The organism is Limnothrix redekei LRLZ20PSL1 (genome assembly GCF_043235035.1).
Lineage (GTDB): Bacteria > Cyanobacteriota > Cyanobacteriia > CACIAM-69d > CACIAM-69d > CACIAM-69d.
This window is the reverse complement of the sequence record NZ_JAZAQF010000028.1, coordinates 1-115,343: the sequence shown is the minus strand read 5'-3', so window position 1 is coordinate 115,343 and position 115,343 is coordinate 1. Positions and strand designations below refer to the sequence as shown.

Annotated in this window: 83 protein-coding genes (1 of these 83 running past the window's edge); 45 read left to right on the top strand and 38 right to left on the bottom strand. The window is 55.5% G+C overall.

Annotation, left to right across the window (positions count from 1 at the left end):
- From VPK24_RS05055 to VPK24_RS04985, 15 genes are all read left to right on the top strand, one after another.
- A protein-coding gene (locus tag VPK24_RS05055; protein ID WP_393011006.1) for a DUF262 domain-containing protein crosses the window boundary here: on the top strand, positions 1 to 304 show its 3' end. It extends 767 nt beyond the left edge of the window; the window shows 304 of its 1,071 coding nt (coding positions 768-1,071); its start codon lies off the left edge, out of view; its stop codon occupies positions 302 to 304.
- Positions 305 to 391: 87 nt separating this feature from the next.
- Positions 392 to 1,039 (top strand): hypothetical protein, encoded by a 648-nt coding sequence (locus VPK24_RS05050; protein WP_190531069.1) that lies wholly within the window; start codon positions 392 to 394, stop codon positions 1,037 to 1,039.
- A gap of 124 nt (positions 1,040 to 1,163) precedes the next feature.
- Positions 1,164 to 1,805, top strand: a complete 642-nt coding sequence (locus VPK24_RS05045) for a hypothetical protein (RefSeq protein WP_393011005.1) — start codon at positions 1,164 to 1,166, stop codon at positions 1,803 to 1,805.
- A gap of 96 nt (positions 1,806 to 1,901) precedes the next feature.
- Positions 1,902 to 2,522, top strand: a complete 621-nt coding sequence (locus tag VPK24_RS05040) for a Uma2 family endonuclease (protein WP_393011004.1) — start codon at positions 1,902 to 1,904, stop codon at positions 2,520 to 2,522.
- A 692-nt stretch (positions 2,523 to 3,214) separates the two neighbouring features.
- Positions 3,215 to 3,712, top strand: coding sequence for a DUF2231 domain-containing protein (locus tag VPK24_RS05035; protein ID WP_393011201.1), 498 nt, complete (start codon positions 3,215 to 3,217; stop codon positions 3,710 to 3,712).
- Positions 3,712 to 4,329 (top strand): DUF2231 domain-containing protein, encoded by a 618-nt coding sequence (locus VPK24_RS05030; protein ID WP_393011003.1) that lies wholly within the window; start codon positions 3,712 to 3,714, stop codon positions 4,327 to 4,329. Before VPK24_RS05035 ends, VPK24_RS05030 begins: the two co-directional genes overlap by 1 nt.
- Positions 4,326 to 5,264 (top strand): cytochrome c oxidase subunit II, encoded by a 939-nt coding sequence (locus VPK24_RS05025; RefSeq protein WP_393011002.1) that lies wholly within the window; start codon positions 4,326 to 4,328, stop codon positions 5,262 to 5,264. Before VPK24_RS05030 ends, VPK24_RS05025 begins: the two co-directional genes overlap by 4 nt.
- 85 nt (positions 5,265 to 5,349) lie before the next feature.
- On the top strand, positions 5,350 to 7,032 hold the full coding sequence (gene ctaD, locus VPK24_RS05020; protein ID WP_393011001.1) for a cytochrome c oxidase subunit I: 1,683 nt from the start codon (positions 5,350 to 5,352) through the stop codon (positions 7,030 to 7,032).
- Positions 7,019 to 7,654, top strand: coding sequence for a cytochrome c oxidase subunit 3 (locus tag VPK24_RS05015; RefSeq protein ID WP_393011000.1), 636 nt, complete (start codon positions 7,019 to 7,021; stop codon positions 7,652 to 7,654). The genes ctaD and VPK24_RS05015 overlap by 14 nt, the downstream gene beginning before the upstream one ends.
- 135 nt (positions 7,655 to 7,789) lie before the next feature.
- The gene (locus VPK24_RS05010; protein WP_393010999.1) at positions 7,790 to 9,301 is read left to right on the top strand and encodes a GMC oxidoreductase; all 1,512 of its coding nucleotides are present in this window, start codon (positions 7,790 to 7,792) and stop codon (positions 9,299 to 9,301) included.
- Positions 9,302 to 9,720: 419 nt separating this feature from the next.
- Positions 9,721 to 11,526: an aspartate--tRNA ligase gene (aspS, locus tag VPK24_RS05005; protein ID WP_393010998.1), complete on the top strand. Its 1,806-nt coding sequence runs from the start codon at positions 9,721 to 9,723 to the stop codon at positions 11,524 to 11,526.
- Between the two features lie 651 nt (positions 11,527 to 12,177).
- Positions 12,178 to 18,261: a PAS domain S-box protein gene (locus VPK24_RS05000; protein WP_393010997.1), complete on the top strand. Its 6,084-nt coding sequence runs from the start codon at positions 12,178 to 12,180 to the stop codon at positions 18,259 to 18,261.
- 173 nt (positions 18,262 to 18,434) lie between these two features.
- On the top strand, positions 18,435 to 21,671 hold the full coding sequence (locus tag VPK24_RS04995; protein WP_393010996.1) for a valine--tRNA ligase: 3,237 nt from the start codon (positions 18,435 to 18,437) through the stop codon (positions 21,669 to 21,671).
- Between the two features lie 77 nt (positions 21,672 to 21,748).
- Positions 21,749 to 22,204 carry a hypothetical protein gene (locus VPK24_RS04990; protein WP_393010995.1) on the top strand — a complete coding sequence of 152 codons (456 nt, stop codon included), beginning with the start codon at positions 21,749 to 21,751 and terminating at the stop codon, positions 22,202 to 22,204.
- Positions 22,205 to 22,216: 12 nt separating this feature from the next.
- Positions 22,217 to 22,528: a DUF3593 domain-containing protein gene (locus VPK24_RS04985; protein WP_190530065.1), complete on the top strand. Its 312-nt coding sequence runs from the start codon at positions 22,217 to 22,219 to the stop codon at positions 22,526 to 22,528.
- An 80-nt stretch (positions 22,529 to 22,608) separates the two neighbouring features.
- Here VPK24_RS04985 and VPK24_RS04980 read toward each other — a convergent pair whose 3' ends face one another.
- Positions 22,609 to 23,490: a DUF1838 domain-containing protein gene (locus VPK24_RS04980; RefSeq protein WP_099532440.1), complete on the bottom strand. Its 882-nt coding sequence runs from the start codon at positions 23,488 to 23,490 to the stop codon at positions 22,609 to 22,611.
- Positions 23,491 to 23,759: 269 nt separating this feature from the next.
- Here VPK24_RS04980 and VPK24_RS04975 point away from each other — a divergent pair, with 269 nt between their 5' ends.
- Together VPK24_RS04975 and nadA are read left to right on the top strand one after the other, a co-directional pair.
- Positions 23,760 to 25,049 (top strand): glucose-1-phosphate adenylyltransferase, encoded by a 1,290-nt coding sequence (locus tag VPK24_RS04975; protein ID WP_393010994.1) that lies wholly within the window; start codon positions 23,760 to 23,762, stop codon positions 25,047 to 25,049.
- A 404-nt stretch (positions 25,050 to 25,453) separates the two neighbouring features.
- Positions 25,454 to 26,410, top strand: a complete 957-nt coding sequence (gene nadA, locus VPK24_RS04970) for a quinolinate synthase NadA (RefSeq protein ID WP_393011199.1) — start codon at positions 25,454 to 25,456, stop codon at positions 26,408 to 26,410.
- 134 nt (positions 26,411 to 26,544) lie between these two features.
- Here nadA and VPK24_RS04965 read toward each other — a convergent pair whose 3' ends face one another.
- Both VPK24_RS04965 and VPK24_RS04960 read right to left on the bottom strand, forming a co-directional pair.
- Complete coding sequence (locus tag VPK24_RS04965) at positions 26,545 to 27,600, bottom strand: septal ring lytic transglycosylase RlpA family protein (protein WP_393010993.1); 1,056 nt, start codon at positions 27,598 to 27,600, stop codon at positions 26,545 to 26,547.
- Positions 27,601 to 27,917: 317 nt separating this feature from the next.
- A complete protein-coding gene (locus VPK24_RS04960; RefSeq protein WP_393010992.1) occupies positions 27,918 to 28,310 on the bottom strand; it encodes a hypothetical protein in 393 nt (130 codons plus the stop codon).
- A 366-nt stretch (positions 28,311 to 28,676) separates the two neighbouring features.
- On the opposite strand from VPK24_RS04960, the gene purM reads away from it, so the two are divergent.
- The 3 genes from purM (at position 28,677) to VPK24_RS04945 (ending at position 32,250) form a co-directional block, all read left to right on the top strand.
- Positions 28,677 to 29,705, top strand: a complete 1,029-nt coding sequence (purM, locus tag VPK24_RS04955) for a phosphoribosylformylglycinamidine cyclo-ligase (RefSeq protein ID WP_393010991.1) — start codon at positions 28,677 to 28,679, stop codon at positions 29,703 to 29,705.
- A gap of 137 nt (positions 29,706 to 29,842) precedes the next feature.
- Positions 29,843 to 30,679 (top strand): prolipoprotein diacylglyceryl transferase, encoded by an 837-nt coding sequence (gene lgt, locus VPK24_RS04950; protein ID WP_393011197.1) that lies wholly within the window; start codon positions 29,843 to 29,845, stop codon positions 30,677 to 30,679.
- A gap of 206 nt (positions 30,680 to 30,885) precedes the next feature.
- The gene (locus VPK24_RS04945; protein ID WP_393010990.1) at positions 30,886 to 32,250 is read left to right on the top strand and encodes an esterase-like activity of phytase family protein; all 1,365 of its coding nucleotides are present in this window, start codon (positions 30,886 to 30,888) and stop codon (positions 32,248 to 32,250) included.
- Positions 32,251 to 32,317: 67 nt separating this feature from the next.
- Here VPK24_RS04945 and VPK24_RS04940 read toward each other — a convergent pair whose 3' ends face one another.
- From VPK24_RS04940 to VPK24_RS04920, 5 genes are all read right to left on the bottom strand, one after another.
- Entirely contained in the window at positions 32,318 to 33,388 is a 1,071-nt protein-coding gene (locus VPK24_RS04940; RefSeq protein ID WP_393010989.1) for a calcium-binding protein, read from the bottom strand.
- A gap of 20 nt (positions 33,389 to 33,408) precedes the next feature.
- The gene (locus VPK24_RS04935) at positions 33,409 to 36,975 is read right to left on the bottom strand and encodes a DNA polymerase III subunit alpha (RefSeq protein WP_393010988.1); all 3,567 of its coding nucleotides are present in this window, start codon (positions 36,973 to 36,975) and stop codon (positions 33,409 to 33,411) included.
- A gap of 86 nt (positions 36,976 to 37,061) precedes the next feature.
- Positions 37,062 to 38,135, bottom strand: a complete 1,074-nt coding sequence (cheB, locus tag VPK24_RS04930) for a chemotaxis-specific protein-glutamate methyltransferase CheB (RefSeq protein ID WP_393010987.1) — start codon at positions 38,133 to 38,135, stop codon at positions 37,062 to 37,064.
- A gap of 226 nt (positions 38,136 to 38,361) precedes the next feature.
- Positions 38,362 to 39,345: a DNA polymerase III subunit delta gene (holA, locus tag VPK24_RS04925; RefSeq protein ID WP_393011195.1), complete on the bottom strand. Its 984-nt coding sequence runs from the start codon at positions 39,343 to 39,345 to the stop codon at positions 38,362 to 38,364.
- Between the two features lie 58 nt (positions 39,346 to 39,403).
- The gene (locus VPK24_RS04920; RefSeq protein WP_393010986.1) at positions 39,404 to 40,399 is read right to left on the bottom strand and encodes an aspartate carbamoyltransferase catalytic subunit; all 996 of its coding nucleotides are present in this window, start codon (positions 40,397 to 40,399) and stop codon (positions 39,404 to 39,406) included.
- Positions 40,400 to 40,853: 454 nt separating this feature from the next.
- Here VPK24_RS04920 and VPK24_RS04915 point away from each other — a divergent pair, with 454 nt between their 5' ends.
- A complete protein-coding gene (locus VPK24_RS04915; protein ID WP_393010985.1) occupies positions 40,854 to 41,390 on the top strand; it encodes a hypothetical protein in 537 nt (178 codons plus the stop codon).
- A gap of 74 nt (positions 41,391 to 41,464) precedes the next feature.
- Here VPK24_RS04915 and lipA read toward each other — a convergent pair whose 3' ends face one another.
- Positions 41,465 to 42,385 (bottom strand): lipoyl synthase, encoded by a 921-nt coding sequence (gene lipA / locus VPK24_RS04910; protein ID WP_393010984.1) that lies wholly within the window; start codon positions 42,383 to 42,385, stop codon positions 41,465 to 41,467.
- Positions 42,386 to 42,407: 22 nt separating this feature from the next.
- On the opposite strand from lipA, the gene VPK24_RS04905 reads away from it, so the two are divergent.
- From VPK24_RS04905 to VPK24_RS04895, 3 genes are all read left to right on the top strand, one after another.
- Complete coding sequence (locus VPK24_RS04905; protein ID WP_393010983.1) at positions 42,408 to 42,686, top strand: hypothetical protein; 279 nt, start codon at positions 42,408 to 42,410, stop codon at positions 42,684 to 42,686.
- Between the two features lie 300 nt (positions 42,687 to 42,986).
- Entirely contained in the window at positions 42,987 to 43,547 is a 561-nt protein-coding gene (locus tag VPK24_RS04900) for a response regulator (protein ID WP_099534327.1), read from the top strand.
- A 62-nt stretch (positions 43,548 to 43,609) separates the two neighbouring features.
- On the top strand, positions 43,610 to 44,272 hold the full coding sequence (locus tag VPK24_RS04895) for a hypothetical protein (RefSeq protein ID WP_393010982.1): 663 nt from the start codon (positions 43,610 to 43,612) through the stop codon (positions 44,270 to 44,272).
- 81 nt (positions 44,273 to 44,353) lie between these two features.
- Here the strand turns inward: VPK24_RS04895 and VPK24_RS04890 are convergent, their stop codons facing one another.
- The 7 genes from VPK24_RS04890 to VPK24_RS04860 form a co-directional block, all read right to left on the bottom strand.
- On the bottom strand, positions 44,354 to 44,860 hold the full coding sequence (locus VPK24_RS04890) for a YceD family protein (protein WP_393010980.1): 507 nt from the start codon (positions 44,858 to 44,860) through the stop codon (positions 44,354 to 44,356).
- A 130-nt stretch (positions 44,861 to 44,990) separates the two neighbouring features.
- A complete protein-coding gene (locus VPK24_RS04885; protein WP_099534330.1) occupies positions 44,991 to 45,485 on the bottom strand; it encodes a Jag family protein in 495 nt (164 codons plus the stop codon).
- Positions 45,485 to 46,711 (bottom strand): membrane protein insertase YidC, encoded by a 1,227-nt coding sequence (gene yidC, locus VPK24_RS04880; RefSeq protein ID WP_393010979.1) that lies wholly within the window; start codon positions 46,709 to 46,711, stop codon positions 45,485 to 45,487. The genes VPK24_RS04885 and yidC overlap by 1 nt, the downstream gene beginning before the upstream one ends.
- 529 nt (positions 46,712 to 47,240) lie before the next feature.
- The gene (locus VPK24_RS04875) at positions 47,241 to 47,627 is read right to left on the bottom strand and encodes a PH domain-containing protein (protein ID WP_393010978.1); all 387 of its coding nucleotides are present in this window, start codon (positions 47,625 to 47,627) and stop codon (positions 47,241 to 47,243) included.
- Positions 47,628 to 47,727: 100 nt separating this feature from the next.
- Positions 47,728 to 48,150, bottom strand: coding sequence for a ribonuclease P protein component (gene rnpA / locus VPK24_RS04870; RefSeq protein WP_393010977.1), 423 nt, complete (start codon positions 48,148 to 48,150; stop codon positions 47,728 to 47,730).
- 62 nt (positions 48,151 to 48,212) lie between these two features.
- The gene (rpmH, locus tag VPK24_RS04865; RefSeq protein ID WP_099534334.1) at positions 48,213 to 48,350 is read right to left on the bottom strand and encodes a 50S ribosomal protein L34; all 138 of its coding nucleotides are present in this window, start codon (positions 48,348 to 48,350) and stop codon (positions 48,213 to 48,215) included.
- Between the two features lie 233 nt (positions 48,351 to 48,583).
- Positions 48,584 to 48,841 (bottom strand): hypothetical protein, encoded by a 258-nt coding sequence (locus VPK24_RS04860; RefSeq protein ID WP_393010976.1) that lies wholly within the window; start codon positions 48,839 to 48,841, stop codon positions 48,584 to 48,586.
- Between the two features lie 469 nt (positions 48,842 to 49,310).
- Here VPK24_RS04860 and VPK24_RS04855 point away from each other — a divergent pair, with 469 nt between their 5' ends.
- The 5 genes from VPK24_RS04855 (at position 49,311) to VPK24_RS04835 (ending at position 53,847) form a co-directional block, all read left to right on the top strand.
- Positions 49,311 to 50,150, top strand: a complete 840-nt coding sequence (locus tag VPK24_RS04855) for a hypothetical protein (protein WP_393010975.1) — start codon at positions 49,311 to 49,313, stop codon at positions 50,148 to 50,150.
- Between the two features lie 68 nt (positions 50,151 to 50,218).
- Positions 50,219 to 52,636, top strand: coding sequence for an NACHT domain-containing protein (locus tag VPK24_RS04850; protein WP_393010974.1), 2,418 nt, complete (start codon positions 50,219 to 50,221; stop codon positions 52,634 to 52,636).
- Between the two features lie 229 nt (positions 52,637 to 52,865).
- Positions 52,866 to 53,225, top strand: coding sequence for a nucleotidyltransferase family protein (locus VPK24_RS04845; RefSeq protein WP_393010973.1), 360 nt, complete (start codon positions 52,866 to 52,868; stop codon positions 53,223 to 53,225).
- Between the two features lie 2 nt (positions 53,226 to 53,227).
- Positions 53,228 to 53,560 (top strand): HepT-like ribonuclease domain-containing protein, encoded by a 333-nt coding sequence (locus VPK24_RS04840; RefSeq protein WP_393010972.1) that lies wholly within the window; start codon positions 53,228 to 53,230, stop codon positions 53,558 to 53,560.
- A 23-nt stretch (positions 53,561 to 53,583) separates the two neighbouring features.
- Positions 53,584 to 53,847 (top strand): hypothetical protein, encoded by a 264-nt coding sequence (locus tag VPK24_RS04835; protein WP_393010971.1) that lies wholly within the window; start codon positions 53,584 to 53,586, stop codon positions 53,845 to 53,847.
- On the opposite strand, the gene VPK24_RS04830 is transcribed toward VPK24_RS04835, so the two are convergent.
- On the bottom strand, positions 53,772 to 55,196 hold the full coding sequence (locus VPK24_RS04830) for an AAA family ATPase (RefSeq protein WP_393010970.1): 1,425 nt from the start codon (positions 55,194 to 55,196) through the stop codon (positions 53,772 to 53,774). The genes VPK24_RS04835 and VPK24_RS04830 overlap by 76 nt on opposite strands.
- Before the next feature lie 492 nt (positions 55,197 to 55,688).
- Here VPK24_RS04830 and VPK24_RS04825 point away from each other — a divergent pair, with 492 nt between their 5' ends.
- A complete protein-coding gene (locus VPK24_RS04825; RefSeq protein ID WP_393010969.1) occupies positions 55,689 to 56,573 on the top strand; it encodes an NAD(P)-dependent oxidoreductase in 885 nt (294 codons plus the stop codon).
- A gap of 88 nt (positions 56,574 to 56,661) precedes the next feature.
- The gene (locus VPK24_RS04820) at positions 56,662 to 57,915 is read left to right on the top strand and encodes a hypothetical protein (RefSeq protein ID WP_190355708.1); all 1,254 of its coding nucleotides are present in this window, start codon (positions 56,662 to 56,664) and stop codon (positions 57,913 to 57,915) included.
- A 54-nt stretch (positions 57,916 to 57,969) separates the two neighbouring features.
- On the opposite strand, the gene VPK24_RS04815 is transcribed toward VPK24_RS04820, so the two are convergent.
- Positions 57,970 to 61,032, bottom strand: coding sequence for a hybrid sensor histidine kinase/response regulator (locus tag VPK24_RS04815; RefSeq protein ID WP_393010968.1), 3,063 nt, complete (start codon positions 61,030 to 61,032; stop codon positions 57,970 to 57,972).
- 152 nt (positions 61,033 to 61,184) lie between these two features.
- Positions 61,185 to 64,715, bottom strand: coding sequence for a GAF domain-containing protein (locus VPK24_RS04810; protein ID WP_393010967.1), 3,531 nt, complete (start codon positions 64,713 to 64,715; stop codon positions 61,185 to 61,187).
- A gap of 188 nt (positions 64,716 to 64,903) precedes the next feature.
- On the opposite strand from VPK24_RS04810, the gene VPK24_RS04805 reads away from it, so the two are divergent.
- Entirely contained in the window at positions 64,904 to 65,104 is a 201-nt protein-coding gene (locus tag VPK24_RS04805) for a hypothetical protein (RefSeq protein WP_393010966.1), read from the top strand.
- On the opposite strand, the gene VPK24_RS04800 is transcribed toward VPK24_RS04805, so the two are convergent.
- The 3 genes from VPK24_RS04800 to cobJ form a co-directional block, all read right to left on the bottom strand.
- On the bottom strand, positions 65,101 to 69,735 hold the full coding sequence (locus tag VPK24_RS04800; protein ID WP_393010965.1) for a chemotaxis protein CheW: 4,635 nt from the start codon (positions 69,733 to 69,735) through the stop codon (positions 65,101 to 65,103). The genes VPK24_RS04805 and VPK24_RS04800 overlap by 4 nt on opposite strands.
- Before the next feature lie 587 nt (positions 69,736 to 70,322).
- Complete coding sequence (locus VPK24_RS04795) at positions 70,323 to 71,822, bottom strand: response regulator (protein WP_393010964.1); 1,500 nt, start codon at positions 71,820 to 71,822, stop codon at positions 70,323 to 70,325.
- Positions 71,823 to 73,229: 1,407 nt separating this feature from the next.
- Positions 73,230 to 75,131 carry a precorrin-3B C(17)-methyltransferase gene (gene cobJ, locus VPK24_RS04790; RefSeq protein ID WP_393010963.1) on the bottom strand — a complete coding sequence of 634 codons (1,902 nt, stop codon included), beginning with the start codon at positions 75,129 to 75,131 and terminating at the stop codon, positions 73,230 to 73,232.
- Between the two features lie 66 nt (positions 75,132 to 75,197).
- Between cobJ and VPK24_RS04785 the strand changes: the two genes are divergently transcribed.
- Positions 75,198 to 77,168: a hypothetical protein gene (locus VPK24_RS04785; RefSeq protein WP_393010961.1), complete on the top strand. Its 1,971-nt coding sequence runs from the start codon at positions 75,198 to 75,200 to the stop codon at positions 77,166 to 77,168.
- Positions 77,169 to 77,185: 17 nt separating this feature from the next.
- Here VPK24_RS04785 and VPK24_RS04780 read toward each other — a convergent pair whose 3' ends face one another.
- The 12 genes from VPK24_RS04780 to VPK24_RS04725 all read right to left on the bottom strand — a co-directional run bounded on the left by VPK24_RS04780 (position 77,186) and on the right by VPK24_RS04725 (position 95,463).
- The gene (locus VPK24_RS04780; RefSeq protein WP_393010960.1) at positions 77,186 to 77,905 is read right to left on the bottom strand and encodes a response regulator transcription factor; all 720 of its coding nucleotides are present in this window, start codon (positions 77,903 to 77,905) and stop codon (positions 77,186 to 77,188) included.
- 3 nt (positions 77,906 to 77,908) lie between these two features.
- Positions 77,909 to 79,510 carry a sensor histidine kinase gene (locus VPK24_RS04775; protein WP_393010959.1) on the bottom strand — a complete coding sequence of 534 codons (1,602 nt, stop codon included), beginning with the start codon at positions 79,508 to 79,510 and terminating at the stop codon, positions 77,909 to 77,911.
- Positions 79,511 to 79,816: 306 nt separating this feature from the next.
- On the bottom strand, positions 79,817 to 81,022 hold the full coding sequence (locus tag VPK24_RS04770; protein WP_099534788.1) for an argininosuccinate synthase: 1,206 nt from the start codon (positions 81,020 to 81,022) through the stop codon (positions 79,817 to 79,819).
- Positions 81,023 to 81,243: 221 nt separating this feature from the next.
- Positions 81,244 to 81,552 (bottom strand): DUF3181 family protein, encoded by a 309-nt coding sequence (locus VPK24_RS04765; RefSeq protein ID WP_393010958.1) that lies wholly within the window; start codon positions 81,550 to 81,552, stop codon positions 81,244 to 81,246.
- A gap of 199 nt (positions 81,553 to 81,751) precedes the next feature.
- The gene (locus tag VPK24_RS04760) at positions 81,752 to 83,890 is read right to left on the bottom strand and encodes a molybdopterin oxidoreductase family protein (RefSeq protein WP_393010956.1); all 2,139 of its coding nucleotides are present in this window, start codon (positions 83,888 to 83,890) and stop codon (positions 81,752 to 81,754) included.
- A 229-nt stretch (positions 83,891 to 84,119) separates the two neighbouring features.
- Positions 84,120 to 84,962, bottom strand: coding sequence for an ABC transporter ATP-binding protein (locus VPK24_RS04755; protein WP_190529798.1), 843 nt, complete (start codon positions 84,960 to 84,962; stop codon positions 84,120 to 84,122).
- An 84-nt stretch (positions 84,963 to 85,046) separates the two neighbouring features.
- On the bottom strand, positions 85,047 to 87,062 hold the full coding sequence (locus tag VPK24_RS04750) for an ABC transporter ATP-binding/substrate-binding protein (protein WP_190529800.1): 2,016 nt from the start codon (positions 87,060 to 87,062) through the stop codon (positions 85,047 to 85,049).
- A gap of 68 nt (positions 87,063 to 87,130) precedes the next feature.
- On the bottom strand, positions 87,131 to 87,970 hold the full coding sequence (gene ntrB / locus VPK24_RS04745; protein WP_393010953.1) for a nitrate ABC transporter permease: 840 nt from the start codon (positions 87,968 to 87,970) through the stop codon (positions 87,131 to 87,133).
- 491 nt (positions 87,971 to 88,461) lie between these two features.
- On the bottom strand, positions 88,462 to 89,802 hold the full coding sequence (locus VPK24_RS04740) for a CmpA/NrtA family ABC transporter substrate-binding protein (protein ID WP_393010952.1): 1,341 nt from the start codon (positions 89,800 to 89,802) through the stop codon (positions 88,462 to 88,464).
- A gap of 98 nt (positions 89,803 to 89,900) precedes the next feature.
- Positions 89,901 to 91,457, bottom strand: coding sequence for a ferredoxin--nitrite reductase (locus VPK24_RS04735; RefSeq protein ID WP_393010951.1), 1,557 nt, complete (start codon positions 91,455 to 91,457; stop codon positions 89,901 to 89,903).
- A gap of 376 nt (positions 91,458 to 91,833) precedes the next feature.
- Entirely contained in the window at positions 91,834 to 93,462 is a 1,629-nt protein-coding gene (locus tag VPK24_RS04730) for an iron uptake porin (protein WP_393010950.1), read from the bottom strand.
- A gap of 372 nt (positions 93,463 to 93,834) precedes the next feature.
- The gene (locus VPK24_RS04725; protein ID WP_393010949.1) at positions 93,835 to 95,463 is read right to left on the bottom strand and encodes an iron uptake porin; all 1,629 of its coding nucleotides are present in this window, start codon (positions 95,461 to 95,463) and stop codon (positions 93,835 to 93,837) included.
- A gap of 552 nt (positions 95,464 to 96,015) precedes the next feature.
- Between VPK24_RS04725 and VPK24_RS04720 the strand changes: the two genes are divergently transcribed.
- From VPK24_RS04720 to VPK24_RS04710, 3 genes are all read left to right on the top strand, one after another.
- Positions 96,016 to 97,842, top strand: a complete 1,827-nt coding sequence (locus tag VPK24_RS04720) for an ABC transporter ATP-binding protein (RefSeq protein ID WP_393010948.1) — start codon at positions 96,016 to 96,018, stop codon at positions 97,840 to 97,842.
- A 148-nt stretch (positions 97,843 to 97,990) separates the two neighbouring features.
- A complete protein-coding gene (locus tag VPK24_RS04715; RefSeq protein ID WP_393010947.1) occupies positions 97,991 to 98,407 on the top strand; it encodes a hypothetical protein in 417 nt (138 codons plus the stop codon).
- A gap of 151 nt (positions 98,408 to 98,558) precedes the next feature.
- Positions 98,559 to 101,051, top strand: coding sequence for a tetratricopeptide repeat protein (locus tag VPK24_RS04710; protein ID WP_393010946.1), 2,493 nt, complete (start codon positions 98,559 to 98,561; stop codon positions 101,049 to 101,051).
- A gap of 47 nt (positions 101,052 to 101,098) precedes the next feature.
- On the opposite strand, the gene VPK24_RS04705 is transcribed toward VPK24_RS04710, so the two are convergent.
- The 3 genes from VPK24_RS04705 to ntcA form a co-directional block, all read right to left on the bottom strand.
- Complete coding sequence (locus VPK24_RS04705; protein WP_393010945.1) at positions 101,099 to 101,248, bottom strand: hypothetical protein; 150 nt, start codon at positions 101,246 to 101,248, stop codon at positions 101,099 to 101,101.
- Between the two features lie 14 nt (positions 101,249 to 101,262).
- Entirely contained in the window at positions 101,263 to 102,720 is a 1,458-nt protein-coding gene (locus VPK24_RS04700) for a DUF3084 domain-containing protein (RefSeq protein ID WP_393010944.1), read from the bottom strand.
- An 86-nt stretch (positions 102,721 to 102,806) separates the two neighbouring features.
- Entirely contained in the window at positions 102,807 to 103,478 is a 672-nt protein-coding gene (gene ntcA / locus VPK24_RS04695) for a global nitrogen regulator NtcA (protein ID WP_099533558.1), read from the bottom strand.
- A 474-nt stretch (positions 103,479 to 103,952) separates the two neighbouring features.
- Here ntcA and fabI point away from each other — a divergent pair, with 474 nt between their 5' ends.
- The 5 genes from fabI (at position 103,953) to VPK24_RS04670 (ending at position 109,068) form a co-directional block, all read left to right on the top strand.
- Positions 103,953 to 104,729, top strand: a complete 777-nt coding sequence (gene fabI / locus VPK24_RS04690) for an enoyl-ACP reductase FabI (RefSeq protein WP_393011193.1) — start codon at positions 103,953 to 103,955, stop codon at positions 104,727 to 104,729.
- A gap of 187 nt (positions 104,730 to 104,916) precedes the next feature.
- Positions 104,917 to 105,534, top strand: a complete 618-nt coding sequence (gene hisB / locus VPK24_RS04685) for an imidazoleglycerol-phosphate dehydratase HisB (RefSeq protein ID WP_099533559.1) — start codon at positions 104,917 to 104,919, stop codon at positions 105,532 to 105,534.
- The gene (locus VPK24_RS04680; RefSeq protein ID WP_393010943.1) at positions 105,534 to 106,049 is read left to right on the top strand and encodes a hypothetical protein; all 516 of its coding nucleotides are present in this window, start codon (positions 105,534 to 105,536) and stop codon (positions 106,047 to 106,049) included. The genes hisB and VPK24_RS04680 overlap by 1 nt, the downstream gene beginning before the upstream one ends.
- 332 nt (positions 106,050 to 106,381) lie before the next feature.
- Complete coding sequence (locus tag VPK24_RS04675; protein ID WP_393010942.1) at positions 106,382 to 107,101, top strand: PHP domain-containing protein; 720 nt, start codon at positions 106,382 to 106,384, stop codon at positions 107,099 to 107,101.
- Between the two features lie 359 nt (positions 107,102 to 107,460).
- Entirely contained in the window at positions 107,461 to 109,068 is a 1,608-nt protein-coding gene (locus VPK24_RS04670) for an N-acetylmuramoyl-L-alanine amidase (protein ID WP_393010941.1), read from the top strand.
- Here VPK24_RS04670 and VPK24_RS04665 read toward each other — a convergent pair.
- Positions 109,065 to 110,459, bottom strand: a complete 1,395-nt coding sequence (locus tag VPK24_RS04665) for a WecB/TagA/CpsF family glycosyltransferase (protein ID WP_393010940.1) — start codon at positions 110,457 to 110,459, stop codon at positions 109,065 to 109,067. The two genes, VPK24_RS04670 and VPK24_RS04665, sit on opposite strands and share 4 nt — an antisense overlap.
- Positions 110,460 to 111,215: 756 nt before the next feature.
- On the opposite strand from VPK24_RS04665, the gene VPK24_RS04660 reads away from it, so the two are divergent.
- The 4 genes from VPK24_RS04660 to VPK24_RS04645 all read left to right on the top strand — a co-directional run bounded on the left by VPK24_RS04660 (position 111,216) and on the right by VPK24_RS04645 (position 115,192).
- Positions 111,216 to 112,472 (top strand): glycosyltransferase family 2 protein, encoded by a 1,257-nt coding sequence (locus VPK24_RS04660; protein ID WP_393010939.1) that lies wholly within the window; start codon positions 111,216 to 111,218, stop codon positions 112,470 to 112,472.
- A gap of 138 nt (positions 112,473 to 112,610) precedes the next feature.
- On the top strand, positions 112,611 to 113,657 hold the full coding sequence (locus VPK24_RS04655) for an NAD-dependent epimerase/dehydratase family protein (protein ID WP_393010938.1): 1,047 nt from the start codon (positions 112,611 to 112,613) through the stop codon (positions 113,655 to 113,657).
- Positions 113,658 to 113,903: 246 nt separating this feature from the next.
- Complete coding sequence (locus tag VPK24_RS04650) at positions 113,904 to 114,755, top strand: segregation/condensation protein A (protein ID WP_393010937.1); 852 nt, start codon at positions 113,904 to 113,906, stop codon at positions 114,753 to 114,755.
- An 8-nt stretch (positions 114,756 to 114,763) separates the two neighbouring features.
- Positions 114,764 to 115,192, top strand: coding sequence for a hypothetical protein (locus tag VPK24_RS04645; RefSeq protein ID WP_393010936.1), 429 nt, complete (start codon positions 114,764 to 114,766; stop codon positions 115,190 to 115,192).
- Positions 115,193 to 115,343: the final 151 nt, after the last annotated feature.

Genomic DNA, 115,343 nt, shown 5'->3' with positions numbered 1-115,343 from the left:
AATGGATGAAATTGATGATGAATTTGGGGAACTCATTAAGCACACATTCGTATGCAAGACTGCCTCTTGGTTCTACCCATTTTTTCTGTTTTGTTATGACACTAAATTTGGTCTAGAAAGCCAACTATCAACCTCTAAGTCACGAACTTCTCTTTCTGGTCTGCGGGATCACCTAGAACAAGCAAACGTCATCTATGACAATAAACAATACTCGGCTGAAGTCGCAAAGAGCTTGCGTGGTGCTACTACGACTGCTGACAGTCGAAGAGTTCGATTTGAGTTCTTGAAAGAAAATTTAAAATAGCGAAGAGCTTACGTAGCACCACCACAACTACTGGCAGTGCTGACAGTCGAAGAGTTGAGTTTCGGTTCTTGAAAGAAAATTTATCCGATGAGGAAAAGTGATCAAGATCTGTTTCTGTCTTTTGAGAAACAGCAGCAAACAATTGATAAAACCAGAAAGAAGTTTGTCAGTCTTGCCCAACAACGGATTATTGATCGCAAGGCTCTTCACGTTGCCTATGAGGGACTATTTTTAAATGCACATATTCGATTTGAAAGTCTTTTGGAAGATTTATTCTTAGGTCTTCTCGTTCAAGGAAAAAGCCAAGGACTAAGAACTTCCAGATCAGGCATTAAGCCTAGATTGCTGATTCGTAGTTACGCAGTTGCCCGTGACATCGTTTCAGGCTCAACCTCTGGGAAATATATAGATTGGTTACCCTACGAAAGAACACAGGAAAGAGCCAAGATTTTCTTCGTCCGGGATGGGTATCCATTTACAAATCTAGATAAACGTGACGTTGATCATTTAAGCCAATGCAATGCAATTCGTAATGCAATAGCACACAAAAGCCCTCAAAGTACAAAAACTTTTCATAAAAAGGTTATTCAATCTAGATCATTGCCTACTTCAGAAAGAACACCTGCAGGATTTCTAGCTGGTGTCCACAGCAGGAGAGAGCGCATTGATATTACAAGGTACGAATTTTATATCACCGAGCTACGAAGAATAGCTCAAAAACTATGTTGCGAGTAACTCACCGAATTAAAGTCAACCTCAAATCTTCACAGCGAATATTCATCATGATAGTCACATGCAGTGGCGGCAATGGCTAGAATCGATCGAGCCGCCGCCCCATCGCTCAAGACCAATTCAGCCCATGAATTATCAACAATGGCGCGATCAACTCTTTGGACAACCCGCAAGGGCCAATCCAACTTTTACAGAGCTGAGTCCTGAAATATATACGATGCCGCGCCATCAAGCCTTTGATTTCATTGACCGATTGCTAGTCGATTCGGAAATTCACCAAAAAGCTTCCCCGGCTCAAATTGGCTTTGGCCTGAACTACATTTTTTCAAATAGTTGTAGTGACTTTCCCCTCTGCTACTTGGAGTCACCGGAGCCGAGAATTGTTCAAGGGGTTAAAAATCTCAAGTATCTTTATCGCCATTACTTCGATCGATACTGCTTTGTTTCAGATAAATCAATCCAGGTGATTGGTTCTACCCCCAAGGGAGATCGGCTATCTTATTTGTGCTACATGTTCTGGGATCTTTTTGTGCTGCATCCTGGTTATACTGCCCCATCTGTCATCCAAGCAGGGTTAGAAGTTATGAGCGAATCCCTATATAGCAAAAACGGCAATGCGATCGTTTCTGCTATTCACGGATTAGGGCATTGGTCACTGAATAATAAACAAGCAGTGGCTATTTTGGAAAAGTGGCTGAAGCATCCCAGCACGCAAAATTCGGTGATTCGCAGCTATGCCCTCCAAGCCAAAACAGGCTACATTCAGTAATTGAAAATTGTCTATGATGGCTCATCAACTAATCTTAATTACTTTCCCAAGATAGTTGCGATATGCTGGGAAAAATTGCGCGATCGCCCCACAATCATGATTGCTGCTCCCCAATTCCTTAGCCCCGAAGAGTATTTGGCTCTTGAGGCCCAGAGCGATATTCGGCATGAATACCTCGATGGGCAAGCCTATGCCATGGCCGGTGGTACAGATGCGCATACGACGATCGCACTAAATTTGGCAAGTGAACTGCGATCGCACCTGAGAGGAACTGGTTGCCGTGTCTTTATGTCGGATATGAAGGTGCAGATTAATCAGGGCCCGAAGTTTTTTTATCCCGATGTGATGGTGACTTGCGATCCGGGCGATCGCGATCGACAACTTTACAAATCAGCGCCCTGTTTGATTGGAGAAGTGTTATCAAATTCCACAGAAGCATTCGATCGGGGACGCAAATTTGCCGCCTATCGCCATCTTGAGAGCCTGCGAGAATACGTTTTAATTTCTGCTCAACAGCCCCAGGTGGATATTTTTCGGCGCTCCTCAGCGGGCCAATGGGTATTAGAAAGCTACGAAGGCATCGATGCGAAGTTGGCTTTGGAAACCGTAAATTACCAAGCTGGGTTTGATCGCCTTTATGAAGATGTAATTTTTGATCAGATTATCCCGGAACTACTTGAAAATCAAAAAGTTTCAGTTTCTCTCTCTGGCGATTGATTTCAGAATTGGAAGTTTTGAGAGGCTAGTGAATGACTAAGCCATCATCTTGAATCAAATAGAATTTCAGTTAAGAAAATTTAAAAATCAGTTCCGACTTGAACTAAATAATTAATTTTAAATTCATCAAAGTGTTGTTATTCAACATATAAGAACCTTAATTTTCAGTATGAAGACATTATTGAATCAGTGTTCAATAAATCTGACATTGAGGCTTGATCGCACAGATTGACAGAAAGAAGATCGATAGAAAAATGAGCAAGTTGGAATCCGACTTTCAAAAAAATTTCTGAAAAATGTGAAATAATTGGTAATAGTCTTGATAAAAATCTTAAAAAAACCAGTATAACTTACTGACATTTCCTATGCATCCACTAAACTAATAGACGAAATAGTCAACATCTATTTCAATTAGACAGTAGCCCAGTTTACAAAATACCTTTTTGCGTTGAAATCTTTGATCAACGCTTGGCGGTTGGTTTTTGATGAATTCATCATCACTGACTGTCAACTTCATGAATTGTGTTTCGTCGAGTAATAGGATTTTGAAAAATCGGCTCGTAAACGGTTGTTCCTTCAAGAAATATCGTTGCCATTGGTGACAATGTTAATAATGACTAAATCGCGAAATTTATGATAATTATTGACCAATAGACCGGTATATTCAATCAATTGACAGACTTTTGACCAATATGTTGGAGTATCTCCCCCCGCTCAACGATCATAATTTGCCTTATCCAGATACGATGCACCCAATCGTGGTGCATTTTGTCATTGCGATGGTGTTATTTTCGGTTTTATGCGATGGTATTGCCTACTTCGCTCGCAATCCACGACTCTATGAAGTGAGCTGGTGGAATTTATTTTTTGCAACCATTTCCATCTTCATTGCCATTATTTTTGGGCAAATTGAAGCGGGATTAGCCGAACCCTACAATGCTGCTGAAGCCACCTTAAATCTACACACCCTTCTGGGTTGGTCTTTGTCGGGAATTATTGCAGCAATGACAGCTTGGCGCTATGTGTTGCGATCTCGCGATCCCAAAACCTTGCCCAACGCCTTTTTAGGGGCGGGAATTTTGATGACCGTAATTGTGTGTTTTCAAATCTATCTCGGTGATATTTTGGTTTGGGTATATGGACTCCATACAGTGCCAGTGGTTGAGGCGGTACGGGAGGGATTATTGTAATGGACAATGATTTGATTGAACAACTACAAAACCAGTTGGGAATCAATGGATTACCCTACACGATTCCGATTCATCCCAACTTGGTGCATTTGACCTTGGGGTTGTTTATTGTGGCGATCGCCTTCGATATTGTTGGCGTTTTGTTTCCCCTCGAAAAGCCAGTTTTTAAGTTTTTAGCGATTCCTGCCACGCGCTCCAATTTTTTTGATGTGGGTTGGTACAACATGCTGGCCGGGGCGATCGTCACCTTTTTGACGGTGGCTGCGGGCTTTTATGAAATGTTATTAGCTCGGCCACCGGCAGATGTGAAAAGCGCCTGGGGTTTGCAGGCCATGGAAACCATGCTGTGGCATGGTGTGGGGGGCGTTGTCCTGTTGCTATTAATTGTGGGCATGACCGTTTGGCGAGGATTTCAGCGATTTGTCTGGCTGAAAGATCGATCGCGCCAAGTGCAATGGAGCTATCTTTTAGTGGGGCTAATCATCTTCGGCTTGATGTTTGTCCATGGAACCTTGGGGGCACAATTAGCTGCTGAATTTGGTGTGCATATCACCGCTGATCGCCTATTGGATTTGGGTGAAAATCCTAACCTCGTTTTGAAATCATTCAATCCATGAAGATTCGCACCATCCTCACCTTAGGAACCCTAGCGATCGCACTGGCCCTCGTCAGTTGGTGGATGGGGGAGCAGTCCTATACCTGGTTTCCACCCCAAGCCTCAGCAGAATCCCAGCTGATCGATCGCCTATTTAGCTTTTTAGTGGCGATCGGGACGTTTATTTTCCTAGGCGTGGTCGGGACGATCGTCTATGTGGTTCTGTTTCAACAAGCCAGTAAATATGACACCAGCGACGGCCCGCACATTGAAGGAAATGTCACATTGGAAGTGGTTTGGACGGCGATTCCTTTCATCCTAGTCATTGGAATTGCCGGCTACAGCTACCACATCTACGATCGCATTTCTATCCTGGGCCCAATGGAGCATGTGCATGAATCGATGGCACATGATATGGCACCAGAGGCTCCAGCGATCGCCCCGGTTGCCGCTGAAGCAAACGATAACAATGCGATCGCAGAGCCAGAGGTCGTGATTGTCGTGAAGTCCCGGCAATGGGCTTGGGAATTCTATTACCCCGATCGTCAAATCACAACCACTGAATTACATCTGCCAGCCGATCAACGGATCAGTCTGCAACTCACCTCCGAAGATGTCATCCATGGGTTTTATATTCCAGCCTTTCGCGTGAAGCAAGATGTCATTCCAGGGCGTGCCATTACCCTGAAATTTACGCCCATCCGCGAAGGCCGATACCGTTTGCGCGACTCTCAGTACAGCGGCACTTACTTTGCGGCCATGCAAGCCGATGTGGTGGTGGAATCACCCGATTCCTATCAGCAATGGCTGACGAATGTTGCAACCCAAACGCCCACCGCCGCCTATAACCAAGCCTTTGATGAATTCCAGCGGGCCCCTAACGGACGCATTGGCTGGCAAACAGTGCAACCAGCGCCACCGCCTCTCGTGAACTATCCCGGCAAAGGAACCCGTTAGCAATTAGCCGTTTTTGTTCAACCCAGTTTCATTAGGTTTTGATCGAAGATTTCGGCATTCCAAAATCATTTCCTCCAACCGATTTATGACCAATTTTGCTACCGAATCGATCGCCGCTTCTCAACCACCCAGTCCCGGTACACCCAATGACTGGAAGCGATTTTTTAGCTTCAGCACCGATCACAAAGTAATTGGAATTCAGTACCTAGTAACATCTTTCTTTTTCTTTCTGGTGGGTGGCATTTTTGCCATGATTATTCGGGGCGAATTGATCACACCGGAGGCGGATTTGGTCGATCGCACCGTTTACAATGCCATGTTCACCATGCATGGCACGGTGATGTTGTTTTTGTGGACATTTCCTTGTCTGTTGGGCCTGGGTAACTATCTCGTGCCCCTAATGATTGGCGCAAGGGATATGGCATTTCCTCGGCTGAATGCGATCGCCTTTTGGATGGTGCCCGTCTTCGGCACAATTTTGATGGCGAGTTTTTTGGTGCCGGGTGGCCCGGCCCAAGCCGGTTGGTGGGCCTATCCACCCGTCAGCCTCCAAAATCCCACGGGTAACCTAGTCAATGGTCAAATGCTGTGGCTATTGGCCGTGGCTATTTCTGGCGTTTCATCGATTATGGGTGCGGTGAATTTTGTCACCACGATCGCCCGAATGCGTGCCCCTGGCATGACTTGGTTTCGGATGCCAGTTTTTGTGTGGACGGTGTTGGCAGCCCAAATTATTCAACTGTTTGGTTTGCCTGCTTTGACCGCTGGCGCGGTGATGCTGTTGCTGGATCTCACCGTGGGTACGACATTTTTTGATCCAGCGAAAGGCGGCGATCCGGTGCTGTTTCAGCACTTTTTCTGGTTCTATTCTCACCCGGCCGTTTATGTCATTATCTTGCCGATTTTTGGCATCTTCTCTGAGGTTTTGCCGGTCTATGCTCGCAAGCCCCTTTTTGGCTACAAAGTAGTTGCCATTTCATCCCTAATCATTACGGGTTTGAGTGGCATTGTTTGGGTTCACCACATGTTTGCCAGTGGTACGCCGGGCTGGATGCGGATGGTTTTTATGGCCACAACCATGCTGATCTCAGTGCCTACGGGGATTAAAGTTTTTGCCTGGGTTGCCACCATTTGGGGTGGTAAATTGCGCCTCAGCACAGCCATGTTATTTGCCCTGGGTGGGTTGGTGATGTTTGTGTTTTCAGGCATCACTGGGATTATGTTGGCAGCAGTTCCGGTTGATATCCATGTGAACAATACCTATTTTGTGGTGGGGCATTTTCACTATGTGATTTACGGCGCAGTGGTGATGGGAATTTATGCAGCGATCTATCACTGGTTTCCTAAAATGACCGGGCGCATGTATTCCGAAGGACTAGGGAAATTGCACTTTGCTCTAACCTTTATTGGTACCAATTTGAACTTTTTTCCCATGCATCCTTTGGGGTTGCAAGGTATGCCGCGCCGGGTTGCATCTTACGATCCTGAATTTACATTTTGGAATGTGGTGGCGAGCCTGGGAGCTTTTTTGTTGGGGATGTCTACCCTGCCGTTTATTTTGAACATGATTGGTTCTTGGGTGCAGGGTGAAAAAGCGCCCAAAAATCCCTGGCGAGCGATCGGGCTGGAATGGCTGTTGTCTTCGCCGCCAACGGTTGAGAACTTTGAGGAACTCCCGATCGTGGTTTCTGAGCCTTATGGCTATGGCAAATCCGATCCCTTGGTGTCTAATCCCGATGAACTAGAGGTGGCTCATGAACCCAACTGAAACGGACTTGCGAGATGATGCATTGCCGGAGATTACTGAAGCCCATGGTGACGCGCACCATGCGGCCCATGGTCATGGATCCCCTGGCGACCAAATGTTTGGTTTTGTGATTTTCTTGCTGTCTGAAAGTGTCATTTTCTTCAGCTTCTTTGCGGGCTACATTGTCTACAAAACCACTGCCCAAACCTGGTTGCCGGAAGGTGTTTTGGGACTGGAGGTGCGCGAGCCGGCCATCAATACGGTCATTTTGGTGTCTAGCAGCTTCACGATTTATCTGGCTGAGCGCTATTTACATGTCAAGCAGCTCTGGGGCTTTCGGGCATTTTGGCTGCTGACGATCGCCATGGGCAGCTATTTCTTGTATGGCCAGGCGATCGAGTGGAGCAATTTAGACTTTGGGTTCACCGATGGGGTGTTTGGCGGCACGTTTTATTTGCTGACGGGGTTCCACGGGCTGCACGTTTTTGCTGGTGTGCTGCTGCAACTGATCATGTTAGTGCGATCGTTCGTTCCGGGTAATTACGATCGCGGCGAATTTGGTGTGGCTTCGACCTCATTGTTTTGGCATTTTGTGGATGTGATTTGGATTATTTTGTTTCTGTTGATTTATATCTGGCAGTAACCAAAACACCGATCAACAAGATGAGGATGATAGGCGATTTGGAATGAAATGAGCGATCGCCCACCCAACCCTTCGCAATGTCAGTAAATCGTCAAGCAATAGTTTTAGTAGCTGAGTAGTCAGGACGATCTAATTATGATTATTGATGATTGCCATTACGACGTGATTATTATTGGTACTGGGGCTGGTGGCGGGACGCTGGCTTATAAATTAGCACCCACCGGTAAGCGTATTTTGATTCTTGAACGAGGGGATTTTATGCCTCTCGAAGAACAAAATCGCAGCAATGTGGATGTTTTTAAACGCGAGCGATATCATGCGCCGGAACAGTGGTACGACAACACGGGTGAACCCTTTTCGCCCCAAATGAACTACGCGATCGGGGGCAACACCAAAATCTATGGAGCCGTGCTGATGCGGCGGCGAGAACAGGATTTTGCTGCCGTTACCCATCGCGAGGGAATTTCACCAGCTTGGTGTGTGGACTATGCGGAATTCGAGCCTTATTACACCGCTGCCGAAGCACTTTATAAAGTACATGGCCAAGCTGACCAAGACCCCACCGAGCCATTTCGGAGTGGCGACTATCCCTTTCGCGCGATCGAATCTGATCCGCAAATTACCGCTATTACTGAAGCGATCGCCCAGCAAGGATTGCACCCATCTGCCTTGCCCTTGGGGTTAACTCGCCAGGACGATGACCCCACCAACGATTCAGAAGTGAGCGGCGTGTTGCCAGCGGTGGAATATCCCAACGTCACCCTCAAAACCAAGGCAAAAGTTGTGGGTTTGCATACCAACTCCTCAGGGCGATTTGTTCGCGCTGTCGAAGCAGAGATTGATGGTAAACCCTATCTCTTTTTGGGGGATTTGGTGGTGTTGGCTTGCGGGGCGGTGAACTCTGCGGCCCTGTTGCTGCGATCGGCCAATGATTGTCACCCACAAGGACTAGCCAATAGTTCAAACTTGGTGGGCCGCAACCTCATGAAAAACCTGATGACCGCGATCGTGCAGGTTAGCAGCAAAGCCAATTCCGGCGCGTTTCAAAAAACCGTTTGTGTGAATGATTTCTATTGGGGAGATGCGGATTTTCCCTACCCCATGGGTCATATTTATAATACGGGTGGCTTGCTAACCGATGTGATTTTTGCAGAAGCGCCTCCGATGTTTTCGGTGCTTGCGAAATTCATGCCGGGATTTGGGTTGCGACAACTGGCGACCCGCTCGATCGGCTGGTGGATTCAAACGGAAGATTTGCCCAATCCCAATAACCGAGTTTACCTAGATCAACACAAGCTTTGTATTGACTATCAACCGAACAATACCGAAGCGCACGATCGCCTCGCCCATCGCTGGATTGATGTGTTGAAATCCCTAGAAAAGCAACTCGATGGCTTTCCAGTGGGCACAATCCATCCTCGCGGAGAAATTCCGGTGCAGGTGATGGCCAATCAATGCGGCACTTGTCGGTTTGGGGATGATCCGGCGACTTCTGTGCTCGATCACAATTGCCGCGCCCACGATGTGGATAATTTGTATGTGGTGGATGGCAGCTTTTTCCCCTCGAACGCCAGTGTTAGCCCCGCCCTGACGATTATTGCGAATGCGCTGCGTGTGGGCGATCACCTGCTCGATCGACTGGCTTAAGTGGCTCAATCGACATTTGAGGGCGAATAACCCGTAGCGAGACAGGGCGATCGCAACAATCCTTTACAATCAATCTGGGTGATCGGGTGCAGTGCCAAACCGTCGCCGGTTGTCGGCAAGTCGCGGCATTTCTCAGCGGGCCAAGCCGCGCGATCGGGGTAGGATATTGGACTTGCACCCCAGCGCATTTGCGTTTCGTCAAGATTTTTGCGGACTGACGCAACCGCCACAAGAGGCTTGGGGCCAGGGGCAATGAATTCCCTGAAACCCCATTTCGCCACTGCGCGATCGTGCAGCGCGAGATCGTGGGGGCAAGGGGCTTAAGCCCCTTGTCTGGAGAGCAGCCGTCCCTTGTCTCAGAAGCAATCCCGTCAGTCCTGAATTCGTCCAGTTAAGTTCAAGTCCCATTCTGAGTCACCATGCGTACCCACTACTGCGGTCAACTGCGCGCCGAACAGGTTGGTAAAACCGTCACCCTTTGCGGTTGGGTCGATCGCCGCCGCGACCACGGGGGAGTCGTGTTTGTGGACTTGCGCGATCGCTCGGGGATCGTTCAGGTGGCCTCGAACCCGGACTTGCCCGAATCGTTTCAAATTGCCGACTCCCTCCGCAATGAATATGTGGTGCGGATTACGGGAACCGTTACCCAACGGCCGCCCGAGTCCGTGAACCCCAAGCTGGCCACCGGGGAAGTGGAAGTGCTGGCGGATCAGATCGAAATCCTCAGCGCCGTCAGCAAGCAACTGCCGTTCCAGGTTTCCACCTCCGAAAACGAAACCGTTCGCGAAGAATTGCGGCTGAAATATCGCTATTTGGATTTGCGCCGCCCCCGGATGCAGCACAACCTACAACTACGCCATGCGGTGGTGAAGGCCATGCGTCGGTTCCTGGAAGATGCCCAGGGCTTCATGGAAATCGAAACGCCCGTCCTAACCAAATCCACACCGGAAGGGGCGCGCGATTACCTGGTTCCTTCGCGGGTGAATCCGGGCGAGTGGTTTGCCCTGCCCCAGTCGCCGCAGTTGTTTAAGCAGTTGCTGATGGTGTCCGGGTTCGATCGCTACTACCAAATCGCCCGCTGCTTTCGCGATGAAGACTTGCGGGCCGATCGCCAGCCGGAGTTCACCCAGCTCGACATGGAAATGAGCTTCATGTCCATGGAAGAAATCCTGGAGCTGAATGAGCAACTGGTTTGCCACATTTTCAAAACCGTTAAGGGCATTGACCTGCCGCGCCCCTTCCCGCGCCTGACCTACGCCGAAGCCATGGATCGCTACGGCAGCGATCGCCCCGACACCCGCTTTGGGATGGAACTGGCGGACTGCTCGGATCTGTTCAAGGGCTGTGGGTTCAAGGTGTTCTCCGGCTCGATCGCGGCAGGCGGGATCGTCAAAACCCTGCCTGTGCCCGGCGGCAACGATGCGGTATCCAACGTGCGGATCAAGCCCGGTGGGGATTTGTTCGCGATCGCCTCGGAAGCCGGAGCCAAGGGTCTGGCCTTCATCCGCGTGCGCGACAACGGCGAAGTGGACACGATCGGGGCGCTCAAGGACAGCCTGACCCCGGAAATCACCGCCGAACTGCTGCAACGCACGGGCGCACAAGCGGGCGATCTGCTGTTGTTTGGCGCGGGCCCGGCGGAGATCGTGAACAAAACGCTCGATCGCCTGCGCTTGGCCCTGGGCAAAGAGCTGAACCTGATTGACCCCGAAGCGATCAATCTGCTCTGGGTCGTGGATTTCCCGATGTTCGAGTACAACGCCGACGAACAGCGCCTAGAAGCCCTGCACCACCCCTTCACCGCCCCCAACCCGGAAGATTTGGCGGACATCAAAACCGCCCGCGCCCTGGCCTACGACATCGTGCTGAATGGTACGGAAATCGGCGGCGGCAGCTTGCGAATCTACCAACGGGATGTGCAAGAACAGGTGTTCGCGGCGATCGGCTTGACCGATGAAGAAGCCCGCGCCAAGTTCGGCTTCCTGCTCGATGCCTTTGAATATGGCACGCCGCCCCACGGGGGGATTGCCTACGGTCTCGATCGCCTGGTGTCGATTTTGACCGGCGAAGACTCGATCCGCGACGCGATCGCCTTCCCCAAAACCCAACAGGCCCGCTGCTTGTTGACCGACGCGCCTTCGTCGGTGGAAGCCAAGCAACTGAAGGAATTACAAGTGGCTTCGACCTACAAACCCAAGAAGCCGGAAGCCGAAGCCTCGGCCTAAGAGGGTGTCTAAAAAGCCTAAATTGCCACCTTGCGGGTCTGACCAACCGACGAAGACGAGGGGCTTCAGCCTCTCGCCCCACGACTATTGATGCTTGGCTCGTGTCAAAAGACACTTCTCAGACATCCTCTAAGTCTCGTCGTCTAAGTCTCATCGCTTAAATTTTGCTGCCTAAATTTCAAGGGCTGTCATCAGTAACTGGGTGACAGCCCTCTGTCTTTTTGAAGTGTTTTTAAAGATGGCTTGCGGTCGAAATCACGCAGACCTGTGACCTGTGACAATGGATCCGTTTCCCGATTGATGCAAATTAATCAGTACAAATAGATTGATTCGCTATGCTTTTTTGGAATTGCGATGAATTTCAAAGAAAACTCAGTAGAATTAATTCTTGAAAAAGATTGAAAATCATACAAAAACATGATCATTGATGATTGTTCAGATTTTAATTACTTAGTTTGATTTGATACATACTTTGCATTTCTGTTCCTTTTTTACTAAATTTTTCGCCAATTTATATCTATTTACAATACGCTTGACTAAAAATTGACGAAAGAGTTGGATCGCTTTGAGAAAATCAATGGGCGAAATGAGCAGCCCAGCGCTTTCTCCTTGGGTAGTAAATAATAGAAGAACTTCCCTTCTGCAATGCATATGGCTGCCTTGTCTGTCACCCTGACTCCTCTGGATCCGCAGGCTGCCTTGATTCAGAATCCGCTGACTGTTTCACCGGACACACCCGTGGTAGCGGCGCTCCAGCGGATGAGTCAGGTGCGATCGAGCTGTGGAATTGCGGAATCCACCGACCCTGAAAACAATAACCAGCACGTGCTGCGAGAGGCGCGGGGGAGCTGTGTGCTGGTGGTGGATCAAGACCACCCGATCGGGATTGTGACCGAGCGAGATATGGTGCGGCTGTTGGCCCAACAAACCTGCTTGGATCAACTCACGGTCTCCCAGATCATGATCCAGCCCCTGGTGACCTTGCAAACCAAAACTTGCGAAGACCTGGACGTGATGGCTGCCATCACGCTGTTGCACAAACACGGCATTCGCCATTTGCCGGTGCTGGATGCGGATCGCCGGTTGGTGGGCTTGATGACCCACGAAAGCCTCTGCCAAACCACCCGCCCGATCGACCTGTTGCGGATGCGATTGGCCTCAGAGGTGATGACCCACCATGTGGTGGCGATTGCAGTCACCAGTTCCATGCTGGATGTGGCGCGGCTGATGGCTGAGTGCCAGGTGGGATCCGTGGTGATTGTGGAACCGGATGCGGAAGATCCGGGACAACGACCCGTGGGAATTGTGACGGAGCGGGACTTGGTGCAGTTTCAATCCCTGGGTTTGGATTTTCAGCAGCTCAAGGTGCGAGAGGTGATGAGCACACCGGTTTTCACGGTGGCCGCCGATAGCTCCCTGTGGTTGGTTCATGAGTTGATGGCCAAGCGCAACATCCAGCGCGTTTTGGTCATGGGCGATCGGGGCGAGTTGGTGGGCATTGTCACCCAAACCAGTTTGCTGCGGGTTCTGAATCCCCTGGAGCTATACAAACTGGCAGAACTGCTAGAGCACAAGGTGAGCCAGCTCGAAGCGGAAAAACAGGCCCTGAAAACGCTGCACCACCAGGAACTGGAACAACAGGTGGAAACCCGCACGGCGGCCCTGCGGGCCAAGGCGGAACGGGAACTGCTGTTGGTGGCGTTGGCCACTCAAATTCGATCGTCCCTGAGCTTACAGAGCATTTTGGATACCACGGTGCAGGAGGTGCGGCGGGTCTTGCAGTGCGATCGAGTGAATATTTGGCAATTTCAAACCGCCGACAAGGCCAGAGCTAGGGTGGTGGCGGAATCAACGGACTTGCCCATTTCCATGATCGGCACGGAACTGGAGGGTACTTGGTTTCAGCATGACCAAGAACCGGTTTATCGACAGGGCTATATCCGGGTTGAACCCGACGTGGCCGCCAGTGACATGGGCGGGTGTCACCTCAAGTTACCGATCGAGCTGCGGCCCCGCGCCAAAATCCTGGTTCCCTTGCTTTATCAAGAGGAACTGTGGGGATTGTTGAGCGTTTCCGAAAGCAAAACCACCCGAAACTGGTTGCCCGACGAGGTGAAATTGCTCAAGGGCCTGTCGGTGCAATTGGAAGTGGCCCTCAAACAGGCCATCACTCACCAGCAACTGCAACAGGAATTGGAAACCCGTACGCAAGCGGAAGCCTTCTTGCGTGAAAGCGAGCAGCGCTATGCCAATCTTGCGGCCGTTGTGCCCGTGGGCATCTTCCGCATGGATTTGCAGGGACGGCCCACCTACGTGAACGAACGCTACTGCCAAATTTTAGGCTGCTCCGTTGAAGAGGGTCTTGATTGGGATTGGGAGCAAACCCTGCACCCGGACGATCGGGATTGGGTGTTGGCCCTGCGGGAGCAAAACCTGCGGGAACAATCCTCCTGTCAATTGGAATGCCGGTTCCAATCGCGCGAGCATCACCACGGCCCCGACCCCGATCGGGCTGTCACTTGGGTGGATATGCGAGTAGTGGTGGAGCGGGATGCCACGGGTCAACCGATCGGCTATGTGGGAACCCTCACGGACATCAGCGATCGAAAGCGATCGGCCCTCGAACTCCGCGAAAGTCGCCAGCGATACGCCAGTCTGTTGGCCGTGGCCCCCGTCGGGATTTTTCGCACCGATGCCGCCGGCCATTGCTTATACGTCAACGATCATTGGTGTGAAATGACCGGCCTCGACCATCGGGCCGCCCTTGGTCATGGTTGGCAGCTCACCCTGCACCCAGACGATCGCGCCTTAGTCATCAATGGCTGGATGGAAGCGATCCAGAGCAATCGCCCTTGGAAGGCAGAATATCGTCTTGCACGTCCCGATGGCGAAGTGCTTTGGGTCTATGGCCAATCAGTGGTGGAGCGCAATTTCAACGGCGATATCTTGGGCAATGTGGGAGCCATCACCAACATCACCGATCGCAAACAGGCTGACTTCGCCCTGCAAAACCTGATCGAAGGAACCGCTGCCACCGGCCTCGATTTTTTCCCTGCCCTGGTCAAGCACCTGGCCACCGCCCTCAATGTTTCCCACGCCTTTGTGGCCGAGCGCATGGGCAACCGAATCCAAGTGTTGGCCTTTTGGAATGCGGGAACCGTAGAAACGATCGCCACCTGTGCCCTCAACCACTCCGATCGGGAACTGCCCTACCCCTGGCACGGGGACTGCCGCCCACAGTTGCTTCAGTCTCTGTTTCCCCAAGTGCCTGGCCTGACAGAAGTTACCGACAACAACTATCTGAGTGTTCCCCTCCAGGATTCTCACGGCTTGGAAATTGGTCACCTCTGCATCTTGAACCAAGGGCCCATTCAAGCGCCCCGCCGAGCCGAAACCGTCTTGCGCATCTTTGCGGCCCGGGCTGGAGCCGAACTGGAACGCCAGCAAGCCACCAACGCCCTTGAGCAGCTCAATCAGGATCTAGAAATTACGATTCAACGGCGAACCCAAGAGCTTTGGCGCGTTCACAATCTGCATAAGGCCATTCTGAACTGTGCCCCCTATGCGGTAATCGCCACCGACATCCAGGGGCTAATTACCACCTTCAACCCGGCCGCCGAGCGCATGTTGGGATATCGGGCCGCCGAAGTGATCCGCCAGCTTACGCCGGAAATTTTCCACGACCTCCAGGAGGTGGCCGCCCGGGCCGCCCAGCGATCGGCAGAATTGGGCGAGCCGATCGCCCCAGGGTTTGAAGTGCTCGTGGCCCGGGCCCGCCAAGGCATTGTGGACGAAGATGAGTGGATCCACGTTCGCAAGGATGGTTCTCGGTTTCCCGCTGTCCTGTCTCGTAGCTGCTTGAAGGATCGCAATGATCAAATCATTGGATTTTTGGGCATTGTCCAAGACATTACCGATCGCAAGCGCACAGAACAGGAAAATCGACTGCTCAAGGAACGGTTGGAGTTTCTGTTGGCCTCCAGCCCCGCTGTGATCTACAGTCGCAAGCTCGATCGACGCTACACCACAACCTTTGTTAGCCCCAATGTGGAATCTATCCTCGGCTACACACCCCAGGAGTTTATTCAGGATGCCAACTTCTGGATTAGCCGGATTCATCCCCAAGATGTGGACAGGGTGCTCAGTGATCTCAGTGGTTCATTTGAAGCAGATCGCTACAAACATGAGTACCGATTACTTCATGCGGAGGGCTACTACTTGTGGGTACGGGATGAAATTTATTTAGTGCGCGATGAGTATAATCAGCCCCTCGAAATTGTGGGCTATTTTGCGGACATCAGCGATCTCAAGCAAACAGAAGCGATCGTGGTTCAGCAGGCCAAGCGCGAGACCCTGCTATTAGAAATTACCCAGAGAATTCGTCAGTCTTTGGATCTCTCGATCGTATTCGAAACAGCTTGTCATGAAATTCGCCAACTCATGGAGTCCGATCGAGTTGGCATTTTTCAGTTTGATCCCAACTCCCAATGGCAAGATGGCAAATTCGTTGCGGAATCCGTTGATGACAAATATCCATCAGTGATTGCAGCTTCAATGGATGATCGCTACTTTGGCGGAAGCTATATCCAGCGCTATGCCAAAGGACAATATTGCGCAACTGATGATATCTATGATGGCAGCCTAAGCACCTGTCATACGGATGTTTTGAAGCGGTTTGCGGTGCGAGCTAATTTGGTGATGCCCCTGCTTTGTAATGGAGCCTTGTGGGGGCTGCTTTGTGTGCATCAATGCATGAAAACCCGGCATTGGGAACTTTCAGAAATTGAATTAATTAAGCAAATTGCCAATCAGCTAGAAATTGCAATTCAACAAGCTAGCCTGTATGACCGAATGCAAGCAGAGTTATTGGTTCGCAAGCGAGTGGAGAACCGAATCGCTCTCCAACTCCATCAACAGGAATTGTTAGGTGTTATTTCCCAACAAATTCGAGAATCGTTGGATGTGGCCGAAATTCTGCAAGTGGTAACCGATCAAGTGCGACAGGTCTTTCAGTGCGATCGCGCCATTGTATTTCGGTTGTTCCCAGACGGCCACAGCCAAATTTTTGAAGAATCCGTCGCACCAGGTTTCCCAGTTCTCAAAAACCGCCAGTGGGATGATGAGCATTGGTCCATAGAAATTTTGGAGCATTATTGGCAGGGAAAGCCGCGAATTGTGCCGGATGTAATGAACGATCGGTGGACAGATTGCCTGCGGGACTATTCCCAAGCAGGACAAATTCAGTCCAAGGTGGTGGCTCCTATTTTGCAAGAGGTGCATGTTCACAGCGAAGATCGCTGGGTTTCCATGGGGCACAATAATCGCCTTTGGGGAGTGTTGGTGATCCATGCTTGCCAAGAGCAACGAGTGTGGCAGGGGGCAGAAGCCAAGCTTTTGCAACAAATTGCGAACCAGTTAGCCACGGCAATTCAGCAGGCCAATTTATTTGAGCAGTTGCAACGGGAACTTCAGGAGCGCCAGCAGGCTCAACAGCAATTGACCGATCGCAACCAAGAATTGGCCATTTCTAATCAAGAATTGGCAAGGGCCACTCGGTTGAAAGATGAGTTCTTAGCGAACATGAGCCATGAGTTACGAACGCCGCTGAATGCCATTTTGGGAATTACTGAAGGGCTTCAGGAGTCGATTTTTGGCCCCATCACTGAGCAACAGGAGCGCGTGCTGCAAACCATTGAACGCAGTGGTTCCCACCTTTTATCATTGATTAATGACATTCTCGATGTGGCCAAAATTGAAGCAGGACAGCTAGAGCTAGACCTTACAACGGTTCCTGTTTCGCCCCTGTGCCAATCTAGTTTGGCATTTGTTAAGCAACAGGCTTTCAAGAAAGGAATTCAACTGGCGATTCAGCTACCCCCCAAATTACCGGACTTATTGGTGGATGAACGTCGGGTGCGCCAGGTATTGATTAATCTGTTAAATAATGCGGTTAAATTTACCCCCGACCACGGATCTGTTTCTTTGGAAGTTTGTTTGGGAACATCACGGCGAGTCCCTAAACTGAACAGTAGTTTGGGGGAAACAGAAGTCCACCAGTTTTTGGAAATTTCGGTTGTGGATACCGGAATTGGGATTTCGCCGGAAGATATCCGCAAGCTCTTTCAGCCCTTTGTACAGGTGGACAGTGCTTTGAATCGGCAGTACACCGGTACAGGGTTAGGGTTGGCGCTGGTAAAGCGAATTGTTGAATTGCATGGTGGAGAAGTATCCCTTGTGAGTGAAGTAGGTGTTGGCAGTCGATTTACGGTCGATTTGCCCTGTGCAAGTGCGCTGCCTGGGCCGGATCAACCGGCAACGGGGGAGATCGAGGCGGTGGAACCCAGTCCGGCAGTGCCGACAGAATCACCGCTGATTCTGTTGGCAGAGGATAACGAAGCCAATGTCAGCACGATCGTGGCGTACCTGCAAGCGAAGGGCTATCGTCTGACCCTGGCCAAGAACGGTGAGGAGGCCGTTGCCTTCGCCAAGGCCGCGCCGCCGGATCTGATCCTGATGGATATTCAGATGCCGGTGATGGATGGTTTGGAAGCCACTCGCCAAATTCGCCAAGATCCGACCCTGGCCAATGTGCCAATCATTGCCCTAACGGCTTTGGCGATGGCGGGCGATCGGGAACGATGTTTGGCGGCGGGAGCCAGTGATTATCTGAGCAAGCCGGTGCGACTCAAGCAGTTGGCAGCCATGATTCAAGAATTCCTCGCGGCCATTTCCTAAGCTAAGGGGGCGGCCGTGGGCGCTGCGGATCTCACGGGATCCCCAAAAATCTGCCGATCGCGGCGATCGCGCCCAGGGAGCCGGTTCCGCGATCGAGCGCGAACAGGGGTGCGCAACCGGGTAAGATAACAGCCTGAATCATTGATCCTTCATTTGCCCCAGCCCTCGTCGCCATGACTGCCCCGGTAGACGCGCTTCCCACCCAATATGATCCCAAAGCTGCCGAAGCCAAGTGGCAGGCCACCTGGGAGGATTCTGCTGCCTTTGCGGCCGATGTCGATGCCGCTGGTGAGCCGTTTTGTGTGGTGATTCCGCCGCCGAACGTCACCGGCAGTCTGCACATGGGCCATGCCTTTGAGCATTCCTTGATTGATGCCTTTGTGCGCTACCACCGGATGACCGGGCGCAACACCCTGTGGCTACCGGGAACGGATCACGCCAGCATTGCCGTGCAATCGATCCTGGATAAGCAACTGAAGGACGCGGGCACAAATCGGTTTGAACTGGGTCGTGAGGCGTTTCTCGATCGCGCTTGGACTTGGAAAGAAGAATCCGGCGGCACGATCGTTGGGCAAATGCGCCGCCTGGGCCTGTCCGTCGATTGGGATCGCGAGCGGTTCACCATGGATGAAGGCCTTTCCAGCGCCGTGTTGGAAGCCTTTGTGCGGCTCTACGAAGATGGGCTGATCTATCGCGGCAAATACATGGTCAACTGGTGCCCTGCCTCCCAGTCGGCTGTGTCTGACTTGGAAGTGGACAACAAAGAGGTGGATGGCAACCTCTGGCATTTCCGCTACCCGCTGACCAATGGTTCCGGCGAAGTGGTGGTGGCTACAACCCGCCCGGAAACGATGCTGGGCGATACGGCGGTGGCGGTGAATCCCAAGGACGATCGCTACAAGGCCCTGATTGGTCAAACCGTCACCCTGCCGCTGGTGGGCCGAGAAATCCCGATCATTGGCGATGAATTCGTTGATCCCACCTTTGGCACAGGTTGTGTGAAAGTCACGCCGGCCCACGATCCCAACGATTTCGAGATGGGCAAGCGCCACAACCTGCCCCAAATCGAAATCCTGAACAAAGACGGCACGGTCAACGAAAACGGCGGCGAATTCCGCGGCCAAGATCGATTCGTGGCCCGCAAGAACCTCGTGGCCAAGATGGAGGAGCTGGGCTACCTGGAAAAGGTGGAGGCCTATCGCCACTCCGTGCCCTACAGCGAGCGCGGCAAAGTGCCCGTGGAGCCGCTGTTGTCGTCCCAGTGGTTCTTGCAGGTGCGCCCCTTGGCTGAAAAGGCCCTGGCGGATTTGGAAAATAACCGGGAGCCGCTCTTTGTCCCCGATCGCTGGACGAAGGTCTATCGCGATTGGCTGCTGAACCTGCGCGATTGGTGCATTTCCCGCCAGCTCTGGTGGGGCCACCAAATCCCCGCTTGGTACGTGATCAGCGAAACCAACGGCCAAGTGACGGAGCACACGCCCTTCATCGTGGCCCGCACGGAAGCCGATGCCCTCAAACAAGCCCAGGCCCGCTACGGCGAGGAGGCGATACTGGAGCGCGATGAGGACGTGCTCGATACTTGGTTCTCATCAGGGTTGTGGCCCTTCTCCACCTTGGGTTGGCCCAATGAAACGGCGGCTGATTTCCAAACCTATTACCCAAACACGATGCTGGTGACGGGTTTCGACATCATCTTTTTCTGGGTGGCCCGGATGACGATGATGGCGGGCTATTTCACCGGTCAAATGCCCTTCAAGACGGTGTACGTCCATGGGCTGGTGCGGGATGAAAATAACCAAAAAATGTCGAAATCCAAGGGCAATGGCATTGATCCCTTGCTGTTGATCGACAAATACGGCACGGATGCGGTGCGCTACACATTGGTGCGGGAAGTGGCCGGCGCGGGTCAAGATATCCGCCTGGACTACAACCGCAAAACCGATGAGTCGGTGTCCGTGGAAGCATCGCGCAACTTTGCCAACAAGCTGTGGAATGCGTCGCGGTTTGTGCTGATGAATTTGGCGGGAGAAACGCCGGCCAGCTTGGGTGCGCCGGAAGCCGATCGCTTGGAGTTGGCCGATCGCTGGATCCTGTCGCGGTTCAACCAAACCGTGCGCCAAACCCGCCACGATGTTGACCACTACGGATTGGGTGAAGCGGCCAAGGGTCTTTATGAGTTCATTTGGGGCGACTTCTGCGACTGGTACATCGAGTTGGTGAAGCCCCGGTTGAATGGCGACGATCCGGCGGCCCGGCGGACGGTGCAGCAGGTGTTGGCCCTGGTCTTGGATGGGACGCTGAAGCTGTTGCATCCCTTCATGCCCCACATCACCGAAGAGGTGTGGCACGCCCTGACGGGGGCGGCGGCAACGGACTTTTTGGCCCTGCAAGCCTACCCGGTGGCGATCGACCGGGCGATCGACTTGGAGCTAGAAGCCCAATTTGAAGCGATCATCAACGCGATCCGCACGATCCGGAACCTGCGGGCCGAGGCGGACATCAAACCCGGCCAGAAAGTGCCGATCGTCCTGCAACCGGAAACCGATCGGGAACGGACGGCCTTTGAAATTGGTCGCGCCTACATTTGCAACCTGGCCAAGGTGTCTGACTTGACGATCCAAGGCGGTGCAACCTCGGTGGCTCCAACAGCAGCCCCGGAACCGACCCGAATGGATGCAGACACGGCAGCCCTACTAGAGGCGATCGCCACCGACAGAGTGTCTCTGAATACCGAGCAGTTGGCCTGGGAGCAAAGCGAAAAACGGCGGGTGGCCCTGCTGGCCCTGGCGATGATGGGGACGGCGGCCTTTGCCCTTTATCTGGCCAACAGCACTTTGGGCGCGATCGACGAAATCCCGCTGCTGCCCTCGATCTTCCAGTTGATTGGCTTCTTCTGGACGGTTTATCACCTGCCCAAGACCCTGTTGTTTGCGCGCGATCGCGCGGCCTTCGCCAACGGCGTTCGGCAAGCCAAGCTGACCTACATCGGCGAGGGCAATCCCTTCGCGGTGCGGGCCTATCCTGGGGAACCCCCGGCCGCAGCTCCGGCCACATCGCAGCCGCTCCAGTTGCCGGCCGCCCAAGCACCGGAAGTGACCTTGCCGATCGATCTGGGCCGGACAGAGCCAGAGGCCATTTCGATCGAGCGGGCCATGGCCGGCGTGGTAGGCACCACCCAGGTGTTGCTGCCCCTGGTGGATGGCGTGGTGGACTTGGCCGCCCTGCGCGCTAAGTTAACCAAGGCCCTGACCAAGGCCGAAGGGGAAATCAAGGGGCTATCGGGTCGCCTCAGCAATCCGGGCTTTGTGGACAAGGCTCCCCCGGAAGTGGTGGCCAGCGCCCGGGCCGCCTTGGCGGAAGCGGAAACCCAAGCCCAATTGCTGCGCGATCGCCTGGCTCAGTTGCAATAATTGCCCCAAAAATCCTGAATTCAAGCAATTTCCTGAGTTCAAGAAACAAATCAGCGTATGGCTTCACCGGAGGGGAAATGGTGCTTTATTTAGCCCAAGTGCAACAACAGGAAACGGATCGCTCCCTAGCCTTGATGCCGCTGGCGGTGCAGTCCGTCGATCGGGGATGGCAAATTACCCGAGAGCGCCAACGCCAGACCCTGCCCTTGCCGGAACAGGCTCAATGTCATCCCCAGCAGTTGGTATTGATTGAGGTGGACAATGCCCAACTGGTGACCGACTGCCAAGATGCAACCGATTGGATTTTGGAGCTGATTAAAACCTACTTGAGCCTAGGAGTCACGCCCGAGGAGTTGGCCCACGAAGCCAATCGCCTAGAGCAGTGGAAACAGTCTCTGACCCTACAAAATCAAGAGCTATCGCGGCGATCGCTGGAGTTGGAAATTCGCCGCGATCAGCTACAGGCCCTGGAAGCGGCCCTCAAGATGTCTTCCCCGGAAGAAGAGGAAGCCACCGAAGCCGCTGAGGATTAGTGGGGGAAATTAATGATGTCTTTTTTATCCAAAGAAACCCTGTTTGGTTTGTCTCTGTTCCCCTACTTGGGGTTTCTGTGGTTTTTGACGCGATCGGGTCAAGCGCCCAAGCTCGGTCTGATTGGGTTTTACCTGACCCTTTTATTTGTGGCGATTACCATTCCCGCCGGTATCTACGCCCAGGTTCATTACAACCAAAGTCTCGCCGATGTGGACTGGCTCCATGGCAGTGCAGAGGTTTTTTTGACCTTGGCGAATTTGACCTTGGTGCTTGGGTTTCAACGGGCCATCAGCCAACTGAAAGCCACTAAAAAGGCCCCATAGGCCCGCTAGCCCGCTGAGTTGGGGCCCCAAACTGGGGTTGCCCAGGATTGATGCGGTGGGGATGGCTCAGCGGGCGGCGGCTAAACCGCTAGTTCTGGCAGCGGGAACATTTCACCACGCAGATAGGCCTCAAAGTGCTCTTTGAAGTAGCGCCAAGAGGTCATGTTTTTCTGGGTGCTGTGGTGGTCAGGCGCGTGGCGATATTTTGGGAGGCGATCACGGATTTCCGTCTGCAGCAGGGGCGGCAAAGCCTCGAAGCCCGCCACCCGCTGACCACAGGCGCTGTAGACCAACTGCCCGGAGCGATCGCCCATTTTCATCCAAGGCAACCAAGGGCCAATCCGATGCCAAGCAACGGTCATGGTTTCAACAGCGGCCAACTCCGGATTGGTTAGCTCCGAAAGCGGAACGGTCAGCTTGAAAAACTCAGCGGCGCTGTAGTGGGGGCTGGGGCTGTAGTCCTGAAAGCGCGGGTCATTGCCCAAGGGGTTGGGATAGGCCGGAAACACATCACAGGTGAAAATCACCGCATCGCCCGCCAGGGTCGCTCCGAACGTGCCCGTGAGGCGACTTTGCACCGGGTCATTGGCCACATGCACCACCGGCACGGTTTCCCCCGTCCAGGGATTATCCCAACTGTGGAGCACGGCCCCCGTGTCGGGATCCAAATAATAGGTCAGCTCCCGGGACACCAAGCTCCAACTGCCATCTCCATTGTTCACACCCCGGGCCACATTCATGCCCACGATGTCAAACAGGTGGCATTGGGTTTGGTCGGGCAGCATGGCGTAGATGGAGCCAGTCCATTCCACATACACGTCCCGATCGTCCGTGGCGGCTCGGGCCTTGAGGAAAGTGGCCGCATCAAATTCCGATCGCCCGGAGCCAGGCGCGATCGGGTGAGGGCGGGCCGGTGCTGGGGAACTGCGCAGGGAACTAGGGTTGCCGGTCTGGATACTCATGGTTCAGCCTCCACCTCGGGGGATTGGCCCAAGAGAACTGTTGCGTGGTTGACACGATTGTCACAATTTCAATATATCGCAACAATTTTTAACAGTAACCCTCGCTACGGTTTTTCTGGACTTCAGAATCTGCTTGGGATCGCGAATTCCCGTTCGATCGGCCCGGGAGCGATCGGGCTGAAATGGCTTTACTGTCAACCCCTTGTCAATTGCCACCGAGCAACGGACACTGGACGTGGAAGTGGATTGGCAGCGCTAGAGGTCGTCTTGTGAAAAGAGTTTTAGGCATCATCCTAGGCGGCGGAGCAGGAACCCGCCTGTATCCGCTGACCAAATTACGGGCAAAACCGGCAGTCCCCCTGGCGGGCAAATATCGCTTGATCGATATTCCGGTTAGTAACTGCATCAATTCCGAAATTCTTAAAATCTACGTCCTCACCCAGTTCAACTCTGCCTCGTTGAACCGTCACTTGTCCCGGGCCTATGCCATGTCCGGATTCACCGATGGCTTTGTGGAGGTTTTGGCTGCTCAACAAACTCCCGATAGTCCCAATTGGTTCCAAGGCACTGCCGATGCGGTGCGGAAATATCTGTGGATTTTTGCCGACTGGGACGTGGATGAATATGTCATCTTGTCCGGCGATCATCTCTATCGAATGGACTATCGAAAATTTGTGGAGCATCACCGCGCCACCAATGCCGACATCACGTTATCGGTGATCCCCATTGATGAAAAGCGGGCCTCGGATTTTGGCCTGATGAAAATTGACGGCAATGGACGGGTAACAAGCTTTAGCGAAAAACCGAAGGGGGATGCCCTCAAGGCCATGGCGGTGGACACCACCGTTTTGGGTTTGCCGGCTGACCGGGCCCAGGAGATGCCTTATATCGCCTCCATGGGCATTTACGTCTTTAAGAAAGAAGTTTTGATTGACCTGTTGAATGAGTCCGTAGATCGCACGGATTTTGGGAAAGAAATCATTCCGCAGGCGGCTCCCAATTACAACGTTCAAGCCTATTTATTTGACGGTTATTGGGAAGATATTGGAACGATCGAGGCCTTCTTTGATGCAAATTTAGCGCTGACTAAGCAACCGCAGCCACCCTTTAGTTTTTACGATGAACATGCGCCGATCTACACCCGATCGCGCCATTTGCCCCCCACGAAAATTTTGAACGCCCAGGTTACCGATTCGATCGTGAGTGAGGGTTGCATCCTCAAAAACTGCACGATCGAGCATTCCGTGTTGGGGGTGCGCTCTCGGGTTGAATCTGGCTCTGTGATTGACAATGCCCTGCTGATGGGAGCGGATTACTATCAGCCCTTCCCCGAACGGATGGACTGCATTGAGCGGGGCCATGTGCCGATCGGGATTGGGCCAGATTCCACAATCCGCCGCGCCATTGTTGACAAGAACGCCCGCATTGGCCAAAAGGTGGCGATCATCAACAAGGACAATGTGCAAGAGGCAAACCGCGAAGAGTTGGGCTTTGTAATTCGCAGCGGCATCGTAGTGGTTCTCAAGAACGCCACCATTCCCGACGGTATGGTCATTTAAGCCATGAGCATTTGACCCGGCAATCCGGTTGACCGGAAGCTGGGTTATTGAAACGGCTGAATTGAGGTGCTCAGGTCGATCGAGCATTGGGCGATCGAGCAGTGATCGATCAAGTATTGGTCGATCGAGCAGTGATCGATTCAAGCAATCCAATCAACTGAATTTACCGGATCTATCCAATCGGGAGTGGGCATTCGCTGGCTCCCGATTTTGTTTTGCTGGCGGTGGAATGGTTGCCTGCTCAATTGTGGAGCGATTGGGCAAACAGCGGATCAAGTCCCGAGTGCAATTCAATCCCGATCAAAGCGGACTCGAATCGCGATCGCCCGGCAACGGGGCTGAGTGTATATTTTGGTGAAAAGTACTATAATTACCATACTTCACCCGCCTATCTTCATACTGCCGTGTTTGCAGCCGCGCTCGATCGCCCCACCGCCGTTCCTCACGATCTTTTTGCTGCCATTCGCGACCTCAAGCGCGAACTCAACGCCGTCATTTTGGCCCACTATTACCAAGAATCGGAAATTCAAGATATTGCCGACTATATTGGCGATTCGTTGGGCCTCTCCCAGCAGGCAGCCCAGACCGATGCGGATGTGATCGTGTTTGCGGGAGTTCATTTCATGGCAGAAACGGCCAAAATTCTGAACCCTCACAAGCAGGTGTTGTTACCGGATTTAGAAGCAGGCTGTTCTTTGGCGGACAGTTGCCCGGCGAGTGAATTTGCCGCTTTCAAGGCTCGCTATCCCGATCATTTGGTGATTAGTTACATCAATTGCACCGCTGAAATTAAGGCCCTGAGTGACATTATTTGCACCAGTTCCAATGCGGTCAAAATTGTGCAACAAATTCCCCCGGAGCAACCGATTATCTTTGCGCCCGATCGCAACTTAGGTCGCTACGTGATGCAGCAAACGGGTCGCGAGATGGTGCTTTGGGATGGTAGTTGCATTGTCCATGAAACCTTTTCGGAACAAAAATTGGTGCAACTTCAGGTTCAATATCCTGAGGCGGAAGTGATTGCCCATCCTGAATGTGAACCGCCCCTGCTGCGTCATGCCAGTTTCATTGGTTCCACCACGGCCTTGCTCAACCATGTGCAACGGAGCGATCGGGCGGCGTTTATTGTGGCCACGGAACCCGGAATTTTGCACCAAATGCAAAAGGCAGAACCCCAAAAGCAATTCATCCCCGCGCCACCCGAGGGCAATTGTGCTTGTAATGAATGCCCACACATGCGGCTGAATACTTTAGAAAAGCTCTATTTCTGCATGAAGACGCGATCGCCTGAAATCACGATGGATGAGTCAGTGCGATCGGCCGCTCTCCGGCCCATCCAACGAATGCTGGCGATGAGTTAGTAGCTGTTGATTTCTATCGGAACCCGTCATGCAAAAAGGGGCTAATTCTCTAAGAACTAGCCTCCTTATGGTTCAGAAAACCGAAGATTAAGGTTTTGCGAGCAAGCTTTGCGGGAAAGCTTTACGGGAAAACTCTACGGGTTAGGAACCAATGCCACATCACCCGGGAGAGCTTGCAGGACTTCCAACCGAACGGAAGCCACTCCGGAGCTGTACATGTCGATTTCGCGAGCAGCAGCCACCGACAGGTCAACAATGCGGCCACGGGTAAAGGGCCCGCGATCGTTAATGCGCACAATCACCGATCGACCGTTGCGCAGGTTCGTGACCCGCACCAGCGTGCCAAAAGGTAGGGTTCGGTGGGCAGCGGTGAGGGCGTTCTGGTTAAAACGCTCGCCGTTAGCCGTGCGGTTGCCGTGGAAACCGGGCCCATACCAGGAAGCCTGTCCCGTTTGGCTCGATCGCACCGCGTAGAGCACCCCATTATGTTGCAGGCTATTGGCGTTGGGATTGCCCAAAGCATCATCGCCCGACTGGTTCGAGGCAGCCCGCATCCGCAACTGGCCGTTGTAGGCCAAGGGTTGAGCATTGCCCAACTGGCGGCGAAGGCGGTTGGTGACCTGCACTGCATCGGCTGAGTAGCTAGCAGTGGGTTGGGGAGCAAGGGTCGTTTGGTCGATCGCAACCAATGGCTGACCGCCCATCGTCACCCAATAGCGGTTTTCGCGGTTGCTCCACTCGTAACGAATGGCTTGGGCATCCACACCATTGGCGTGGCGTTGGTCAATTTCGCGGGCGGTGGTGGTAGCCCGTTCTAGGGCGTTAGTGGTGCTGGCTTCGTCGTTGGCCAGGAAAGTTACCACGGGAATGTTGCGAACATAGAGCGTCACTGCGGGCCGGTTGCCCAGTTGGTGGGCATGAACCTTGGTGATTCCGTACAGTTGCGACCCGATCGCGGTGGGCTGTGGAATCGCAGCAGCGGCACTGATGCGCGCGCCAGTCATTTCAGCGACTGGCTGAAGGGCCAGGGCGGGAGCGGTTAACTCCGCTGCCAAGATGACTGAGGGGGTGGACTGAGCTTGGGCCGGAATGGGTTGAATTTCTTCTCCAAGGGCGGGAGCTTCAGCACCAAAGGCGACGGTGGCCACCGAAGCAGCCAACAACGTCAGTTTTTGAATGGAATAATTCATGGCGTGGTGGGGTAAACGTCACGCGCGCCTCAAGCTAGGTTCAGTGATCAGGCTCTGGCCGTCCGATGCTCACGAACATGCAATGGTCGAAGGGAAACGAAGTGGTAGCTAGTTGGAGTTAACTGACGAAAGACCACCAAGGGGCGATCGGGAAAGTTAAAGACGTTGGCGCAAAATGCACCGGAGCATCAACAGGTTTTGGAGTATCAGTTAATCGCCGGGGAACTCAGGGGGAGTTCATGGAGGTTAGTCAGGGGCGATCGAACTCGATATTGCAAAACCGGGAACCTAGGAGGTCTGTCGGTTGGTCATGCACCCTAGCAGAGCATCAACACAGCAGTTCCGAAGCAACCAAGCACCCATCCAACCTCCAGCACAACATTCAGCGCAGTGGAGATGGCGGCTTTGGTGAACTCGGAGGCTGTCCAATGCCGGAACCCAGTTAGCAATAGTTTCGAGGAACCAAAGCTGGGAACCAACGCCGCACGGGGCAACAACACAGTGGACAGAAAGCGATTGGCCGTGGCGATCGCAATCAATGGGTGGATAGCTGAATCGGCAAGAGTTCCAACCGCTTCGCACTCTCCGGCAGTTGCCACCAGGGGTTTTGTTAAGAACCGCAAAGTTTTGACTGCAAGATTGACGTAGGTTACCACAGTCAACCGCAACAGACCGCCTGATCCCCAGTGGCGGCGCTCTGGGTCTGGCATCGATGGGGATCGCTCCCTGTTCGATCGCCATGGAAAACAAAGGATTTCAGCCCCTTGGGCTAGATCGTCGTTTTAATAAAAATTTAAGATTTCTCGGGCCCAAATGAGTCCCTTTGGGAGCGCCCACAGGACAGAATCGCAACTGGCTGAAGGCTGGGCCAAGCGCTTGGAATCCTGAAGGTTCATAGTGCTTGCTGCAACCTGAATGCTAAAATCCATGCCGTTCAGCGCCCCGCTCCCAACGATTTATTTATCGAGGGACTATTTCTTAAGGGATTACTTCTCAAGGGATTATTTCTCAAGGGATTACTTCTCAAGGAAAGTCTCCCTTAGGAGCGGCGGGCGACTTCGAGAGGAACAGCAACCGTGGACTATCGGGAAGCAGGGGTCGATATTGAAGCGGGTCGCGCCTTTGTGGATCGCATTCGCGATCGCGTGCAACGCACCTTTCGTCCTGAGGTGCTTGGGGGACTGGGCGGCTTTGGCGGTTGTTTTGCGCTGCCCACGGGCTATCAGGAACCGGTGTTGGTTTCCGGAACTGATGGCGTGGGTACAAAGCTGGAAATTGCCCAAAAAACCGGTCAACACAATACCGTGGGCATTGATTTGGTGGCCATGTGCGTCAACGATGTGCTGACCTCTGGAGCTGAACCCCTCTTTTTCTTGGACTACATCGCCACGGGCAAGCTACGACCAGAGGCTATGGCCGATGTGGTGGAAGGCATTGCGATCGGCTGTGAGCAGGCGGGTTGTGCTCTGCTGGGCGGCGAAACGGCCGAAATGCCGGGATTTTATAGCGAAGGAAAATATGATTTGGCGGGCTTTTGCGTGGGCATTGCTGAGCGCAGCCGCCTCTTGAGCGGTGCTCAGGTGCAGGTGGGTGACGTGGCGATCGCCCTGCCCAGCTCAGGACTGCACAGCAATGGGTTTAGCCTAGTGCGCAAGGTGGTTGAACAGGCGGGCCTGACTTGGGGCGATCGAATAGAAGGACTGACGGGCGATCGCACCTTAGGCGAGCTGGTACTCACGCCCACCCAAATCTATGTTCAGCCCATTCTGAATTTGCTGAAGTCTGACCTGTCGATCCATGGCATGGCGCACATTACCGGTGGCGGGCTGCCGGAGAACTTACCGCGCACCTTGGGGCCGAACCAATCCGTAGCGGTCGATCGCAACAGTTGGCAAATTCCCCCCCTGTTCCAGTGGTTGGCCCAAACGGGCGATGTGCCAACCGCGGCCATGTTCGATACCTTTAATATGGGCGTGGGCTTCGTGGTTTTGGTGCCTGCTGCTGAAGCTGCGGCTGCCTTGACGCAGTTCAATCAATTGGGAATTGTCGCTTGGCAATTAGGTGAAGTGGTGGCAGGTGATGGCGAAGTTTTAGGGCTGTTGTAATCAGGGCTGATTCATCGGCTTTTTGGCTATTTTTCCCTATTTCTTAACATTTTTCCTTCTAATTGGAAGCGGCTTGGAAGCGGTTTGAAAGAAGTTTTGATCCTGTCGTTGCTGTTGCGTTTGAGAGAGCTGTTGTGCTGCCACTTGCCTTGCAATTCACTTCGCCAGGGCCCGTTTTTCTAAAGTTTGGCCCCCTCATCATCCGTTGGTATGGACTCTTAATTGCGATCGCCCTAATGACGGGAGTGAGTCTATCTCAATGGCTTGCAACCAAGCGTCGAATCGATCGCGATTTAGTTGCCGATGTTTCCATTTGGTTAGTATTAGCTGCCTTGCCGGCCGCTCGGATCTATTACGTGCTGTTTAATTGGTCAGCCTACTCAGCCCATCCGGAGCGGATCATTGCCATTTGGGAAGGCGGCATTGCAATTCATGGCGCTATTTTGGGTGGATTGGCGGCATTGTTGCTGTTTTCCCGACTCAATAAAATTCCCTTTTGGCAGTTGGTGGATGTCATTACACCTTCGTTGATTTTGGGCCAGGCGATCGGTCGGTGGGGCAATTTCTTTAACTCCGAAGCCTTTGGGCGGCCAACGGATTTGCCTTGGAAGCTTTATATTCCGCCCGATCGTCGCCCCTTGGGCTATGAAGGATTTGAGTATTTTCATCCCACATTTCTTTACGAATCGCTCTGGAATTTGGGAGTTTTTGGGTTATTAATGACCCTCTTTTTGCGATTACCCAATTTACGGCCCGGAACGATCGGTTGTGTTTATGCCGTGACCTATAGTTTAGGTCGAGTTTGGATTGAAGGTTTACGAACCGATAGCCTGATGTTTGGCCCCCTGCGCATGGCTCAGATGGTGAGTTTAACTGGGGTGATTTTGGGAGGGTTGGGTTTGTTTTGGCTCTATAAACTTCGTCGATCGCTGCCTGATGTGGTGAACGTGGGTCACGAAGCTTCCAATGGTTAAGGCTCCATTTCAATAATCATCAGAGGTAACCCAGCAGACCAGGAATTAGGCTGAAAAATTAGGGCAACAAAGCTCTCCAGTTAAGACCCCAAAATAGAGATTTTCAACGGCCAAAAAATCAAAACCAAGCCAACTCAAAACCAAACTAACAAAGATACAGAATTACCAGCCAAGTAAACCCGTTTCCTTGATCGTTGGAGATCGCCATGCACAGCAGCCCACCCGATCGCAACTTCTTGGAACCTTGGTTCCGATCCCTATCCAAAATAACCAGGCTCGATGGCTTCGATTGGCATTCTGGAGCACAAGCGATCGGCAAGGGACGCTTGGCCCATCGCAGTCTGGCCTTGCTCATTTGTTTTGGATTGATGGTGGGCGGTTGTGGATTGCCCCAAGTTAGTGCAGAGTCTCGGTTGCTATTGCCATTGTCCGTTGATTTTTTGGGGGCCTATTTGTTGCCCGCTCAACAGATCATGGACACGCCCGTGGGAGGGCTTTCGGCTTTGGCATACGATCGCCAAACCGATCAATTTCTGGCCCTTTCTGACGATCGCTCTAACTTGGCTCCCGCAAGGTTTTATACGCTCAAAATTTCCTGGCGATCGACTGACAATCCTAATCCTTCCCAGTCCTCTGTTTCTAATCAAAATTCAGCGCCTTCATTGGCCAAAACAGGGCAAACTATCGATCGCGTGACGGTTGAAAATGTCACCATTTTACGAGATGAATCGGGTGAGCCTTTTGCAGCAGGAGAAATTGATCCTGAAGGGTTAGCAATTACCCCACGAAATACGGTTTTAATTTCCAGCGAAGGCGACGTAAAACAGGGCATTCCGCCCATGATTCGCGAGTTCGATCGCAAAACGGGCATGGCCACGCGATCGCCCCTTCCCTTGCCCAGTCGCTATCTACCCGGCAACGCGGCGGACGGTTCGCCCCAAGGAATTCGCGATAATTTGGGTTTTGAGGCGCTGGGAATTGTGCCCGTGGGAGCGAATCCCTCCCCTGTGGAGCCGTTTCGGGCGTTCACAGCCACCGAAGAAAACCTGGCCCAAGATTTGGAGCCGAAACCCGAGAAAACCGAGGGCGATCGCCCCACGATTCCGCCCCGATCGCGCATTTTACATTTCAGTTTGGGCGATGGGCCACCATTTCCCATTTCTGAGCATTTGTACGAAATGGATCCGGCCAGCAGCACCGCCATTAGTAACGGTTTGGTGGATTTGATGCCCCTCGATCAGGGCGGCCATTTCCTCAGTTTAGAGCGCACCTTTGACCCCCTAGAAGGCTTTGGAGCCAAACTCTTTCAGGTGGAATTAGGAACCGCCACAGACACTTCCAGCTATGCCAATTTGCGGGGGGCTTTGCCCGATGTGAAACCCGCTTATAAAAAACTACTGCTGGACTTTAAAACCCTGGGCATCCCGATCGATAACTTGGAAGGATTGGCCCTTGGCCCCCAATTACCGGACGGTCGCCAAAGCATCATTTTGGTGAGTGATAATAATTTTCGAGAAGCCCAAGTAACCCAGTTTATCTTGTTGGCACTGGATGGTTTTAAGGCTCAGTAAGCAGTTAGTTTGGTGCTGAATTTGTTGAGCAAATTTTGGTACTGAATTCGTGAAGCAAGCCATCAAATCATCCGTTAGGGAAATTGTTGGCTGCATAGGAAACCACTTTGGGCTGAAATTGCACTAAGTGCAGGTTATTCAGCAAGTCTTGGCTATTGTACTGTCCCCAATGTTCAATTTCTAGAAAGTTGGCCCATAATAGTGCCGGTTTATAGACCCGAAAATAGCGCATGAGATGGAGGGAAGCAGCACTTTCCAAGGGGCCAATAAACTGACTACTGGGTTGCCCAAAGTCCACTGCCGAAGCCCAAAGGGACATTTGCGATCGGGTCAGAAAAAAGCAACCCGCATGGGGATTTCCCGCTCGTTGGAATTGGATCGGTTGACCGAGAAACTGGCCGACCAAAACGCGCTGCTCAGTGAAATGGTGGGCAAATCCCGGATTTTGGCCAGTTTTGCTTTCAAAATCTGGATCAACATAGACCTTGTGATAGTTCGCTGAACGACGGCTTTCTGGGTGATTGCTGCTTAGTAAATCAGGATTGATTGAGCTGACCAAGTGCGAGGTAGATGAGTCAGAGCATTCACCGACTTCATCGGTTGTCGAAGAACCAGTTGCCAAAGAATTGTTGATCCATGGATTTGACCATTCAAAACGATGGGGCTGCAAGATGGCGGTCTCGCCTAGGAGTGACTGAAACCATTGTTGTTTCAGAAAAAATAAGGGATCACGAATGGTTAAATCATCTTCCAAATAGCAATAATAGTCATAATTTTCCGAGAGCCGATCGCCCAAAACTCGCTGGCAATAAAACCCCAACTCCCGATCGGGACAATCCAGGGCAATATGCTGAAAAAGATGGCGACTGACGGGCAATTGTGACAACAAATGGCGATCGCCCGTTGTACAAAGCAGAATATTTAGTTCACAACTTGTCCATTGGTTCACCTGCTGAATTTGTAGTCCCTGTTGGGGCTGATCTTGGAAGGCAATTTGGCGAGCACTGAAAAGGCTATGCAGTGCCTGAATTCCCTGGCTGAGGGCAGCAATTCGCGGCCGGGGATCGCGCCTGGCGGAACCATATTTCCCATCAGCATCAGGACGAAAAAAGTGCGGAATCGCCACCAAAATTCGCATTTTATAAAACCCTCTCAACCCTAGGATGCACTGACCAAGGCCATCGATCGGGCAGCGAATCCCGCATTGGAAAGCGCGTGGGTGACGGCTCCCGGATCGCGTACCCGGAATTGGGGGCCAAACCGCACCAATTCACGGCGGCCATCCTCCCCGCGCACGATAGCAATCACGGGCGTTTTAGCATCATCCCCCGCCCAATTCAGCAGCAAGGTTCGTAACTGATGTTGTTGTTCAATATTGCCGGCCAAGTCAGCAGAAATTTCGATCGTTAACAATTGAATTTGATCAACAGGTTCCGCATCTTCAATGATGAATTGGGGTTGATCATCACGGCGATCGACCTTGCCCCAAATCATCAACTGTCGATCGGGCTGAATTAGTGGGTGAATTCGCTCATAGGCTCGGGGAAACACAATCGCCTCCGCCTGAGCCGTCAGATCTTCAATTTGCACAATGGCCATTCGATCGCCCTTTTTAGTCACCACCGGCTTCACGGAATTCAACATCACAATGGCGCTGACCGTTGCCTTGTCATCGGGTCGCTCGCCCAGTTCCGACAGGTTCATGGGAGCCAATAATCGCGAGGGTTTTTGAATATCCTTCAAGGGATGATCGGAAATATAAAATCCGAGTAATTCCTTCTCCAAGTTCAACCGTTCCTGTTTGGGATAATCTTCCATTGGTTGCGCTTTGGGAGCCAAGTCCAACACATTGTCCGGCGTTTTGACATGACTTGTGGATTCCAGTCCCATGGCTAAATCAAACAGATTGCCCTGGCCGCTGGCTCGATCCTTGGCCCGGCTATGGGCCCAGTCGATAATTAACTCCAAATCAGCAATCGATTGACGGCGATTAGCCTGCAAACAGTCCAATGCACCGCACTGCACCAATGCTTCCAAGGCCCGCCGGTTGACCGATCGCAAGTCAATTCGATCGCACAAATCAGCCAAGGATTTAAAGGGGCCACCTTCCGATCGCGCCTGCAATAAACACTCGATCGCCCCTAGTCCCAAATTCCGAACTGCGCCTAAGCCAAACAGAATTTTGCCCCGTTTTCCTGACGCATCCTTGAGCGGCGTGAAGTCCACATCCGATCGATTAATATCCGGCGGCTCCACATCAATTCCCAGGCGCAAACAACTGGCAATATACATTTGCACCTTATCCCGATCGTCGCTGTTGGAAGTCAGCAACGCCGCCATATATTCAACGGGGTAATTGGCTTTCAAATAAGCCGTTTGGTAGGTCACATAGCCATAGGCTGCCGAGTGGGATTTGTTAAAGCAATATTCCGCAAACTTCACCATCTGGTCAAACAAACTTTCGGCAATTTTGCTCTTGATGCCATTGCGTGCGGCCCCATCGACAAAAATGCTTTGGTGTTTTTCCATTTCCTCCTTTTTCTTTTTCCCCATGGCCCGTCGCAGCAGATCCGCTTCACCCAAGGTGTAGCCCCCCAACTCTTGGGCCACCTTCATGATCTGTTCTTGGAACACCAAAACCCCGTAGGTTTCGTTCAAAATGGGTTCCAACATTTCGTGGTCGTAGGCGATCGCCTCTCGACCATGTTTTCGGTTAATAAACTGTGGAATCAGACCAGCATCGAGAGGGCCTGGCCGATAGAGCGCCAAAATTGAAGAAATATCAGCCAAGTTGGACGGTTTCAAATCTCGCACCACCTGGCGCATTCCAGAAGATTCCAACTGGAAGATCCCTTCCAAGTCACCACTTGCTAGCAGTTTGTAAGCATTGGGATCATCTTCCGGCACGCTGTCAATATCAATGGTTTTGCCACTGGTACGCTCAATGAGGTCAATGGTTTTTTGGATCATCGTTAGGTTTTTCAAACCTAAAAAGTCCATCTTTAGCAATCCAACGGCCTCAATATCTTCCATGTAATATTGAGTGATCACTGAGCCATCATTGTTGCGTTGCAGCGGCACAATTTCATCCAGGGGATCTGCGGAAATGACCACACCAGCCGCATGAACCCCAAAGGTTTTGTTTGTACCTTCAATCCGCATCGCCATATCTAGCCAGCGGCGATAGGTCACCCCCGGTAGCGCGCCGGGAACCTGCTCATCTTTGTCGTATTTTTCCTTAAATTCGGGGGCAGGCGTTTCATTGGAAACCATCACTTTCAACTTGGCTGGCTTGCCCCGCGAAACGGGAATCATTTTCGCCATTCGATCGGCTTCCCCATAGGGAATATCCAGCACCCGCGCCACATCCTTCAACACGGCTTTCGAGGTCATCCGGTTGAAAGTAATGATTTGCGCCACCCGATCGGTTCCATATTTTTGGGTGACGTAATCAATTACTTGATCTCGTTTTTCAATGCAGAAATCCGTATCCACATCGGGCATGGATTTCCGTTCTGGGTTCAAGAATCGCTCAAACAGCAAGCCATGGTGTACTGGGTCAATGTTGGTAATTCCGAGGCTATAGGCAACTAGGGAACCGGCGGCACTGCCCCGACCGGGGCCCACGGGAATGTTGTGATCGCGAGCGAATTTGATGTAGTCCCAAACCACGAGGAAATAGGCCGAAAAGCCCATGCGTTGCAACATTTCTAGTTCGTAGGTTTGGCGTTCTGTATATTCAGGATGACGATCGATCAATTCCTGTCGAGAGGCCAAGCCCAAGCGTTGACAAAGGCCTTGCCAAGCCACTTCTTCCACGTAAGTATCAGCGGTGTGACCGGGGGGAACCGGAAAGTCAGGAATCCGGGGTTGGCCCAAAATGTTGTAATCTTCAATTTTTTCAGACACCTTGAGGGTATTGTTAATGGCCTCTTGAATCACATCATCGGTGAGGTGATCGCGGAACAGTTGGGCCATTTCTTCGGCCGATTTCAGATATTCCGTGCCGCTGTAGCGCAGTCGTTTATCTTCTGTAATTAGTTTGCCGGTTTGGATGCAGAGCAATGCATCGTGGGCTTCCACATCAAAACAGGAAATGAAGTGGGAGTCGTTGGTGGCAATTAGTTGAATATCGAATTGGCGCGCCAGCCGAACCAGGGCCACATTCACCACCCGATCTTCCTGGGAGCCGTGATCTTGCAGTTCTAAATAAAAATCATCGGCAAAAATTTCTTTGTACCATTGGGCAACTCGTTCCGCCACGTCAAAGCGCCCAGCCAAAATGGCTTGGGGAATCTCGCCCCCTAAGCAAGCACTGGTGACAATTAGGCCTTCGCGATGAGTTTCTAGTAATTCTTTATTAATACAAGGACGAGCAAAAATACCTTTTCCGCGCACCCCTTGCAGGTTGGAAACGGTGGTTAATTTAACGAGGTTTTTATAGCCCTGTTTATTTTTCGCCAGGACAACTTGGTGATATTTCGGTAATTTTCGTTTGTCATCAAGGCTGCCATTGATGACATACATTTCGTTGCCAATGATTGGGCGAATGGGTTTGCCGCGACAAACTTTCAGCAGTTCGATCGCCCCATACATGACTCCGTGATCCGTCAGGGCGATCGCGGGCATTCCCAATTCCATGGCCCGATCGATCAAGGCGGGCAGTTGACTCGCCCCATCGAGCAGGCTGTAATCGCTGTGGATGTGGAGACCAACAAAAGACATGGCAGGAGAACCCGATCGAACCGATGGATGATGCGCTCTCCATTGTGGCGTATCGGGTTCCCGGGCGCGAGTGCCTCCAAAAGTAATCAGCCGGAACGAGCCAGGCTGCCGCTGCGTTCCACTAAATGCAGGGCGATCGAGCTGAGGGGAAGCACCTGTTTGGCCGCGCCCAGCTCGATCGCCGCTCGGGGCATCCCAAACACCACGGAACTGGCCTCATCTTGGGCGATCGTCCAGCCGCCCGCTTGGGACAGTTCCAGCAGGCCCTTTGCGCCGTCGTTGCCCATGCCAGTCAGTAAAATCCCGATCGCCCGTTTGCCAAAGACCCGAGCCATGGAACGAAAGGTGGCCGTCACCGAGGGGCAATGGCCATCCACCGGCTCCGTGCGAAAGGTGACAAACCGCCCTTGGAGATCAAACTCCAATTGGTGACCTTCCGGCGGAAAGTAAATCACGCCCGGCTGCGGGATTTGGCCCGCCTGGGCAATTTGCATCGACAGCGCGCAATTGAGGCTGAGCCAATCCAGCAATCCCCGCAAGAAGCCCGTGCTGATATGTTGCACGCAAACCAGCGGCAGGGGAAACCGCGATGGTAATTGGCTCAAAATCTCCCGCAGGGCCTGGGGGCCGCCCGTGGAAGCGCCGATCGCCCCGATCGCCCGTTCGATCACCGGCCCTCGCGCCAGCGCCGACGGCAGAGCAATCATGGGCGACGGCGAGGGGGATAGCGACCGCCGCAGCTTGAAAACCTTCACCCCCGCCAGCACCCGAATTTTGGCAATTAACTGGGTTGCCACTTGGGTATATTGCTCCGGCGAACTCATCACCGGCTTGGGAAACACATCCACTGCCCCCGCCTCCAGCAACTCAAACACCGTGCGTCGATCGTTTTCGCGAACGGAGTTGCTGATCACTAAAATGGGCCGGGGCGATCGCCCCATCACTTCGCGGGTAAATTCCAGCCCATTCATGCGCGGCATGTGCAAATCCGTGCAAATCACATCGGGATAGGTCGTTTCCAGCAGTTCCAGCCCCTCCAGCCCCGTGCGGGCCGTGCCCACCACTTGCAGCGCACCGGTACTCTCGATCGCCCGCCGCAGGAGCCGGATGGCAATTTCGGAATCTTCAACCAACAGCACTCGAATGGGGGATGGAGCCACTGGTATTCTCTGCCTGAAATTTTGGTGCTGCAAATCGGGGGGCAATTAATCTTTGTCTGATTCTTTGTCCTATACCTATTGTCGCAAATTTCTGGGGGGTTGAAGCTAAAATCAGCAAGGATTTGATCAATTAGCCGATCAATTAGTCGATCATTTGCCGATTATCTTTTTGAAATTCTGATCCTATTCGAGCCATTGCTTTTTTTAAAGACAATGATTCTGCTGCCTAGTTTTTTTGGAACAGCAAACAGAGTTCAATCGCCTTAGATTGTAGCGTTTCGATCGGGTCACTGCCCCGCTTCAGGAGGGTTTCCTGCTCCAAGAGAAGTTGGAGGCTTTTTTGAAGTGCTTTGAGTCCCATAGGTTGCACTTCTTTCTTAATGAAAAAAAGTCGCTTGGGGTTGCCCAAATCTGCCGCCTTGGCAATCACCAAATCATCCCGCTCGCCCCGATCGAGCATCAGCTTCACCCACAGCCACAGCCGAAACTGGGTGACCAGAGAAGCATGAATTCGCAAAGGATTTTCATTCCGCGCGATCAAATCCGCAATTAGCTTCAAAGCTTGGGAAATTTGCCCCAGGGAAATGGCCTTCGCCAGCTCCAAACTGCTTTGGGTGGAAACGGAAACTAGGTGGTGAATATCTTCCTTGGCGATCGGGCGATCGCCCACAAATAATTGCAGCTTTTCCAGCTCGCTATAGAGTTGGCGCGTGTTGTTGCCCACCGCATTCACCAACAGTTCCGCCGCTTCGGGTTTAATTTTCACTTTCATCGCTTGGGCGGCCCGTTTCACCTGTTGCAACAGCTCCTCCGTTTTCCAGGGAGGAATCGGGGAAAATTCCTGAATTTCGGTGTTTTTGGCCTTCTGGAGCAATTTGGTGGACTTGAGGCGGCCGTCGGGCTTTTGGCGGGAGGTGAGCAGCAAAATGGCATTGTCGGGAATTTGGGGCAGGGTGCGTTCCAGCTCTCGCAACCAATCGTCGGGACAGCGCTGGGCCAAGGCCGTGTCCGCCAGCCACACCAGCCGATCGCCCGCACCAAAGGGAGGAGTCACCGCCTGGGCCAGAGCTGCCAACAGGCCATCCTCGCGATCGGGCGGGATTTTTTCAAAATTAAAGCTTTCCCAAGCCGCATCCACACGCGATCGCAACGGGTCGATCGCCCGCTGCATCGCAAAATCATCCTCACCCCAAAACCAATAAACCGGCATTTCGTTAAACGGTGGCGAACTCACCCCCGGATGCTTGACTGGAGAATAAGTTAACGAGTTAGCCTTTGCCGCCCCCAATCAGGTAAAGCAACGCCATGCGCACCGCAATGCCGCTGGTCACCTGATCCGGAACCAAGCTCAGGGCCGGGTCATCCATCACATCGGAAGCCAGCTCCACGCCGCGATTCGTGGGGCCCGGGTGCAACACCCGCACTTGGGGCTGACAGAGCCGCAGTCGATCGCGCGTAATGCCATAGCGTTGGTGATATTCCCGCAAGCTGGGCAGCAGATGTTGGCTCATCCGTTCCTGTTGCAACCGCAAAGTCATTACAAAGTCCGCATCGGCCAAGGCCGGCTCCAGTTGCCAATGAATTTGAAGGGGCGATCGGTCGGCCGTTGGCGGCAAAAATTGGGCAAATTCCCGAGGTAGCAGGGTTGGCGGCCCGGCCAAATGCACTGCCGCCCCGGCGGCCGTCAGGCTCCACAGATTCGATCGAGCCACCCGTGAGTGCAAAATATCGCCCACGATCACCACCTTTTTGCCCCGCAAGTCCCCGATCGACGGTTTTTGGGGATTCAACACCTGGCAGATGGAGAACAGATCCAACAATCCCTGAGAAGGGTGTTCGTGTTGGCCGTCCCCCGCGTTTAGCACACTCACCCCGGACTGCAGCCGATCCATCTCCGCCGCGATCGACTGGGGCACGCCGGCCTGCTTGTGCCGGATCACCATAATGTCCGTACCCATGGCCAAATAGGTTTTGGCTGTGTCTAGGATCGTCTCTCCCTTGGTGAGCGAAGATGATCCCGGCGCAAAGTTGAGAATATCCGCTGACAGGCGCTTGGCCGCCAGCTCGAAACTGCTGCGGGTGCGGGTCGAGGGTTCAAAAAACAGGTTGGTGACCACTTGCCCCTGAAGGGTGGGCACTTTTTTGGTGCGACGGGACAACACCTCGCGAAAACTAGCGGCGGTGGTCAACACGGTGTCGTAGTCTTCGCGCGAGAACTCCGCCAACGATAAGACGTGGCGGTGCGTCCAGCTTGCAGTGGTCATGGGGCGAGGGGAAATGCGGGCCAGCAATCCATTGAAGCGCAAATGCAGCGCAAACGGGTGCGCTGACGGAGGGGATTTGACTGGGCGATCGAATCAGGGGCCGATCAATGGTTTACGCAGGGGTTTGCACGGCGGTTTATACGGCAGTTTATGCGGATTGGGCGATCGCGCCTCTGAAGAACCGATCAAGCACCGGCCAAACACCCAATCAAACATCGATTCAGCACCCAATCAACACTCAATACCTAACCGCCCAACCCAGCACCCCCTTCAGCCACCGACCCCGCGCCGACCCAGCCACGAGCCAATCAGGGATCTGGCCCCCATTCAAACCCCATTCAGACCCAATTCAGAAAGCTTTCCAGTTCGGAGACGCTGGCTGACCCAAACCGGCAAGATTGAGTCACCTTCTTTTCAGCCCCCTTCAGCACTACTCCTCGTTGGAATTTTCGCCATGATGTTCGATCGCCCCAGGTTTTCTCAGGCTTCGCGACCCGCAACCCCTCGCCGCGCTCCTTTGGCCTTGGCGCTGCTGGCCCTGGCCACGGTTCCGGGGTTGGCGGGCTGTAATTTGACCGGCGACCCTTCCGCCCAGGCAGCGGCAATTGATTCGGATCCGCTGCCCGACACGGTTTCGGTGGATCTGTATAAGCCGGACGGTGCTTGCAAAGGCTTGGTGGCCCAGTCGGTGAAAGTCCCGCGCGATCGGCCCTTGGAAGCGGCCGTGGGGCGGCTGTTGATTGAAGCAACCGGCGACAAACCCGATCCGGCCTTTGACCTGCGGCACTATCGCATCAGCTTGGATACGGCCAAGCGAGCCGTCACCATTGACCTGCGCCTGAATCCCGATGGCCGCCGCAAGTTCCAATCCCTGTCCAGTTGCGAACAGTTAACCCTGTTTGGCAGTTTGCAGGCGACCCTCACGCGCAATCGACTTTGGCCGGTCGATCGAGTCTATTTCACCGACGGCGATCGACCCTTGAGCCTATAAGGCAGTGACCAGGCGAGACCGACCGATGGGCAATGATTGGGGCAACGATGGGCAATCATGGGCAACCATTCAGCTCAATCCGCCTCCCCCGCATGGTAGGAACTGCGCACCAAGGGCCCCGATCGCACCTGGGTAAATCCCAGCTCGCGGGCCAGCACTCCCAGGCGGTCAAACTCTGCCGGTGTCCAATATTTTTGAACGGGTAAATGGTCTAGGGACGGGCGTAGGTATTGGCCCAAGGTCAGCCGATCGCAGTTCACCGATCGCAAGTCTTGCAGGGCTTGCAAAATTTCCGCTTCCGTTTCCCCATGGCCCAACATCAGCCCGGACTTAGTGGGAATGGTGGGATCCAATTCCTTCACCCAGCGCAACACATCCAGCGATCGGTAATACTTAGCACCACGCCGCACGGGCCCTTGCAGCCGCTCCACCGTTTCCAGGTTGTGGTTATAGCAAGCGGGCCGCAGGGCCGCCACCGCTTCCACCCGCGATCGCTGCTTGGCCTGGGGGTCGGGCTGGCCGCCCCAAAAATCCGGGGTCAACACTTCAATTTCCGTGCCAGGGGATTGCGATCGAATGGCGGCGATCGTCTGTGCAAACACATTCACCCCCCCATCGGGCAAATCATCCCGCGCCACCGAAGTCAGCACCACATAGCGCAACCCCAACAGCGCCACCGATTCCGCCACCTTGCGGGGTTCTTCCGGGTCGATCGGCATTGGCGCATGGCCCTTGTCCACCTGGCAAAAGCCGCACGATCGGGTACAAACGGGCCCCATCAACAAAAATGTGGCGGTTCGATTGGCATAGCACTCGCCGCGATTGGGGCAGCGGCCCTCCTCGCAAATGGTGTGAATTTGCCGCTGCTTGATGATGCGCTGAACTTCGGCTAACTCACTGGCCCGGCCCAAGCGTGGTTTCAGCCAGGTGGGCAACCCTTCGGGCACAGCGGAACTGGGGGCACTAGCGGCACTGGAAGAAGAGGACGGCGACACAGGCGGCAAATGGATTTTGCAGATGAATTTCCCCTATTGTGGCGTAAGAATTGCGGAGCGATTTTCTGGCCGATTTTTGGGGAAATTTTTAGGAGAATTTTGGGGAAAATCACGAGGCTCCGTTTTGGGGCGATTTTTGGGGGATTTGGGGGGCAGTGCTGGGCGATCGTGCGTGGGGACAACCTTGGGACAAACAACACTCGCGATCGGAAAACTCATCACACCAGTGGTGGGGCTTTTCAAACCTCGGGACGATCGCCATATACTGGAATCGCAGATGCCCAAGGGCCTTGGCTGTTGATCCAGTGACCTGGAAACATCGCTGAAAATCCCTGGCGGACTCAACCCCAGGACTTGAAACGGTCTTCGGGAGTTTTCGGAAAGATTTTTCCAGATATTTCCCCTGGAGACTACCCGAGAGTCCCGATCGCTCGTATCTTAAGCAGGGGTACCCATTGCCAGCCTGTTTTCGGCCCCGATAGCGGCTGAATGCGGTCTTGAGCGATCGCTTCCTAACTTTTCATGCAGCGCGCCGCCCCCTTGAAGGGCGATCGCCCCTATCACTCCCGAATCGTCTGCACGCAAGCCTAAGGAGAAAGTCGTGGCAACACACAAAATCCTCGTCATCGATGACAGCAAAGTGATTCGGCAGCGCGTCAAAGAAATGTTGCCAGCCGGAAACTTTGAGGTTCTCGAAGCCAAAGACGGACTCGAAGGGCTACAGCTCATTCAGCAAGAACATCCAAACTTGATCATGTTGGATTTCCTGTTGCCCAAAAAGAGCGGCTGGGAAGTCTATCAAGAAATTCAAACCCAACCCCACCTGCAAGCGATTCCGCTGCTGGTGATGTCGGGGCGCAAGGAAGAAGTGACCGAAAAAATTTCGGAACCCTTCGAGCGATTTGCCTTCATCGAAAAGCCCTTTGAAAAGAAAGAGCTAATCGAATCCATCAAAGAAGCAATGCGAATTGCCTCGCGGATTCCGGCCGTGGCCCCGCCGCCCGTGGCTGCACCGGCCGCCGCACCCGTGGCTGCGCCGGGTGCTTCCGCCGCTGAAATCCAGGCCCTGGAGCAAAAAGTGGCGACCTTGCAAGCGGAAGTGGATCAACTGAAGAAGCAGTTAACCCAGCTTGTGACATTCATTAAGCAAAAGTTACGCTAGTTCATGCGCCGCCGGCCCGCTGGCATGACCCCGCCGCCTTAGCCCACTTCAAAAGCACCTGTATGAAACAGCATCAAAGTTCTGATCTTCAAAGTTCTGATTTTGAGACGGATTTTGGTGCAAGCCGTGACGACCAGCCCAATGACAAGCCACCAGCACCCGATCGCCCCATAACACCCAGCCAGCAGCACCCATTCTTCGCTTGGCGGGTTTCCCCTTGGCTGACCAGCGCTCTGGTGGTGAGCACGGTGCTGGCGGGTGGTCTGGTTTGGGTGGCCTCGCCACCGGCCTGTGCCTGTGGCTCTCCCTTGCAGCCCACCGTGGGATCAGTGGTGCGGGCCCAGCAGGTGTTTTATCAGGAGCATGGGCGGTTTGCCCGCGACGGCGCAGAACTACAAGCCCGGATGGGTGCGCTGGTGTCGCCCAAGCTCAATCAGCAGTACCGCATCTACACCAGCGGCAATACGGACATGGCTTGGGTGATGGGCGAGCATCGATCGCCCCCGGAGCTAACGCCCTTACGCTGGACACAGGTACTGGTGAATAAACCCTTTGCTCGCAATTTGCCCTCGGATTATCAAATTCAGCTCAAGGTGAATGCTCAGGGGCGATCGAACCCAGCTCTTCAGGTGCATCATTGCGAGATTCAACGCCAATGGGTGGGCCATCCGCCGCTGGAACCCTTGACGCTGATGGAAATGCCGCCCCGTTGCCAAGTCCGCTAGGCCACGAGCCACAAGATTACTCGCCACAAGATTGCTAGCCACAAGGCCAGCCAGGGCCCAGACCCGTCACAAAATTGCACCTTAGCGATCGAGCTGGTTCTTCAGGGAAGCCAGGGCCGACCAACGGGTATCGATCGCCGGTTGCGTTTCCGCAGCGTCTTCCGGCTCCAAAATTCCTTGGCAGTCTTCGCTACAAAGCTGCTGGGCTGGCAGTTCAAGACAAAACTGCTGATAGAGCCAATCTTCGGGATAAAAATAACCCGTTGGCGACAAGGATTCTTGCAAATCCTCAGCGCTGATCTCCCGTTCTAGGGGTAAATCTTTGGACTCCGCCGCCTCATCCAACCAAATCGGCTCTTGGGTATCGACCACCAGCCGCTGATTGTATTGACAAAGGCAGCGATCGCAAGTGAGAGTCACAATTCCTTCCGCCTGGGCCGACACCTCCAGGAAATTGCCCCGGTGAACCACGCGCAACTTGCCGCGCACGGGGGTGAGGGTTTCCAAGCCTGGCAGAAAATCCTTGAATTCCCAACCGATCGTCCGATTGGTGGCCTTCAGGATGTGGGGAATATAGACCGAATCCACGGTAGGAACTCCGCAGCGGGGAGGGTAAAGATGGGTGCGATCGGGAATGGCAGCAGACTGAGGGCCATTCCCGAATAGGCCAGCCCAACCCAAACCGCCGAACCCCCAAGGCCCAGCGGCGCGGGTCAAGCTAGGCTTCGGTTGACTTCAGGGCCACCACCAACCGGCGGTGGGGTTCTTGGCCTTCGCTGTGGGTGGCGATGTCGCTGTAGGCCGCGAGCATGGCGTGGAGCTGTTTGCGTTGGGATGAGGAGAGTGAGTCGATCGCCACCGACTCCCCCGTTTCACGAACCTGCGACACCGCATTGGCCGCCACTGACTCCAGCTCGGCCCGTTGCTGGGCCCGGTAGCCGTTGAGTTCGATCGTGTAACCGCAATGGTCATCCCGATCGACCCCCACATTCAGCAGCATATTCGCCAAATACTGCATCGCATCCAGGGTCACCCCCGCTTCACCCACCACGCTGGTGATTTGCTCCGGAGACCAGGGCGAACCATCGATCGTGAGCCAATAGTTCAGCGCATTATCGATCGGGTCGTGCTGGGCTTGCACCTGGGTCGGCAAACCCAAGCGCGCCAGCAGCCCCTCCAGCCAAATTCGTCCCCGATCGCCCGGATCACTCATCACGACTTGCCCTTTTGCTTGTTGTTGTTCGTGCTGGGTTTGTTGCCTGGGCCCTTGCTCGGCTGATTCTTCGCTGGGCTGCTGGCCTTAGCGCTCTTGGGTTCAAACGGCAGTCGGCCCGTCGCGCCATCCACCGCCACCGCCTTCACATCCACAATGCCCTGAGCTTCCGCCATCTTTTGGATATTCTCCGGCAGCGGTTCCCGAGACAAAATGAACGCTTGGGCCGTTTGGAACAGGTTCGCCACCACCATGTACATCAGCACCCCAGCCGGCAGGGGGAAAAACAGAAACATCCCCGAAAAGATAATCGGCGTTAGCTTATTGGCCGCCGCCTGTTGCGGGTTGTCCGTTGCCCCTTGGCTGGAAATCGATTGGCTGACATAAAGGCTCAGACCAAACAGCAGCACCATCGCCACAATATCCCAGTGGATCCCCTCATCGTCCACTGCGCCCACATGGCCCAGCGCACTGATGAACAGGAAGCCCTTGCTCGCCGCCAGGCCGGGAATCGTCCCTTGCAGGGTCACATCCCCCGGTTGCAGCGCCGTAATTTCACCGTTGGGGCCCAACTGCACCCGCTCGGCTCCCTTCATCACCTGCCACTTGGGCGAGAGATCAATGTCCCCACCGGCTTCTGTGGCCAGGGTGTTCAGGGTTTTGCCTTCGGGCGTTTGGAACTCCAGCTTGGTAGTGTCACCCACGGCCAGGCGCGTGCCACCGGGCAGCAACCCAACCACGGGATAGTGGGTGCTGTCGGAAATGTAGATGTTCTTGGGCGGGGTGGCAAACGCTTCCGGCTGCACCCGCTCAATTTGCTCCTGGGGCAAAATTTGCAGATTCACGGAGTAGGGCACATCCGCAAACGGTGAGCCACGCAGAGTGGTGAACAGGGCAATCAGCACAGGCATTTGCACCAGGATTGGGAAACAGCCGGCCAGGGGGTTCCCAAATTCCTTGTAAACGGCGCTGAGTTCTTCCTGTTGTTTTGCGGGATCGTTTTTGTAGCGCTCTTGAATGTCCTTGATCTTTTTCTGCATGATCGGCTGGGTGATTTTCATCCGCCGCATACTGCGGATGGAGCCAGCGCTGATCGGATAGAGGGCAAAGCGCACCACCAGCGTCAGGGCGATGATGGCGAGGCCATAGCTGGGCACGATTCCATAGAAAAAATCCAGGATCGGCAGCATGACGTTGTTTGAGAGAAATCCAACTCCGAAATCCATGCGCGTTGCGTCGGTTGTGCGATCGAGTTGTTAAAAGTTATCAAAAAACCGTCAACGGGCGGTCAACGATTCGTTAAACGGAGGCAAAACGGCGCGGCTGGCTGAGGGTGACTCGATCGAGCCGAACGCTCACCCCATGAACCAGAGCTACCCTAGCCCAAAGATGTGATTTCAGCTTATGCAAAGTGGGGGCCCTTGGGGGGTGGTTATCAAGTGGGGACTACCGCCCTGGCTGTGGGCCGCCGATGCCGCCCCATTCGTCACAGCCCAATCAACACGTAACCGTCACTAATTCACTAACAATTGCTGCAATTGACTAGCAAATACAGCAATCAGGAAACTTCCTGCTTCATCGCGGTGAAGTCGGCTTCATCCGCTCCACAGACTGACACGACCGGACTGGCCGCCTTTTGCAGATTAATCGCAGCCTTCAAAAAATCAATCACTATTGATGAACCCTCCGCTGAAAGCCGCAAGGCCGTGCAAGCAGGAGGGTTGAACATGAGCAGCGAGGGGGCGATCGGGCGGTTTAGCGGTTGCTGGTGGCGGTTTGGGCCGCTGCGCCGATCCGCTCGTTGATGTAGTCGGCGACGGCTCGGAAGTTGGGAACCGATCGCATTTCCAGGCGGCTACCATCCTTGAGGGTCAGCACCATATCGCCCCAAGCACCCCAACCCCGGGGCACGGCCACAACGGCGCGAATTTCGGGATAAATCACATCGGAGCGATCGCGCCCTTGCCAACCGCTGGTGATTGAAATGCGGCGGCTGGTGATGCGATAGCGCAACCAAAGGGCCCGCACGATCGAGCCGATGGTTAAGGGCAGGCAAATCACGGTTAGACCCAACAGCAAATTGACGATCAAATCGCCACGGTGGGGGCCGCCCTCATAGTAAACATCTTCCTTGATACCCATAGTCCAGTGCTCGTAAGGTTCAGTGCGGGCCAAATGGGGCGAATTGGGCGATCGCCGCCCCTGATGAATCGCGCAAAATCAACAGCGCAAACACAACAGTCTAAACGCTGGCTTGCTCCAAATCCAACTTGGCGGCGGTCAGCAACTGCTCCAATTCTTGCAGAATTTGGGGGTACTGACACAGGGGCATGGCTGGACGCACACTAATCACCGCCAGCCAACCGAGGGGCATGGTCGGCAAGTGCTGGCACAAAATACCGTGAATTTGTCGCCGCAGCCGATTGCGCACAACGGCGCGTTTATCAACTTTGCGGCTGATGCTGATGCCAACTTTCGGAGCCGGGGCCAGGGTGGGCAGCGTGGGGGCAACGGCCGCCGATGGCTCGCTGGGGGCGATCGCGGGGCTTGCCGATGGCCGGTAGACCCAAAGGGTTAGGTGCTTGCTGCGATACCGTTTACCTTGCCGATACACTCGGTCAAAGTCATGGCGGTGTCGAAGTCGGTAGGCTTGGGGTAAGGCCATGCACGTTTGGGTGTAGGGGCGATCGCTCAACCACCCTGGAGCGGACTGCCGGTGAGCAATCCTTAAACCGCCAACCGAGCGCGACCGCGACGGCGACGAGCATTCAGCACGCGGCGACCGTTCTTAGTCCGCATCCGGGCACGGAAGCCGGAAACACGCTTGCGCTTGCGATTGGTTCCTTCAAGAGTACGCTTGGTCATGGTTGGGCTAGCTCCGAGTGGGCGATTGGCGGACTAAGCGTTGACCAAACGGGAGCGGGGGCGATCGCACGGGAACGGTTCACGGCTGCACCCAACTGCTGTCTGGCTTGGCAGTCCATATAAATAGGTTCAACAAATTTTGCGCCTGTCTAGGTGTTAGAAAGCGCGACTTTCGATGATATCACGAGCCGGTGCGTTGGCCGGAGATCCGCAAGTCGCGCGGGGCCGCGATTCTATTGATCGGTGTTGTGGTCTTGATCTGCGTTGTCGTCGGATGGGGTGTCGGGGAAGCAGCCGGCCATTTTGCCGACGACGAGGCCGCCAATGCCGAGCACGCCTTTTTCAAAGAGGCTCTTGAAGGTTTGGAAGAGTTCAGCTTGTTGGGGCGTGATTTTGGGCTGGCTGGCGAGGTGGGTGGCTGCTCCACCACAGAGGACGGTGAAGGAAACGGAGATGATCAGCAGTTGTTGATAAATTTGCGGGCGTTTCATGGGAGGTGGCTCCTGTTTTTTGGGATGACTTGATAATCACCCAAAATCGCTGAAACGCTGTCTGAGTAAGATATCTGGGTTTTGTCAGACTGTCTGATTTTTGTCAAAGACATCGATCGCTCCGGCGATCGCACTGGGCGGGTTGAGGTCGTTGGGGGCAAGGGGTTTCGGGCCTGTCGTCATTTCCATCGCCGTAGGGGTTGGGTCTCCCAACCCTAACCTGAGCGATCGCTACAAACCTGTCCACCCCTGGGAACACGCCAGGATCACGGGGACTGGGCGGGGAGACCCCGCCCCTACGACTGATCGGTTGGGACAGCGAGATCATTAGGGTTTTGGGCGATTTGACGACAGGGTTTAAATCTCTTGTCTGGGGAAGATAGCCGATCGCACCTTGTTGCTCGCAGAATGGAGTTGCTTTTCCCCAAAAGTCTCGTTGCGCGATCGCCGGTCTCTCAGGATTTAGTTCATGCCTTCTCGATCGACTGAGGCGTACCAAACCCAAGCGGTTGATATTCATCCGGCGGCCGATCGCCTGTGGTTTGAGCTGTGGCGATCGCAGTCGATCAAGCAGCGCTGGCAACGGGTCTGTGGTTTGCAGCGTCAGGGGCGTTGTTTGGCTCTGTGGGCGGCTCGGCAGCGGTTGTCCGCAACGGCGAGTGATGCGGCGATCGCTCAGGAATTTGCGCGGGCGATTTTGGGCGATCGGTTGGGCGATGGTGGTTCGGAGCGGTTGACCTATGGCGGGGATCCCATGACTTGGCAGCAAGATCAGTCAGCGATTTTGGCTCAACTGCATGAACTGTTTGAGCAGCGATCGATTCCCTATTTGGTGACTGGTGGGCAGGCGGCGATTATTTGGGGTGAGCCACGGTTCACGACGGATTTGGATATTTTGTTGGCGATCGATGGGGCGCAACTTTCGGCGCTGACCGAAACCCTGGAAGCGGCGGGTTTTTATGTGGCGGAACCGCTGCACCACACGATCAACATCATCCACCGCGATCGAATTGACAATGCCGATTTGATTCTGTCGCAGCAGACTCCGTTTGAGCGTTCTGCGCTGGAGCGGCGGTATCGGGTGGAAGCGCCGGGGATTCCGGTTCACTACATTGCCACGGCTGAGGATGTGGTGTTGGCGAAGTTGTTGTGGCGGCGCAGTTCCCGATCGGAAAAGCAGTGGCGGGATTGTTTGGGGATTGTCAAAATTCAGGGCGATCGCCTCGATCGCGCCTATTTGGCGACTTGGGCAGAGCGGCTGAGTTTGCAGGATGACTTGCGCGATTTGTTGGTGGCGGGTGGGCTGTAGCGGTTGACCCATAGCCGATCGCGCGGGGGTTCTCGCAAAATAGAGGTGGTTCTCCACTCGATCACCCCATGAATTTTTACGAACGATCACTACGAGCTACAGCGGTAGGCTGCGAGAAGCTAGCCGAGTCCTTGAAAAAAAGTAATTACACCAAAAGCTCAATTGGAGATTTTATTCAGTACCGTAAAAGCTCTAGCGAGAAAGGTGATAGAGAAATTAAACAGGTTGGTGTTAAACGCCAGACGATCTCCAAAATGTTTAATGGGCATAAGGTTGATCGCAGAATTTTTCTTGAAGTATGTAAGCTATTGGGGCTGAATTGGCAGGAAATTGCCGAGTTAGAAACTGGTGAGCCGCCTGCTCCGAACGTGGCATCGGATGCGATCGATGTAGCGTGGGTGCGATCGCAGGTGGAGGCGGATTTGCGGCGGCGGTGCGGCACGATGCGGGTGCTGGACATGGAACAGCCGATCGCCCTGGGGACGATTTACACCCAAGTGAATGTGCTGGAAAAGCTGACGGCAAATCAGCGCCTCAGCTCATCGGAGATGCTAGCAAAATGGAAGAGAACACAAGACCCTGGTTGTTTTGGTTTAGGCAGAGTTCGAGAAGGAAAAATCTCTGGACTAGAAGCAGTTACTAAACATGAGGCGTTGATGGTTTTAGGGCGGCCAGGTGCAGGTAAAACCACGTTTCTAAAGTATTTGACAATTGCGTGCTTGGATAGAGAGTTTTTAGGCGATTTTGTGCCTATCTTCGTCACGCTCAAAGAGTGGACAGAATTTCCAGGCGAGCCAAATTTACTGAATTTTGTATCTCGGCAGTGGTCAGATTGTGGGATTGATGATGCCGAATCTGTTTTGCATCAATGTCTGAAAAATGGTCGAGCGCTGGTCTTGTTAGATGGGCTGGATGAGGTGTTGGCAGCTCACACAGATCGAACGATTCGGGAAATGCGGGATTGGGTCGATCGTTTCCCCAAAAATCATATTCTTGCTACCTGTCGAATTGCTGCCAAGGAATACACCTTTGAGCGCTTTACTGAAGTAGAGGTAGCAGATTTTTCGGAAGAACAAATTCAAGAATTTGTCACCAATTGGTTTACTCATCACCAAGATTTACCCAAAATTGAACGATTCTTAGACCGCTTAAAAAATGAACGTCCGATTCTGGAGCTGGCTAGCAATCCGCTATTGTTGACCTTGCTTTGCTTAGTATTTGGTGAGAGTGGTGATTTTCCAGTCAACCGAGCCAAGCTCTATGAAGAGGGCGTGGATTTGCTGCTGAAAAAGTGGGATGGCAAGCGAAATATTCAGCGAGATCAGGTCTACAAAAATCTGTCGATTAATCGTAAGGAAGATTTGCTTTCACAATTGGCGCTGGCAACCTTTCAAGAGGGAGCTTATTTCTTTGATCAGCGAGTAGCAGAAGATCAAATCATGGCTTATATCCATAATTTGCCGGATGCCAAGGATGATCCAGAAGCTTTGCGGTTAGATAGCGAAGCTATTTTACGCTCGATTGTGGCTCAACATGGCTTGCTGACAGAGCGAGCACGCGGGGTTTATTCCTTCTCTCATTTGACCTTTCATGAATACTTTGCAGCGCGAGAAATTGCTGTCAGTCAAAATTGGCAAATATTAACTCAATATTTATTTAAGAAGGATTGGCAAGAAGTTATATTGTTAGTTGCAGGCAGTGTTCGACAAGGCGATCAATTAATATTCACTTTAAAACAAGCAGCGGATAATCTATTGGCTGGCGATTCAACGTCACAAGCATTCTTGGTCTGGCTATCTAAGAAATCAGAATCAGTGCGAGTATCTTATAAACAACAGGGAGTTATTGCTTTTTATTTCAATCTTGTTTTGTGTATTACGATTGGAGATCCTCTTGTTCGAGCTTTTGATCGCACTCTCGATTTTGGCCGTGATTTCATGATTTCTGTCGATTTACTTCTTAGTCAGGCTGTTAATACATGGCAGGCTGTCAATACTTTTATTGATCTCGAACAAGCCAAGATTTTTGATGACAATCAAATGATTGATATCAATCAGTCAAATGCAATCATTCTTGATCTTCTGCTTGAACAATCTCTTGATTTATTATGCCAATTAGATAATCAAGTACTAACAAGTCAGATCGCCAATATAAAGAAACAATTGAAGCCTTTACAAGACCTTCCTTGGGAGCAGCAAAAGGAATGGTGGAAAAGCGAAGGGCAAAAATGGGTTCAATCCTTGCGAGCTGTAATGATTGAGCATCGTAATATTGGTCATGATTGGCAATTCTCTAAGCAACAGCAAGAAGTTTTAAAAAAATACTATGATGCTAATTTGCGGTTGGCAGAATGTTTGAATACCGATTGTTATTTGTCCCGAGACGTGCGGCAAGACATCGAAGCCACAATGCTGCGCCCGATCGCCCAAATTGAGGCCTACTACGCCGCCAAAGGCAAACCCTATCCACCCGTTCCCAACCCCTAACCCGCGATCGCAGACAGAGGCGATCGGGGACTCGCAGGCACAAAATCTTCCTCCCGCAGCCCCAACTCAATCAGGTCATCAATCAAAGTGTCCGTGCCATTCCACTCCACCCGAATTTTGCGAGTGAAACAGACATAGGCATCCTCCGCAAATGCTGCTCACTCCCAGTCTAGCCGCTGCCATTTCCCGCCCGATACACTAGACAGCAACCACCCCACTCGATCGCCCCATGCCACCCTCTGGTCTCTCGGTGACAGAACTCTATCAACGCTTGCAAACCAGCCCCCAAGCGATCGCGCAGTTCTGTGAAAAATGGGCGATCGTAGAACTAGCGCTGTTTGGGTCTGTATTGCGCTCAGACTTTCGGGCTACCGGAGCTGATCCGAGCGATATTGATTTGCTCTATCAAAGCGCCCCGGAAGTACACTATGGTTTCAAGTTTTTTGACTTGCAATCAGAACTAGAAGCATTGCTGCAACGTAAAGTTGACTTGATTAGTAAAAAGGGACTTGAAATGAGCCGCAATCCCCTACGTCGCCAAGAGATTCTCAACGCCGCTCAAGTTATTTATAAAGTCTCCAGAGCATAACAATGAGCAGAGATCAGCAAGCTATTCTTGATATCATTGATTCGATTGAACTCATTCAAAATTATGCTCGATCGAACAATTGGAGCCAAGCCAGAACGATAGAACATGATGCAGTTATTCGGCGCTTGACGATTATTGGTGAAGCGACCAAGCGCCTATCAATGGAGTTTCGCACTAACCATCCAGAAATACCGTGGAAAGCAATGGCTGGGCTACGAGATTTTGTCGTCCATGAGTATGATGTTATCAATTTGGAAATCATCCAAGATGTGGTGAATTTTGAACTTCCCAAACTGTTACCACTCTTAAAAAGTTTGCTAGATGGAGAATTCTAATTAACCTGACACAAGACTTTGGGTTGCAACTGACTGATGATGCCGACTTTTTTCCCGAGTGGCGATCGGCCCAAGCGAGCCTCAGCCCGCTCGAACAACAACTGCTCGATCGCGTCAAACAGAACGTTCAAACCCTGCTCGAAGACCCACCCCTACTCGAAGACGGCGTGAAAATGGTCGTGCTTGCGCCCCTACGAGGCTTGGGGTCGGGCTATTGCGGGCGCTGGACGATTACTTCGCGGATCCGTTGCTTACGATCGGGGTCGATCGCCACCAATCGCACATAACAATCCAGGTTTTCCGCCAAACAGGTTTCCAACTTCCCGATCGCCTCCGTTTCCTGGTGCGGTTCCGCCGTTCCGTAGCATTGCCAGGAATTCGCGTTGTAGTGGCGCTTGTCGGCCACTTCGATCCCTAGCCGGTAGCCGTTGTTAACGATCGGCACGAGCTGCGATCGAATCGTCGGGCCCAAGGGCTGCACCAACTTCGGCCGCTGGCTGCTGCGATATTCCAACTTCGCTTCCAAATCGGGATTGCCACTCAAGGGCGGCAACTCCGGTTCCAGCTTGGGCCGGGGCACGCCGCTGGGTTTGGCTTCCGGGGCGATCGGCTGGGTTTGGGTGTGGGTGGCCACGGCCGGCTCGGCGGCGATCGGCTCCGGTTGGGCAGTGGCGCTGTAGGGGCGCGATCGACCCTGTAGCCCGTTGGTTTCGCCTTGGCCGTTTTGGCTCACCATTTCGCTGACGGCATTGGCCTCGCCGTGGGGATTGTAGGCCGCCACCAGGTGCAGCTCCCGAATTCGATCCTGCTCCTTCACCAGGGCCGCCCCGATCGTCTTCAGTTGTTCCAGGGTCGGTTGCGGTTCCGCGAACTGGGGCAGCGCTTCCTTGGATTTCAGCAACCGATTCGACACCTGCGCTAAACCCGTGTCTTGGATGAACTGCCGCACCAGGTCGTCATAGACCCGCGATTTCATGGCCCCAAAGAAGTCCACGGACTGGTTGGGGAAGGTTTCCACCAGTTCGGCCACGGCCCGATCGGCCAAACCCAGGCCCTCAAACATGCCGCGCACCACCTCCAGCCGTTCCGCCGCCGTCGGTTCCCAATAGAACTTGTCCATCCGCCCGTCGCGGATCAGGGGCGCGTAGAGCGTGCCAAAGTCATTGCCCGTAACGATGATCGGAATCCGGCGCACCGGCTCGCTGTCGTAGCTGCCGGGCAACTGCACGTTGGTGGGGTTGTCGGCAATGTTCATCAGGGTGGCGTTCACCAATTGGGTGTTCACCGTGTATTGGGTCAGGCGATCGAACCGGCCCGCCCCCGCATCAATATCGTTAATCAGCAGCACACACATCCGCCCGCGCACCTTCACCATGTCCGAGGCTTCCCGGTAGCGCAACCGCAACAGCCGCGCCGGGTCGCCCGCGTCGGGGCTTTCCAATTCGCCGCCGGAAATATGCACCGCGTCGATGCCCATTTGCTCAAAGACCAGGTTGCACTGGAAGGTTTTGCCCTCGCCTTTTTTGCCGTGAATGCCCAAAATCAGCGGTACGGGCACACGGGGCAAGTTCAGGAAGTTCTTGACCACATGGACGGCGACTTTCTCGGTGAAGCGGGGCGAAACGAAGTAGGACATGGTGCGCAACGGAGACAACGGGAACGGCGCAACCCAAGCGCCAGGGCAATTATCGCCTATCCCGTACCCCTCCCCGATCGAACCCTGATTAGCAATTGTTTTGGGTGCGATCGGGATTGCGATCGGAATGCTGTTGCCGGAACTAACCCACAGCCCCCTTGCATCAATCTCCTTGCGAACTCCTTACGAACAAAAGACCTCTTGCATCAATCAAGAACCTCATCCCAAATCCCGCTCCCAGATTCCTGATTGACTGAAAAAACACTCAAACACTGGGTTGTTCCGTAGGTTGGGTTGAGCTTTGCGAAACCCAACTCGATCACTGCAAGCCTTGCTGCTGTTGGGTTTCGTACCTCAACCCAACCTACGAAATGATCGTTAATTAGCCCATCTTGATCAGAGGGGGTTAATTTGTGCAAGAGGTCTAAAGAATCCTGACCGGTAAAGAATAGGAACTAGGAACAAAGAACTAGGAACAAAGAAGTAGACAGTATGGCCGAAATTGCATTTTTGGGATTGGGCGTGATGGGCAGCGCCATGGCTGCCAACTTGGCCCGGAGTGGAGCAACGGTGCGGGGCTGGAATCGCACGCCCGATCGCCCGACGGTGGCCCAAGCGGCGGCGGCGGGCGTGACGATCGCTCCCGACTTGGCCGCAGCGGTGGCCGAGGCGGATTTAGTCTTTTCCTGTTTGGGCGATGTGCCCGATGTGCAGCAGGTGTTGTTGGGAGCGGGCGGTGCGGCAACGGCGGCGCGAACCGGGGCGCTGTTTGTGGATTTCACCACGATCGGGAGTGTGGCCGCGATCGAGCTGGGAACCGCCTTGCGATCGCTGGGGTTTGGGTTTTTGGATGCGCCGGTTTCCGGGGGAGACGTGGGGGCCCAGCGGGGAACCTTGACGATCATGGTGGGGGGTGAGCTGGCGGATTTTGAGCGATCGCGCCCTTGGTTGGCTCTCATGGGCCAAACCATTCGCCACTGCGGCCCGATCGGCAGCGGCCAAGCGGTGAAGCTCTGCAACCAGGTGTTGGCCGCTGGTCACATGCTGGCCCTGTGCGAGGCCCTGCAATTGGCCGCTGCCCAGGATTTGGATCCGCAGTTGGTGATTGAGGTTTGCAGCACTGGAGCGGCCGGGTCTTGGGCCTTGGCGAATTTGGGGCCGAAAATTTTGGCGGAGGACTTGGCCCCGGGCTTTGCGATCGCCCACATGCAAAAGGATTTGCGTTTGGTGACAGAAGCCGCTGGTCACTGTGCTTTACCGGTGACGGAACTGGCAAATCAGATTTTTCAGCGGGTTAGCGCCCTTGACGACGGCCAAGGCGCACAACAAGGCACACAAGCGGCGATTCGCGCCTATAAGACAACGATCCCGAAATAATTCTGTGCAATTTGAAACCGTAAGCTAAAGTAGACACTCGGTAGGTTGTTCTATTTTCTTGTCAACGTTGGGTTGGCAACCTGTGATCGTGAAATCTGTTGCAAACTCCCTGGTGTCTAGTCCAGCTTCCCCTGGGCGTATCCTGTGGGGACGGTCGATCGCCCTTGGTGTTGCGGGCACGGCAATCGTGTTAATTGCCCTGCCACTCACGGCCGGCAAGCAAACCCAGCCCAAAACGGAGGCCAGCACACCCTTACCGGTGTCGCCCCTCAGTTTTGATTTACCCGGTGATGATGCTTCCCGATCGGGTTCCGGCTCGATCGCGAGTCAGCCAACCGGCGGCAGCAACGGAGATGTACCCATTTCGGATCCCTTTGCCGCCAACCTGGAATCCATGGCCACGGTTCCCACCACCAGCGGCGCAGCACCCGGCCAAACCGGTGCTGCCCCCAACAGCGGCACAGGAGCCACCGGAAGCACAGCCACCGGTAGCCAACCCAACCCAACCCAGTCGGCCCCAGCAGCGGCCCCAACCACCGCCCGCCCCACGCCGGCCGCTCCGCTGAAACCCAGCAACGCCAAGCCGCCCACCGCGCCACCCACCCGACCGGCTCCCAACGGCCAAACGATGTTTTGGATGGAGCAGGCTCCCCAGCGGGCGTTTAATTTGCAAAAAGATTTGCCGGTTTATGCCCAAATTTTCCAAAGCCCCACCTCCATGGGTGTGGTGGCTGTGGGAGTGGCCGAAGGAAACTATCGGTTGATGGTGCAAAACGGCAGTTTGTTTGTGCAGCCCACACCGAACTATTACGGCCATACGGATCCGGGCAATTTGTCTTGGGGGCAGCGGGTCACCAACTACGGGGCTTGCAGTGACCAGGGCCGCAGTGGCGGTAACTTGGCCGTGGCCGATCGCGCCTGTGTGGAGCGGTTGTCTGGGCGGTTGCCCACGGCCCTCACGGATCTGTATGCCGCTGGCATCGATCCCTACGAAGATTTGCAAGCCTTGGTTAATGCGATCGACCTGTATAACCAAGCCAGTCCGGTTCACTCCCGCTGGTTTCCCCAGGCCTTGGCGATCGCTCGGCGGGGGGGTCTCTCGGGGTTGGAGGCCTATGCTTGGGCCCGAACGGCTTCCTTTTATTTAGACAGCAACGATCGGTTGGATATCCGCAACGGCACGAACCGGGCTTCGGGCCTGTTGGGCATTTGCTCCCGGGAAGGTCGCGCCGTCACGCAATGGGAATGTGTCTATGCGGATCAGGCCCGTCGCGTCCAGGCGATCGCCACCACTTACCAGAGTTTCTTGAAGCTGGCCACCAACAAGAGCCGCCGGAGCTAGGAGCTGGCTGGTTTTTCCCGATCGCTCCATGGATGATTGAGGCTACCCCTAAACCTAAACCACCGCTGCCGCCCGATCGCCCGTTAACCGTTCAATGCTGGCCACCAACTCCGGCGTAACGTGGGGCTTCAGCATATAGTCTGCGGCCCCCAGACTCAGGGCCACCTGTTTGTATTGCGTGCCGCTACAGGAAGTCAGCAGGATCACGGGCACTTGGGCGGCGTTGGGATGCTGGCGGCGGGCGTTCAAGAACTCTAAGCCCGTCATGCGCGGCATTTCAATATCGGAAATGACGAGATCAATATCGGAGCGCTGCCGAAGCTGGGTCAAGGCTTCCAACCCATCAACCGCTTGCACCACACGATAGCCCTGGCGCTCCAGGGTCAGGGTCAAAAGGCGGCGCTCGGTGTCGGAATCTTCCACCACCAGCAGGGTTTTGCCGCCTTGGGCGGTGGCGGGACTGTGGGGCACAACCGGGGCATTGGGCAACTCAGCGGGCAATTCCGGCGCGATCGGTGGCGGGGCGGCGGGCTGGGGCAACTCCGGAGGCGCGGCAGCAACGATCGGCACGGCCTCGACTTGGGCCAACAGTTCGTTACCATCGATCGCCAAGACCATGCGCCCATCGCCCAAAATGGTGCAGCCATAGATGTAGCGCGGGGCGGGCAGGGCCTCCGACAGTTGCCGCAACACCAGTTCCTGTTCACCCACAACCCCATCCACCTCGATCGCCACGGGAGTGTCACCGGCATCCATCAACAGCAAGGGCGCGAGGCGATTGCTCAAAAATGGCGTGATTGCGCCCATGTCCGATCGCAACAGGCCCGGGGCCAAGGAACTGTAGCGCATCAGTTCCGCCAGTTTGCGAATGGGAATGGTGATTTCGGGATCTTCGCTGCTGGCTCGCCACCGCAAAATCCGCTGTCCCCCAAGCATTTGGGTTTGTTCCGGTTGAGGAATCAGAATTTGGCGGACGCTTTCTGAGGGCAGGGCGTAGGCCGCGCGATCGGCCTGGCAAACCAACAGGCGAGCGGTCATCAAACTCAGGGGCACCCGTAGGATGAAGGCCGTGCCACGCCCGGGACTTGATTGGATGGTGACGGAGCCTTTGAGGGATCGCATTTGCGATCGCACCACATCCAACCCCACGCCGCGCCCAGACAAATCGGTAACTTTATCGGCGGTGGAAAAGCCCGGCTCAAATAACAAATCCAAGAGGGCTTGGTCTGAGGTGGTTTGGGCCCGATCGGGCGTGAGCCAACCGCGTTCGATCGCCTTCTGTCGCAGCCGTTGGGGGTCGATGCCTTTGCCATCGTCAGCCACCCAAATCAACACATGGTTACCCTGTTGTTGGGCCCGCAGCTCGATCGTCCCTTCGGCGGGTTTGCCCCGATCGCGCCGTTCTTCCACCGCTTCAATGCCATGGTCAAAGGCGTTGCGCACCAGGTGCAGCAGGGGATCATAAAGCTGCTCGATCGCCACCTTGTCAATGGCAACCCGCTCCCCCACCACTCGCAAATGCACCGTTTTGCCATAGCGGGCGCACAGTTGCCGCACCAGGGGCCCGAAGCGATCGAACACGGCCGCCGCCGGTTGCATTCGGGTATCCATCAAACTGTCGCGCACCTGACCCAATAATCGGCGTTGTTTGTCGAGGGTGGTGGCCGTTTGTTGGGCATAGCGTTCCACCACTTCCGCCGTGGAATCTAGCCGCTCGGCACTGTCGAGGGCCGCATCGATCGACTGTTGCAAAATCAGATCGTTGGCACTGGTGGCGGCGGGAGAACCATTGAGCGATCGGCGATCGGTGGGGCGCTTTTCCAGTCGATCGCGTGCTTCCGCCAGCAGGCGACGGTGTTGGCGCAGGCCTTGGCGAAACCGTTCCAGGGCCGATCGCAACTGTTCATCCTGCAAACTTTGACGATTTTCATTAATCAACAGCTCCCCCACCAGGTGTTGCAGGGATTGCAGCCGATCAATCTCCACCCGAATTAGGGGAGTTGGGGTTAGGGGTTTGCTGTCCACCCGTTGCGGCTCAGCCGATCGGGCCGGTTCCGGAGTTCCACGGGGGGCCGTTTCCGCCGTCACCAAGGGAGCAGGTGGGGGATTGGGCGGGGCCGGAACCGGTGCGGCAACGGGCGCTGGAGTGGGTGCGGCAATCGCAGGCGATCCACCAGCGATCGGGGGGGCAGGTGTGGGGGCAGGTGGGGAATCCGTGGTCAGATCCAACGTGCCCTCGGTCAAATCCAACCAACCGGCCGGCATCTCATCACTGAGATCCATGCTGAGATCCAACGTGCCCTCGGTCAAATCGCCCAGGTCTCCCGGTTCCGGCTCCCGACCCGCCAGGGCCGCCAATTCCGCCGACACTTCGCCACCCTGGGTGCGATCGCCCGCCACAACCGCCTCTTGGGCCGCTTGCCAATTGCTTAACACCGCCTGGGCCACCACCAAGGGCCGATCGCCCTGGTGAGCCACGGCCTGGAGTGCCGCCTCCGCGATCGCCTGGAACCCCGGCAGCCCCAAGGATTCCCCTAATCCCGTAAACACCTCCGATTGGGTGGCCACCGTTTCCAAGGCCGCCGGCCCATCCCCCGCCGCCACCAGCGTCGCCAACTGATCAATCCGTTCCTTCACCCCCGTTTCAAAAATCGACTGCACCAGGTCAAACCCCAGTTCAGCGGAGGTGGGCAACTTTTGTTCGCGCTCAAAGCAGTCTCCCAACAGGGTTTGGATTCGGGCAAAGGCATCGATCGCCTGATCCAACACCTCTTGATCGGCCTCCCGTCCCTGTTCCCATTGGGTGGTCAGGGCCAAGCGCAAACATTCATAGAGCTGAAACAACAGCCCCTCCAGTTCCACTTCCACTTCAGCTTCCGGGTCAAACAGGGCCCGAAACACGTCCTCCATGTGGTGGGCGATCGTGGAGATGGTTTCCAACCCCACATTGGCGGAAGCCCCCTTCAGGGTGTGGGTGGCACGCATCAGGGCATGGATCCGCTGTTTCGAGGGATCGTCGCGCAGTTGCAACAAATCCGTCTCGATCGATCGCAGCAGGTCTTGGGACTCACTGAGGAAGTATCCGTAGGCTTCCTCGCGGATGGCGGGATCGAGCATAGGGGGCTACCGGAAACGACCTGGTTTTGGTCTGTTGGAAAAACGAACGGGGGTTAAGCAAAGCAGCAACAGGGAGCATCGGGGGCAACCGAGGCGCAACTCAGGAGCGGCGCGATCGCCCCCTGGCGATCGGGGCTAAGGCAACTCGGCCGTTAGTTGACCTTGAACCGACCCACACTGGCTTGCAGCTCTTGGGACATGGCCAACAGATCCTCAAAGGAAGCAGTCAGGGCCACGGAACTGGAAGAGGTGCGATCGGCGATCGTCGCCACCTCCGTCATCGTGTGGGCCACCGCTTGGGCCTGTTGGGTTTGGCTGGCGGCGGCTTGGTTAATGCCCTCCACCAACTGGCCAATTTGGGCCGTCACATCCACAATTTCGCTCAGGTTCGATCGGGTATCGCTCACCAGATTCGTCCCCGCCACCACCTGTTGAATCCCTACCTCCATGGCCTGGGCCACCGCCTGGGTTTCCGCCTGAATCTCTTCCACCAGGGCCGCAATTTCCGTGGTGGCATCGGCCGACTGTCGGGCGAGCGATCGCACTTCATCGGCAACCACCGTGAAGCCGCGACCATATTCCCCGGCACGCGTTGCCTCAATGGCAGCATTCAGCGCCAACAGTTGGGTTTGGGTGGTGAAGTTGCCAATCAGGCTCACGATCTTCGAGATCTTTTGGGACGATTCACTCAGGGCCCGAATCTTGCGCCCCGTTTCCGCCACCGTGTCCCGAATCGACAGAATGGCATCCACCGTCCGGTTCATGGCCGCATCGCCTTCCTGGATCGTGTTGGTGGCTCGTTGCACCGCCTGGGTCACCTGCTGGGCGTTTTGGGTCACGTCCGTGCTGGCTTCCGCCATGGTTTGCACCCGCTGCACGGCCTCCAGCAGGGCCCGATATTGTTGCTGGGCTTGGTTAGACAACTCACCAATGGCGCTGGAGCTGGTGGTGGAGGTATTGGACACCTTGGCCGCCGTTTCTTGCAGCTTCACCACAATTTGCCGCAGGCTTTGCAGGGTGTTGTTGTAGGCATCGGCGATCGTGCCCACTTCGTCTTCGGTAATCGGCGCGCGCACAGTGAGATCCCCTTCCAGGGCCGGCCGCACCGCCATCAGCAGATTCAGGGCCTTCTGTTGCAGAGCTTCGCGGGCGGCCTTGTCCCGTTGGGCGGCCTCTTCCACCTGGGCCGATTTCCGCTGCAATTCTGCCAGGGTTTCCGCCTGCTTCAGGGCGATGCCCAACTGTGCCCCCACCTGGGCCACGAATTCCACTTCTGAGGTTTCCCACTGGCGCGGGCCGCTGTTTTGGTAAATCGCTAGCAGTCCCCACAGTCGATCGCCCTGAAAGATGGGGGTAATGGCATAGGCGCGGGCTTGGAACCGTTCCAGCACACTCAAATAGCAGGGGGTGAACCCAGCTTTGTAGATATCAGGAACCACAAAGCTTTCGCCTCGGGCATAGCGGCCCCCTTCGTTTTCCTGAAGGTAGGTGTCCCGCACCCGGCCGGCGTTGGTGGGGCGAGCTTGGGTCAGGCCGTTGATGGCTTCGCAATCGCTCATTTCCGTTTGGAAACTTCCGTCACTGTCGGGAGAGTCCAACAGCCGCAACCAGCCGGGGCCAACGGATTCCGCCATGAATTGCCCGCTCCAGTCAGGCTGGAATTGATAGATCCCGACCCGATCGACTTCCAGAATTTGGCGTAATTCCGTGGTGGTGGTGCGGAAGATGGTGCGGATGTCCAGGGAAGCGCGAATTTTGTCGATCGTTGCGGAAATGGCCTTGTTCCGTTCGGCGGACTTTTGGAGCTGAGCCGCTTGGGTTTTGAGCTGTTCCACATACTCGGCCTGTTGCAGGGCCAAGCCCAGTTGGGTTCCCAACCGAGAAAGGATCTGCCCTTCCAGTTCTTCCCACTGGCGGGAGTTGCTGTTTTGGTAAACCGCCAACAGGCCCCAAAGGTCATTGCCTTTGAAGATTGGGGCGATCGCGTAGGCCTTGGCTTGGAATTGTTCCAGCAAGTCAAGATAACAGCGGCTGAAGTTGGCTTGGTAAATGTCGTTGACGAGCAGGGTTTCGCCCTGGCGATAGCGACCGCCCTGGTTGTCTTGCAAATAGCTGTCTTCGACGCGGGCCAGGGAGCGCCCGCCCCGTCGGTTGTTGCCATCCCGCAGGCCGGCCCCGTCGCGATCGAGCAATCGTTGCCAACCGGGGGTGACCGCTTCGGCCACAAACTCACCGCTCCAGTCCGGATCGAACCGGAAGATGCAGGCGCGATCGGCCTGGAAAATTTGGCGAATTTCCTGGGTGGTGGTGGCAAAGAGGCTGTCAATGTCCAGGGATTCGCGGATTTTGTTCATCACCGTCAGCAGGGCGCGGTCTTGTTGCACGTTGCGCTCAAGCTGTAGCTTTTGATCCTGAAGCTGCTTCAGATATTCCGCCTGTTGCACCGCCACACCCATTTGCTGGCCCATTTGGGTCACCAGGTCGGTTTCTTCCGGCTCCCAACTGCGCACTCGATCGTTTTGATAGACCGCCAGCAGTCCCCACAGCTTATCGTTGGCGATCACGGGGGCGATGATGTAAGCCCGGCATTGGAACTGTTCCAACAGTTTCAGGTGGCAGGGATCGTAGTCTTGGGTTTGGATGTCCGCCACGGTCAGGGTTTCGCCGTTGATGTAGCGGCCGCCTTTGGTGCGCTCAAAGTAGCTGTCGCGGAAGGTTTTGCCCAACAGCGGTTTCCAGCCCCGGCCCACGGATTCCGAAACGAAATCGCCGCTCCAGTCGTCGCTGAACCGATAGACGGCGGCGCGATCGCACTCCAACAAAATTCGCAGTTCGTCGGTGGTGGTTTGCATGATCGTGGCCAGATCCAGGAATTGGTGAATCTTGTCCACGATCGTGGCGATCGCCCGTTGGCGGCCCACTTGTTTTTGCAGTTTCTCGATCGCGCTGAGCTGGGCAATGCTGCGGCTCACCTGATCGCTGGCATATTTCACCAGTTCCGCTTCCAGGGGACTCCAGGGGCGCGGGCCGCTGTTTTGATAAATAGCCAGCAACCCCCACAGTCGATCGCCCTGGAAAACCGGCGCAATCATGTAGGCTCGTCCCTGGAACCGTTCAATGAGCTGCACATGGCAAGCGCTGAGGCCACCGCGATAGATGTCCTCGCATTGATAAACATCCTTGGTGTTGTAGCGGTTGCCTTGGGTGCTTTCAAAGTAGGTGTCGCGGAAGGTGTTCCCCACCAGGGCCATCCAACCGGGGGCCATGGATTCGGTGATGAATTCCCCAGTCCAGTCGAAATTGAACCGGTAAATGGCCACCCGATCGGCCGATAGTTGCAACCGCAATTCTTGGCAAAGCCGCCGCAGCAGTTCATCCAAACTTTGGCTGTCTTCGATGGTGCGATCGATCCCATCCACCGGTAGGCGGTTCCCGCTGGCCGCTTCCCCATCGGTGGTCACCAGGGCCGTGCCGATCGACTCCGCAAACTGCTCAATTTGCTCCATCTTTTCCATCACGAATCGATCGGGCCGGCCCGATCGTTCCAACTCCGCCTTCAGGGCATCGACTGCATCTTGGAAACGGCGCAAATCAGGAGCGGGGCTATGCTCAACGGGGGGAGTGCCGTTGCGGGCCGGGCGATCGTCACGAACCGTGCGCGAAGCATCAAAGTAAGCAGTCATAGGAATTTAGGCCAGAGAGCAATCGGAAGAACAGAGAGTCATAGAGCCGTTACCAGTGGGCCCGCCAGGCCGCCAGCCAAGAGACCAGCAACCATTCAGCAGTTCCCCATCACGGTGGAAATCACGGCCACACTGGGGCCCTCGGGGCAAGGGGAGCCAAGCAACATCAAGCAAGGGAACGTCAAGCCATGTCCAAAAACATGAAGCAACATCAAACAATCAAACAAAGTTACAAAGGTTGCAAAAGTTACAAAGGAGCAGAAGCGGATTTGAGCAAAGGTGAGTTGGGAAAACAGGCTCAGGACTGGGAAATTTCCCAGCAATGGCGGGGCAGGATTGGCGCGATCGCCCCGAGGTCCAATCCCGATCCCGATGGCCAAGCGTCCTAGCCGGCCTGTTGGGCGCTGGCCCTGGCGATCGCGCTGGGGTTCAACACCATACTGCTGGCCTCGCTGAGGTAGCCCTGAACAAAGGGCAAGAGCCGATCGGGAAACAAACCTGCGCTGGGCGGCTGAACATTTGGAGAATCGTGCCACTCGATATCTTCAATTTGGGGCACGACCAGCCCCAGGTTCTGGCCATCACACTCCAGAACAATGGCGATGGCGGATGAGGTGGCCGTCAAATCCGGCGCAATGGCCGGGAAGCCCACCAACTGGTTAAGGTCGATCGTCCAAATGATTTCACCGCGCCAGTTGTACACCCCTAAAACCGATTCTGGCATATGTGGCACGGGCAAAATGTCCGTGGCCGCAATTCGCAGCACTTCCCGCACCTCATCGATCGGGAGCAAGGCCGTATCCTCAAATCCCAGGTGAAAACGCAGGAAGCGCTGACCATCGGTACTGAGGGCGCTGCCGGCCGACCTGGTGGGCAGGTTCAAAATGGCGGATCCGTCGCCCTGTTGCAGCCATTGGGTGAGCGGATCCAGGGGGACGCTGGGTTCCGGCGCTGACGGGGCGATCGGGGCCGGCTCGGCCGCCTCCACCACCGGCAAAGGCGGTTCCGGCTCACGAACCGATTCATCCACTAGTTCACGAACCGGCGCAGGCTCAAAAGCCACTGCTGCCACCGGAGCCGCAGGCACTTCAGCGGCGGTGTCGGCGGCTAGGGCTTGGTTAGCAATGTCCACCAGGGCCGCGAATCCTTCATCCCCAAAGAACCCCGAAGGCTCATCGTCGTCATCCCCGAAAAAGCCCAAGGGTTGATCGTTTTGATCCAAATCTGGGCCCAAATCTGGCCCCAGATCGGGTTCCGCATCGAAGGCGATGACGGCGGGGGCTTCCGGCAACGACTCCAGCAATTCCGGCAGCTCCGGTAGTTCCGGCAACGGCTCGGCGGGGACGGCGGGATCGGGTTCCGGTTCCTCAGGCAAATCCAGAACATCGGCCAACGCTGGTAACGCTTCTGGTAATGCTTCTGAGTCGGCCGCTTCAGTCGATTCCGTCAAGGCAGGAGATTCGGCGGTCTCAACTAACTCAGTGGGTGCAGCCGCTGCGATCGGCTCGGTGGATGCCGCTAACTCGGCCGCTTGGGCAGATTCGGCGGGTTCCGCAGGGGCGATCGGGACAGGCTCCGGCTCGCGAGGGGCAGCCGACGCGCCATCACCCAAGGATTCCGCCAAGGCCAGCAGCGCCGATCGGGGATCGCTGGATTCGGCTAATAACTGCGCCACCAAATTGACCAAACCGCTGCGCTCATCCGGAGCAACGGCAGATTCCGAGGATTTCACCGGTTCGATCGGGTCGGGTAATGGTTCGATCGGCTCTGAATTCACCGGCTCTAGGGATTCGGTGAAATCTGCTAGATCATCGGATAAATCATCGGTTGGATCATCTAGATCATCGGTTGGATCATCTAGATCATCTGACTCAACTTCTTCAGCCAAATCAGCTAATTCAGCCAATTCACCTTCATCAACATTGCTTGGCTCGATCGGGTCTGATAAATCGGTCAAGTTTGATAAATCATCTGGCTCAACTTCTTCGGTCAAATCAGCTAATTCAGCTAGATCATCTTCCGCTAATTTATTGGCTAAATCATCGGCCACCACCTCGGGAGGAACTGGCTTGATCGGGTCAGTTACCTCAACGGCCGTTGAATCTAAATCAGCCAAATCCGATAGATCAGCCAGATCTGACAAATCGGATAAATCATCGGATAGATCCGATAGATCCGAGGAATCGATCGCCCCTTCTGGTTCCAAATCCTGATTCAGTGCTCGGTCTGAGTCGGCTTCATCGGGTTCGATTTCGTCAACAATTGCGGCAATTGCGGCCGATTCAGAAATTACCGCCGATTCTGAGTCTGTCGATTTAGTGGGGGCCGCCGCTACGGAAGGTGGTTCTGGTGTGGGAGTGATCGGCTCGGGAGCAAAGCCAGCCAAACGGGCGATCGTGGCGATCGCGGCGTTCAGATCCAAATCGCTGCGATGTTCTGCCAGTTGGGTCAGTTGCGCAATGGTGCTGAGGGCTTCCCGAGGGCTGATGGTTGTGGGTTCTGCAATCAGTTCCGCTGCGGCTGTGTCAGGTTGTGCGATTTCTGGGTCTGCACTGGCTGGTGATTTGGTTAGAGCTTCACCCGCTGAATCTTCATCAAGCAGGCTCAATTCATCATCCAATTCATCGCCCGTTAATTCATTACCAAATTCATCACTCGTTAATTCATCATCCAGTTCGTCACTCAGTTCATTGACCGTTGATTCATCACTCAGCTCATCGCTTGTTAATTCATCACTCAGCTCATCGCCCGTTAATTCATCGCCCGTTAATTCATCACTCAGTTCATTACCAAATTCATCACTGAGCACATCACCTGTTAATTCAACATTTAGTTCACCAGTCAACTCGTCACTGAATTGATCGCCAAGTTCATCACTGGTTAATTCATCATCCAGTTCCCCGATCGGGTCAGCTTCTTCCTGGGTGAGGTCTGCAATTTCTGGTGATTCCGGTAGCTGATCTAGAGTGATTAACTGGTCGGAATCCTGCGCATCAATCAAATCAGTCGAATCATTCAATTCATCTGATTCAGTCAAGTCCAATTGCAGATCACTGATGTCTTGATCGATCGGCTCTGGATCCGTTGGTTCCTGAGTTTCTGGATCAACGATCGCCGAATCCAGTGATTCTGGATCGGGTAATTCAAGATTCGCTGAATCGATCGCGGCTTGCTCTCCTTGATCTAAAGGTTCTGAGGAGGGTTCCGAGGAAGGTTCGGGCGATCGGTCTAAGGAGGGTGGCTCCGGCGCTGCCACCGAGGGCGGACTGGCCAAGGCGCTCAACCGGGCGATCGCCGCCAACGCCGTGTTCACGTCCGCGTTGGGATGATGTTCCACCAACTGCACCAGACTGCTGATTGCGTCGGTCACTTTTTCAGCGATGGTTTTGCTGCTGTCTGAGGCGATCGCGGCCAAAACTGTCCCGATCGGCTCTGATTCTGGCTCTAGCTCTGGCGTTGGGGAAATTTCCGTTAGCTCCGTGGGCGGCTCTGCGGGGTCGATCGGGTCGATCGCTGTTTCTCGATCGGAGTCCAGGCTCGCCCCGTCATCCCCCAATGCGTCAGGAGATTCCAGCAAATCTGCCGTTTCTGGTGCCGCATCTGCCAAGGGATCCAGCAGCTCGGAATCGGCCGCCAACTCGGCCGCCAGCTCCGCCGCTTCATCGATGACTTGATCGATCGTTTCGTCGATCATTTCATCAATCGCGGCATCACTGGCCAACTCATCAATCGGGTCTTCTGAGTCGATCGCCGGTTCCACCAACGGGGTCAGCTCGGGTAAGGAGTTGATCGCCAGTTCCGGTTCTGGAGCCACGGTCTCGGAGCTGGGTTCCGCCATGCCTTCTTCTTCGATCGCGGCCCAGTCGGCTAACTCTGCTTCGGTGAGGGCCAAGGCATCCGGATCCAAGTTGAGCGTATCTGGCCCTAGGTCGCTGGGTTCCTCTGAGGGAAACGAATCCAGGACATCGATCGCCCCTAAATCCTGTTCATCCACCGCGAAATCGGGTTCCTCGGTTTCTGATGCGAGTTCTGGTGCTGGCTCTGGCTCTTCTGGCTCTGGCGGTGACTCAACAATCGCCAGCTCTGGTTCTGTGATGGGTTCTGGCTCGGGTGGTGATTCGATGATTTCCACCGGTTCAACGGCCGGCGCGATCGACTCCGCAGCACTTAACTCCGCAGCACTCAACTCGGGAGCACTCAACTCGGGAGCCACCAACGGCGATGGAGCGATCGACCCCACAGCCGTGACCAGGGAAGCGGCGGCCTTTTCCAGGGTGCTGGCCAAACCCGTCAGGGCGGCCAGGGTGGCTTGCAGTTGGGCCGCTTCAGTGGGAATGGGCAACGGTGGCGTTGGTACTTCTTCCGGCGTAATGACTTCCGGGGCGATCGACTCTGGGGCGATCGGGTCTAAATCCGGTCGGTCAAGATCTGTTGCCGCTGACTGATTGCAGTCCTCGGTTACATCTTCGGTTGTGTCTTCTCCCACCTCGATCGCGGGTTCAGGATCGATCGCGGGTTCCGGTGGGGCCACCGCAACCCCATCCCCATGACCATTCTGGGACTCTGGCCCAGCAACGTCCGACAGGACAGCCAAGGGCGGATCGCTGATCAAGGCCGCCACGCCATTGGCCATGCTTTGCACCTGGGACTCCAGGAAGTTGACGATCGGGTCTGCTTCCTGATCGCCACTTTGACCATAGGGCAAGGGCGGCAAGTCGATGTGATAGCACCATTTGGGCGATCGCTCATCCAGCGCTTGGCCACCCACCTTCACCGATTGGATCACGGCCCGATTCAACCCCGCCACGGCCAAATCCTCGATCGCCGGTTCAACGGTTTCCAAGGCCAAGCGGGCCGAGGGAGCCTGCTCACTGGCCAGCAGCAGATATAAACATCCCTCCTTCAAGGCCGCCTTCACGGTGATGGTTGGTTCCAGTCGATCGCGAATGAGCAGGGCGATCGCCTGGGGATTGGCATCCAAAGCCTGCTGAATCAATGCGGTTTGCTGCTGTGCGTCCATCGCCCACGTTCTCCCACATCCAAAAACCCAATTTTTAATTGGCCGTTCTGGTCCGCCTCGGCTGACGCTTCAGCCAGAACCTGGCCATGGTGCAGGCCCCGGCCCATGAACAGTCCATGGTTCAGTGTCCCGAACCCGATTATTTCTCTTAATTCCAGGCCTCATGGGCCCAATGGCAACCCCAATGGCACACCCTGATCATTGCCAAACTGATGCCTAATCATTGGTTGATCAATTCAATTAGCTGAGATTGGTAGCTGGGATTGGTTTGATCATCGGTTGGGTCATTGCTTAGGACATCGGTTGGATCAGTAGTTTCAGCTTGCCCCGATCGCCCCTGTTTGATATCGATCTCGCAGCTTTCAAATTGTCAATTTCCTACAAGAATTGTGGTTTTTTGTTGATGAACCTCAAGATGAACCTCAATCCCAATTCAGTTCAAACGAGACTCAATCGGCTTGATTTTGCATGGCTTACGGATCCGTCTGTTTCAACGGACAAACTCAAACCCCAAGCCCCACACAGTCCCCACATACAATTCCCACATCCCGATCGGGCGTAGGTGGCAGCCCCATACAATCCTTTCTCTATTGTTTCGCCAAAACTCCGAATTCATAGCGATTGTTGAGCATTTCTTCACCGAGTAAGTATCGATTCAGGGGGCCGGCGTTGTTGGGTTGAATGCCAGCGGCAGGGGCCGGATGCCAGCCGCCACCCGTTCGCGGCGGCGTGGGGAGGGTGCCTGCGGTTGTTGGCGAGGGTTGTGGTCGTTGGTGAGGTTCCTGGGGCGGTGGTTTCAGCGGTTTCAATCGATCGGGTAAGTATTGCTGAAGCAGCGCGGCTACCTTTTCCAGGCGCAGAGGCTTGGGCACAAACACCGAAGCCCCAACCAGCTTGGCCCGCACTCGGTCGATCGCCCCGCGATTGCTCGTGACAATCGCGATCGGCACATTGGCCAACAGGTTCACCCGTCGCAACTGGGTACAAAGCTCATAGCCATTCACAATCGGCATCACCAAATCCAGCAAGACCATATCTGGCCGCTGCTCGATCGCTGCCGCCAAGGCCCTTGTCGCCTCCGTGATATGCACAAACCGACAACCCAAGCGATGCACCACGGGGCGCAGCAGCTTACCCACCATCGGATCATCGTCAATCAACATCACCAAGGGTTGCTCAGAGTTGGGGGATTGGGTTGCTGGGGTGGGTTGGGGTGCTGGGGTCTGGTTCGCCGCCGGCCCGCCCGATCGCCCTGGAGCGCTGGCGGCTCTGTCCCGGAGCGCTGCGGACTCTGGGGGCTTCACTGGCGCTGCTTGCGGCGTAAAGAGCAAATTCAGCACCGTGTCCGCCGGGCGATCGTCCAGGGGCAGAAAATCCAAGCCCCCACGCTCCACCAAGTGATGCAGCAGATGCACGACGATCGACATGGGCTGTTTCATCACCAGCGAGACATCCCAGGTCGATCGTTGACCATTCAGCAACGGAGCCAACGTTAAAAACGTCGATCGGTCATTCTGAGTTGTTGCTGACGGAGACCAATCCAACTGGGCCAACTGCGGCGCGCGATCAGCCTGCTCTGGCAACAGCCCCACCGACTCCCACCGTTGCAGCAACTTCACCACCGACTGCATCACCGCCAACAGGGCCTCACTGCCAAACAACTGTTGCGCCACCGCCCGCATGTCCGGCAAAGCAGGCACATATTTATCCCAGTGAGACACCACCGCGGGATCACTCGCCGCCGCAAACAGCACCTCCTGAGCCACCGACTCCAGCATCGATCGCAACTGAGCCGGTGTGACTTGACCCGCTAACAGCGCCGCTGCCAACCACCACACCTCCCACAGGGGCCGCGCCGCTTCCGTCAGCGCAACCGGCTGCAAATTCACCCCCGATCGCTTCAGGGCCCGTTGCCAACGGCGAATCCGAAACTGCTCATCGATCGCCCACAGCAAGCGACCCTGCAAAAAAATCAAGCGCCAGCGATCCGCCCCCCGCTCCAGCACCAACACGCCCGAAGCCCGTCGCTGCACCACCGTCGCCAGCGTCCGCGACACCTTTGTCCATCCCGTTGCTGCTTCAGTCATCGATGGACACTCCCAATCCAACCCATTGACCCATTTGATCCATGACTAATTGATCACGACGCTCCCGTCGTCCTCAAATGATCATCCGAGAATCATTTACCAATCACCAATCCCTCAAACCATTCATCGATCCCATTCATCGATCGATGGCCAATTCCTTGGCCCTGGACTCACACCCCCAATTCCAACCCCATCATCCTTAATGCTCCCTTGCGAACCTTAATGACAGTCATGAAACCAACCTTCGGCCAAACGGCAACCGCTGCGTCAGTTTTGCCCAAAGACCTGAAGCTTTACGACAGGCCCCGCAAAATTGGCACAGTGGTTTGATCTTGGTCTTTAGTCAGCTTTCAGGGAATTTCTGCCGCTGCAAAACCGATCCCGTTTGGGCGATCGATCCCTGAGTGATGGTCAACTTTGCTCGCCAAATTGCCTGATTTTGCTAATAAATGGCGATGAACCCAAAGCCAACGTGAATGTTATGTATTAATTGATACTCCAAGGCCACCTCCTACTGAACTGATTTGAGAACAGGCTGAGCAAGCTCAAACCTTGTCGTGATCTACAAACAGTCGCCTAGTAGCAATCGGGAAATGTACTGAAGAAATGGCGAGGGTTAACCCAGAGATCATGAGGACATATTCAATTATTAAATAATAATTGAATTGATTTCAAACAGTTATTAACTTTTCTTGATGATCGTGTCGGCTTCGGATCCGCTCCCTCTTGTCTTTCCCTGACCAAAGCCGCTCCTCGGAGCAGTTCAGACCTTGAAAGCTAACATATGAATGAGTGGTAATTTTAATTCACTAGTTCCTTGAATGTTTACAAATTCTACCTTTAAGGGTTTTTAAATTTTCTTCATATTTTCAAAAATCGCCCATAATCAAGTGATCGCTCGATTAAATCAGAGAATAATCCTCAAGAAAGCAATTGAATAATTTAGAAATGTTCTCAAGAAATATCAATTTTATTCTTTTTTGTACATTTAAACCTGCTAATAAATCAATTTGCAATACAACTTGCTATACCCAGCTAAAAAATGGCGAATGGAATTTCACCCCATATAATCGCAATTCTTGTCGGCTTAAATCCTCACCAATACTGCCAAGACCTAAAACAATGACGAAAAGTGTTTTTCAGAAAGCTGCCCAAGCATCAATTTTGACACTCTGATCGCGAATGGGGCTGATTGATAGGCAAAATGCGGTCGATATGCTCACAATTCCGCAAAAATGAGCCAATTTCTATTTTTCGATCATTCCCGGGTTTTCCTTTGCATCCTGCCGCTTTATCCAACCTTCAAAGATTGATCGAAAACAAAGGAATTGTGGAGCAATGATGAAGGAGATCGCTAATTTTGGGTCATTTGGGGCGTTTTGAATGAGATCCCAATTCAACTTCCCATCAATCGGTGGCGGGGGCTGTGGCGGAACGGGGCCCATTGGCCACGGCATAGCCCCGGGGGGTGATCACCTTGCCGCTGTGGGTGAAGGTGCTGGCGTTGCCAATTAAAACGACGGTGAGCATATCGATCGCCTGTAAATTAACCGTGGCCAAGGTGGCGATGGTGATCTGTTCATCGGGACGGTGGAGCGATCGAGCCAGAACCACGGGGGTTTCGGGCGATCGCTTGGCTCGCAGAATCTCAAAGGCCGTTTCAATTTGGGTTTGGCGCGTTTGTGATCGGGGGTTATATAACGCCACCACAAAGTCTCCGGCCGCCGCCGCCTGCAACCGCTGCACAATGACGGGCCAGGGCGTGAGCAAATCCGACAGGGAAATGGCGCAAAAATCATGCATCAGGGGCGCACCCACGCGGGCAGCGGCCGCTTGCAGGGCCGTGATGCCGGGCAGCACTTCCACCTGTGGGGTCTGGCCGTCCCAATGGCGGGCCGCCAAACATTCCAGCACCAGCCCGGCCATGGCATAAATTCCACAGTCACCGGAAGAAACCACAGCGACCCTTAGCCCCCGTTCCGCCAGGTCGATCGCCCGTTCAGCACGCTGCTTTTCGCGGGTGATGGGGCTGCCTTCAATGATTTGCCCCGGATGCAACAGGGGGCGCAGCAGGTCTAGGTAGAGTTGATAGCCAATGATTACGTCGCACTGGCTGAGGGCGGCGCGGGCGGCGGGGGTGAGCTGATCCAAGGAGCCGGGGCCCGTACCAATCAGCCACAGCTTGCCCAGGTGGGGGGTATATTCCCGATCGGCCCGGGCCAGGGCGATCGTGCAAGCGCCGGAGCCACCGTTGGGGGCCCGAAACACCTGTTTTTCCCGAATCAGTTCGGCTCCGTCGGCCGCCAGCCGGGCCGCCGCTTCCGCCACCGAGGGCGTGCCCACCTCTGAGCGCACCACCTCCGAAGGGTTGGGTACGGCGATCGGGGCCAGGGCGGCGGCGGTGAACCAACGGGCGGTCAGATCGAGCCGATCGATCAAGGCCAGCAACCCCACCTCATCCTGTTTCAGGTCGATCGAACCAATCCCGGCGATCGCCTCCGGAGCCAAATCCGCTTGCTCCAACACTTGGGCCAAGGCCGCTGCCATCTGACCTTCGGGGGTGTGACGCTCACAACCGATGCCAACCCAAAGGGTGCGCGGATGCCAGGCCACGGCGGGCAAGGGCAAGGGCGGCAAGGGGCGATCGCTAATCCAAACGATCGCCCGCAGATTGGGGGGCAACTCGTCCAAATCCACCAAGTCCGCTTCCGACAGGAGCACAAAGGGGTGAAACTCCGGCAACTCCTCAATCCACAGATTCCAACCGCAGGTTTGCACCACTCCCACGGTCTCGAACCGGGCGATCGCGCTGGCCACCCCCAGCCAATCCCCTTGGCCCCGTCGCCAACCGTAGCGATCGCCCAACAGATCGATCGCCGGGAGCTGCTGCCCTTCGGCGGCACTGGTAATCACCGGCTCCACCGCCAACAGTCCCGCCACCTGACGGGTCAAGGCATCAGCCCCGCCCAAATGTCCCCCGCAAAGGCTGATCACATGGTGACCCGTTTCATCAACGGCCACCACCGCCGGGTCGGTGCGTTTGTCTTGCAAATGGGGGGCGATCGCCCGCACCGTGGCCCCCACCGCCAACACAAAAATCAGCGGTTGCCCCGCCGCCCAGCGATCGGCCACCAGGGCCCGAAAGTCTTCGTAGGTGCGAAGGGCATCCTGGGAACCCGCCGCCGCACTGCCCAGGGCCGAATCCTTCGTCCAAATCACGGAGCCGGGCAGTCCCGCTTGGATTTGTTGGGCCAACCGCAGACCGCGAGGTGTGGGCGCTAGGATGGCAACGGAAGGGCGATCGCTCATGGGTTGGGTGCCAGGAAGAGACAGGACTTTTCAGCTTACCGACTGAGGGGCGAGGGTGATTGAACTGTGAGTAAAAAAACTAGCACCTACGGATGGGTGGCCACGATCGGCTGGGTCATGGTGGCGGGCTGTGCGGTTCAGGCGGAAGCCCCCCGATCGCCCCAATCCTCCCGATCGCCCCAGTCCTCACCCGAACAGCGATCGCCCAACCCCAGCCCGATCGCCGCCAACGTCCCGATCGTCCCGCCCGACGGAGCCAACCCTTGGCCCGCCGAGTGGGAAGCGGCCTACCAAGCTCGGGGACGGGCCCTCATTGCCCAATTTGCCAACCCCAAAACCTACGGCAATGGCTATTTTGAAAATGAGAAAAAGTCCTATCCCAAGGCCATGCTGGACTTTTTGGCGGGCAACCGCGATCGGGCGATCGCCTTCCTGCAAAAGCCCGACCCGATCCCCAGCAGCACCGAACATACCCTTGGCATTGATTTCTATCCCGCCTTCACCCTGAAGGGACAGGTGCGCAAATACTTTTATTTTGGGCAATTTCTCGATCCAACCTATCGCGATCGGATGAAGCAGGGAGCCGCCCTCTGGACAAAGTTAGATCCCCTGAAGCAGTTTTTCAGCACCCCACAACCCTTTTGGAATCGATCGCGCGATAACTGCATCACCTGGGTCGATTGCCGCAACACCGATAATTTGCGATTGATGCGAGAAACGGCCGTTTATCTGTTTGCCATGGAAGCCGGCAACCGAGAAACCGCCGCCATTTACCGCGATCGCCTGCAAAGTTTTGCCCGCAATCTTTACAAAATTGGTCAGGGGGAATGGGACTCGGAAACCTACTGGGGCCACACGTTCACCGCCTGGCTGAATCTTTACGACTTTGCGCCGGAACCGGAAATGCGGGCCACTGCCAAGGCTGCCCTGGATTGGTTAAGCATCACCGGAGCGTTGAAATATTGGCGCGGCGGCTTTGGGGGCCCCAGCAAACGCGACGCTAGCAAGGGAAATGCGCCCTTGGCCGCTTTGGCGAGCAAACTGCTGAATTTATATTTTGGGGAGGCGATCGCCCCGGATCCAGATCCCGACCCCGATGGTGTTCATGCCCTCACCAGTGGTTACCGACCGCCGGCCGTGGCGGTGGCCCTGGCCCGCAAACGGTTCGATCGCCCCCAAGAAGTGCTTGCGGGCAAACCCACCTATGAACATTGGAAACCGGGCGCACGCGATCGCCCCTTGTATTACGAAACGCTCTACTTTGGCCGCACCTTCCAATTGGGCAGCCTGGCCCAAGGGTCGATCGATGATGTGAACGGTTTTAAACTGCTAGCCACCCACCCCAGCCGGGGCGTGGATTACCTGCTGGCCGGTTCCGGGGTGAATCCCGAGAAAATTTCTACCCACCACCAACCGGACACCCACGACGCGATCGGGCAGTTTGGGCCCCTGTTGGTGTGGCTGAATGACGGGCGGGCCCCGTTTCAGTGGAGTTTGCCCCAAGCGACCGCCAGCGAAACGGCCCAAACCGCCGCTGGCCAGCCGGTTTTGTTTTGGCAGTTGGCCGAAACTTGGATTGCCATTTACCCGATCGGGCTGACGCTGCCCCAGGTAAACAACAGCGAAACCACCAAGCTACAAAAGCGCTATCCCACGGATCAACTGTGGGTGGCTCGCCCCGATCGCCCTGCCGGAACCCTCACGGGTTGGGCCATGGAGGTTGGAGAACCGGGAACTAATCAGAATTTCGCTGCGTTTCGGGCGGCGGTGTTGGGGCGATCGCGCTGGGTTGTGAACCAAAGTACGGTCACTTTCACCGGTTCCCAGGGCAATCAACTGGCCGTGACCCAACGGGGGCCCGATCGCCCAGTTGTGAAACGCAACGGGGAAACGCTCGACTGGGGCCAGTTTGCGGCCTATCGATCGCGCAACCCAGCCCGCCCCGATCGACCGCTGATCACCCAAGATTGGGAAGGGGGAACCCTCCGCGTAATCGTTGGCGATCAAACCTGGACAGGCTCCGCTCCCGATCGCTAGATCAAGCAATCGCGCGATCAGGGCGACTCGCGCAAAACATAACCAACCCCCCGCAAGGTGTGGATCAGGCGAGGGCGCTGGGCCATTTCTAATTTGATTCGCAAGGCTCGGATATAGACTTCCACGATGTTAGATTCGCCGCCAAAGTTATTGCCCCAAACAGATTCCAACAGTCGATCGCGCGAAATCACCTGACGCGGATGGCGCAACAAAAACTCGAGTAAATCAAACTCCTTGGCCGTTAAGTCCACCCGATCGCCCCCGCGTTGCACCTCCCTGGTTAACGGATTCAGGGTTAAATCTGCCAGGGTGATCTGATCGGACTCGTGGGGCGAAACTCGCCGCAAATGGGCCCGCACCCGCGCCAACAGTTCCGCGATGCTAAAGGGTTTCACCACATAATCATCCGCGCCCGCATTCAAGCCCGTGACCCGATCGAGAATTTCATCCCGGGCCGTCAGCAGAATAATGGGGGCCTGTAATCCCGTTTCCCGCAACCGCAGACAAAGATCCAAGCCCGACAGCCCCGGCAACATCCAATCCAAAATCAGCAGATCCGGCGACGGGTGCGATCGGGCGGCGTTTAGCCCCTCCAGTCCTGTGGTTGCCACGGTTACCCCGTAGCCCTCCAGTTCCAATTCTCCTGCCACAAATCGCGCCAAATTGGCATCATCTTCCACCACCAGAATTCGGGCTGTGGGGGGATTGAGCTTCAAGGGTGAAACCATAATGGTCATCAATCACGGATTGATCAATTGATCAACGGATGAATCGGATGCAGAGGACATGTGCCAGCGAGGAAGTCTGATCGTGAAGGTGCTGCCCAGGCCCGGTTGCGATTGCAGATCGATGCGGCCGCCCATCCCTTCCACGGCTCCCTTGGCGATCGCCAGGCCCAAGCCCGTGCCATCGCGCGATCGGGTCATTTCATCTTCACCCCGATAGAAGCGCTCAAAAACCCGGGCTTGTTGATCCGGAGGAATACCCATCCCGCGATCGCGCACTTCAATGGCGGCCCAGTCCGCCTGATGGCTCAGTTGCAGGGTCACGGGCTGCTCGGGGGCGGAATATTTCACGGCATTGTCCAGCAAATTCCGAATGGCGCGGGTCAGGCGATCGCGATCAGCCAAAACCACCACATCCTCCGCCACCAAATGCAAATGAATGGGACGATCGCAGGCCAGCCGTTGCCAGTCCGTCACCTCTGACAGCAGGGTATTAAGGACGATCGGCGCTTGCCGCAAGTGGAGTTGCCGATTATCAATGCGGGCCAGATCTAACAAGTCCTGCAACATGCGCACGGTGCGATCGGCCTCCGCTTCCGCCGTGGTCAAGGCTTGCAACTGATAGTCATTCAGGTTGGTGCTGCGCCGCAGGAGGCTTTGCAAATAACCCAACACCACCGTGAGCGGGGTGCGCAGTTCATGGGAAACATTACCCACAAATTGTCGTTGTTGCTCCCAAGAACGCGACAGCCGCGCCAACATCTCATTAAAGGCTTGGGCTAAGCCCCGGACTTCATCGGGGGCCCCTTGCAACTCCAGGCGGGCCCCGGCCAAGTCATCGGCAGAAACGGCGCTGGCCACTTGGCTCATGGTGGCCAAGGGCATGAGGGCTAAGCGAATTCGCCGCCCGATCGCCCCCAGCGCAACCACCATGGCTAAACCATTCACCAACCACAGCAGCCGCAGACTGCCATGGAGCTTGTGCCAATCATGGCTCACGTCTTGGGCAAAGTAAGCCCGCCCAATCGCCCGGCCCCGAACCGTCAAGGGCTGCTCGCATAAAACCCAAACTCGGCCATCGCGGTGAACAATGGTCAACCGCTGGGCGGCGGCAGGTAAAGACTGCACCAAATTGCGGACGATCTGATAGTTCTGATCATCTTTGGGTTGGGCCAGCAAGCGCCCTTGATCATCGGTGACCCAAGCTAACAGCCCCGCCATGGCCACCTTGTCGATGGTGGTGGGTAATCCTTTGGCCAGCCCCTCGTGCTGATCGTAGAGGGCCAACTCCTCGGGAAAGCGCTGGGAAATATAACTGAGGGTTTGCTTGTGGGCAGTGGCGAGGGTCTGTTCCATTTGCCAGGTGGACCAAAGGGCCGCTGTGCTCAGGCTCAAGACCGCGATCGCCCCTAATTCAAGGGTGAGCCGCCCCTGCAACGATGACCACCGCCAGCCCGATCGGCCCAATGGCTCTGACCGATCGCCTGTGGCGGGTTGCGGGGCGATCGAAGCAGTCCCTAGCTCGGGCAAAATTGGGGTTGCGGTTTGGGGTAATCGCTGAGAGGGCTTAGACCACCAATTCGTCATTCGTCCCCGAAGCACTTGAGTGAACAGCATGGGAACCTTTGCCTCAGCGTCGCTTTCCCAGTTTAAACCCGTTCCAACAAGCCGATCGAGACTTGCTGAAACGGGTTAGGGCCTGTCATGGGTTTAATCGTAGGGGCGGGGTCTCCCCGCCCAGCCCTGGAACCGGGATCACAGGGGCTGGGCGGGGTTGTGGCGATCGCTCGGGTTAGGGTTGGGAGACCCAACCCCTACGGCGATGGAAATGACGACAGGCCATCAAGCCCCTTGCCCCCTACGATCTTCAGGGCGGAATCGGAGTTTCAGACCATAGGGTCTCAGGCAATTCACCGACAAGTCCTAGCCTTGGCGCAGTTTTTCTGACCAAACCCGCGTCGGTAGACCCCAAACGTAGATGAAGCCCTCGGCGGCCTTGTGGTCAAATTCATCATCAGACCCATAGGTGGCCAGCTCCGGCGTGTAAAGACTCTGCTCGGACTTGCGACCCACGATCGCCGCATTGCCCTTGAACAGCTTGATCCGCACCGTGCCGGTTACCCGCTTTTGGGTTTCGTTGATGAATCCGTCCAGCGCTGCCTTCAAGGGGCTGTACCAGAGACCGTTGTAGATCAGTTGGCTGTAGGTTTCTTCAATGCCGCGCTTGTAGTGGCTCACATCAGCGGTCAGGGTCAGGCTCTCCAGATCCCGGTGAGCGGCGATCAGCACCGACAGGGCCGGCACTTCGTAGATTTCGCGGGACTTAATCCCCACCAAGCGGTTTTCCACCATGTCGATCCGGCCGATGCCGTGGTTGCCGACGCGGGTGTTGAGTTCCTCAATCAGGGCGATCGAGTCCAAGGTGCGGCCGTCCAGGGTGACCGGCGTTCCCGCTTCAAAGCCAATTTCCACGTAGTCCGGCTCATCCGGCGTGTCGGCGATCGCCTTGGTCATCAGGTAAATTTCTTCCGGCGGCTCCGTCCAGGGATCCTCAAGGGGGCCCGCTTCAATGCTGCGGCCCAGCAGGTTGCGATCGATGCTGAAGGGCGACTTTTTCTTCACGGGCGCGGGAATCCCGAACTTTTCCCCGTAGGCGATCGTTTCTTCGCGGCTGAAGCCCCATTCGCGAGCCGGAGCCAACACCTTAATGGTGGGGTCGAGGGCCGCGATCGCCACATCAAACCGCACTTGGTCGTTGCCCTTGCCTGTGCAACCGTGGGCCACCGCGTCTGCGCCATATTCCGCCGCCGCCTCCACGAGCGCCTTGGCAATCAGCGGGCGCGCCAGGGCCGTTGAAAGGGGATAGCGGTTTTCGTAAAGGGCATTGGCCCGCAGGGCCGGGAACGCATAATCCTGCACGAACTCGGCCCGCAGATCCGCCACCAGCGAAGTACTGGCTCCGGAGTCAAGGGCTTTTTGCTTGATGGGGCCCAGTTCGTCGCCTTGCCCTAAGTCGGCGGCCAGGGTAATGACTTCTTCAACGCCCCATTCCTGCATCAGGTAGGGAATGCAAACGGAGGTATCCACACCGCCGGAGTAGGCGAGGACAACTTTCTTGGCGCGACCCATGTATTTTGCTCAAGCTGCGAGAAAACAACCCCATATTGTAGGCACGGCCCGGGCGATCGCAACGGTCAGTTAGCGTACCAACTTTGAGGACTTCTTGACTTTGGAGTGACTTGGGAGTGATGTTGCATGGTTGGCATCGATGGCTGGGTAATGGGGCAGCAACCGACAATGGCTCATCGGTCCTTTAGTTGGCCCTCTGATTAGCACTCTGATTCGCCTTCCTAGAGCTTGGCTTGGTAGTCATCGATCGCCTGATAAAGCCGCTCCACCTGCCGATCGGGAATGAAATCCAGCAGGGGGATCGATCGCTTGCCGGCCCCAATTTCGATCGCCATTTCCCCTAACAAAGCGGTCAGCTTGGCACGGCTAAAGGTGCGATCGAGCAAGAGGGGATAGATTTTTTCAGCAAGGGCACTGTGCAAATGGGCATGGGCCAAATCGAGATGCCATTTGGCAATGTCCAGATAGGCCGCATCGCCAATTTCTGCGGCCAGGGTTTCGATCGCTTCATTACTGACAGATTTCGACATTTCAGCACCTTCGATTGAGTTGGATCATTCGCAAATTCTCGGGAACCCTGATTCCACCGTGACCCGATCGTGGGAGCCAGGAGCTTCAGCCCCCTGTCTGGGGCGGTGAGGTTGAGGGAATCAACCATTTCAGCTTGTACCCAGAAACTTGTACCCAGAAACTTGTACCCAGAAACTGACAACAAACCTGCGATCCATCTCAATTATCCGGATTGCTAGGCGGTAAGGCCAGCTTTTGCAACTGAACAGCACATGCCTTCAGTTCCGGTTCAAAGGAGTCGGGACAAGCTTCCGGGTGTGTGAGGGCGTTGGCTTCGGCCCCGTCACCCCACAGGGATCCCCAATGCATGGGCACAAAAACGGTTCCCGGCGCGATCGCCCGGGTCACCTTGGCCGGAAACCGCCCATCGCCCCGGCGCGACTTCACCGCCACCCAATCGCCCTCCCGGATGCCCAAGGGTTCCGCATCCTTGGGGTGAATTTCAATGAAGGGATTCGGGTGCAGCTTTTTGATTTTTTCAATCCGACCGGTGCGGGTTTGGGTGTGCCAATGGCCATAGAGCCGGCCCACGGTCAACACGAGGGGATAGGCCGCATCGGGTGGTTCCGCCAGCCCGCGCGAGTGAACCGCCAGAAATTGGGCCCGCCGATCGGGAGTATGGAATTGCCCATCGGTATACAACCGCTTGGCGGGGGCTGGCTGCAAAGGGTCGATCGCCCCGTCCGCCGGAAAAGGCCATTGTTGGGGGCCAGCGGTTCTGAGCCGATCGTGACTCAAACCGGTCATGTCGCAAGGGCGGCCTCGGGTCAATTGCACAAATTCGCCGTAGACCTCCGCTGAGGATTGGAACCAAAACTGCTCCCGGAAGCCGAGCCGCCGGCCCACCTCCGCAAAGATGGCCCAATCTTCCTTGGCTTCTCCCGGAGGGGGCTGAAACGCCTGGGAAAGGGTCACCATCCGCTCAGAATTGGTCATCGTGCCGGTTTTTTCGCTCCATTGGGTGGCGGGCAGCAGCAAATGAGCAAAGGCACTGGTTTCCGTGGGGTAATAGGCTTCTTGATAGATCGTGAAGGGCGATCGGCTCAGGGCGGCTTTGGTGCGGTTCAGGTCGGGAAAACTAACGGCGGGATTGGTGGCCGCAATCCACAACAGGCCCACCGCTCCCGCCTCCAGCCCTTCCACAATTTCCCAGGCGGCCCGGCCTGGCGCTGGGGAAATGCGACCCGAGGGCAGGTTCCAAAAATCCTCCACTTCGGCCCGGTGCTGGGGATTGGTCACGGAGCGATAGCCCGGCAGCAACCGCGACAAACCGCCGGCCTCGCGGCCGCCCATGGCGTTGGGCTGGCCGGTGAGGGAAAAGGGCCCCGCGCCCGGTTTGCCCATTTGCCCCGTCAGCAGATGCAGGTTAATGATGCTGCGGACTTTGGCTGTGCCTTCGGAGGATTGGTTAATGCCCATGGACCAAAGGGACAAGACCCGATCGCTCTGGGCCCAAATCCGCGCCGCCGCCTCGATCGACTCCGCCGGAATACCGCATTGCTCGGCCACGAGATTGGGCGAGTAATGTTGCAGCAGATCTTCGTAGGCTGCGAAGCCGCCCGTGTGAGCTTCGATATAGGCGCGATCGATCTGATCCCACTTCAGCAGCAGGTGGGCCATGCCGTTCAGTAAGTCGATGTCGGTGCCGGGGCGAATGGGCAAATGGAGATCGGCCACCTGGCCCGTTTCGGTGCAGCGGGGATCCACCACCACCAATCGCACTCGATCGGGGTTGGCCTTGTGGTGTTTGCGGAACCGGTTAAAGACGATCGGGTGACATTCGGCCGTGTTGGTCCCGATCGCGAACAGGCAATCCGCCAGTTCCAAATCGTCATAGCTACAGGGGGGCCCGTCGGCCCCGAAACTGCGTAAGTAGCCCGAGACGGCCGAAGACATGCAAAGCCGCGAATTGGCATCGAAATTGTTGGTTCCCAGGCAACCCTTGATCAGTTTTTGGGCCGTGTAGTAATCCTCCGTGACAAACTGCCCGGAGCCATACATACAAAGGCCGTCGGGCCCTTGGTTGGCCAAAACGGTTTGGATGCGATGCACGATCGCCTCAAAGGCCTCGTCCCAACTAATCCGCTGAAAGTCTTGATCCAAAGCAGATCGCCACATGGGATACAGCAGCCGATCGCGGTCGATCGACTCCAAAATCGTTGCCCCTTTTACACAAACCATGCCTTGGCTGGAAGGATGGGCCCGATCGCCCCGCACCTTAAGCCCCGCTGGCCCTTGCACCACTTCCAAACCACACCCCACACCGCAGTAGGGACAAACGGTTCTGACAGATTCCATGGATTAATTAAAACAACTTCTAAGTTGCGAATACGTGGTGAAAATAAGTCCAGCCGCAGCTAGGCAACGATCCCAGCGGGCCATGAGTCAAAAAAATGCCCCTGGCGGGGCGTTGAGCTGAATGTTGAACTGAGCATTGAGCCGAGGAGAGAGGCCCTATGAGGCCAATTAAGCGCCGATCGTGTAGGAACCGATCGCGTAGGAGCCGATCGGGGGCCAACCCTCAGCCCTATTCCGCCGCGTCATCGTGGGCATAGCGGTTATAGAGGAAGTCGAGTGCGTAGTTGCGCAGCTCGTAATATTTGGGATCTTCCAAAAGTCGGGCCCGATCGCGCGGTCGGGGGAACGGAATATCCATCACCTCCCCAATCTTGGCGGCGGGGCCGTTGGTCATCATCACCAATCGATCGGACAGGTAGAGCGCCTCATCAATGTCGTGGGTGATCATCAACACCGTGACCTGATTTTCCCGCCAAATTTGCAGCAACTCGTCTTGCAACTCTTCGCGGGTGATGGGATCCAACGCCCCAAAGGGTTCATCCAAAATCAACACTTTGGGGCAAATGGCCAGGGCCCGGGCGATCGACACCCGCTGTTTCATCCCCCCGGAAATTTCCGCCGGCCGCTTGTGAATCGCTTCGCTCAGCCCCACCATCTCCAAATATTTCAGGGCCAATTGCCGTTGTGCTTCCTTGGGTTGGGTGGTGTAAACGGCTTTTACCGCCAACAACACATTTTCCAAAACGGTTTTCCAGGGCAGCAGGGCATAGTTTTGGAACACCACCATCCGATCGGGACCGGGCCGAGTGATTCGCTGCTGTTCTAGGCGCACTTCACCCGCCGTCGGTTCCGCAAAGCCCGAAACCATGTTCAATAGGGTGGACTTGCCGCAACCCGAGTGACCAATCACCGAAACAAATTCACCTTCGGCCACCCGCAAGTTGACCCCATCCAGCACGGGGTATGGCCCCTTGGGCGTTTGATAGACCTTGGAAACTTGGTCAATCACCAAAAAATCGGGTTCCGCTGCGACAACCATGGGCGGGACGGTTTGAGAAGAGAGGGTTTGCATAGGATTGCCAGGGCTGAGGAAGGGGTCGATCGAGTCAGAGGATGAAGAGTTGGGGCGATCGGCATCGGGCCACAGGCGGGCCCCTTAGCTAGGGGAAACGGAGCAACTAAAGATTTCATCGACCCGAATTTCGGCCACACGGATATTGCGTTTAATCGCCAGGTTGTCGAGGTAGTCGATCGGGCGATCGGGGTCAAAGGTTTGGCCGTCAAACAGGACGATCGGCTTGCGGTCTAATTCCACCTCCGGCAGTCCCAAATTGCGAGCCGCAGTCAAATAGGTGGCCGTCGGGTTCACCCGTTCCATCACCTCCACCCAATTGCGGGGGAAGGGCGTGATTTCCCAGCGGGCCATCTGGGCCAAAGTCCAAAGGGACTGTACCGCGTCGGGACAGGCCGATCGGCTCACAAAGAACTGATGGAAGGTGTAAAGCGCTTGGGCCTCGGAACCATCGCCCCGATCGAGCGGCGACAGGAACCCGGGCGCAATCATCTCCACCGGCAGCCCCACATAGTCGGGGCGGGCCAAAATTTCCAACACCTCAGCCCGGTTGCGATGATCATCGCAATATTCACAGGCCTCCAGCAGGGCCGTCAGCAGGGCCGCATGGGTATTGGGATAGGCCTGGGCCCAATCTTCCCGCACCCCCAGCACTTTTTCCACATGGCCCGGGAACAGGTCAAGATCCGTGGCCATGATTTGACCAATGCCCTCTTGCACGGCCCGGGAGTTCCAAGGCTCTCCGACGCAATAGCCGTCAATGTTGCCCGCCTTCAGGTTCGAGACCATCTGTGGCGGCGGCACGGTGGCCAAGCTGATATCCCAATCGGGGTCAATGCCCCCGGAGGCGAACCAATGCCGCAGCAACAGGTTGTGCATGGAAGCCGGATGCACCATGGCAAAGGTGTGAACCTTGTCCGGATCCCGTTCAATCAGACTCTTGAAGGTGGCCAGGTCATTCACGCCCTGTTCGATCAGGCGTTTGCCCCAGGTGATGGCGTTGCCGTTGCGGGACAGCACCATGGAGGCTTGGATTGGCACGGGTTCGCTTTCGCTGCTGCCCAGGGTCATGGCCAAGGGCATTCCGGTCACCATTTGGGCCGCGTCGAGCTGGCCGCTGGCGACCCCATGGGCGATCGATTTCCAATTGGGTTTGCGCTGAAGGGTGACCTGCTCTAGGCCGTGCTTGGCAAAGAATCCCTTTTCCCGGGCGATCGCCAGGGGCGCACAGTCAGTGAGGGGAATGAAACCCAGCTCCAAGTTGACCTTTTCCAGGCCATTGCCGGCCGCCACCGCAGGGGCCGCCACTTTCCGTTTCTTGGAACGTTTTTGTTGATTGAGGAAGTAAACGATTTCGTTGCGCAGGCTGTAGTAACTGGGATGGTTCACCACGTCCATGCGGCTGCGAGGACGGGGAATATCCACCTCCAGAATTTGCCCCACATGGGCGGCGGGGCCGGTGGTTAGCATCACCACCCGATCGCTCAGGAGCAAGGCCTCGTCAACGTCGTGGGTCACCATCACACAGGTGACATGGCTCTCTTCGCAAATGCGCATCAGTTGCTCTTGGAGGCCGCCCCGGGTCAGGGCATCCAAGGCCCCGAAGGGTTCATCGAGCAACAATACTTGGGGGCGGGTGGCCAGGGCCCGGGCGATCGCCACCCGCTGTTTCATGCCGCCGGACAGTTCGCCGGGAAGCTTATCGGCCGCATGGGCCAACCCAACGAGCTGAATATTCTCTTCCACGATCGCCCGCCGCTCTTCCTTGGGCAGGTTCTTGAGCACCGTGTTGACGGCCAGGGCGATGTTGTCGCGGACGGTTTTCCAGGGCAACAGGGAGTAGTTTTGGAACACCACCATCCGATCGGGCCCCGGGGCTTCGATTTGGCGACCGTTCAAAATGGCCCCGCCACTGGTGGGCCGATCGAGGCCCGCAATGATGTTCAGCAGGGTGGACTTGCCGCAGCCGGAGTGACCAATCAGGGAAATAAATTCCCCTTGCTTGATCTCAACGTTGATGTTTTGGAGCGCAATGTAGCGATCGCCCCCCGGCAGCGGAAAGATTTTGTCAACGTGATCGATTTCCAGAAAAGGAGTCATGGTGTTGTGCGATCGGTGTTGTGCGATCGAGGAGTGAGTTATCCAAAGCTATGCCCAAACTTCGCCCGTTAGCGGCGTTCCGGCGGCACGGCAATGCTGCCCAAAAAAGCCACGCATCGATCGAGCAACAGCCCCACCAAGCCCACAAAAATCAACGCCAGAATAATTTCACTGGTCAGGGAGCTGTTATAGGCATCCCAAATGAAGAACCCAATGCCAACACCGCCCACCAGCATTTCCGCCGCCACAATGGCCAACCAGGACAGCCCAACGCCAATCCGCAGACCCGTGAAAACATAGGGAACCGTGGCCGGAAACAGCACGTTCAGGAAATATTCCACTCGACCCAACCGCAGCACCCGAGCCACGTTTTTGTAGTCTTGGGGCACTTGCTGCACGCCAGTTACCGTGTTCAGCAAAACAGGCCAAACTGCCGTAATGAAAATTACAAATAGTGCTGCCGATTGGTTGTTTTTCAAGGCTTCCAGGGAAATGGGCAGCCAAGCCAACGGTGGGATGGTTCGTAATAGTTGGAAAACCGGATCCAGTGCGTCATAGATCAGCGGATTGCTGCCGACCACAATGCCCACAAAAACCCCAATAATCGCCGCCGCTGAAAAGCCGATCGCCACCCGCTGCAAGCTGGCCATTAAATGCCAAAAAATGCCCACATCGGTGCTGTTGGGATCCGTGCGATCGAACGCACCCACAATCAATTCCTGGGTGTCGCTAAACACTTCCAAGGGCCCCGGCAGAGGTGCTCCAGGGATTGAGCAAATTGCCTGCCAAGCCACCAGGCAAATGAGCGTTCCCACAATGGCCGCAATCACTTTGCGGGCATTTTTCTTAGATAACGGCACAAAGCGAATAATCGAATCAACGAGCGAACTAGAACTACTTGCAGCCATGGTGGTCAAACCTGAGTGTGATGAAATCCTCAATCGATCGTTGAGCATTCGATGGGCATTCGATGGGCATTCAAGTTGTCAGCCTGAGTCGATCGTTGCGCTTGCTCACAGATGGCTGAAACCCTCAAACAACGGCTCATTTTCGATGAAATTATCAAGCCTGATCAAATGATTTGATTCAGGCGACTGACCCAGTAATTTTGATCGGGCAATCTCGATCGGGCAGTCGCGGTCTAATCTCGATCGAGAGAAACCGTTGCCGGTAGCTTCAGCCCTCCCTTCAATATGGCAATCATTCCTGAATGAAAGGTTTTGATTGCCTGACAACACTCGATTCAGAACCCAGCCCTAGGGCTGGTCGTCAAATTGTCTAAAACCCTAATTCCAGCGTGAGCGGATCGTGGGGGCAAGGTGCTCAAGCACCTTGTTGCGATCATTTGGGTATGGCAGATCAACCATCCTCACTGGATTCCAGGAAATGACAACAGACCCTAGGCTTTCAGAGCCTTGATCTTCAGAGCATCGAGATAGGCCTTGGGATTTTCCGGATCAAACTTCACCCCATCAAAGAAGGTTTCCACCCCGCGCGACGTATCCTTGGGAATTTCCGCCTCGGGCACACCCAGCGCCTTGGCTGCCTCGCGCCAAATATCTTCCCGGTTGACCTGATCCACCAAGGCTTTCGTGTCAGTACCTTCCGGCAAGTAACCCCAGCGGATGTCTTCCGTGACAAACCACAGGTCATGGCTCTTGAAGGGATAGGAGGCGAAGTCTGCCCAGAACTTCATGGAAAGCGGGAATTTCTCTTCCTTGCGCCCATCGCCAAAGTCAATGTTGCCTTGGGAGCGACCCAAGATATCTTCCGCCTTGATCTTCAGCCACTCGCGCTTGCTGATGATGTCGCACATTTCTGCGATGTTTTCAGGCTTGTCGCACCACATTTGTGCTTCCAGCACTGCCATGGTCAGGGCTTTGGCGGCGTTCGGATTTTTTTCTACCCAATCGGCGCGCATTGCAAAGGCCTTTTCCGGGTGATCTTTCCACAGCTCACCGGTCACCAAGGCCGAGAAACCCAGCTTTTGGGATACCGTTTGGGCATTCCAAGGCTCACCCACACAGAAGGCTTCCATGGTTCCGGTCTTGATGTTGGCCACCATTTGCGGCGGCGGAACCACAATCACCGACACATCTTTACTGGGATCGATGCCACCGGCTGCCAACCAGTAGCGCATCCAGAGATCGTGGGTGCCGCCGGGGAAAGTGACTGCCACTTTCACATCCTTGCCGCCAGCTTTGGCTTTGGCTAGGGCTTCTTTGAAGGGCTGATTATCAAGGGTGATATTTTTGCCCAGGTAATCCTTGCTGAGGGAAATTCCCTGACCGTTGGTGTTCAAACGGGCCAGGATGTTCATCGGCAGAGGCTTTTTGGTGACTTTGCCGGTGGTCATCAAGTAGGGCATTGGGGTGAGGATATGTGCCCCGTCAATCCCGTTCCCGGCTGAACCCAATTCCAGGTTGTCGCGGGTTGCCCCCCAGGAGGCTTGCTTGATGACCTCCACATCGGGCATTCCGTATTTGGCGAAGAGGCCCTTTTCCTTGGCGATGATCAAGGGGGCCGCGTCGGTGAGGGCGATGAAGCCGAGCTTGGCTTTGGTTACTTCCGGCGGGGCGATCGAGGCGGCCGGCGAAGGGCTGCCCCCGGCGGAGTCGCCACCGGCCGGGCTGCTGGCGGCCTGGTTGCCACCTCCGGCAGCACAACCATGAATCACGACGGTGGCTCCGGCAGCGGTGGCGGCGGTGAACAAAAATTTGCGGCGGGAAAAGCTGCTCATGGTTGCTGAGTTTGAAGGTAAAGAAGGGGAGTGACCGATCGGGGAGGATCGAGTGGTGTGTTGGGTGTTGGGTGTTGGGAGCTAAGGGCCAGATTGGGTTACGCCTCGGCCAGGGCGGGAGGTTTGCGCTCGGCTTGGAAATGCTCCACCAGCAAGTCCACCAGCACATCGTTCAGGTCTTCGCAGGGAATGCCTTTCATGACCCGATCGCCCAAGTGGGCCTCCTTGCCCACCTTGCCGCCGAGGAAAATGTCCACGGCCTCAACGGTTTTGCCGTCCTTGCGGGCCTTGCTGCCCATCAAGCCGATGTCAGCCACTTGGGGCTGGCCACAGGAGTTGGGGCAGCCGGTCCAGTGAATTCGCACTGGCCGAGGAAGCTTGACCCGATCGGTGACGGCTTGGGCCACGGCCAGGGCACGCTGTTTGGTTTCAATCAGCGCAAAGTTGCAAAACTGCGACCCCGTGCAGGAGACCAGTTCCCGCACGAGGGGGGCCGGGGCGATCGAGAAGGTTTTCAAAAGCGGCTCTTGGGTAAAAACCGCTAACCGGGAATCGGGAATGTTGGGAATGATCACGTTTTGCTCAACGGTGAAGCGCAGTTCGCCGCTGCCGTAGATATCCGCCAACCGCGCCAGATCAAACATTTGGCGCGCATTCAGCCGGCCCACAGGAATGTGTAACCCGGCGTAGTTGAGGCCAACTTGCTTTTGGGCGTGGATGCCGATGTGGTCGCGTTTGTCCCAGCAATACTCATCCTGCTCGGCGGCAGCAATCAAGGGAAATCCCAGTTGCTTTTCCACGGCGGCGCGGAATTTTTCAATTCCCCACTCGTCAATCAGCCACATCAACCGAGATTTTTGGCGGTTGGCGCGGGGGCCGTGATCCCGATAGACCACCAGGATTGCTTCACAGAGGGACACCACATCGCGCGGATCCACCCAGGCATTGAGGGGAATGGCGGGGGCCACGCGGCTGGCGGAAAAGAACCCGCCCACCACAACGTTGAACCCGAGTTTGTCGTCTTTGTAGGCGGGGATGAAGGCGATGTCGTTAATTTCGGCGTGAACCGAGTTGTCGCGGCTGCCGTCGATCGCAATGTTGAATTTGCGGGGCAGGTTGGTGAAGCTGGGGTTGCCATCACCGTTGTTGGTGATCATGTCCTGCACTTTGCGCACCAGCCCCCGGGTATCGATCAACTCGTCGGCATCAATGCCGGCCACGGGGGAACCGGTGATGTTGCGCACGTTGTCCATGCCCGATTGGATGCTGGTGAGGCCGGCGCGATCGAGCTGCTGGAAAATTTCAGGAATGTCATCCAACCGAATCCCGCGTAGTTGCAGGTTTTGGCGAGTGGTGATGTCGGCGCTGCCATCGTCGCCGTAGCGCTCAACGATGCTGGCAAGGACGCGCAGTTGGCCACTGGTGCAAATGCCGTGGGGCAACCGCATCCGCAACATGAACTTTCCGGGAGTGACCGGACGAAAGAACACCCCTAGCCACTTCAGACGGTGATTCAAGTCGTCTTCGGGGAGGTTTTCCCAGCCCAAGCGGGCAAAGGTGGCGAGTTCGTGTTTAACTTGCAGTCCGTCTTTTTCGGCTTTGAATTTCTCAAACTTGGTGAGTTTAGAACTTGCCGGGGCGATCGCTTGAGCCATAGTTACCAGCGAGGGGGTCAATGCCGGTGGGTAAAAACTTCTGACCGCTGGCCGAAGCCAGGGAGTATTCGGTCAGAAGTTGTAGTTGCTAGAGCTGAGAATGGGCAAATGCTAGCGATCGCGCCTTAGGGCTTTTGTAATCCAAGTTACAAAAAACTTTACAGAATCCGTTTTAAGCATAAATTTCATGCAATTTCTGCATTTAAGCACCTGTCAGCCGCTCGATTCCGCCCCGATCGCCCCGATCGCCCAGTCAGCCCCCCCAAAACAACCGATCGCCTTAGCCCAAAACTGAACCAGGCGATCGGCTTCCAACACCGGCAAAGTCCTTAGAAAAAACCTCAGAACGCAGAACTTAGAACGCAGAACTTAGAACTTAAAACGCAAAGGTAGTGCGCACCACTCCCACCACCTGCGTGCCGTTGTCCTCATCATGTTCCGGGTTCACAATCACGATCACGCCCGGCGTGATGGCGATGTTGTCCGTCAGTCGGTGGCGATAGAGGGCTTCCACATGCAACGATGTGTCCCGATCCTCGCGGCTGGCCAAGTCGTTGCGCGTGGCTTTCGGCGGCATCCCCACCACCAGACCGCCCACATTGCCCTCCTTAAACAAGTCCGGGAAAGCCATCGTAACGGCCCAAGTCCAGATATCTGCATTGGCCCCCCGATCGCCCCCCGATTTGGCTTCAGCATCCGTGTAAGCTACCCAACCGGACAAATTGAAACGGGGACTAAATTGCACCGCGCCGATCAGCCCGTAGGAATTGGCAGCAGTATCGACGAGATCGAACGGCCGCTGGGCAAAGGCGCTGCCGATGTTGTCCGTAATGTTCACATCCGCTTCATCGAAATAGGTGTGGGTGAAGGTGAAACCAATGCTGGTGCTGGGGGTGGGCTGATAGAGCAATTGCCCCAAAATGCCATAGCTGCCATTGAACAGCCCCGCCTCATCATCCGGGCTGCTGGCCCGAGGCGCACGGTAGGCCACATCGGCCGACCAATGTTGATTAAAACGATGCTGAATTCCCACACCGGGGCCGCGCAACCCGCGATAGATCGAGCTATAGCGCCCAAACCGGGACAGGGCCCCGGAACTGTCGCTACGCAGGTATACGTTCAGGGGATCCGTGATCCCATCCGTGCCGTGGCCATTGGCAATTAACCAGGCCCGCGTTTGATCGCCCAAGGGAAAGCGGTAGTACAAATCCCCCAACCGAAGCTGGCCGCCGCTGTTGCCGTCAAACCCCAAGCGGGTCATGCTGGTTCCCGTCAAATCGCCGTCGATCGGGAGGATGTTGTTGCTTTGTAGCCGCACCCGCAACTCGTCTTTACCGGTAAAGCTGGTGTTGAAATTCAGCCGCACCCAATAGGCAAAGGTGGCGTTGTAGTCCAAATCGCCGCCGCCCGCTTTTTCGTCGCCCCACACATCGGCCAGGGCAAACATGGCTTCGGACTGGAGCTTGGTGGCCGGCGAAAAGCGGTTAGCCTCCAGCTCTGCCGTGCGGGCTTCCAGGGCATCGACCCGCCCCCGCAGACCGGCCAACTCCGTTGCGAATTCCTCTTGCAGTTTTTGCAATTTCCGCAGGTCTTCCTTGGCAGCGAGCGGATCGGTGGCGGACTTGATTAGCTCATTGATCCGATCGAGGCAGGCATTCAACCCGGCGGCGAATTCATAGCGACTGAGGGGCCGGTTGCCCTTGAACGTGCCATCGGGATAACCAGCAATGCAGCCATATCGCTCCACCAAGGATTGCAGTGCCTGAAACGCCCAATCGGTGGGTTGCACATCCGAGAGTTGCGAAACGGCAGTGACCTGGGCCAGGTCATCAGTGCCGAAGGGATCCGTGCCCAGCAGGTCGGCTTCAGTGGCCACCGTGGGGCGATCGTCCAAGGTCAGCAGGGGAATTTCCGAGGCGATCGCCCCCGTGGGTATTCCCAGAATCAAAGTCAGAAGGGGCAACAGAGCGGAGCTAGAGAGTAGTGGCAGAAAACGATGGGTCATGGGTCAGTCCTTAAGTAATTCCCAATTTGCCGGAGGGAGATGAGCAACCATCTGCGAGCCATAGTGAATAGTTACCCAAAGCGTGCTGTCTCCCCGCCAATGATTCACCTCTGCTACCCCCAAGGGGCCGGATCCGGCTTTTAAGCTGAATGGCGATTTTGGGGTTCATGTCTCGACTGCAACGGTTTGCAGGAGCATCATAGGCTGGTCGTTCAGGAAAGACCGTAGGCTTTGACTGACAAAAAATCCCCAACTTGACGCTGGGGATCAGAGGTTGGGTATTTGGTGTGAGAAATAACCGGTGGGGCGATCGCCCCGAGAGCGCAAATCAACTGCTCTGGAATTGAGCTGGGGGTCAACTGCCCGATCGCCCTAGAAGGAGAACGTCGTGCGCACCACGCCCACCACCTGGGTATCGTTATCGTTGTTATGCTCCGGATTGAAAATCGCAATCACACCGGGCGTAATGGCAATGTTGTCCGTGAGTTGGTGACGATAGAGCGCCTCCAGGTGGAACGAAGTGTCACGATCTTCGCGGCTGTCCACATCGTTTTGGGTGGTCTTCGGCGGCATCCCGAAAATAATCCCGCCCAGGTTGCCTTCCTTGAATAGATCCGGAAAAGCCATCGTGACGGCCCAATTCCAAACGTCGGCATTGGCTCCCCGGTCATCGCCGGATTTGGCTTTGGCATCGGTGTGGCCCACCCAGCCAGACAGGTTGAAACGCGGACTAAACTGCACCGAACCGATCAACCCATAGGAGTTGGCCAACGTATCAACCCGATTAAAGGGCCGTTGGGCAAAGGCACTGCCCACGCCGTCCGTGATGTTCACGTCCGCTTCGTCAAAGTAGGTATGGGCGAAGGTGAAGCCAATGCCAGCGTTTTTGCTGGGCTGATACATGATTTGGCCCAAAATGCCGTAACTGCCGTTGAACAGGCCCGCTTCATCATCCGGGTTGCTGCCCTGGGGCGCACGGTAGGCCAGATCCGCCGACCATTGATCGCTAAAGTCATGTTCGATCGCAAACCCGGGGCCCCGCACACTGCGGTAGATCGAACTAAAACGACCAAACCGCGACAGGGAACCGGAACTGTCACTGCGCAGAAACGAATTCAACGGATCGGCAATGCCGTCAGTTCCTTGACCGCTGGCAATCAGCCACATGTGGGTTTTGTTGCTCAGTGGGAAGCGATAGTGCAGATCGTCCAATCGGAACCGATTGTTGCTGTTGCCATCAAAAGACAGGCGGGTCATGCTGGTTCCCGTCACGGCCCCATCGATCGGGATCAGATTGTTGCTTTGCAACCGCACCCGCAGCTCGTCTTTACCGGTAAAGCTGGCGTTGAAGTTCAGCCGTGCTCGGTAGGAGAACGTGGTGCTGTAATCCAAGTCACCGTCGCCGGCCTTTTCATCCCCAAACACATCGGCCAAGGCAAAAATCACTTCGCCTCGCAGCTTGGTAGTGGTCGAAAACTGGTTGGCTTCCAGTTCCGAAGCGCGGGCTTCCAATGAATCAACCCGACCGCGCAGGGCTGCCAACTCCGCTGCAAATTCCTCTTGCAGTTTTTGCAATTTCCGCAAATCGTCCTTGGCAGCGAGCGGATCGGTGGCGGACTTGATTAGCTCATTGATCCGATCGAGGCAGGCATTCAATCCGGCGGCGAACTCATAGCGACTGAGGGGCCGGTTGCCCTTGAACGTGCCATCGGGATAGCCAGCAATGCAGCCATATCGCTCCACCAAGGATTGCAGTGCCTGAAACGCCCAATCGGTGGGTTGCACATCCGAGAGTTGCGAAACGGCGGTGACTTGGGCCAGGTCATCAGTGCCGAAGGGATCCGTGCCCAGCAGGTCGGCTTCAGTGGCCACCGTGGGGCGATCGTCCAAGGTCAGCAAGGGAATTTCCGAGGCGATCGCCCCCGTGGGTATTCCCAAAATCAGGGCTAAAAAAGGCAGCAGTGAATAATGAGCGAGTCGTGGAGCAAAGGGATGGATCATCAGAAATTCCGAGGCATTTCCTGTGGAGCTAGCGGATAGCTATTCTGTAGGGCTAGCTGGCAGGTAGAATTCGCAGTCAACGCACGAGCACCCAAAACAGAAATCTTCAGATTCATAACCTATGGCGAATTCAGATGTCATCCCAAATTCTGCTAATTTTTACCCTCAAATTCCTTAATTCTTGGTTCGCGTTCTAATTTCAGATCGGTCAATTTTTCTGATTATTTCTGACTTTTTCCTTCATCAAATTCCACTGTGCTTGCTGCTTGCGCATCCTTGGCAGATATCTGGCCATGGTTGATCGTGATGGATTACAGATCCCGATCGCGTATCAATCAAGACAGGGCGATACAGAGATCCGCTGGGCGATTGGAGCCGCTGAGCTGCCACCGGTCGATCGAGTCATGGAGGTGAATTCATAGGCGATAATGGAGGAGACTCTGTACTGAAATTGCTGTCAAGCCACCCCGATCAATTGTCTGCCCGCCTTTGCAGAGAGGCCCGGCCGCCAATCCGTCAGGGCGGCTTGATTTGTGTCTCTACCGGTTGGCTATGACTGCGAATCTTGCTGCTGCGCAAACCCCGTCCGATCGCCGCTCTGAAACTGACTGGCGGCTTTTTTTGCGACTGGTGCCCTACGCCCGTCGCAGCGGCAAGCTGCTGGTTGTGTCGCTGATTTTGTTGCTGCCCTTGTCCTTGGGCAATGCGTTGCAGCCAATTTTGGTGGGTCAAGCCATCTCGCTGATTCGGGGCGAGGCCAGCGCCTGGGATTTTCTGGAAGCGATGCCCCTGCGATCGGGTCTGAACACCGTGGGGCTGTTGGTATTGGTGACGGTGGCGGTGCGGCTGGCGCTCCAAGGACTTCAGGGCTACTTGGTGCAGGAAGTGGGCCAACGGATCACGGCGGATATTCGCAATGATTTGTTCGATCATGTGACCGCGCTGGCCATGCGCTTTTTCGATCGCACGCCTGTGGGTCGGTTGATTACCCGCCTAACCAGCGACGTGGATGCCTTAGGTGAGGTTTTTTCCACGGGCGCGATCGGGATTGTGAGCGATCTGTTGTCGATCGTGGTGTTGGTGGCCACCATGTTGACCCTGCAATGGCAATTGGCGTTATTGCTGTTGCTGATGTTGATCCCGATCGCGGGGGCCATTGTTTATTTTCAAGGGGAATTTCGGAAAGCCAACTATCGGGCCCGCGAGCGGTTATCGGATTTGAATTCGATGCTGCAAGAGAATCTGGTGGGCGTGAATGTGGTGCAATTGTTCCGTCGAGAACGCTACAACGCCAAACAGTTTCGGAAAACCAACCAAGACTATATTCACGAAGTCGATCGCACCATCTTTTTTGACTCGGCCGTTTCAGCCACCCTGGAGTGGATTTCCCTCGTCGCGATCGCCGGGGTGCTTTGGTATGGCGGCGCATTGGTGGCAGGCAAAACGATCGAGTTTGGAACCTTGGCAGCTTTTATTCTCTTTGCCCAACGGATGTTTGATCCCTTGCGAGAATTTGCCGAAAAGTTCACCGCCATTCAAGCGGGATTCACCGCCATTGAACGAATTAACGGAATCTTCTCGGAGCCGATCGAAATCCAAGACCCACCCAAGGTCGATCGCGCCCAATTTGCCAGCCTGAAAACCCGTGGTGAAATTCGCTTTGAGCATGTTTCCTTTGGCTACAAATCCGATGAAATCGTGCTCCATGACCTAGACTTCACCATCCATCCCGGCGAAAAAGTGGCCTTCGTGGGGCCCACAGGCGCGGGCAAATCTTCAATCATCCGGCTACTCAGCCGTTTGTATGAAGTCACCGAAGGGCGAATTTTGCTGGATGGCGTGGACATTCGCGACATGGCCCAGGCCGATTTGCGCCGAGAATTAGGAATTATTTTGCAAGATGGATTTCTCTTTTCCGGCGACGTAAAAAGCAACATTACCCTCGGGGAAAATTACAGCCTGACCGAGGTGCAAGCCGCCGCCGAACGAGTCAGCATTGATGAATTTATCCGGCAATTACCCCAAGGATATGATTCGGAATTGCGTGAACGCGGCACTAATTTATCGGGCGGACAAAAGCAGCTTTTGGCCTTTGCGCGGGTGGCCATTCGGGAACCCAAAGTGCTGATTTTGGATGAAGCTACGTCCAGTTTGGATGTGGCAACGGAAGCGGTTATTCAAGCAGCGGTCGATCGGATGATGCGCGATCGCACGGCGATTATTATTGCGCACCGGCTCTCGACCATTCGCAATGTCGATCGCATCTTTGCCCTCAAACGGGGTCGTTTGGCAGAGTCTGGAACCCACGATCAATTAATGGCTTTGGATGGTCTTTATGCCAGCCTTTATCGATTGCAAATGATGGGGGCAGATGTTTAGCAATGGCTTGATTTTGCTGAGCGATCGATGATTTTGCGCGATCGCCCGGCCCAAAACCCCCAACAACCCCTGCGTAATCCCTGCCGCTGATCTGAATCGACGTTGTAAAACAGAGACAGATTAGACCAACCCCACGGGAGGTTAAGTGATGGAACCGTTGGCAATGGGCGCAGCGGCGATCGGGGTGTTGATGTTGAAAAAATCGGCAGAAACCACCAGCGAACTGTTAACCAAGGAAGTTCTAGAGCCAGTCTTGCCCCAAATCCGAACGGCGGTGGGCGCTTTGGCGGCTCCGGTGCGCGATCGGGTGGCGGCCCTGGGCGATCGAGTGGCGGCGCGGCTCCCGGCGGCCAATCTGGAAAATCCGTTTGAGGATCTGACGTTGTTGGAGGCGATCGTGGTGGAAGAAACGGCCGATCCGGCGGTGGCGGCCACTGTGAACGAGGTGGTGAGCAGCTTACCGGCGATCAACATCAAAATCGATCAGCGTAAACAGCAGGGCAATGTGTTCAACGACCAATCAGCCCCTGTTTTCAACGCGCCGATCACGCAACATTTCAGTTAGTGAGCCAGTCGGTTGGGTTGAGCTTTGCGAAACCCAACGCGATCCATGTAATGCCTACAGACTGACCATGAAAGCCGTGGTATTGGAAACGAATGAATCGATGAGCGATCGCTGGTTTGGGTTGGTGATTCAACAAGGACAGGCGTAAGGCATGGGCGATCGCGTCGAGCAAAGCCACAGCGGCCCGGGCGATAACGTTGCGGGCGATAAGAATATCACCGTCCAGCCCACAAGCCAGCAAGGCATCGTGGGTAACGACTCAACCACGATCAACATTCAAACGGTAGAGCAGCGCTTTGAAGCGAAGACGCTGGAGCCGACGATCGATGGGCCGCCCAATAATTTGAAGGTTTACGGTTTGACGCGCGATCGCTTTGTGGGGCGGGACGCGGACTTGGCGCGGTTGGATGAGTTGTTGCAGACCCAAACCCAAGTGGCGATCGCAGGGGTGAGCGGCTTGGGTGGCGTGGGCAAGAGCGAGCTGGCCTTGCAATATGCGCGGGAGCACCTGGGCGACTATCCCGGCGGGGTGGTGTGGCTGCGGGCGGCGGCGGCCTGTGGGGAGTTGGTGGCCTTTGCCCAGCCCCGTTGGTTTGCCCAAGAGGATTTGACCCATTTGGACACACCAGAAAAGCAGGCGGCCTTTTGCCAAGCCCATTGGCCCAAAACCGCTGACGATCCGCCGGGGCGGGTGTTGTTGATTTTGGATGATGTGACGGATTTTGCAGACCAGGTGAAGGGATTTCCGGTGGTGGGCGATCGGTTTCGGGTGCTGTTCACCAGTCGGGAGCGGTGGCTCGATCAACGATCGCGCCTGGACTTGGGCGTGTTAGAACCGCCGGATGCCTTGACGTTGTTGAGCAATTTTGTTGGGCAAGACCGGATCGCAGCGGAACAGGCAACGGCGGAGAAGCTGTGCGAGTGGCTGGGCTATTTGCCCTTGGGATTGGAGTTGGTGGGCAGCTATTTGGCGGCTGATCCAGAGTTGTCGTTGGCCAAAATGCAGCAGCGGTTAGATCAAAAACGGTTGGCGGCCAAGGCGCTGACCCAAGTGCCCGCCACCACGACGGCCGAGCGGGGGGTGGCGGCGGCCTTTGAGTTGAGTTGGCAAGCCCTGAGCCAGGAAGCGCAACGGCTGGCGGTGTTGTTGGGTTGTTTTGGGGCGGCTCCGGTGCTGTGGGCTTGGGTGCAGGGTTGTTTGCCCAACGACGACGAGGAAGAGCTGGAGGCAGCGCGGGCGGAATTGGTGCGGCTGAGTTTGTTGGAGCGGCTGGGCGATGGGCAATATGGCCTGCATCCGCTGATTCGGGAATTTTTTGCAGCCCAGCGGGCAGGCTGGCCCGAGGGTGGGGCGCTGCAACAGGCGTTTTTGGGGCAAATGGTGAGCGTGGCGAAAACAGTTCCGTCAACGGTGACGCTGGCTGACTTGGCGCGCACCCGCCCCGCCTGGCCACACTTGGCAACAGCAGCGGCAGCCAGTAACGAGATTGCCGACGAGGATTCCATTGGCCCCTTCGTCGCTCTGGCGTGGCTGGCTGAGGGTCAGGGTTTGTGGGACAAGGCTGAACAGTACTACAGTGACTGCTTGAGCGTCACCGAAAGTCGCTTCGGAACCGACCATCCCGCCACCGCTAACATTCTCAACAACTTGGCAGTACTCTACAAATCCCAGGGACGGTACAAGGTAGCAGAACTCCTTCACCAGCAGTCTCTGGAAATCAAAGAACAAGTGCTAGGAGCCGACCATCCCCACACCGCCACCAGCCTTAACAACTTGGCAAACCTCTATGAATCCCAGGGACGGTACGAGGCAGCGGAATCCCTCTACCGGAGATCTCTGGGAATTGATGAGAAAGTCTACGGGCCAGATCATCCCGTAGTCGCCACCAGCCTCAACAACTTGGCAGGACTCTACCAATTGCAGGGACAGTACGAAGCAGCAGAACCTCTCCTGCAGCGATCTCTGGAAATCTGGGAGCAAGTGCTAGGCAGCAACCATACCCACACCGCCACCTGCCTCAACAACCTGGCCAACCTGTATCTATCCCAGAAAAAGTACGAAGCAGCGGAGCCCCTCTTGCGACGATCGCTAGAAATCTGGGGGCAAGTGCTAAGAACCAACCATACCCACACCGCCACCTGCCTCAATAACTTGGCAGGACTCTACCAATTGCAGGGACGGTACGAGGCAGCAGAACCTCTCCTGCAGCGATCTCTGGAAATCTGGGAGCAAGTGCTGGGAACCGACCATCCCAACACCGCCACCTGCCTCAACAACTTGGCAAACCTCTACTATTCCCAGGGACGGTACGAGGCAGCGGAACCCCTCTACCGGCGATCGCTGGAAATCCGTGAGCGATTGCTGGAAGCCAACCATCCCGACACCGCCATTAGCCAAGGCAATTTGGGGCAACTATACATGGCTCTAGAACGCTACTCAGAAGCAGAGAGCTTATTGCTTCTGGCCTTCAAGACCTTTCAGGGCGCTCTCAATTCTGATCATCCCTACGTCAAAGAAACCGTGCGCCGCTTGAATGTTTTGGTACAAACCGTCATCGAAGCCGATCGCGCCGCCGACCTCTCCGACCACCCCCTCACCCAAGCCATCCTGCAACAACTCACTACCCCACCCGAAATCCCGTAGGGTGCGTAGGGCAACGGTTCGCAGGTTCCCGAAATGGGGTTTGTGCCCTACGCACCGCCACCATTGACGCGGCCAAACCGACTCGTGATCCCGAGGGGCGATCGACGGTGCGTGGGAGACAAACCAACCAAACCGTTACCCCGCAAGCGTTCTCCCACACACCCTACCCGATCGCCCCATTGACGCGGGCCGGCCAATGCGCAAGATTTTCTTACCCGATGCGTCTGGGACGAGTTGATCGACGGGATTCAATCGGGGTGTTCGGGAGTGGTTCAATTTCGTAGAGCACCTGGCCATTGCGAACCGCCACAAAGGACAGGGACAGGGGGCCGGCGGTGTAAATATCGCGGGCTGCAATCACCCGCACCTCGACGGGTTGGGTTTGAGACTCCAGCCAGCGCACAAATTGGATCAGGCCCGGCACATTTTCCACCCGGAAGCCATCGGCGGCGACTCCCGCTCGCTGGGCCCGAAACAGGGCTTGGCCCAAGGCGAGTTCCAGGCGATCGCGCAGTTCCGGTTGTGACAGGCTGGCAGGATCCAGGGAAGCCACCGTCAGGGTTTCACGACGGGTAAAAAGAATTTGATTCAGTGCCACATCCAAAACGACGCGGATGGGCGGTTCTTCGCCGGTCAGATAGTTGGCGGTGGAAATCACTTTCACGTAATATTCACGACCATCTCGCACTTGAGAAATCACCTGTTCCACTTCTCCCCGCGAGAGAGAAATGGCCTGTTGATTGGCTCCGATGCCCGGCTGGGTGCGTTCGAGGGCGGCGCGGTTGGCGGCCACTAACAACCGCTCGATCGCCGCTTGGGTCATTTCGGGAGCGGGAATTCGCAAAATGCCGGCCGCCAACACTTCGCCCCGCCGCAGGGCCACGTTTCCTTCTCGCAGGGCCTGGGATTCTCGCTCCAGCCGCCGAACGGAAACTTCTAAGGATTGCAGTTCCGATTGGGCCGACTGAAACCGCTGGTTGGCATCTTGCAGCCGGGATTCCACGTCCTTGAGCCGCTGTTCCCGATCGCGGATTTGGGCGGTGCGATCGCGGTTTTGGGCAATCAGGGTTTGATTCTGGCGATCGAGGGCCGATCGCTCATCCAAAAGGCGCGATCGATCTCCCTGGAGTTGGCGATTTTCCCCCCCAAGGCGTTGCAGGTCACTTTGCAGACTGAGCCGCTCGCCCTGGAGGGTTTTGATGTCGCTCAGCAGTTGCCGCGCTCGGCGGGAAACCTGGGTGAGCTGGGCCTTGGCGAGTCGGAATTGTTTATCGGCCTGGAGCAGACGCTTTTGGGCCACATTGAGGCGGTCTTGGGTTTGGGCTTGCCTGGCCAGGGAGGCTTGCAGCGATCGGTTGATTTGGCTCAGTTCGGCGCGGGCCTGATCCTGTTGGACGCGGGCTTGATCTAGTTCTCGCCGGGCCCGCCCCAGGCGCGTTTGAATTTCCTCGAGTTCAAAAATGCCCGCCAAGAACAACAGGCCCAAGGTGGAAGCGGAAATTAGGCTGCCAGTCACGATCGTGACAAGGGTGGCCGTTTGGCGCGGTCGCAGGTTGAACAGGCTGAGGCGAGCTTTGCCCACGCGGGTGCCGAGCCGATCGCCCATGGTGGCAATCGCCCCACCTAACACCAAGGTGGCTAGCAAAATTAGTACATACCCGATCGTCATCGCCCTCTGTGCGATCGCTCCTTAAGCGGCCTTTGCCCAACAATCTAGGCCTTTGCAATGATAGTTTGGGCGAGGACGTTGGATGGTTAGGTAAACTGGTTCCCCAGGCTCACGGGGTTGTGTACCGTAATTTTCTTTTTGTGGATTGAGATGGCCTTGCGATCGCGCAAATCCCCGAGTAGCCGAGTCACCGTGACCCGCGTGGACCCGATCGCCTCGGCAATGGCTTGGTGAGAGAGCTTCAGGTCGATCGTGATCCCATCGGAGCTGGGAACCCCAAAATCCCGGCACAGAATCAGCAAAAAGCTCACCAACCGAGATCCCATGTCACGGTGGGCCAGGGTCTCGATCATCATCTCCGTTTGCAAAATTCGGGATGATAATCCCTGGAGCATCACCATAGCCAAGTCGGGATCATCCTTGAGGGCCTTTTCCACCCGATCGATCGGCACCGACAGCAACTCCACGGGCGTGAAGGCCACGGCGTGATAGAAGCGATCCGATCGATTGCCCGTCAAGAGCGACAACACCCCAAAAACCGTGTTTTCGCGCAGCAGGGCCACAGTAATTTCCTCGCCGGCCTCGTAGACACGGGAGAGTTTCACGGCCCCTTTCACCAAAAAGTAAACCCGTTCAGCCGGATCACCCGGGAAAAAAATCGTTTTGCCCCGATCAAACCGCTCAGTGGGCGGTGAGAAAGAATCTCCGCTCAGTTGGCGGAAAACAACGGCTAAAGGCTTGTCTACTGATAAGGGCATCTCGCTGCGCCGAACTGCCGAACTACTGAGAAACGTTATACCAAGCGCGATCGATTCGCGCATTTTTTTCGGGTTTGATTTTTTGGGAGGTGGATACAAAACCCAATCTCAATCGATTAGGTTCGCGATCGCCAAGCCCAAAACTCAAAACCCACGAAGGTCTTTCAGAAGCCCCTGACCGGTCTAAACTGATTCAGGTCACCTTCGCAGCACTACAATCTCGAACATTGTAATTCGCTCGTTGTAGCCTCTGATACGGTTTGAGTCAACAACGGGCTGCCAATCCCCATTGAATGGCAACTTTGCAACCCACCACTGCCCCATCAAGCCCCTCGCGCCCGATCGCTGACCCGATCGCCAAGGGAAACGCCCTCGGGACTCGGTGATTGGGATTTTGAGTTGGTGTTGGGATCTTGAGTTGGTGTTGGGATTTTGTGATTTGAGATTCTGTTGCTGAAATTTAGAACACCTATGCTGCTCAACCTCTCTGGAAAAAAAGCCCTCGTTACGGGGATTGCCAACAACCGCTCGATCGCCTGGGGCATTGCCCAGCAGCTCCACGCGGCCGGGGCCGAAATTGCCGCCACCTATCTCCCCGATGACAAGGGCAAGGCCGAAAAGAAAGTGGCCGAGTTGATTGAACCCCTCAACCCCACCTTCCTGGTGCCCTGCAATGTGCAGGACGATGCCCAGGTGGCCGAAACCTTCACCACCATCCAGAGCAAGTGGAGCAACTTTGACATCTTGATCCACTGCCTGGCCTTTGCTGGCAAGGAAGAACTGACCGGAGATTTCAGCAACACGTCCCGCGAAGGCTTTGCCCGCGCTTTAGACATCAGCGCCTATTCCCTGACCAAATTGGCATCGGCAGCCAAGCCCCTGCTAAACGACAACGGCAGCATCATCACCCTCAGCTACCTGGGCAGCGTGCGGGCCGTGCCGAACTACAACGTGATGGGCGTGGCCAAGGCGGCCTTGGAAGCCAGCGTGCGCTACTTATCCACGGAATTGGGTGAAAAGGGAATTCGGGTGAATGCCATTTCGGCGGGCCCCATTCGGACGCTGGCTTCTTCGGCGGTGGGCGGTATTTTGGACATGATTCACCACGTGGAAGAAACGGCCCCCCTGCGCCGCACGGTCACCCAAGTGGAAGTGGGCAATACGGCGGCCTTTTTGTGCAGCGATTTGTCTAGCGGGATTACGGGCCAGGTAATTTATGTGGACGCAGGCTACAACATCGTTGGGATGTAGCTGTTGGCCCCATTCTCCACAGCCTGAGATTCATCCTGGGATTCGCAACCCATAACCCATGGGGGCCGGACGGGCGATCGCCCCTGTCCGCCCCCCTTTCCCGCTCCCCCCTGTTGCCGTTTGCCCTCTGATCGTTCCTCAAATCATGCAAACCACCGAGCCAATCACCGAGCCAATTGCCGAGCCGATGCTCGATCGCCCCGTCATCCTCACGCCCGATCGCACCGCCCGTGTCAGCCGCAAAACCGGCGAAACCGATGTTCATGTCGGTTTGAATTTGGACGGAACGGGCCGTTGCTCTGCCCAGACCGGCGTGCCTTTTTTGGATCACATGCTCGATCAAATTGCCTCCCATGGGCTGATTGATTTGGACATCCAAGCCACCGGGGATGTGCATATTGATGATCACCACACCAACGAAGATGTGGGCATCACCCTCGGCCAAGCGCTGCATCAGGCCTTGGGCGATCGCAAGGGCATCGTCCGGTTTGGGCACTTTGTCGCCCCCTTAGACGAGGCCTTGGTGCAGGTGGCGTTGGACTTTTCCGGCCGGCCCCATTTGAGCTATGGGCTGCAAATTCCCACGGAACGGGTGGGAACCTATGACACCCAATTGGTGCGGGAATTCTTCGTGGCGGTGGTGAATCACTCGCAAATGACCTTGCACATTCGCCAACTGGATGGCATCAACTCGCACCACATCATCGAAGCCACATTCAAGGCCTTTGCCCGAGCGATGCGCATGGCGATCGAGGTGGATCCGCGTCGTGCTGGCAAAATTCCCAGTTCCAAGGGTGTGCTCTAGTGGCAAAGGGGCGATTGATCCAGAAGCGTTGGCTTGAAAACTGGCAGGTAGGTTTGGTGCTGGCTGGGTTCCTGCTGCTGGGGGGCTTGCTAGTGGGGCTGGTCTGGGGGCTGGAAACTCCGGCAGCCCAAGCGGCGGATTTTTGTCGGCCCTGGCATGGTCAGCAAATTTGCATTCTGAAAATTCAGCGCAGTGCCAAGAAACACTGGGAGTTTCGGGCCACGGTGGCGGTGGATGGGGTGGAACGGCCCCGATCGGCCTACAACTGCCGTCGCCGAATTTGGGTTGGGCTGGATGGCATCCGCCATGTGTTTGACCCCCATGGGCCCGGCGAGCTGATTTGCCGTTTGCTGAATCGGGATGATGCGCGCGAGGGTCTCAGCCGAGAATTGATGCTCGATCGCGCTCCCCGTCTCTTGCAGCCGCGCACCAATCCCAGCTCCCTCAGCACCCGATCGGGTGAAGTGGCGACCCAAACCGCCATCACCCAAACCGCCATCATAATTAATGATTGATTTTTGCTAACTCTGCCAACTCTCCTGATCCCAGAGTTGAGGCAGTTTTGGCCTGGCCGATCCCCACCTCAAACAGACCCATGGCAAGCGTGAGGATTGGCCGGGAATTCTTTTGCCTTTTTCTCAAACTTTTTAAAAACTTTCTAAAAGTTTGGGATCGTCAAAAAGTAGTTTGATTTGCATTTAAAACCATCAAAATTCTAGAGGGTTTCTTTTTTGATCAAAGACCATTTATGACGAATGCATGGCACACGACGAATTGCAACAGAAAGTCTTTAAAAATTGTTTAAGATTGGTGAAGCCATTTTTCTCCATTCTTTGGGAGTGTCGCTATGACAGCTCGCGTTACCCGTGGCTTGAGTCCGCTGTCGGTGACAGCTTCGGTGACGGCTGAAGACCAGGCGCTGCTGCGGGACGTATTCCAATCTTTGACTCCGACGAGTTGCCCGCGTCACTACAACTTTCACATGCACACAACGGCCTCCGATGGCCGTCTCAGCCCCACCGATTTGATTAACCAGGCCCTGCAAATTGGTCTCAAGGGCTTTGCCATTACCGATCACCACAGTGTGAATGGCTATCTGGCTGCAGCCAAGGCGCTGCAATTGGCCAAATCAGTGAACCCTGAGCTGGTGGTTCCCCATTTGTGGACGGGGGTTGAAATTAATGCAGGGTTGCTGGGAACCGAGGTGCATATTCTGGGCTATGCCTTTGATATCAGTGCTGACGTGATTCAGCCCTATTTGCAAGGGCGACCCGTGCGCGATGAGTATTACTACGCCGATCGAGTGATTCACGCCATTCAACAGGCGGGGGGCATTGCCGTGCTGGCTCACCCCGCTCGCTATCGCTTGGATGCTAAGCCCCTGATTATGGCGGCGGCAACCCTAGGAATTGACGGGGTGGAGGCTTACTATGCCTATAACAATCCCAATCCTTGGACTCCTAGCCCCGATCAAACCGCCCGAGTCAAAGAGTTGGCGGAACGATTTGGGCTGATGATGACTTGCGGGACAGACACCCACGGGCCCAATTTGCTGTTGCGTTTGTAGATCTCTGTTGGTTGTAGATCTCTGTCGGTCTATTCTGTCGGCTTGTTTGGTCGATTTATTTGGTCGATCGATCTGGATCCAGGGTTACAGGTCTTGATCGGGCGCATGGGTGGGGATGGTTGGCCCTGCGTTCAGGGGGCGATCGCCGGACTTGAGACGTTAATCTCTGAGGCGTTAATCAACGCTCCAACGCTCAAAGTAACGATCGAAATAATGAGCAAATTTGGTCAAAATTTCGCCTGGGCGCTAAACTGCATTCGGCAAGGGGGCGCGATCGCATGGGTCTGAAGTGACACCCAAGACGGGCCAATGTCGATCGCCCAATCAGCCCGGCAGTTTTGGTTTGTTGGAGATCAATTTTGGTTGCTTTGCGTTTGTTTGGTGATGGCCGGAAGTCGGCCCCCGGAAAGCAAATGGCAGCCGTCGGGCTGTTGGGGCTGCTGGGATCGTTGGTGGCGGCGTTGCCAGCCCAGGCCGGACAACTGCTGAATTGGCGGTTTGATCCGGCAAGCAATCAATTGAGCTTCACGACCGATGAAGGGGTGCAGCCCCGGGCCCAAATTGTGTCGGGGCCCGATCGCCTGGCCATTGACCTGCCAGACACCACCTTGGCCCAACCGGTTCAGGAACAGCGGTTTGGGGGCATGGTGCGAGCGGTGCGCGTGGGCCAGCCCGATCGCAACACCACCCGCATCGCGATCGAATTCCAACCGGGCTATCGCATCGATCCCGATCGGGTACGGGTGCGCAGCTTGTCTCCGACCCAATGGACGGTGGAACTGGGCGGAGAACCGATCACCCAGCAGCCTCCCCAGCAGCTTGTGCTTCCTGGCCAGCGGAATCGCCCGCAACCCGCGCCTCCCAATAACCCCAATAATTCCAATAGTTCTGATCGGCCTTGGATTCCCGGCGCGTTGCGAGAGGTTTTGGAACGATCGGGCGGCAATTCCCCGATCGCCCAGGTGGAGGGGGTGGAACTGTCTGAGGGCGGATTGGCCCTGCGGGTGAGCGGCGGAACTCCCAGTGTTACGGTGAACCGCAGCCCCGATCGCCGACAGATCGAAATTTGGTTAGATAACGCTTCGATCGCCAATGGGGTCGATCGACTCGTGGGCGGCCGAGCGGGCGTAACCCGTCTGATCGTCACCCCCCAACGAGGTGGGTATCCGCCTCGGGTGCGAGTTTTGTTGGTGGTGGATCCGAGCAGCCCCGATTGGCAGGCTCGCACCGAAGAGAGCTTGGTGATTGCCCAACCGATCGGCAGCACCACCGCCGTGAATCCCCCCGCTGCCACCCCGCCCACGGCCAATCCTTTGCCGCCGCGGCCTTGGCCCCGTCAACCGGACAACTCTGGCCAATCGCCTGGCTGGGTGAACGATTACCCCGATCCTCGCCTGGGTGGTTTGCCGATGCTGAATCGGCGGGTGCGAATTGTGGTGGATCCGGGCCATGGCGGTCGCGATCCCGGGGCGATCGGGATTGGGGGGCTGCAAGAAAAGCAAGCGGTTTTGGATATTGGTCTACAACTGGCGGCTCTGCTGCGTCGCCAAGGGGCCGACGTGGTTTTGACCCGCGATGACGACACCTTCATCAGCTTGGATGGGCGCACCCAGTTGGCTAACCGCATTAATGCCACCGTGTTTATTAGTGTCCATGCCAACTCGGCGGGCATTAATCGCCCGGACGTGAGCGGCGTGGAAACCTACTACCACCAGTCCGGTGGCCAGTTGGCCCAGGCGGTGCAACAAAGCATCATGCGCGCCTTTCCGTTCATGCGCAATCGCGGGGTGCGCACGGCTCGGTTCTATGTGCTGCGTAACAGTCGAATGCCCTCAATTTTGGTGGAAACCGGTTTTGTGACGGGCCGACAAGATGCGGCCCTGCTGACCAATCCCACTTGGCGATCGCAAATGGCCTGGGCGATCGCCCGAGGGACGATCGAATATCTCAACGGCCCTGGCCGCTAAGCTGCTCTCTCCAAACCATTGGGGGCGGCCAGTCCCGCCGCCGCCAACCGATCGCGCAGGGCCTGGGGATCGGGCAAGGTTGAAAGTTCTGCTTGATGTTCCTGCATAAACACCAGGAGACGATGGGAAATCAAGCCCCGAGCCACCGCCAATTCGCCCAACGTTAGCCACTGGGGATTGCGTTGATAGGCCCGAGCCGCCGCAATCCAATCAAAATCAATCAACCCAGCTCGGTATAGGGCTGCCTCCGGCTTCAGGGTCAGGCCGCCGGACGTGACTGCCAATTGCAACAGCCGCACCATTTGGGCACTCAACCACCCTCGCTCGATCGCCACCAATTCCGGCGATGGGCTGTCACTGGCTTCCAACTCCCGGCGCTGTTGAGGGGTCAACAATCCAGCCTGTTCGCAAAGCTGAACGATCGCCGATCGCGACTGGAGATCCACCCCCGATCGCTCGCCCAACCGTGGCAAAACCGTTTCAAAAAACTGCAAAACCGGCGGCTGCACCACACCCTTGGCTAACAGAATTTGTTCTAGGGGTAGCGGCTGGCGTAGTTCATACCACTCAATTAGCTCCTGCAATTGCCCTTCGGTTAAAAATCCCGCCTCTTGCAGCAAGATTCCGATCGGTCGGTGCAATTGGTAGCGACCCAACAGGGCTGCCCCCAAATCCATAAAGAACGGCAAACTATCCACCAAATAGCGCCGCCAAAGGCGCTTTGGCTCACAGGACAGCCGAAATAGCCACTCCAGACCCACGTGGCTCATCCACCGGGGCGATCGGGGCACATTGCCCGCCTCAAAGTCGATCGTCGCCCCAAAACCAAAGGCCACCGTCACATGTTTCAGCAGATGGCGATGACGATAAAACCACTTTTCTTGTTTGGGTGCGCCAACTCCCACCAGCAGAACATTAGCCCGCGATTGATTAATCAAGTCAACAATTTTGGCGCATTCCGTCGAATCGCGCTCAAAACCAAAAGGTGGTGAATAAACCCCCGTGACCATTTCGCGGCCCACCTTTTCATTAATTAAATGGCGAGCCTTTTCGGCCACTCCCTCCATGGCCCCCAGCAGAAAAATAGTCATCTCTGGATCATGGGCATAGTATTCGTAAAAAACTGGAAAGAAATCGGATCCAGAAATTTTGTCAGTGATGTGGTGGCCCATCAGCTTTGCCACAAAAATTAAAACCTGGCTATCACAAACCAAGTAATCAGCTTTGTGATAGATCGTGTCAAAAACCTCATCTTTCCGAGTTTTAACCAAATGATCAATATTGGGCGTGGTCACCCAACCGCCCCGTTTCAAATTTGCCAACAACTTCTGTTGGGAAATGTTGTCGAGCGTGATGTTCAGAATCGGAACCTTGGGTGCGATGGAGGTCATGGCAGCCTCTCCAAAATAGGTAGTCATTGAGATGTGACATTCAGAGTCATTGTGCAGTGATGAGAGATGGGTGGCCAGTGACTCGAAAGACAAAAACACTGATCTTTCGCGGTATTTGGTCAAACACGCCCGCTGCACTCGTGATATTCATCCGCCCTTGGGAAAGGGCCTCAGGGTTAATTGCCCCATCAGGTCAAAATTGGTCTAATTGCCTAATTCAATTGCTCAGTTGAGCGACCCAATCTGCCTGTTTCATCCAGGGTCTAATCGTGATACCCAATTAATAGCTGTAATTGCCTTGCCCAATGCTGGCTTGCACCCCGAATTCTCATGAAGCTATCATAATGCCCACTGCGATCGGGGACATCAAGACAATCATTTTTCGATCAATCATTCAAAAAGTCTTTAAAAAACTGGTGAATGAATTCCCCCATTTGAATCGAGTCTGAATTGGGGCTGAATTGAGCCGATCAGAGACAATGGGGAAGTTATCCCAAGCCAGCAATTCTCGACTGAAGCCCTTTGCAAGCCCTGTGGTTTTAGGCAGAATGGAGCCGATTAAGGGTGTTTTGACGCGTATTGCGACTAATGTTTCAGCTAGGTGAAGTGCCGGTTATTAACCTATTTGGCGCAGATTTGACGCAGATTTGACGCAAATTCGGCTCTCATGAGGCGCTGAGTTGGCCCTTGGGGGTGGCGGAGGCTATTCGCTCAACCAATCACCACGAAACTCTTTATTTCCCAGGCGATCGACCTATGGCCAACTGCTTCTTAATCTTGCAACCGATGCCGCCGCTACTGCTTGAATCTGGGGCGGTTGAGGTCGCCTTAGGGGTGGAGTGGGCCCTGTGGGGGGTGACGGGCCTGGTGTCGTTGCCGATCGCGATGTTGGCGATCGAGTGTCTGGTGGGAGGGCTGTTGCCGGGTTTTGGCCGATCGCCCTCCACGGCGGGCTGGCGACGGCCCAGGGTAGCGGTGCTGATTCCGGCTCACAATGAGGCGGTCTCGATCGGGACGACCATCCAAGCCATTCAGCCCCAGTTGCAACCGGGCGATCGGCTGTTGGTGGTGGCGGATAACTGCACCGATGCCACGGCGGAACTGGCTCGATCGGCCGGTGCAGATGTGGCGGAGCGCTTCAACACCGAACAGCGGGGCAAGGGCTACGCTCTGGATTTTGGGGTGCGGGTGTTGGCCCAGGAGCCGCCGGAGGTGGTGGTGATTGTAGATGCGGATTGCACCCTGGAGCCAGGTAGCTTAGATCGTTTGGGACAATGGGCACTGAAGCACGATCGCCCGGTACAAGGGCGCTATTTGATGGAACTGCCGCCATCGCCCAGCGCGGCGCGGCGGGTTTCGGCCTTTGCCTTTGCGGTCAAGAATTTTGCCCGATCGGAGGGATTGCGGCGGTTGGGGTTGCCCTGTTTGTTAAATGGAACGGGGATGGCATTTCCTTGGCAGGCGATCGCCCAACTGCCCCTGGCTAGCGGCAATCTGGTAGAGGATATGCAAATGGGCATTGATCTGACGGTGGCCGGCTCGCCGCCGTTGTTTTGTCCCGATGCGCCCGTGACCGGTCGGTTGCCCCAGGCCGAGAGCGCTGCCACCAGCCAACGCACCCGCTGGGAGCATGGTCATTTGCAAACGATGACTTCCGTTGTGCCGCCGTTGTTGGGGCGTGCCATTCGCACCGGCAATGGCCCCCTGCTGGTGATGGGGTTGGATTTGCTAGTGCCGCCCCTGTCGTTTTTGGTGATGATTTGGGTGGGCGCGGCGATCGCAGTGACCGGTTTGGGGGCCCTGGTGGGGCGTTGGCAACCCGCGATCGGGATGGGGGTGTTGGGGTTGGTCTTGTTTGGGGCGATCGGGCTGGCTTGGTGGCGAGTGGGGCGGCCGTTCCTGTCGGCCCGAATGTTGCTGATGATTCCGATCTATGTGCTGCAAAAAGTGCCAATTTATTTGGGATTCCTGAAGCGGCGACAGACGGAATGGGTACGCACGGAACGGGACTAGAACATCATTTTCGATATTTTCGATTTCGATATTTTCGATTTTGATATTTTCGATTTTGATATTTTCGATTTTGATATTTTCGATCACTGTCCCCATTTCCCAATCCAAATTTTCCGAGCATGGAGTGAGTGGGCAACGATGACCGTAACCTTGGGCGTAATTGGGGCCAGCGGGTTTATTGGCCAGCGGGTCGTGGAGATGTTGGCGCAGGATCCGAACTTCACGGTGGTGGCGATCGGGCGATCGGTGCCCAAGCGCGTGCCGGAAGGGGCGATCGCCCGGATCGCTGATGCCACCAAACCGACTTCCCTGGCCCAAGCCCTGACGGGTTGCCAAGCGGCGGTCTATTGCCTGGCCGGTAGTCCCAGTTTTGTGCGCAAAAATGCGCCCGTGGTTTACCAGGCGGCCGCCGATGCTGAGGTGAAACGATTCATCTATCTCAGCAGTGCCGTGGTGCATGGCCAAGCGCCAGCCCCCGGCACCACGGAAAAAAGCCCCCTACGGGACAACTACCCGATCGCCTACAACAACGCCAAGGTGAGGGCAGAGTGGCGCTTACAGGCCGATCGAGCACAGACCAAAACCGAGTTGGTCATCATCCGCCCCGGGATTGTTTGGGGCCCCAAATCCACTTGGATCGAGGCTTTTGCCAATGCGGTCACCGATGGCGTGGCTTACCAAGCGGACTATGGGCGCGGCATTTGCAACAGTGTTTATGTGGATAACTTAGTCCATGGGATTGCGCTGGCGGCCGAAGCGGCCAAGGTCGATCGCGCGGCCTTTTTCATTGGGGACCAGGAAGTGGTGACTTGGGCTGACCTTTATCGCCCGATCGCGGCCGCCCTCGGTCAATCCTTTGATCAACTGCCCAACGTCAACATCGAAGCCTTTCGCCCCAGTGTGAAGGAAGAGGTTCGGGAAACACTGCGGGGAATGCGCTTGGTGGGGACACTGCTATCGGGTTTGCAGGCCCAACGCAAACGAGCTAGCGGCCAGCGGCCGCGCCCGGTTTTGTCGCCTTTGAATCAGGAGCTTTCGGCTCTCTACCGCTGCCAATGGCATTTACCCTTAACAGAGGCGGAAACCCGCTTGGGCTATCGTGCTCCGGTGTCCTTTGAGGAAGGCTGTCGCCGGACGATCGAGTGGTTGCAACAATCCAATCGGGAATCCCTGGGCCATCACTAGTTTTTCAGCCCGTTTTTTTAGCCTAGTAGCACGGCAAGTTTATTTTCACAGGTGAGGTCAAATGACTGTTAACGTGAGTGGACTGTTACTGTTACCGAATCGTTAGGCAGCAAGGGGCTTAAGCCCCTTGTTATTGCGACTGACTCCGCAACATTGCCCTAACGAATTAAGCCTGTCATGCCACTAGGGTTCCCAACCCCAGCACACTAACCCAACTATTTCCACGCCCCTTCTTTACCGTCGCCTATGGCTGGATTAGTCATCCAAGAAACGATCGCCTCATTGATTGAGATGGCGGAACAGGGGTCGATCGACCCGTGGGATGTGCGGGCCGTGGAGGTGTTGGATCGGTACTTGGATCAACTGCAACGGGCGATCGAACCGGTGGCGGGCCAAATGGGCAAGGCGGCCTACGATGTGCACCTGTCTCGATCGGCTCAGGCCTTTGTTTCGGCGGCCCTGTTGGTGTTGATTAAGGCGAACCGGTTGACCCTGGCCGAATTTCCACCGCTGACGGAGGGCGATGATTGGGAAGAAGAAGCGGAAGCTGCCATTGAGGCGATCGCCCGTGGTCGGTTGCCCCTGCATTTGGAACAATGCCTGAAGCGGCGCGGCGTGGCTCCCCAAACCGGCCAACGGCGCGTGTCCTTGGGCGACATGATTGAGCAATTGCAGCAGGTGGCCAGCCTGTTGGCCACCCAACCGGCCCGCCCCCGCAAAACCCGCCGCCCCAACCGTCGCCAAAAAATGCGTGCGGTGCAGCAATTGGCGCACCAAGAAAACCTAGGGGAAGTTTCGGAGGCCTTGGCGGCATTTTTGCGCCCCTTTGGCGATCGATGGCTGAGTTTTGATGAATTGGTCGCTCAAGTCCCCCGCACGGGCCCCCAGGCAATTCCGCTGACGATCGCGCATCATGGGTCAATGGGTCAAGGTGAGCTGCTCAGTGACCAACCCACCAAGAGCGATCGGGCAGGGGCCTTTTGGGCGTTGCTGCTGCTGGCATCCCAATCGAAGGTGGAATTGGATCAAACGGAGTTTTATCAAGACCTGCGGGTGCGATCGCTGCCGGATCCTTTGCCGCCCATTCCAGACCCTTAACTCCACCTATGTCACCGCTCGATCGCCCCAGTGAACCCGACCCCATGCCCACCGCCCGATCGCCCCGTGTGGATTGGATGCGATGGCTGGCTCCCTTCTATGGCCTGTTGTTTTGCGGCATTCTTTGGCTGGCCTACACGGGAAATCTGCCCAGTTTTTTAGGCAAAATTCCCCACTACGACATCCCCGGCCACATCATCCTTTACGCCATGGGCAGCTACCTGGGCCACCGCTTCAGCCACTGGAAAACCATCCGTCTGGGCGGCCGCGCCTGGCCTCTGTTTCCCTTGGGCTTTGCAATTTGGACGGCGGCGGAAGAATGGTTACAAAGTCTGTCCTCCAATCGCACCTTTAGCGGGGTGGATTTGGTTTGCAGCTTTCTGGGCATTGGGCTGGGTTGGTGGTTGGCTAATCGCGATCGCCCGGTTCAACCCTGAAGATTCCTGGTTGGGTTAGCAACGATTAGACCTCTTGCACGAATAGAATAGCGGTGTAGAAAGTCGCTGTCACCACCCTCGGGAGATGCTCTACGAAAGCCTCGCCTCGCTACCCCCATCACAGTTCCGCCGTGCCTGTGGCTTTAGTCGT

What these genes read in the sequence shown, in the direction of transcription:
- VPK24_RS05050 (WP_190531069.1), top strand. Translation starts at nt 392, where the DNA reads ATGAGGAAAAGTGATCAAGATCTGTTTCTGTCTTTTGAGAAACAGCAG.
- VPK24_RS05045 (WP_393011005.1), top strand. Translation starts at nt 1,164, where the DNA reads ATGAATTATCAACAATGGCGCGATCAACTCTTTGGACAACCCGCAAGG.
- VPK24_RS05040 (WP_393011004.1), top strand. Translation starts at nt 1,902, where the DNA reads ATGATTGCTGCTCCCCAATTCCTTAGCCCCGAAGAGTATTTGGCTCTT.
- VPK24_RS05035 (WP_393011201.1), top strand. Translation starts at nt 3,215, where the DNA reads ATGTTGGAGTATCTCCCCCCGCTCAACGATCATAATTTGCCTTATCCA.
- VPK24_RS05030 (WP_393011003.1), top strand. Translation starts at nt 3,712, where the DNA reads ATGGACAATGATTTGATTGAACAACTACAAAACCAGTTGGGAATCAAT.
- VPK24_RS05025 (WP_393011002.1), top strand. Translation starts at nt 4,326, where the DNA reads ATGAAGATTCGCACCATCCTCACCTTAGGAACCCTAGCGATCGCACTG.
- ctaD (WP_393011001.1), top strand. Translation starts at nt 5,350, where the DNA reads ATGACCAATTTTGCTACCGAATCGATCGCCGCTTCTCAACCACCCAGT.
- VPK24_RS05015 (WP_393011000.1), top strand. Translation starts at nt 7,019, where the DNA reads ATGAACCCAACTGAAACGGACTTGCGAGATGATGCATTGCCGGAGATT.
- VPK24_RS05010 (WP_393010999.1), top strand. Translation starts at nt 7,790, where the DNA reads ATGATTATTGATGATTGCCATTACGACGTGATTATTATTGGTACTGGG.
- aspS (WP_393010998.1), top strand. Translation starts at nt 9,721, where the DNA reads ATGCGTACCCACTACTGCGGTCAACTGCGCGCCGAACAGGTTGGTAAA.
- VPK24_RS05000 (WP_393010997.1), top strand. Translation starts at nt 12,178, where the DNA reads ATGGCTGCCTTGTCTGTCACCCTGACTCCTCTGGATCCGCAGGCTGCC.
- VPK24_RS04995 (WP_393010996.1), top strand. Translation starts at nt 18,435, where the DNA reads ATGACTGCCCCGGTAGACGCGCTTCCCACCCAATATGATCCCAAAGCT.
- VPK24_RS04990 (WP_393010995.1), top strand. Translation starts at nt 21,749, where the DNA reads ATGGTGCTTTATTTAGCCCAAGTGCAACAACAGGAAACGGATCGCTCC.
- VPK24_RS04985 (WP_190530065.1), top strand. Translation starts at nt 22,217, where the DNA reads ATGATGTCTTTTTTATCCAAAGAAACCCTGTTTGGTTTGTCTCTGTTC.
- VPK24_RS04980 (WP_099532440.1), bottom strand. Translation starts at nt 23,490, where the DNA reads ATGAGTATCCAGACCGGCAACCCTAGTTCCCTGCGCAGTTCCCCAGCA.
- VPK24_RS04965 (WP_393010993.1), bottom strand. Translation starts at nt 27,600, where the DNA reads ATGAATTATTCCATTCAAAAACTGACGTTGTTGGCTGCTTCGGTGGCC.
- VPK24_RS04960 (WP_393010992.1), bottom strand. Translation starts at nt 28,310, where the DNA reads ATGCCAGACCCAGAGCGCCGCCACTGGGGATCAGGCGGTCTGTTGCGG.
- VPK24_RS04945 (WP_393010990.1), top strand. Translation starts at nt 30,886, where the DNA reads ATGCACAGCAGCCCACCCGATCGCAACTTCTTGGAACCTTGGTTCCGA.
- VPK24_RS04940 (WP_393010989.1), bottom strand. Translation starts at nt 33,388, where the DNA reads ATGCGAATTTTGGTGGCGATTCCGCACTTTTTTCGTCCTGATGCTGAT.
- VPK24_RS04935 (WP_393010988.1), bottom strand. Translation starts at nt 36,975, where the DNA reads ATGTCTTTTGTTGGTCTCCACATCCACAGCGATTACAGCCTGCTCGAT.
- holA (WP_393011195.1), bottom strand. Translation starts at nt 39,345, where the DNA reads ATGCCGGTTTATTGGTTTTGGGGTGAGGATGATTTTGCGATGCAGCGG.
- VPK24_RS04920 (WP_393010986.1), bottom strand. Translation starts at nt 40,399, where the DNA reads ATGACCACTGCAAGCTGGACGCACCGCCACGTCTTATCGTTGGCGGAG.
- VPK24_RS04915 (WP_393010985.1), top strand. Translation starts at nt 40,854, where the DNA reads ATGATGTTCGATCGCCCCAGGTTTTCTCAGGCTTCGCGACCCGCAACC.
- VPK24_RS04905 (WP_393010983.1), top strand. Translation starts at nt 42,408, where the DNA reads ATGAATTTCCCCTATTGTGGCGTAAGAATTGCGGAGCGATTTTCTGGC.
- VPK24_RS04895 (WP_393010982.1), top strand. Translation starts at nt 43,610, where the DNA reads ATGAAACAGCATCAAAGTTCTGATCTTCAAAGTTCTGATTTTGAGACG.
- VPK24_RS04885 (WP_099534330.1), bottom strand. Translation starts at nt 45,485, where the DNA reads ATGAGTGATCCGGGCGATCGGGGACGAATTTGGCTGGAGGGGCTGCTG.
- yidC (WP_393010979.1), bottom strand. Translation starts at nt 46,711, where the DNA reads ATGGATTTCGGAGTTGGATTTCTCTCAAACAACGTCATGCTGCCGATC.
- VPK24_RS04875 (WP_393010978.1), bottom strand. Translation starts at nt 47,627, where the DNA reads ATGGGTATCAAGGAAGATGTTTACTATGAGGGCGGCCCCCACCGTGGC.
- rnpA (WP_393010977.1), bottom strand. Translation starts at nt 48,150, where the DNA reads ATGGCCTTACCCCAAGCCTACCGACTTCGACACCGCCATGACTTTGAC.
- rpmH (WP_099534334.1), bottom strand. Translation starts at nt 48,350, where the DNA reads ATGACCAAGCGTACTCTTGAAGGAACCAATCGCAAGCGCAAGCGTGTT.
- VPK24_RS04860 (WP_393010976.1), bottom strand. Translation starts at nt 48,841, where the DNA reads ATGAAACGCCCGCAAATTTATCAACAACTGCTGATCATCTCCGTTTCC.
- VPK24_RS04855 (WP_393010975.1), top strand. Translation starts at nt 49,311, where the DNA reads ATGCCTTCTCGATCGACTGAGGCGTACCAAACCCAAGCGGTTGATATT.
- VPK24_RS04850 (WP_393010974.1), top strand. Translation starts at nt 50,219, where the DNA reads ATGAATTTTTACGAACGATCACTACGAGCTACAGCGGTAGGCTGCGAG.
- VPK24_RS04845 (WP_393010973.1), top strand. Translation starts at nt 52,866, where the DNA reads ATGCCACCCTCTGGTCTCTCGGTGACAGAACTCTATCAACGCTTGCAA.
- VPK24_RS04840 (WP_393010972.1), top strand. Translation starts at nt 53,228, where the DNA reads ATGAGCAGAGATCAGCAAGCTATTCTTGATATCATTGATTCGATTGAA.
- VPK24_RS04830 (WP_393010970.1), bottom strand. Translation starts at nt 55,196, where the DNA reads ATGTCCTACTTCGTTTCGCCCCGCTTCACCGAGAAAGTCGCCGTCCAT.
- VPK24_RS04825 (WP_393010969.1), top strand. Translation starts at nt 55,689, where the DNA reads ATGGCCGAAATTGCATTTTTGGGATTGGGCGTGATGGGCAGCGCCATG.
- VPK24_RS04815 (WP_393010968.1), bottom strand. Translation starts at nt 61,032, where the DNA reads ATGCTCGATCCCGCCATCCGCGAGGAAGCCTACGGATACTTCCTCAGT.
- VPK24_RS04810 (WP_393010967.1), bottom strand. Translation starts at nt 64,715, where the DNA reads ATGACTGCTTACTTTGATGCTTCGCGCACGGTTCGTGACGATCGCCCG.
- VPK24_RS04805 (WP_393010966.1), top strand. Translation starts at nt 64,904, where the DNA reads ATGTCCAAAAACATGAAGCAACATCAAACAATCAAACAAAGTTACAAA.
- VPK24_RS04800 (WP_393010965.1), bottom strand. Translation starts at nt 69,735, where the DNA reads ATGGACGCACAGCAGCAAACCGCATTGATTCAGCAGGCTTTGGATGCC.
- VPK24_RS04795 (WP_393010964.1), bottom strand. Translation starts at nt 71,822, where the DNA reads ATGACTGAAGCAGCAACGGGATGGACAAAGGTGTCGCGGACGCTGGCG.
- cobJ (WP_393010963.1), bottom strand. Translation starts at nt 75,131, where the DNA reads ATGAGCGATCGCCCTTCCGTTGCCATCCTAGCGCCCACACCTCGCGGT.
- VPK24_RS04780 (WP_393010960.1), bottom strand. Translation starts at nt 77,905, where the DNA reads ATGACCATTATGGTTTCACCCTTGAAGCTCAATCCCCCCACAGCCCGA.
- VPK24_RS04775 (WP_393010959.1), bottom strand. Translation starts at nt 79,510, where the DNA reads ATGCTGTTCACTCAAGTGCTTCGGGGACGAATGACGAATTGGTGGTCT.
- VPK24_RS04770 (WP_099534788.1), bottom strand. Translation starts at nt 81,022, where the DNA reads ATGGGTCGCGCCAAGAAAGTTGTCCTCGCCTACTCCGGCGGTGTGGAT.
- VPK24_RS04765 (WP_393010958.1), bottom strand. Translation starts at nt 81,552, where the DNA reads ATGTCGAAATCTGTCAGTAATGAAGCGATCGAAACCCTGGCCGCAGAA.
- VPK24_RS04760 (WP_393010956.1), bottom strand. Translation starts at nt 83,890, where the DNA reads ATGGAATCTGTCAGAACCGTTTGTCCCTACTGCGGTGTGGGGTGTGGT.
- VPK24_RS04755 (WP_190529798.1), bottom strand. Translation starts at nt 84,962, where the DNA reads ATGCAAACCCTCTCTTCTCAAACCGTCCCGCCCATGGTTGTCGCAGCG.
- VPK24_RS04750 (WP_190529800.1), bottom strand. Translation starts at nt 87,062, where the DNA reads ATGACTCCTTTTCTGGAAATCGATCACGTTGACAAAATCTTTCCGCTG.
- ntrB (WP_393010953.1), bottom strand. Translation starts at nt 87,970, where the DNA reads ATGGCTGCAAGTAGTTCTAGTTCGCTCGTTGATTCGATTATTCGCTTT.
- VPK24_RS04740 (WP_393010952.1), bottom strand. Translation starts at nt 89,802, where the DNA reads ATGAGCAGCTTTTCCCGCCGCAAATTTTTGTTCACCGCCGCCACCGCT.
- VPK24_RS04735 (WP_393010951.1), bottom strand. Translation starts at nt 91,457, where the DNA reads ATGGCTCAAGCGATCGCCCCGGCAAGTTCTAAACTCACCAAGTTTGAG.
- VPK24_RS04730 (WP_393010950.1), bottom strand. Translation starts at nt 93,462, where the DNA reads ATGACCCATCGTTTTCTGCCACTACTCTCTAGCTCCGCTCTGTTGCCC.
- VPK24_RS04725 (WP_393010949.1), bottom strand. Translation starts at nt 95,463, where the DNA reads ATGATCCATCCCTTTGCTCCACGACTCGCTCATTATTCACTGCTGCCT.
- VPK24_RS04720 (WP_393010948.1), top strand. Translation starts at nt 96,016, where the DNA reads ATGACTGCGAATCTTGCTGCTGCGCAAACCCCGTCCGATCGCCGCTCT.
- VPK24_RS04715 (WP_393010947.1), top strand. Translation starts at nt 97,991, where the DNA reads ATGGAACCGTTGGCAATGGGCGCAGCGGCGATCGGGGTGTTGATGTTG.
- VPK24_RS04710 (WP_393010946.1), top strand. Translation starts at nt 98,559, where the DNA reads ATGGGCGATCGCGTCGAGCAAAGCCACAGCGGCCCGGGCGATAACGTT.
- VPK24_RS04700 (WP_393010944.1), bottom strand. Translation starts at nt 102,720, where the DNA reads ATGACGATCGGGTATGTACTAATTTTGCTAGCCACCTTGGTGTTAGGT.
- ntcA (WP_099533558.1), bottom strand. Translation starts at nt 103,478, where the DNA reads ATGCCCTTATCAGTAGACAAGCCTTTAGCCGTTGTTTTCCGCCAACTG.
- hisB (WP_099533559.1), top strand. Translation starts at nt 104,917, where the DNA reads ATGCTCGATCGCCCCGTCATCCTCACGCCCGATCGCACCGCCCGTGTC.
- VPK24_RS04675 (WP_393010942.1), top strand. Translation starts at nt 106,382, where the DNA reads ATGACAGCTCGCGTTACCCGTGGCTTGAGTCCGCTGTCGGTGACAGCT.
- VPK24_RS04665 (WP_393010940.1), bottom strand. Translation starts at nt 110,459, where the DNA reads ATGACCTCCATCGCACCCAAGGTTCCGATTCTGAACATCACGCTCGAC.
- VPK24_RS04660 (WP_393010939.1), top strand. Translation starts at nt 111,216, where the DNA reads ATGGCCAACTGCTTCTTAATCTTGCAACCGATGCCGCCGCTACTGCTT.
- VPK24_RS04655 (WP_393010938.1), top strand. Translation starts at nt 112,611, where the DNA reads ATGACCGTAACCTTGGGCGTAATTGGGGCCAGCGGGTTTATTGGCCAG.
- VPK24_RS04650 (WP_393010937.1), top strand. Translation starts at nt 113,904, where the DNA reads ATGGCTGGATTAGTCATCCAAGAAACGATCGCCTCATTGATTGAGATG.
- VPK24_RS04645 (WP_393010936.1), top strand. Translation starts at nt 114,764, where the DNA reads ATGTCACCGCTCGATCGCCCCAGTGAACCCGACCCCATGCCCACCGCC.